Annotated in this window: 100 protein-coding genes and 1 CRISPR repeat array (1 of these 101 cut by a window edge); of the genes, 53 read left to right on the forward strand and 47 right to left on the reverse strand. The window is 70.8% G+C overall.

All coding sequences use genetic code 11. From position 1 onward, the window contains the following. On the forward strand, positions 1-416 hold a 416-nt coding region (locus KBX21_RS12080; RefSeq protein WP_374225718.1), incomplete at its 5' end, for a glycoside hydrolase family 15 protein. A 1,421-nt stretch (positions 417-1,837) separates the two neighbouring features. Here the strand turns inward: KBX21_RS12080 and KBX21_RS12085 are convergent. Then, entirely contained in the window at positions 1,838-3,187 is a 1,350-nt protein-coding gene (locus tag KBX21_RS12085) for a HAMP domain-containing sensor histidine kinase (RefSeq protein WP_210841944.1), read from the reverse strand. Beyond that, positions 3,184-3,879 (reverse strand): response regulator transcription factor, encoded by a 696-nt coding sequence (locus KBX21_RS12090; RefSeq protein WP_049575987.1) that lies wholly within the window; start codon positions 3,877-3,879, stop codon positions 3,184-3,186. Before KBX21_RS12090 ends, KBX21_RS12085 begins: the two co-directional genes overlap by 4 nt. 258 nt (positions 3,880-4,137) lie before the next feature. Between KBX21_RS12090 and KBX21_RS12095 the strand changes: the two genes are divergently transcribed. Genes KBX21_RS12095 through KBX21_RS12110 form a run of 4 tightly spaced genes read left to right on the forward strand, consistent with a single transcriptional unit; the run spans position 4,138 to position 8,990 of the window. Beyond that, positions 4,138-5,334, forward strand: coding sequence for an ABC transporter ATP-binding protein (locus KBX21_RS12095; protein WP_049575983.1), 1,197 nt, complete (start codon positions 4,138-4,140; stop codon positions 5,332-5,334). A 12-nt stretch (positions 5,335-5,346) separates the two neighbouring features. Further along, positions 5,347-6,681 (forward strand): ABC transporter substrate-binding protein, encoded by a 1,335-nt coding sequence (locus tag KBX21_RS12100; RefSeq protein WP_049575979.1) that lies wholly within the window; start codon positions 5,347-5,349, stop codon positions 6,679-6,681. 15 nt (positions 6,682-6,696) lie between these two features. Then, positions 6,697-8,082 carry an ABC transporter permease subunit gene (locus KBX21_RS12105; protein ID WP_049575976.1) on the forward strand — a complete coding sequence of 462 codons (1,386 nt, stop codon included), beginning with the start codon at positions 6,697-6,699 and terminating at the stop codon, positions 8,080-8,082. Beyond that, complete coding sequence (locus KBX21_RS12110; RefSeq protein ID WP_049575973.1) at positions 8,079-8,990, forward strand: carbohydrate ABC transporter permease; 912 nt, start codon at positions 8,079-8,081, stop codon at positions 8,988-8,990. Before KBX21_RS12105 ends, KBX21_RS12110 begins: the two co-directional genes overlap by 4 nt. A 183-nt stretch (positions 8,991-9,173) precedes the next feature. Here KBX21_RS12110 and KBX21_RS12115 read toward each other — a convergent pair whose 3' ends face one another. Then, positions 9,174-9,788 carry a restriction endonuclease gene (locus KBX21_RS12115; RefSeq protein WP_307869204.1) on the reverse strand — a complete coding sequence of 205 codons (615 nt, stop codon included), beginning with the start codon at positions 9,786-9,788 and terminating at the stop codon, positions 9,174-9,176. Positions 9,789-9,992: 204 nt separating this feature from the next. On the opposite strand from KBX21_RS12115, the gene KBX21_RS12120 reads away from it, so the two are divergent. From KBX21_RS12120 to KBX21_RS12145, 6 genes are all read left to right on the forward strand, one after another. Then, positions 9,993-11,564 (forward strand): TIGR02677 family protein, encoded by a 1,572-nt coding sequence (locus KBX21_RS12120; protein WP_210841945.1) that lies wholly within the window; start codon positions 9,993-9,995, stop codon positions 11,562-11,564. Then, positions 11,561-13,012 carry a DUF2398 family protein gene (locus KBX21_RS12125; protein WP_210841946.1) on the forward strand — a complete coding sequence of 484 codons (1,452 nt, stop codon included), beginning with the start codon at positions 11,561-11,563 and terminating at the stop codon, positions 13,010-13,012. Before KBX21_RS12120 ends, KBX21_RS12125 begins: the two co-directional genes overlap by 4 nt. Continuing rightward, positions 13,009-17,193: a TIGR02680 family protein gene (locus KBX21_RS12130; RefSeq protein ID WP_210841947.1), complete on the forward strand. Its 4,185-nt coding sequence runs from the start codon at positions 13,009-13,011 to the stop codon at positions 17,191-17,193. Before KBX21_RS12125 ends, KBX21_RS12130 begins: the two co-directional genes overlap by 4 nt. Further along, entirely contained in the window at positions 17,190-18,449 is a 1,260-nt protein-coding gene (locus KBX21_RS12135; protein ID WP_210841948.1) for a TIGR02679 family protein, read from the forward strand. The genes KBX21_RS12130 and KBX21_RS12135 overlap by 4 nt, the downstream gene beginning before the upstream one ends. Before the next feature lie 86 nt (positions 18,450-18,535). After that, entirely contained in the window at positions 18,536-19,489 is a 954-nt protein-coding gene (locus KBX21_RS12140) for a bile acid:sodium symporter family protein (protein WP_210841949.1), read from the forward strand. Between the two features lie 76 nt (positions 19,490-19,565). Continuing rightward, the gene (locus tag KBX21_RS12145) at positions 19,566-19,730 is read left to right on the forward strand and encodes a hypothetical protein (protein ID WP_199776632.1); all 165 of its coding nucleotides are present in this window, start codon (positions 19,566-19,568) and stop codon (positions 19,728-19,730) included. A gap of 789 nt (positions 19,731-20,519) precedes the next feature. On the opposite strand, the gene KBX21_RS12150 is transcribed toward KBX21_RS12145, so the two are convergent. Genes KBX21_RS12150 through KBX21_RS12160 form a run of 3 tightly spaced genes read right to left on the reverse strand, consistent with a single transcriptional unit; the run spans position 20,520 to position 23,896 of the window. Continuing rightward, entirely contained in the window at positions 20,520-21,182 is a 663-nt protein-coding gene (locus tag KBX21_RS12150) for a hypothetical protein (protein WP_210841950.1), read from the reverse strand. Between the two features lie 48 nt (positions 21,183-21,230). Next, complete coding sequence (locus KBX21_RS12155; RefSeq protein WP_210841951.1) at positions 21,231-22,157, reverse strand: hypothetical protein; 927 nt, start codon at positions 22,155-22,157, stop codon at positions 21,231-21,233. Continuing rightward, positions 22,154-23,896, reverse strand: coding sequence for a hypothetical protein (locus KBX21_RS12160; RefSeq protein WP_210841952.1), 1,743 nt, complete (start codon positions 23,894-23,896; stop codon positions 22,154-22,156). The genes KBX21_RS12155 and KBX21_RS12160 overlap by 4 nt, the downstream gene beginning before the upstream one ends. An 88-nt stretch (positions 23,897-23,984) precedes the next feature. On the opposite strand from KBX21_RS12160, the gene KBX21_RS12165 reads away from it, so the two are divergent. Then, entirely contained in the window at positions 23,985-24,698 is a 714-nt protein-coding gene (locus tag KBX21_RS12165; RefSeq protein ID WP_210841953.1) for an NUDIX domain-containing protein, read from the forward strand. Positions 24,699-24,755: 57 nt separating this feature from the next. Here KBX21_RS12165 and KBX21_RS12170 read toward each other — a convergent pair whose 3' ends face one another. The 4 genes from KBX21_RS12170 to KBX21_RS12185 form a co-directional block, all read right to left on the reverse strand. Beyond that, a complete protein-coding gene (locus tag KBX21_RS12170; protein ID WP_210841954.1) occupies positions 24,756-25,706 on the reverse strand; it encodes a hypothetical protein in 951 nt (316 codons plus the stop codon). A gap of 456 nt (positions 25,707-26,162) precedes the next feature. Next, positions 26,163-27,464: a hypothetical protein gene (locus KBX21_RS12175; RefSeq protein ID WP_210841955.1), complete on the reverse strand. Its 1,302-nt coding sequence runs from the start codon at positions 27,462-27,464 to the stop codon at positions 26,163-26,165. 17 nt (positions 27,465-27,481) lie between these two features. After that, positions 27,482-28,042, reverse strand: coding sequence for a hypothetical protein (locus tag KBX21_RS12180; protein ID WP_307869195.1), 561 nt, complete (start codon positions 28,040-28,042; stop codon positions 27,482-27,484). Between the two features lie 206 nt (positions 28,043-28,248). Next, positions 28,249-29,460: an MFS transporter gene (locus tag KBX21_RS12185; RefSeq protein WP_210841956.1), complete on the reverse strand. Its 1,212-nt coding sequence runs from the start codon at positions 29,458-29,460 to the stop codon at positions 28,249-28,251. A 571-nt stretch (positions 29,461-30,031) separates the two neighbouring features. Between KBX21_RS12185 and KBX21_RS12190 the strand changes: the two genes are divergently transcribed. Next, positions 30,032-30,547, forward strand: coding sequence for a lytic polysaccharide monooxygenase auxiliary activity family 9 protein (locus tag KBX21_RS12190; RefSeq protein ID WP_049575940.1), 516 nt, complete (start codon positions 30,032-30,034; stop codon positions 30,545-30,547). A 127-nt stretch (positions 30,548-30,674) separates the two neighbouring features. Continuing rightward, positions 30,675-31,034 (forward strand): MmcQ/YjbR family DNA-binding protein, encoded by a 360-nt coding sequence (locus tag KBX21_RS12195; RefSeq protein WP_210841957.1) that lies wholly within the window; start codon positions 30,675-30,677, stop codon positions 31,032-31,034. A gap of 86 nt (positions 31,035-31,120) precedes the next feature. On the opposite strand, the gene KBX21_RS12200 is transcribed toward KBX21_RS12195, so the two are convergent. The 3 genes from KBX21_RS12200 to KBX21_RS12210 form a co-directional block, all read right to left on the reverse strand. Beyond that, positions 31,121-31,783, reverse strand: a complete 663-nt coding sequence (locus KBX21_RS12200; protein ID WP_210841958.1) for a response regulator transcription factor — start codon at positions 31,781-31,783, stop codon at positions 31,121-31,123. After that, positions 31,765-33,147 (reverse strand): sensor histidine kinase, encoded by a 1,383-nt coding sequence (locus KBX21_RS12205; protein ID WP_210841959.1) that lies wholly within the window; start codon positions 33,145-33,147, stop codon positions 31,765-31,767. Before KBX21_RS12205 ends, KBX21_RS12200 begins: the two co-directional genes overlap by 19 nt. 196 nt (positions 33,148-33,343) lie before the next feature. Then, positions 33,344-35,122: a PhoX family phosphatase gene (locus tag KBX21_RS12210; protein ID WP_210841960.1), complete on the reverse strand. Its 1,779-nt coding sequence runs from the start codon at positions 35,120-35,122 to the stop codon at positions 33,344-33,346. Between the two features lie 181 nt (positions 35,123-35,303). Between KBX21_RS12210 and rpmG the strand changes: the two genes are divergently transcribed. From rpmG to KBX21_RS12230, 4 genes are all read left to right on the forward strand, one after another. After that, a complete protein-coding gene (gene rpmG, locus KBX21_RS12215; RefSeq protein WP_049575921.1) occupies positions 35,304-35,468 on the forward strand; it encodes a 50S ribosomal protein L33 in 165 nt (54 codons plus the stop codon). 28 nt (positions 35,469-35,496) lie between these two features. After that, positions 35,497-35,742, forward strand: coding sequence for a type B 50S ribosomal protein L31 (locus tag KBX21_RS12220; RefSeq protein ID WP_210841961.1), 246 nt, complete (start codon positions 35,497-35,499; stop codon positions 35,740-35,742). A gap of 88 nt (positions 35,743-35,830) precedes the next feature. Beyond that, positions 35,831-36,001 (forward strand): 50S ribosomal protein L32, encoded by a 171-nt coding sequence (rpmF, locus tag KBX21_RS12225; RefSeq protein WP_049575914.1) that lies wholly within the window; start codon positions 35,831-35,833, stop codon positions 35,999-36,001. 123 nt (positions 36,002-36,124) lie between these two features. Beyond that, positions 36,125-38,530, forward strand: a complete 2,406-nt coding sequence (locus tag KBX21_RS12230) for a lysylphosphatidylglycerol synthase transmembrane domain-containing protein (protein ID WP_210841962.1) — start codon at positions 36,125-36,127, stop codon at positions 38,528-38,530. 121 nt (positions 38,531-38,651) lie between these two features. Further along, positions 38,652-38,925: a CRISPR direct-repeat array (repeat unit 29 nt; unit sequence GTGAGCCCCGCGCACGCGGGGATGGACCG). 143 nt (positions 38,926-39,068) lie between these two features. On the opposite strand, the gene KBX21_RS12235 is transcribed toward KBX21_RS12230, so the two are convergent. After that, the gene (locus KBX21_RS12235) at positions 39,069-39,383 is read right to left on the reverse strand and encodes a hypothetical protein (protein ID WP_210841963.1); all 315 of its coding nucleotides are present in this window, start codon (positions 39,381-39,383) and stop codon (positions 39,069-39,071) included. A gap of 499 nt (positions 39,384-39,882) precedes the next feature. Between KBX21_RS12235 and KBX21_RS12240 the strand changes: the two genes are divergently transcribed. After that, positions 39,883-40,635 carry a MerR family transcriptional regulator gene (locus tag KBX21_RS12240; protein ID WP_210841964.1) on the forward strand — a complete coding sequence of 251 codons (753 nt, stop codon included), beginning with the start codon at positions 39,883-39,885 and terminating at the stop codon, positions 40,633-40,635. 332 nt (positions 40,636-40,967) lie between these two features. Here KBX21_RS12240 and KBX21_RS12245 read toward each other — a convergent pair whose 3' ends face one another. Next, the gene (locus KBX21_RS12245) at positions 40,968-42,752 is read right to left on the reverse strand and encodes an acyl-CoA dehydrogenase (RefSeq protein ID WP_210841965.1); all 1,785 of its coding nucleotides are present in this window, start codon (positions 42,750-42,752) and stop codon (positions 40,968-40,970) included. Positions 42,753-42,870: 118 nt separating this feature from the next. Between KBX21_RS12245 and aroQ the strand changes: the two genes are divergently transcribed. Continuing rightward, the gene (gene aroQ, locus KBX21_RS12250) at positions 42,871-43,338 is read left to right on the forward strand and encodes a type II 3-dehydroquinate dehydratase (RefSeq protein ID WP_210841966.1); all 468 of its coding nucleotides are present in this window, start codon (positions 42,871-42,873) and stop codon (positions 43,336-43,338) included. Positions 43,339-43,351: 13 nt separating this feature from the next. Here aroQ and KBX21_RS27115 read toward each other — a convergent pair whose 3' ends face one another. Further along, positions 43,352-43,840 carry a hypothetical protein gene (locus KBX21_RS27115; protein ID WP_307869196.1) on the reverse strand — a complete coding sequence of 163 codons (489 nt, stop codon included), beginning with the start codon at positions 43,838-43,840 and terminating at the stop codon, positions 43,352-43,354. 233 nt (positions 43,841-44,073) lie between these two features. Beyond that, a complete protein-coding gene (locus tag KBX21_RS12260; RefSeq protein ID WP_210841967.1) occupies positions 44,074-44,694 on the reverse strand; it encodes a histidine phosphatase family protein in 621 nt (206 codons plus the stop codon). Between the two features lie 160 nt (positions 44,695-44,854). Between KBX21_RS12260 and KBX21_RS12265 the strand changes: the two genes are divergently transcribed. Then, positions 44,855-46,063 (forward strand): aromatic acid exporter family protein, encoded by a 1,209-nt coding sequence (locus tag KBX21_RS12265; RefSeq protein ID WP_210841968.1) that lies wholly within the window; start codon positions 44,855-44,857, stop codon positions 46,061-46,063. A 139-nt stretch (positions 46,064-46,202) separates the two neighbouring features. Here the strand turns inward: KBX21_RS12265 and KBX21_RS12270 are convergent, their stop codons facing one another. Next, on the reverse strand, positions 46,203-48,488 hold the full coding sequence (locus KBX21_RS12270) for an FdhF/YdeP family oxidoreductase (RefSeq protein WP_199776684.1): 2,286 nt from the start codon (positions 48,486-48,488) through the stop codon (positions 46,203-46,205). A 151-nt stretch (positions 48,489-48,639) separates the two neighbouring features. On the opposite strand from KBX21_RS12270, the gene KBX21_RS12275 reads away from it, so the two are divergent. From KBX21_RS12275 to KBX21_RS26925, 3 genes are all read left to right on the forward strand, one after another. After that, complete coding sequence (locus KBX21_RS12275; protein WP_049579435.1) at positions 48,640-49,578, forward strand: LysR family transcriptional regulator; 939 nt, start codon at positions 48,640-48,642, stop codon at positions 49,576-49,578. A 177-nt stretch (positions 49,579-49,755) separates the two neighbouring features. After that, on the forward strand, positions 49,756-51,114 hold the full coding sequence (locus KBX21_RS12280; protein WP_049579438.1) for an OFA family MFS transporter: 1,359 nt from the start codon (positions 49,756-49,758) through the stop codon (positions 51,112-51,114). A gap of 74 nt (positions 51,115-51,188) precedes the next feature. Then, complete coding sequence (locus tag KBX21_RS26925) at positions 51,189-51,317, forward strand: hypothetical protein (RefSeq protein WP_255352590.1); 129 nt, start codon at positions 51,189-51,191, stop codon at positions 51,315-51,317. A gap of 18 nt (positions 51,318-51,335) precedes the next feature. Here the strand turns inward: KBX21_RS26925 and KBX21_RS12285 are convergent, their stop codons facing one another. Beyond that, positions 51,336-51,929 carry a hypothetical protein gene (locus KBX21_RS12285; RefSeq protein WP_210841969.1) on the reverse strand — a complete coding sequence of 198 codons (594 nt, stop codon included), beginning with the start codon at positions 51,927-51,929 and terminating at the stop codon, positions 51,336-51,338. 193 nt (positions 51,930-52,122) lie between these two features. Between KBX21_RS12285 and KBX21_RS12290 the strand changes: the two genes are divergently transcribed. Then, the gene (locus KBX21_RS12290) at positions 52,123-52,605 is read left to right on the forward strand and encodes a hypothetical protein (RefSeq protein WP_049579444.1); all 483 of its coding nucleotides are present in this window, start codon (positions 52,123-52,125) and stop codon (positions 52,603-52,605) included. Positions 52,606-52,665: 60 nt separating this feature from the next. Here KBX21_RS12290 and KBX21_RS12295 read toward each other — a convergent pair whose 3' ends face one another. The 6 genes from KBX21_RS12295 to KBX21_RS12320 all read right to left on the reverse strand — a co-directional run bounded on the left by KBX21_RS12295 (position 52,666) and on the right by KBX21_RS12320 (position 58,226). After that, on the reverse strand, positions 52,666-53,148 hold the full coding sequence (locus tag KBX21_RS12295; protein ID WP_049579446.1) for a YbaK/EbsC family protein: 483 nt from the start codon (positions 53,146-53,148) through the stop codon (positions 52,666-52,668). A gap of 154 nt (positions 53,149-53,302) precedes the next feature. Further along, complete coding sequence (locus KBX21_RS12300; RefSeq protein ID WP_374225719.1) at positions 53,303-53,974, reverse strand: YdcF family protein; 672 nt, start codon at positions 53,972-53,974, stop codon at positions 53,303-53,305. A 56-nt stretch (positions 53,975-54,030) separates the two neighbouring features. Next, positions 54,031-55,329: a YeeE/YedE family protein gene (locus KBX21_RS12305; protein ID WP_210841970.1), complete on the reverse strand. Its 1,299-nt coding sequence runs from the start codon at positions 55,327-55,329 to the stop codon at positions 54,031-54,033. 544 nt (positions 55,330-55,873) lie between these two features. Further along, positions 55,874-56,611 carry a DUF4097 family beta strand repeat-containing protein gene (locus KBX21_RS12310; protein ID WP_210841971.1) on the reverse strand — a complete coding sequence of 246 codons (738 nt, stop codon included), beginning with the start codon at positions 56,609-56,611 and terminating at the stop codon, positions 55,874-55,876. Then, positions 56,608-57,228: a TetR/AcrR family transcriptional regulator gene (locus KBX21_RS12315; protein ID WP_210841972.1), complete on the reverse strand. Its 621-nt coding sequence runs from the start codon at positions 57,226-57,228 to the stop codon at positions 56,608-56,610. Before KBX21_RS12315 ends, KBX21_RS12310 begins: the two co-directional genes overlap by 4 nt. A gap of 113 nt (positions 57,229-57,341) precedes the next feature. Continuing rightward, the gene (locus KBX21_RS12320; protein WP_049570036.1) at positions 57,342-58,226 is read right to left on the reverse strand and encodes a family 16 glycosylhydrolase; all 885 of its coding nucleotides are present in this window, start codon (positions 58,224-58,226) and stop codon (positions 57,342-57,344) included. Between the two features lie 457 nt (positions 58,227-58,683). Between KBX21_RS12320 and KBX21_RS12325 the strand changes: the two genes are divergently transcribed. The 14 genes from KBX21_RS12325 (at position 58,684) to KBX21_RS12390 (ending at position 75,724) form a co-directional block, all read left to right on the forward strand. Beyond that, positions 58,684-59,682, forward strand: a complete 999-nt coding sequence (locus KBX21_RS12325; RefSeq protein WP_210841973.1) for a substrate-binding domain-containing protein — start codon at positions 58,684-58,686, stop codon at positions 59,680-59,682. 49 nt (positions 59,683-59,731) lie between these two features. After that, entirely contained in the window at positions 59,732-61,255 is a 1,524-nt protein-coding gene (locus KBX21_RS12330) for a sugar ABC transporter ATP-binding protein (protein WP_049570042.1), read from the forward strand. A gap of 14 nt (positions 61,256-61,269) precedes the next feature. Continuing rightward, positions 61,270-62,280: an ABC transporter permease gene (locus tag KBX21_RS12335; protein ID WP_049570045.1), complete on the forward strand. Its 1,011-nt coding sequence runs from the start codon at positions 61,270-61,272 to the stop codon at positions 62,278-62,280. A gap of 21 nt (positions 62,281-62,301) precedes the next feature. Then, the gene (locus KBX21_RS12340; protein WP_049570049.1) at positions 62,302-63,393 is read left to right on the forward strand and encodes a zinc-binding dehydrogenase; all 1,092 of its coding nucleotides are present in this window, start codon (positions 62,302-62,304) and stop codon (positions 63,391-63,393) included. Then, positions 63,390-64,604: a hypothetical protein gene (locus KBX21_RS12345; protein ID WP_210841974.1), complete on the forward strand. Its 1,215-nt coding sequence runs from the start codon at positions 63,390-63,392 to the stop codon at positions 64,602-64,604. Before KBX21_RS12340 ends, KBX21_RS12345 begins: the two co-directional genes overlap by 4 nt. A 53-nt stretch (positions 64,605-64,657) precedes the next feature. Then, on the forward strand, positions 64,658-65,413 hold the full coding sequence (locus KBX21_RS12350; protein ID WP_049570055.1) for an SDR family NAD(P)-dependent oxidoreductase: 756 nt from the start codon (positions 64,658-64,660) through the stop codon (positions 65,411-65,413). A 25-nt stretch (positions 65,414-65,438) separates the two neighbouring features. Continuing rightward, positions 65,439-66,170 carry a FadR/GntR family transcriptional regulator gene (locus KBX21_RS12355; protein ID WP_049570199.1) on the forward strand — a complete coding sequence of 244 codons (732 nt, stop codon included), beginning with the start codon at positions 65,439-65,441 and terminating at the stop codon, positions 66,168-66,170. Beyond that, positions 66,167-67,312 (forward strand): galactonate dehydratase, encoded by a 1,146-nt coding sequence (gene dgoD / locus KBX21_RS12360; protein WP_049570057.1) that lies wholly within the window; start codon positions 66,167-66,169, stop codon positions 67,310-67,312. Before KBX21_RS12355 ends, dgoD begins: the two co-directional genes overlap by 4 nt. A gap of 11 nt (positions 67,313-67,323) precedes the next feature. Next, complete coding sequence (locus KBX21_RS12365) at positions 67,324-68,193, forward strand: SMP-30/gluconolactonase/LRE family protein (RefSeq protein WP_247665649.1); 870 nt, start codon at positions 67,324-67,326, stop codon at positions 68,191-68,193. Positions 68,194-68,222: 29 nt separating this feature from the next. Next, positions 68,223-69,170 (forward strand): sugar kinase, encoded by a 948-nt coding sequence (locus tag KBX21_RS12370; RefSeq protein ID WP_247665650.1) that lies wholly within the window; start codon positions 68,223-68,225, stop codon positions 69,168-69,170. Beyond that, positions 69,163-69,759, forward strand: a complete 597-nt coding sequence (locus KBX21_RS12375; protein ID WP_210841977.1) for a bifunctional 4-hydroxy-2-oxoglutarate aldolase/2-dehydro-3-deoxy-phosphogluconate aldolase — start codon at positions 69,163-69,165, stop codon at positions 69,757-69,759. The genes KBX21_RS12370 and KBX21_RS12375 overlap by 8 nt, the downstream gene beginning before the upstream one ends. 259 nt (positions 69,760-70,018) lie before the next feature. Further along, positions 70,019-70,717 (forward strand): response regulator transcription factor, encoded by a 699-nt coding sequence (locus KBX21_RS12380; protein ID WP_210841978.1) that lies wholly within the window; start codon positions 70,019-70,021, stop codon positions 70,715-70,717. Then, a complete protein-coding gene (locus tag KBX21_RS12385) occupies positions 70,714-74,727 on the forward strand; it encodes an MMPL family transporter (protein WP_247665628.1) in 4,014 nt (1,337 codons plus the stop codon). Before KBX21_RS12380 ends, KBX21_RS12385 begins: the two co-directional genes overlap by 4 nt. A 148-nt stretch (positions 74,728-74,875) precedes the next feature. Further along, positions 74,876-75,724 carry a transporter substrate-binding domain-containing protein gene (locus tag KBX21_RS12390; RefSeq protein WP_210841979.1) on the forward strand — a complete coding sequence of 283 codons (849 nt, stop codon included), beginning with the start codon at positions 74,876-74,878 and terminating at the stop codon, positions 75,722-75,724. Between the two features lie 48 nt (positions 75,725-75,772). Here the strand turns inward: KBX21_RS12390 and KBX21_RS12395 are convergent, their stop codons facing one another. Then, the gene (locus KBX21_RS12395) at positions 75,773-77,200 is read right to left on the reverse strand and encodes an acyl-CoA synthetase (protein ID WP_210841980.1); all 1,428 of its coding nucleotides are present in this window, start codon (positions 77,198-77,200) and stop codon (positions 75,773-75,775) included. A 145-nt stretch (positions 77,201-77,345) separates the two neighbouring features. On the opposite strand from KBX21_RS12395, the gene KBX21_RS12400 reads away from it, so the two are divergent. Beyond that, positions 77,346-77,753: a hypothetical protein gene (locus KBX21_RS12400; RefSeq protein ID WP_210841981.1), complete on the forward strand. Its 408-nt coding sequence runs from the start codon at positions 77,346-77,348 to the stop codon at positions 77,751-77,753. A 60-nt stretch (positions 77,754-77,813) separates the two neighbouring features. Here KBX21_RS12400 and KBX21_RS12405 read toward each other — a convergent pair whose 3' ends face one another. From KBX21_RS12405 to KBX21_RS12425, 5 genes are all read right to left on the reverse strand, one after another. Next, on the reverse strand, positions 77,814-78,731 hold the full coding sequence (locus KBX21_RS12405) for a shikimate dehydrogenase (protein ID WP_307869197.1): 918 nt from the start codon (positions 78,729-78,731) through the stop codon (positions 77,814-77,816). Further along, on the reverse strand, positions 78,722-80,635 hold the full coding sequence (locus KBX21_RS12410) for a sugar phosphate isomerase/epimerase and 4-hydroxyphenylpyruvate domain-containing protein (RefSeq protein ID WP_210841982.1): 1,914 nt from the start codon (positions 80,633-80,635) through the stop codon (positions 78,722-78,724). The genes KBX21_RS12405 and KBX21_RS12410 overlap by 10 nt, the downstream gene beginning before the upstream one ends. A gap of 120 nt (positions 80,636-80,755) precedes the next feature. After that, the gene (locus KBX21_RS12415) at positions 80,756-81,748 is read right to left on the reverse strand and encodes a DctP family TRAP transporter solute-binding subunit (RefSeq protein WP_210841983.1); all 993 of its coding nucleotides are present in this window, start codon (positions 81,746-81,748) and stop codon (positions 80,756-80,758) included. A 75-nt stretch (positions 81,749-81,823) separates the two neighbouring features. After that, the gene (locus KBX21_RS12420) at positions 81,824-83,098 is read right to left on the reverse strand and encodes a TRAP transporter large permease (RefSeq protein WP_049570085.1); all 1,275 of its coding nucleotides are present in this window, start codon (positions 83,096-83,098) and stop codon (positions 81,824-81,826) included. Beyond that, on the reverse strand, positions 83,095-83,634 hold the full coding sequence (locus tag KBX21_RS12425) for a TRAP transporter small permease (protein WP_199776517.1): 540 nt from the start codon (positions 83,632-83,634) through the stop codon (positions 83,095-83,097). Before KBX21_RS12425 ends, KBX21_RS12420 begins: the two co-directional genes overlap by 4 nt. A 151-nt stretch (positions 83,635-83,785) precedes the next feature. Between KBX21_RS12425 and KBX21_RS12430 the strand changes: the two genes are divergently transcribed. Beyond that, entirely contained in the window at positions 83,786-84,787 is a 1,002-nt protein-coding gene (locus KBX21_RS12430; protein WP_049570088.1) for a LacI family DNA-binding transcriptional regulator, read from the forward strand. A 149-nt stretch (positions 84,788-84,936) separates the two neighbouring features. Here the strand turns inward: KBX21_RS12430 and aztD are convergent, their stop codons facing one another. The 4 genes from aztD to aztB all read right to left on the reverse strand — a co-directional run bounded on the left by aztD (position 84,937) and on the right by aztB (position 89,196). Beyond that, complete coding sequence (gene aztD / locus KBX21_RS12435; protein WP_049570092.1) at positions 84,937-86,124, reverse strand: zinc metallochaperone AztD; 1,188 nt, start codon at positions 86,122-86,124, stop codon at positions 84,937-84,939. 65 nt (positions 86,125-86,189) lie between these two features. Continuing rightward, positions 86,190-87,107: a zinc ABC transporter substrate-binding protein AztC gene (gene aztC, locus KBX21_RS12440; protein WP_210841984.1), complete on the reverse strand. Its 918-nt coding sequence runs from the start codon at positions 87,105-87,107 to the stop codon at positions 86,190-86,192. 5 nt (positions 87,108-87,112) lie between these two features. Beyond that, positions 87,113-88,297 carry an ABC transporter gene (locus tag KBX21_RS12445; protein ID WP_210841985.1) on the reverse strand — a complete coding sequence of 395 codons (1,185 nt, stop codon included), beginning with the start codon at positions 88,295-88,297 and terminating at the stop codon, positions 87,113-87,115. Beyond that, positions 88,294-89,196 (reverse strand): zinc ABC transporter permease AztB, encoded by a 903-nt coding sequence (gene aztB / locus KBX21_RS12450; RefSeq protein WP_049570098.1) that lies wholly within the window; start codon positions 89,194-89,196, stop codon positions 88,294-88,296. Before aztB ends, KBX21_RS12445 begins: the two co-directional genes overlap by 4 nt. Before the next feature lie 91 nt (positions 89,197-89,287). Here aztB and aztA point away from each other — a divergent pair, with 91 nt between their 5' ends. The 7 genes from aztA (at position 89,288) to KBX21_RS12485 (ending at position 95,492) form a co-directional block, all read left to right on the forward strand. Continuing rightward, positions 89,288-89,923, forward strand: coding sequence for a zinc ABC transporter ATP-binding protein AztA (aztA, locus tag KBX21_RS12455; protein WP_049570101.1), 636 nt, complete (start codon positions 89,288-89,290; stop codon positions 89,921-89,923). A gap of 80 nt (positions 89,924-90,003) precedes the next feature. Beyond that, entirely contained in the window at positions 90,004-90,822 is an 819-nt protein-coding gene (locus KBX21_RS12460; protein WP_156208046.1) for an AraC family transcriptional regulator, read from the forward strand. Positions 90,823-90,955: 133 nt separating this feature from the next. Beyond that, entirely contained in the window at positions 90,956-91,981 is a 1,026-nt protein-coding gene (locus KBX21_RS12465; RefSeq protein ID WP_210841986.1) for an iron-siderophore ABC transporter substrate-binding protein, read from the forward strand. Further along, positions 91,978-93,021, forward strand: coding sequence for an iron ABC transporter permease (locus KBX21_RS12470; protein WP_049570108.1), 1,044 nt, complete (start codon positions 91,978-91,980; stop codon positions 93,019-93,021). Before KBX21_RS12465 ends, KBX21_RS12470 begins: the two co-directional genes overlap by 4 nt. Beyond that, positions 93,018-94,052 (forward strand): iron chelate uptake ABC transporter family permease subunit, encoded by a 1,035-nt coding sequence (locus KBX21_RS12475; RefSeq protein WP_210841987.1) that lies wholly within the window; start codon positions 93,018-93,020, stop codon positions 94,050-94,052. The genes KBX21_RS12470 and KBX21_RS12475 overlap by 4 nt, the downstream gene beginning before the upstream one ends. Continuing rightward, the gene (locus tag KBX21_RS12480; protein WP_049570116.1) at positions 94,049-94,861 is read left to right on the forward strand and encodes an ABC transporter ATP-binding protein; all 813 of its coding nucleotides are present in this window, start codon (positions 94,049-94,051) and stop codon (positions 94,859-94,861) included. The genes KBX21_RS12475 and KBX21_RS12480 overlap by 4 nt, the downstream gene beginning before the upstream one ends. 52 nt (positions 94,862-94,913) lie before the next feature. Further along, on the forward strand, positions 94,914-95,492 hold the full coding sequence (locus KBX21_RS12485; protein WP_210841988.1) for a TetR/AcrR family transcriptional regulator: 579 nt from the start codon (positions 94,914-94,916) through the stop codon (positions 95,490-95,492). A gap of 446 nt (positions 95,493-95,938) precedes the next feature. Here KBX21_RS12485 and KBX21_RS12490 read toward each other — a convergent pair whose 3' ends face one another. Genes KBX21_RS12490 through KBX21_RS12500 form a run of 3 tightly spaced genes read right to left on the reverse strand, consistent with a single transcriptional unit; the run spans position 95,939 to position 99,190 of the window. Beyond that, the gene (locus KBX21_RS12490) at positions 95,939-98,329 is read right to left on the reverse strand and encodes an excinuclease ABC subunit UvrA (protein ID WP_210841989.1); all 2,391 of its coding nucleotides are present in this window, start codon (positions 98,327-98,329) and stop codon (positions 95,939-95,941) included. Then, entirely contained in the window at positions 98,326-98,736 is a 411-nt protein-coding gene (locus KBX21_RS12495; protein WP_017547104.1) for a VOC family protein, read from the reverse strand. The genes KBX21_RS12490 and KBX21_RS12495 overlap by 4 nt, the downstream gene beginning before the upstream one ends. A gap of 10 nt (positions 98,737-98,746) precedes the next feature. Further along, positions 98,747-99,190 (reverse strand): helix-turn-helix transcriptional regulator, encoded by a 444-nt coding sequence (locus KBX21_RS12500; protein WP_017547105.1) that lies wholly within the window; start codon positions 99,188-99,190, stop codon positions 98,747-98,749. 174 nt (positions 99,191-99,364) lie between these two features. On the opposite strand from KBX21_RS12500, the gene KBX21_RS12505 reads away from it, so the two are divergent. Then, positions 99,365-100,387, forward strand: coding sequence for an alcohol dehydrogenase catalytic domain-containing protein (locus KBX21_RS12505; RefSeq protein ID WP_199776518.1), 1,023 nt, complete (start codon positions 99,365-99,367; stop codon positions 100,385-100,387). Positions 100,388-100,486: 99 nt separating this feature from the next. On the opposite strand, the gene KBX21_RS12510 is transcribed toward KBX21_RS12505, so the two are convergent. From KBX21_RS12510 to KBX21_RS12530, 5 genes are all read right to left on the reverse strand, one after another. Further along, on the reverse strand, positions 100,487-101,497 hold the full coding sequence (locus tag KBX21_RS12510; RefSeq protein WP_049570128.1) for a 4-hydroxythreonine-4-phosphate dehydrogenase PdxA: 1,011 nt from the start codon (positions 101,495-101,497) through the stop codon (positions 100,487-100,489). Continuing rightward, positions 101,494-103,134, reverse strand: coding sequence for a tripartite tricarboxylate transporter permease (locus KBX21_RS12515; protein WP_234003877.1), 1,641 nt, complete (start codon positions 103,132-103,134; stop codon positions 101,494-101,496). The genes KBX21_RS12510 and KBX21_RS12515 overlap by 4 nt, the downstream gene beginning before the upstream one ends. Continuing rightward, positions 103,131-103,697, reverse strand: a complete 567-nt coding sequence (locus tag KBX21_RS12520; protein ID WP_210841990.1) for a tripartite tricarboxylate transporter TctB family protein — start codon at positions 103,695-103,697, stop codon at positions 103,131-103,133. The genes KBX21_RS12515 and KBX21_RS12520 overlap by 4 nt, the downstream gene beginning before the upstream one ends. After that, the gene (locus KBX21_RS12525) at positions 103,694-104,659 is read right to left on the reverse strand and encodes a tripartite tricarboxylate transporter substrate binding protein (protein ID WP_234003878.1); all 966 of its coding nucleotides are present in this window, start codon (positions 104,657-104,659) and stop codon (positions 103,694-103,696) included. The genes KBX21_RS12520 and KBX21_RS12525 overlap by 4 nt, the downstream gene beginning before the upstream one ends. A 204-nt stretch (positions 104,660-104,863) precedes the next feature. Continuing rightward, on the reverse strand, positions 104,864-105,595 hold the full coding sequence (locus KBX21_RS12530) for a GntR family transcriptional regulator (protein ID WP_049570139.1): 732 nt from the start codon (positions 105,593-105,595) through the stop codon (positions 104,864-104,866). 171 nt (positions 105,596-105,766) lie between these two features. Here KBX21_RS12530 and KBX21_RS12535 point away from each other — a divergent pair, with 171 nt between their 5' ends. Genes KBX21_RS12535 through KBX21_RS12550 form a run of 4 tightly spaced genes read left to right on the forward strand, consistent with a single transcriptional unit; the run spans position 105,767 to position 109,759 of the window. Further along, complete coding sequence (locus KBX21_RS12535; RefSeq protein ID WP_210841991.1) at positions 105,767-106,738, forward strand: sugar phosphate isomerase/epimerase; 972 nt, start codon at positions 105,767-105,769, stop codon at positions 106,736-106,738. Next, complete coding sequence (locus KBX21_RS12540) at positions 106,735-108,501, forward strand: dihydroxyacetone kinase family protein (RefSeq protein WP_210841992.1); 1,767 nt, start codon at positions 106,735-106,737, stop codon at positions 108,499-108,501. The genes KBX21_RS12535 and KBX21_RS12540 overlap by 4 nt, the downstream gene beginning before the upstream one ends. After that, positions 108,501-108,989, forward strand: coding sequence for a ribose-5-phosphate isomerase (locus KBX21_RS12545; RefSeq protein ID WP_049570148.1), 489 nt, complete (start codon positions 108,501-108,503; stop codon positions 108,987-108,989). The genes KBX21_RS12540 and KBX21_RS12545 overlap by 1 nt, the downstream gene beginning before the upstream one ends. After that, positions 108,986-109,759, forward strand: a complete 774-nt coding sequence (locus KBX21_RS12550; RefSeq protein WP_210841993.1) for a triose-phosphate isomerase — start codon at positions 108,986-108,988, stop codon at positions 109,757-109,759. Before KBX21_RS12545 ends, KBX21_RS12550 begins: the two co-directional genes overlap by 4 nt. A gap of 97 nt (positions 109,760-109,856) precedes the next feature. Here KBX21_RS12550 and KBX21_RS12555 read toward each other — a convergent pair whose 3' ends face one another. From KBX21_RS12555 to KBX21_RS12570, 4 genes are all read right to left on the reverse strand, one after another. Then, a complete protein-coding gene (locus tag KBX21_RS12555) occupies positions 109,857-110,507 on the reverse strand; it encodes a class II aldolase/adducin family protein (RefSeq protein WP_210841994.1) in 651 nt (216 codons plus the stop codon). Beyond that, on the reverse strand, positions 110,504-111,754 hold the full coding sequence (otnK, locus tag KBX21_RS12560; RefSeq protein ID WP_049570153.1) for a 3-oxo-tetronate kinase: 1,251 nt from the start codon (positions 111,752-111,754) through the stop codon (positions 110,504-110,506). Before otnK ends, KBX21_RS12555 begins: the two co-directional genes overlap by 4 nt. A gap of 76 nt (positions 111,755-111,830) precedes the next feature. After that, positions 111,831-113,231, reverse strand: a complete 1,401-nt coding sequence (locus tag KBX21_RS12565) for a GntP family permease (RefSeq protein ID WP_049570156.1) — start codon at positions 113,229-113,231, stop codon at positions 111,831-111,833. 1 nt (position 113,232) lies between these two features. Further along, positions 113,233-114,427, reverse strand: partial view of a homoserine dehydrogenase gene (locus KBX21_RS12570; protein WP_210841995.1) — the 3' portion only. Its footprint extends 197 nt past the window's final position; 1,195 of the gene's 1,392 nt are visible here — the last part of the coding sequence; its start codon lies off the right edge, out of view — the gene reads right to left on this strand; it ends in the stop codon at positions 113,233-113,235.

Raw genomic sequence — 114,427 nt, forward strand, 5'->3', positions numbered from 1 at the left:
AGGCCCAGGCCTACACCACCGCCTACGACGGCACCGACCTGGACGCCGCCTCCCTGCACATCGGACTGTCCGGACTCATCGACCCCACCGACGAACGCTTCCAGGCCACCGTCACCGCCGTGGAGGCAGAGCTGCGCTCCGGGCCGACCGTCTACCGCTACCACCGCGACGACGGCCTGCCCGGCGGCGAGGGCGGCTTCCACCTGTGCACGACCTGGCTCATCGAGGCCTACCTGCTCACCGGCCGCCGCGCGGAGGCCGAGGAGCTGTTCAAGCACCTGGTCGACTGTGCCGGACCCACCGGGCTGATCCCCGAGGAGTTCGACCCGGTCACCGAACGCGCGTTGGGCAACCACCCCCAGGCCTACTCCCACCTGGGCCTGATCCGCTGCGCCCAACTCCTCGACCAACACTGAACCGAGAGCAGGGGGTGTTCCCGGGGGAGCGCCCCCTGCTCGCCTATGGCGCGGGACGTGTGGTTGCTGTTCGCTGTGCGCTCTACGGTTGTGGTTGCTGTTCCGCGAGGGTTCTACGGCCAACCCGTTTTTCCCATTAGCTAAAGGCAGTCAGGTGCCACTTACTGCGTACCCCTTGGGGTTACTCGGTCTGGTCAGGGCGGGGTTGGCGCATGGTGCTGTGCCCGCACCGCACTTGGCGGATGAGCAGAACGGTGCACGTCTGGTATTTCAGGGCCAAGTACGGCGACGGGCCACCCCCCAGGACTACTGATGTGTTCCAGAGATGCGTGTCCCCAGCACTGGTAAAAACCCCCGCCGTCTGAGCGCCGTTTGCCGCTCTACGGCCAACCCGCTCCACCCAGCACAGTGTGTACCTGCACCTCTGTACCCCGCTGTGTCTGAGGGGGTTGGCGCCGCGCGGGTTCAACCAGCGGGGGGTAAGGCTTCAATCAGACCCCCCTGGGCTTGAGGGGTCTGCGTATCGTGCACGCTCAACCACCGGTGGCGGAGCTTCAAGCGGGCCCGTGGGGGCGAGGGGTCTGCGCTCCGTGTGGGTTCAAGCATTCGTGGTGTCGGCTTCCTTAGAGGGCGCTGCCATCTGCACCCCTAGGGAGTTGGCAGCCCAGCCGTGCGCTGTAGTAACCCGCACCGCACAAACCCCCTCGGGTACAAGGGGGTGTGGACGTGCACGTGCGCGCCGCCTTGAGTAGCGCGGGGTTTGAAGCTCTGCCGTGCGCTGTAGTAACCCGCACGGCGCCGCCTCCTCAGACACAGCGGGGTACAAACGTGCGCCTGTGTGCTTGGTTCAGTGGTGCGGGTTGGCCGTAGAGCGGTGGTCGGCGCTCAGACGGCGGGGGTTTTCGCCAGAGGTGGGGACACGTTCTTCTCGAACACGTCAGTAGTCCTGGGGGGTGGCCCGTCGCCGTACTTGGCCCTGAACTACCAGACGTGTCACTCAAAAGCACGACCGCCAAGTGCGGTGCGGGCACAGCACCATCCACCCACCCCGCCCTGACCAGACTGAATGACCCCAAGGGGTACGCAGTAAGCGGCACCCGACCGCCTTTAGCTAATGGGAAAAACGGGTTGGCCGTAGAACCCTCCCGGAACAGCAACCACAACCCCAGAACACACAGCGAACAGCAACCCCGGCCCCGTGGGATCTGTTCACCTCGCAGTAGTCCGGCCTGTGGAACCTGTTCACCCTGCAGTAGCTCCGGCCTGTGGAACCTGTTCACCCTGCAGTAACCCCGGCCCGCAGAACCCGCTCACCCCGCAGCAACCACAACCCGCAGAACCCACCCACCGCACAGCAACCCGAGCCCCAGAACCCGCCCACCACAACCCCCGCCCACCCCCACCCCACCACAACCCCCGCCTCAACCTGATCGCCGCAGGCGCCACGCTCGGGGCTGCTCCTCCTCGTGCGGCACGTCCAGTTGCGCGAAGCGCGCACGCACACGGGCCCCGCCCAGCTTGCCGCGCTCCAGGTGGACGGTGCCGCCGGTGGCCTCCACCGCGTGCCGGACGATGTCCAGACCCAGGCCGGTCGACCCGCCGCCGCTCGTGCCGCGCCTCAGCGCCGTGGTGGGATCGGCGAACCCCGGCCCTCCGTCCTCCACGAGCAGCGTCACCCATCCCGCGTGCTCCACCACCGCCACGGCGAACGGCCGGTCCGCGGGGGTGTACCGGAAGACGTTGCCCACCAGCGAGTCCAGGACCGCCGCGCACTCCTCCGAGGAGAGCGCCACCCGGCAGGGGGTGTCCGGCACCTCCAGGGTGACCTCACGGCCCTGGTCGTTGGCGAGCATCGACCAGAACCCCATGCGGTCCACCACGGCCCCGGACAGGTCGCAGGCGCGCTCGACCTCCGGGCCCGTGGCGTGCGGGCGCACGTCGCGGATGATGGCGTCCACGTCCCGTTCCAGTGCGCTGATCGCGCCCCTGATCCGCTCGCCCTCGGGGCCGGGGAGCGGTTCGGCGTCCAACCTCAGCGCCGTCAGCGGGGTGCGCAGCCGGTGCGAGACGTCGGCGGCCATCTCGCGTTCCTTCGTCAACAGCCCCTGGACGCGCTCCCCGATCGCGTTGATGGACTCGCCGAGCACCACCAGGTCTCGGGGGCCGTGTACGCGTATCCGGGCGTTCAGCCGACCCTCACCGATCTCCACGGCCGTGTCCGCCAGGGCGCGCAGCGCACGCCGGGCCGGTCTGCTGAGCAGGTCCGTGATCAGCACCGCGCCCAGCACCACGAGCACCGCGACCACCACGAGGCCGCCCAGGGCCGGTCCCAGGCCGCGAACCGCCTCCCCGCGGGGCTGGTACACCTCCACCACGGTCGGTTCGGCGCCAGAACCCCGGGGGTCGGCCACCGCCAACAGGTACGCGGTGCCCTGCTCGGCCGGGACCTGGCTCCTGGAGCCCGCCCCGGCACGCCGCACCCCGGCCACGTCGGCGTCACCGGCGCGGCTCGCCCCCACGGTTGCACCGTCGGACAGGTGCACCGTGAGGTGCCCCCGGGCCCCGGCCGACGTCGAGGCCACCACACGCCGCAGCAGCGCGGGGTCGGGATCCACCTCCGCCACCGAGGCGACCGCGTCGGCCTGCGACCAGACCTGCTCCTCGGCCCTCTCGTGCGCCTCCCACCAGGCCCACGCTCCCGTCACACCGAGCATCACCACCGCGACCATGACCGTCGCGAGGGTGACGGCGCGGGCCAGGAGCCTCCTCACACCGGTTCCACCAGCTTGAGCCCCACACCCCGCACCGTGTGCAGGTAGCGGGGCTGGCTCGCGGTCTCCCCGAGCTTGCGGCGCAGCCACGACATGTGCACGTCGATGGTCTGGTCGTGGCCCACGAAGGGGTGCTGGTGCCAGACCGCCTCCACGAGCTCACGGCGGCTCACCACCCTGCCCGTGTGCTCGGCCAGGTAGGCCAGAAGGTCGAACTCCCGCCGCGACAGCTCCAAGGGGGTGCCCGCCAGGGACGCCTGACGCCGTGTCAGACTGATCGACAACTCACCCACGGTCAGCTCGCCGGGGTCGGCCGCGCCCGCCGAGGCCCGGCCTGACCTGCGCAGCAGCGCGTTCATCCGCGCGGCCAGCTGGGTGCTGGAGAAGGGTTTGACCACGTAGTCGTCGGCACCGTCGTTGAGCAGGCGCACTATCGACTGTTCGTCTCCGCGCGCCGTCGCCACGATCACTGGGACGTCACTGTGACCGCGTAACATCCGCAGCGCCGCCGCGCCGTCCAGGTCGGGGAGCCCCAGGTCCAGAATGACCAGGTCAGGTTCGTGCCGGGCGGCCTCGCGCAGCGCGTCCAGCGCGGTGCCCACGGGCAGCACCACGTGCCCCAGACCGCTCAGCGCCCGCACCAGGGCGCCCCGCACCATCTGGTCGTCCTCGACCAGCAAGACCGTTGCCATGCGCACACGTTAACCAATGTTGCACCTTCACACGAGTCCGGCTGCGGCCCGTGATCAGGAGGAACACCACTGTGACCGGAAGGCCCGGGGCAGGCGCGGTTTAAGTCGACCGAGACGCTGCGTTAAGGCTTCCTTAGGGAGCCCGACACTACTGTCGTCACACATCGCCGGTGGTGGTGCGCGTCACAGGGGCGCGTGACCCGAACCGCCGGCCCGACGGCTGCCGGGCACCAGCGTGCCCGTCCCACGGAGGATGTCGTGGCGGAAATCGTGATCGACGGCCTGGGCAAGGTCTACGCGGACGGAACCCGCGCGGTCACCGACCTCTCCCTCGACATCCAGGACGGGGAGTTCCTGGTGCTGGTCGGTCCCTCAGGCTGCGGCAAGACCACCGCGCTGCGGATGGTCGCGGGGCTGGAGGCGATCAGCGAGGGCACCGTTCGCATCGGAGACCAGGTCGTCAACGACGTCCCCGCCCGCGACCGGGACGTGGCGATGGTTTTCCAGTCCTACGCGCTCTACCCGCACCTAAACATCTTCGAGAACATCGCGTTCGGGCTGCGCCTGCGCAAGGTGCCCAAGGCGGAGATCGACCGCCGCGTCGGCGAGGTCGCCCGCGTCCTCGAACTGGAGGAACACCTCACCCGCAAGCCGGGCAACCTCTCCGGCGGCCAGCGCCAGCGGGTGGCGATGGGGCGGGCGATCGTCCGCGAACCCCGGGCGTTCCTGATGGACGAACCCCTGTCCAACCTGGACGCCAAGCTCCGCGTGCAGATGCGTGCCCAGATCGCCCGCATCCAGCGCGACCTGGGCGTCACCACGGTCTACGTCACCCACGACCAGACCGAGGCGATGACCCTGGGTGACCGGGTGGCCGTGATGAAGCGTGGCGTCCTCCAGCAGGTCGGCCCGCCACAGGAGCTGTACGACCACCCCCGCAACCTGTTCGTCGCCGGTTTCGTCGGCTCACCCGGCATGAACCTGATCTGCGTCGAACTCCACGAGGACGACGGCCGGTTCCACGTCCGGATCGGTGACCAGCGCCTGGACCTGCCCGACAGCCTCATGCACCGGCGCCCCGCGCTGCGCGGCTACGCCGGAGCCAAGGTCGTCGTCGGCATCCGTCCCGAGGACATGGAGGACGCCGAGATCGTCGGCGGTACCGAGGGGGCCACGCTCACCTCGGTCGCCGACCTGGTCGAGGCCATGGGCTCGGACGTCCTCGTGCACTTCCCGCTCGACGCCGCACCCGTCGTCACCGAGGACACCCGCGAACTCGCCCGCGACGCCGGCGCAGACGAGACCCTTCCCGCGACCGATGAGGGCGTCGTCCTCGTCGGCCGCTTCAGCCCCCGCACCCACGTGTACGAGGGCCAGACCATCACGGTGGCGGTCGACACCGAACGCCTCCAGTTCTTCGACCCCGCCACCGGTACCGCCATCCACGATTCCTGAGGAGCGTCCCCCATGTCAGCGCCCACTTCCCGCCACCGCACCCACCGCACCAGAATCCTCGGCGGAGCCGCCGCCGCGCTCGGCCTCACCCTGGCCGCCACCGCCTGCGGCGGGGGTTCCACCTCGGCCACCGGCGCCGACCTCGACGGCCAGACCCTCGAGGTCGTCGGCCCCTGGGCCGGTGACGAGCAGGTCGCCTTCGAGCAGGTCGTCTCGATCTTCGAGGAGCAGACCGGCGCCACCGTCTCCTACAGCGGCGCCGGTGACGACCTCCAGACCGTCCTCCAGACCCGTATCCAGGGCGGTGACGAACCCGACGTCGCGCTCATCCCGCAGGCCGGACTCATCGAGCACTTCGCCGCCGAGGACGTCCTGTTCCCGCTCACCGACGACGTCGTCCAGACCCTCGACGAGAACATGGCCGGCGCGTGGGCGGACATCGGCTCGGTCGACGACACCCCCTACGGCGTCTACCTCAAGGTCGCCAACAAGTCCCTGGTCTGGTACAACGAGGACCTCTTCGCCGAGACCGGCGCCGCGGCCCCGGAGAACTGGGAGGAGTTCGTCGAGCTCTCCGAGAACCTCTCCGACGTCGGCATCAGCCCGCTGTCCGTCGCCGGGGCGGACGGCTGGGTCCTCACCGACTGGTTCGAGAACGTCTACCTCCAGACGGCGGGCCCGGAGAAGTACGACCAGTTGGCCGCGCACGAGATCCCGTGGACGGATCCGACCGTCGAGGTCGCCCTGGAGACCCTCGCCGAGGTGTGGGGCCAGGAGCAGCTGATGCTGGGCGGTGGCAGCGGCAGCCTCCAGACCGATTTCCCCACCTCCGTCGTGAACGTCTACAGCGACGACCCCGACGCCGCCATGGTGGTGGGCGCCGACTTCATCGGCGGGGTCGTCTCCGCCAGCACCAACTCCGTCGTCGGCGAGACCGCGCAGATCTTCCCCTTCCCCAGCATCGCCGGTGAGGGCGACGCCGTGGTCGTGGCCGGTGACGCGGCCGTCGCCATGAGCGACAGCGAGGCCACCATGGAGCTCCTGCGCTTCCTCGCCTCCGAGGAGGCCGCGGCCGAGTGGGCGTCCATCGGAGGGTTCATCTCGCCGAACATGCACCTGACCGCCGACGACTACGCCGACCCGGTCCTGGGCCAGGTCGCCGAGCAGGTCATCGACGCCGGTGACAGCGTCCGCTTCGACCTCTCCGACCTCCAGCCCGCGGCCTTCGGCGCCACCGTCGGCGACGGCATGTGGCAGACCCTCCAGGACTTCCTGGCCGACCCCTCCGACGTCGAGGGCACCATGGAGCGCCTCGAGGCCGAGGCCGCCCGCGCCTACGGCAACTAGACGGAGCCCGCACACATGACCTCCAACGACACCGGGGCCGCCGACGTCGCGGCCCGCCCGGACGGCACCCCGCCCGGGAAGCCGGGGAAGCGGTCCAGCGGGCCGCCCGACGGCAGCCGCCCGGGATGGCGGCGCCTGTTCGGCCCGGCCACCCTGTTCCTGCTGCCAGCCCTGCTCTTCCTCGGGGTGTTCCTGGCCTACCCGGCCGCGTACTCCGTGGTGCGCAGCTTCTTCGACGCCTCCGGTTCGCAGTTCGTCGGTCTCGACAACTACGGCCGGATGTTCACCGACGACCGCACCCTCACCGCCATCCGCAACACCGGCATCTGGGTCCTGGTCGCTCCCGCCCTGGTCACCGGGCTGGGCCTGGTCTTCGCGGTGCTCACCGAGCGCGTGCGCTGGGCCACGGCCTTCCGGATCCTGCTGTTCATGCCCATGGCGATCTCCCTCTTCGCCTCCGGCATCATCTTCCGGCTGGTCTACGACGAGAACCCCGACCGGGGCGTCGTCAACGCCGCCGTGGTGACCGTGCACGACACGTTCGCCTCGCCCTCGGAGTACCCCGGGGCGCGGCCGCGCGGGGAGGAACTCGACACCGACCCCTCGCTGGGCGGGTTCACCTCCACCCAGGCGTACGCGCCGGGTGACACGGTCGCCCTGCCGCTGGTCGGCATCCGGCCCGGGGAGGTCCCCGAGCAGGCGACCCAGGCCACCGATCCCGAGTCCTCCGGGGACACCATCGAGGGTGTGGTGTGGCTGGACGTGGCCCTCGGCGGCGACGCCGGGACCATCGACGACGGTGAGAACGGCCTGCCCCGCATGATGGTCGACGCCCTCCGGGACGGCCAGGTGGTGGCCAGCACCACCGCCGGCGACGACGGCCGCTTCACCCTGACCGGCCTGGAACCGGGGGAGTACGAGATCCACCTGGCGGCGGACAACTTCACCGAGTCCTTCCGCGGCCTGACCTGGCTCGGCCCCACGCTGATCACCCCCGTGATCATCTCCTCGTGGGTGTGGATCATGACCGGTTTCGCCATCACGTTCATCGCCGCCGGCCTGGCCGCCATCCCCAGGGACGCCCTGGAGGCCGCCCGGGTGGACGGCGCCACCGAGTGGCAGGTGTTCCGCAAGATCACCATCCCGCTTCTGGGACCGCTGCTGCTCGTGGTGTTCGTGACCCTGATGATCAACGTCCTGAAGATCTTCGACCTCGTGTTCGTGATCGCCCCGGGATCGGTCCAGGCCGACGCCAGCGTGGTCGCCCTCCAGATGTGGCAGGTGTCCTTCGGCGCGGGCGGCAACCAGGGACTGGGCAGCGCCCTCGTGGTCCTCCTGCTGGTCCTGGTCCTGCCGATCATGTACTTCAACATCCGCCGTTTCCGACGGGAGCGCTCGTGACCGCCACGCCCCAGAAGTCGCCCTCCGTCGTCGAGGTGTCGGTCTCCGGCGCGCCGCGTCGGGGACTGGCGTCCCGGCTCGTCTCCAAGCTGGGCTCGGGCACCCTCCAGGTGGCGCTGACCCTGGTCGCGCTGTTCTGGATGGTGCCGGTCATCGGCCTGCTGCTGGTGTCGCTGCGTTCGGAGGCCGACAACACCAACAGCGGCTGGTGGACGGCGCTGCTCAAGCCCACCGAGCTCACGCTGGACAACTACCGGTCGTTGGTCGACAACGACGTCCTCGTGCAGTCGTTCCTCAACACCGTCTACATCTCGGTCCCCTCGACCCTGCTGGTCGTGGGCATCGGGGCGCTGGCCGCCTACGCGCTGGTGTGGATGGACTTCCCCGGCCGCGACTGGATCATGGTGGCCGTGGTCGGCCTGCTGGTGCTGCCCATCCAGGCGGCCCTCATCCCCATCTCGCAGCTGTACGGCGCCCTGGGGATCTTCGGTTCCATCTTCGGCGCGATCCTGTTCCACGTGGCCTTCGGGCTGCCGTTCGCGGTGTTCCTGCTGCGCAACTTCTTCGTGAACATCCCGCGTGATCTGCTGGAGGCGGCGCGGATGGACGGCGCCAGCGAGTGGCGTATCTTCCGCAAGGTCGTGCTCCCGGTGGCCCGCCCGGCGCTGGCCTCGCTCGCGGTCTTCCAGTTCCTGTGGGTGTGGAACGACATGCTGGTCGCGCTGGTGTTCACCAACCCGGACTCCGCCCCGCTCACCGTGGCGCTGCGCTCGCAGCTGCGCCAGTTCGGCACCAACATCGACGTGCTGGCCTCGGGTGCCTTCCTGTCCATGCTGGTTCCGCTGCTGGTCTTCTTCGCCTTCCAGCGCCACTTCGTCCAGGGGGTGTTCGCGGGCTCCGGGAAGTAGCCCGCCCCACCCTCACCATTCACCCACGATGGCGCCTCCAGCGGCCCCGCGGACCACTCCCACCGCGGGGCCCTTCGCGTTCCACGGGCGGCAGGAGGGTGACTGGACCTGGTGTCGATCACCGTGCCGAGCTTTCGCCCCCACGGGCGGCCGATCCCGCCGCTGTCCCAAGGAGGGCGGGAGTCAGCGGGGCGGCAGCCCCGGGGCGCGCTCCCCGGCCATCCACAGACCCAGGGCGTGCCGGTCCACCAGGACCATCCCGGCCCCGGCCTCACGCACGGCCTCCCTGGTGAACCCGTTCGAGGCCACGAACATCCCGAGGTAACCCTGGTGGCCACCGGCCAGCGCGCCGAGGAAGGCCCGCACCTCGTTGGGTGGCACGGGCTTGCGCCAGCGCTTGCACTGCACGGCCAGCGGCCTGCCGTCGGGGGACTGCGCCCGCAGGTCCACGCCCCCGTCCGAGGCGCCGCCGACCACCGCCACCCGGGTGTATCCGTTGGTGCGCAGCAGCAGCGCCACGTGGTGTTCGAACTCCGTCCCGGTCATGGTGTCGATCCCCGCGATCCCCGTCCGCGCGACGATCCGTCGTTCCCTGGCCAGGCGTGCCCGGGACCACGCCCACCAGCCCAGCGCGGCCGCCGCGACCACGGCCACCAGGCCGCCGACCACCCACAGACCCGGGCTGTCGGCGTTGTCGAACACCCACCCGAACACCAGGAGGAGGGCGACCGCCGCCAGCGGCAGCGAGCCCCGCAACCTCCGCGCCCATCGCCGCCGTCCGCGCCGACGCTGTCGCACACTCACGCTTCTCCCTGGGGGTGGGGGACATACCGGGGCACATCATTGCACGCGGTGATCGCCCTCCTCCACGCGGTGACCTCACCCGGCCATCCCGGCCCGACGACCGCGGACCGGACCGTCTCCGGTCGCTGCGACAATGTCCCAGTCGCGGTTTCGCACACGGGGGTGCGGGACCGGCCACGAGGACACGGGGGTGCGGCGGTGGCCGAGCGCAGGGCTCTGGATCTGGACGCTCTCGCGGTCAGTGACCGCTTCCGGCTGTTCAACTTCACCCGCCGCGACGACCACGTCACCTACCTGTGGATCCTGCGTTCGGTGGACCGCCTGCGCGAGGTCCACCAGGTCCAGGTCGGGGCGGACGAGGTCGAGGCCACCCTGCGCGAACTCGCCGCGGCCCACACCGAGGCGCCCGAGGTCCCCGCCCAGGGGCTGCGCCACCGGCTCGACGAACTCGCCTCGGACGGCGTGCTGCACCGCTTCGACGACGCCTCCCGCGCGGGCACCCTGGCCAGCTACCGCAACCGGCAGTCCGTCTACCAGTTCAGCGAACTCGGATACCGCGCCTACCACGCGGTCGAGAACCTCCTGGGCGCCCGCGTGGAGGACGTCAACCTCTCGCGCCTGGTCTTCTCCGACGTCCTGGAGGACCTCGGGGCACTGGCCGAGGCCAACCGCACCGGACGGGTCGAGGACGTCTACCGCCGCCTGTCCCGACTGGACACGGTGATGGAGGACATGGGACGGCGCTCCGCCCAGTTCCACGTCACCCTCGGGGAGATCCTGCGCTCCACCGAGGCCTCCTCCGAGGTGTTCCTGCGCCACAAGAACGCCCTCCTCGTCCACATGTCCGACTTCATGGCGGAGCTGGACCGCTACCTCCCCCGCCTGGACAGGGCCGTCCACGAGGTCGAGGCCACCGGCCTGACCACCCTGCTGTCCCGCGCCGCCGAGGCCGACGAACGCCTCTTCTTGGACCGGACCGAACGCCTGGAGGACTGGTCCCGCCGCTGGTGGGCGGTGCGCGCCTGGTTCGCCTCCGAGAGCGGCGCGCCCACCCGCGCCGCCGAACTCGGCCAGGCCACCCGTTCCGCCGTCTCCGGGGTCGTGGCCCTCCTACGGCAGATCACCGAGGCCCAGCGCGGCGGCGTGAACCGCTCCACCCAGCTGCGCCACCTCGCCGCCTGGGTGTTCGACACCCCCGACGACGGGTCCGCCCACGCCCTCATGGGCGCCGCGTTCAACACCCGCTCCGCCCGCCACCTCGGCGTGGCCCACGAGGACGGCGACGAGTTCGCCCCCACCGACTCCTGGCACGACGCCGCCGGAGTGGAGGTGTCGGTGACCCTGTTCCGCAGTGACCGCTCACCCGCCCACGGGGTCCCCAAACCGGTCCGCAGGGACACCGGAGCCCGTTCCGAACTGCGCCGACGCCAGTCCGAGGACCGCGAGGCCGAACGCGCCTCCGCCGCGCGCCTGATCAGTGAGGGCGCCCACCAGCGCGTCCTCGATGAGAGCGACACCAAGGTGCTGCTGCGGCTGGTCACCAAGGCCCTGGAGTCGCGCTCGGTGTCGTACGCGAAACGGGACACGTCACCGGCGGTCGTCGGCCTGCTGAAGTCCGCCACCGCCGACGACGCGGGCACCCTCATCAAGCTGATCCGCGACGAACGGGGCAGCAGCGTGCGCACCTCGCAGGGCCGGATCCACCTCCCCGGTTTCCGGGTGGAACTCGCCCCCCGCGCCGCCCGGGGAACCAGGAAGGGGAACCGATGACCCGGCACACCCGCCCCCGTGTCGAGACCGTCGACCTCGGCTCCTACCAGCAGGCCGTTCGCAAGGTCCTCACCTGCGACGTCATCACCGCGTCGCGGCCGCGCCCCGGCGTGCTCGACCAGGTCCTGTACTGGGCCGACCAGATGACCGAGGACCTGCGCGCCCTGTTCGGGTACACCCTCGTGGCCACCACCGACCACGTCCGCCTGGTTCGCGAACTCGACCTGCTCGACCCCACCCAGCGCCAGGAGTTCGCCCGCAAGGGCAGGCCCTTCGACCGCCGCCGCCTGGCCTACCTCTGCCTGCTCCTGGCCGCGTTCCAGCGCTCACAGGTCGAGATCAGCCTCGGCGACCTCGTCCGGGGGTTCACCCCCTCGGCCAACGAGATCGAGGGCCTGGGCTACGACCCCACCGACTCCACCCACAAGGCCGCGCTGGTCGACGTCGCACACTGGCTCCTGGACCGGGGCGCCCTCCACCTGTCGGACGGCTCCGTCGAGGCGTGGGCCCGCGGCGGTGACCAGGGCGACGCCCTCTTCGACATCGACCACGAGATCTGCGAGGTCCTCTTCCGGCCCACGCGCCCCATCCAGCACCTGAACAGCGCCTCCGGCCTGCTCAGCGACCCGCTCGGACCGGACGCCCCGCGCGAACGCGCCGCCCAGCGCGCCCGCCGCCTACTGCTGGAGTACCCGGTGGTGTACTACGCGGACGTCGAACCCGAGGTGGCCGCCGCCCTGCGCGGGAGGGGACCCGCCGAGGAGGTGGCCCGCCTCACCGGAACCAAGCTGGAACGCCGCGCCGAGGGGGTCCTGCTGGCGGACGCCTCCGGTACCTTCACCGACCGCGCCTTCCCGGGCCGCGGCGGCGCCGTCACCCGTACCGCCGGGCTGCTGCTGGCCCAGATCGCCACCCACTTCGAGGACTCCTGGGCGGCGCTGGGCCACTTGACGGGCCCCGGCCCCCTGCACGAGCACCCCGAACTGGTCGCCCGGATCGACGCCGGGGTTCCCCGGGAGGGCGTCGTCACCGAGCTGGCCTGGGCCGAGACGGACCGGACCACCACCGTGGCCGAGCCCGCATCACTGCCGCTGGTGGAGCGCGAACGCCTGGAGGACATGGTCGCCGACCTCTTCGAGGAGTTCGGCGCCGCCTCCTTCACCGCGACCTGGCAGCAGGACCCGCACGGCCTGCTCGACGCGGCCCTGTCCCTGCTCACCGACCTGGACCTGGTCAGACCGCTTCCTGGCGGGGTCCTGGTCACCCCCGCCGCGCTGCGCTACCGCAACATCCGGGGCGCCCTGCCCGAACGCCCCGACACCGGCCTGCTGCCGTTCGGCCCGATCGAACCGGCCGACGAACCGGCTGAGGAACCACCCCCGACCGGCCCCGCCGAGACGCGGCCCGCCCAACCCGAGACCGAAGGAACCGAGGAAACCGCGCCATGACCCGCAGGAGCGACCGCTTCCGGCCCAGCAGGGCCGGAGTCGTCAACGTCTGGGACTACGTCGACGAGGAGTTCGCCTTCGCGGACGGCCGCCTCGTCCTGCGCGGCCACAACGGTTCGGGCAAAACCAAGGCGCTGGAGGTGCTCTTCCCCTTCGTCCTGGACGGCTACACCGACGCCCGCAGGCTCGACCCCTTCAGCGGCCAGAACCGCACCATGAAGTCCAACCTGCTCTACCGGGGCGACGAGTCCAACCACGGCTACGTGTGGATGGAGTTCGCCCGGGCGGCCGACGGCGACGACACGGGGACCGAGACCGTCACCCTGGTCATCGGCATGCGCGCGCACCGACACCGCGACGGCGTCAACCCCTCCTTCTTCGTCACCGACCAGCGCCTGGGCGTGGACTTCGGGCTCCTCTCCACGGACGGACGCCCGCTCACCGAACGCCAGCTCAAGGCCGCACTCGGCGAGGGCGCCCACCACGCCACCGCCGCCGACTACCGCCGGGCCGTCGACGCGCGCCTGTTCGGATTGGGGGAGCGGTACGTCCAGCTCCTGGATCTCCTGCTGGCTCTACGCCGCCCGCTGCTGGCCAAGGACCTGGACCCGGAGAAGGTCTCGCACACCCTCACCGGTGGGCTCAGCCCCCTGGACGACGCCCTCGTGGACCAGGCCGCCCGGGACTTCGCCAACCTCGCCGCCGTGCAGCGCCGATTCGCCAGCGCCACCGCCGCCCACGAGGCCGCCCGCACCTTCACCGGTGTCTACGCCGACTACCTCACCGCCAACGCCCGCCACCGCCTGTTCAGGGTCGCGGGCGCCACCGAGCAGGCCGACACCCACGCGAGCACGGTCGCCGAGGCGGCCGAAGAGCTCGACCGCGCCACCCTCGCGCGGGACCAGGCCCGTGAGAGCGTCACCGAACTGACCGAGGACTCCGAGCGCCTGGAGGCCCAGTGCGCCGCCCTGCGCCAGCACGAGACCCTGCGCGACCAGCAGGCCCTCCAGGTCAGGAGGGAGGGCAACGACAAGCTCGCCCGTCAGATCGCCACCGGCCAGGCACGCGTCGCGGCCCAGGAGGAGGAGATCTCCCGCCTGAGCGGTGAGGCCGCCCGGGTCGCAGAACGGGTCGGACACGAGCGGGCCCTGGCCGAGAGGCTGCGCACCGAACTCACGGCCGCCGCCGAAGGGTCCGGGATCGTCCACGACGCCGAGGGGGAGGCGGACACCGGCGACGACCTGCCCGAGAGCGCCAGTGCCAGGGCCAGCGCCCGGCTCGACGACGTCCGGGCCGTTCGGGAACGGCTCGCAGCCCAGGACCGCGCCGAGGACGGCCGGACGCGCGCCGAGACCACCGCCGCCCGGGCCGAGGACACCCTCGCAGGGCAGGAGGAGGCCTGCGCCGGTGCCGAGGAGGAGCTCGCCGGGCTCCGCCGATCCACAACCGAGGCCCTGGACGTGTGGTCCGCGCGTTGGGACCTCGCCGGGCCGGACACCCTCGCGGCACTGCGGGAGACCGTGGAGCGCTACGGGGAGGCGGGCACCCCCACCCCCGCCCAGGTGTTCAACGAACACCTCCACGACCAGCAGGTGCGGGCCGCCACCAACGCCAACGCCCTGGAGTCCGAGCAGACCAGCCTGGGTGAGGAGCTGGCCTCCGCTCGTCGCGAACGCGACCACATCGCGGCCGAACGCGACGACGCGCCACCCGCCGACCCCCTGCGACCCGCCTCGCGCGAGGAGCGTTCCGGAGCACCGCTCTGGCAGCTGGTCCGTTTCGCCGACCACCTGTCCGACGACCACGGCGCCGCCGTCGAGGGCGCCCTGCACGCCGCCGGGCTGCTCACCGCCTGGATCCACCCCGACCCCGAGCAGACCCGCCGGGCCCTGGAACTCGGCGAAGCCGACGCCTACCTGCTCCCCGGCTCCCGGGAGACCACCGGAACGACCCTCGCCGACGTCCTCGTCCCCGAGACCCAGGACCACGTCCCCGCGGACACCATCGCCAGCGTCCTGGCCTCGATCCCCTTCGGTGAGGCTGAACCCCTGGACGACCTCGGGGTGGACACCGGCGCGCGTTTCCGGCTGGGCCCGCTCACCGGCGCCCATCCCAAGGCCGCCGCCGAGTTCATCGGCGCCACCAACCGCGCCCAGCGCCGCCGGGAACGCCTGGCCGCCCAGGACGCCCGCATCACCGATCTCTCCTCACGGCACACCGAGCTGGGCGAACGGCTCGCCCGCGCCCACGAACTCCTCAAGGACTTCGACCGCGCCAGGGCGGACCTGCCCGACGCCACCGGGGTGGCCAGGGCACTGCGCGCCCTCGAACGCCACTCCACCCTCCTGGCGTCGGCCCGCTCCGCGCGGGCGGAGGCCCGACGCGACCTCGACGCCGCCGTCGCCCAGGTCGACGCCGAACGCCGCCAGGTCCGCGCCACCGCCGCCGAACGCGCCATGCCCACGCGAAGGGAGGACGTCGACGCCGTCGCCGTCGCGGCGCAGACCTTCCAGGACACCGCCCGGAAACTGCACACCACCCGCGCGGACATCGCCGAGTACCAGAACGACCTCACCGGACGCCAGGACACCGTCACCCGGCTGACCGAGGCACTCGAGGCCGACCGAGCCGAACTCGATCGGAGCCGCGGCGACCACCAGCGCGAGGCCGAGGAACTGGCGACCCTCGAGGCGTCCGTCGACGCCCCGGCCCGTGAACTCCTCGACCAGCTTGAGCGGGCCCAGGGAGAACTCCGCGACGTCCAGGCGCGCCGGAAGAAGGCCGAGCAGGAGGCCGCCCGCGAACACGACCTCGCGGTGCGCTCCGAGACCCTCCGCGACAGCGGTCGGCAGTCCCTCGCCCGGGAGCTGACCACCCTCTTCGAGCACGCCGCCGCCTTCTCCGGACTCACCCAGCCCACCGTGCGCGAGATCGTCGGTGTCCGGGCCACCGGCACCTGGCCGCTGCCCGACCAGTGGCCCGACCCCGAGGAAGCGGCACGGACCCTGCTCACCGGCGAGGCCACCACCGTCCGCGAGGCCTTGCCCGGCGCGGCCGTCACGCTGCTCGACGCGTTCACCGAGGCGGTCGGCGGCAAGGAGGTCGGCGACACCGAACTCCGGACCGCGGGGAACCGCATGTCCCAGGCCCTGCGCACCTTCCAGGAGGCGCTCGGGGGTGACGCCGAGGGTTACCGGGTGGACCACGAGGTGGGCCCCAGCGGTCTGGTCACCGTGCACGTCAACGACGAGAACGGCCGCAACCCCGTCTCCTCCTTCGCCCGATCCGTGGCCGAACGGGTCGAGGAACAGGGCGCGCTCCTGCGCGAGGAGGAACAGGGGGTGCTGGAGGACGAGCTCCTCGGCGGGATCGCCCAGCAGGTTCACGACCGGGTCCGCGCCGCCAAACAGCTGGTCCGCGCCATGGACCGCGACACCCGCGCCCGGCCCATGTCCTCCGGCACCCGGGTGGGCATCCGGTGGTCGCGCTCCGACGGCCTCTCCGAGCCCCAGCGCCTGGCCACCGAACTCGTGCGGCGCGACGGCGCCGGACTCGGCCCCCGAGGGCTGGGGGAGCTCCGGGGCGTGCTTCGGCGCATGATCCGCGACTACCACGCCACCCACCCCCGGGCCAGCCACAAACAGGTCCTGGCCGCGGTTCTGGACTACCGCGACTGGTACCGGTTCGAGCTGCGCCTGGCCGAGCCAGGCAAGGACGAGGTCACCCTCACCAAGAACAAGCACGAGCAGATGTCCGGCGGCGAGAAGTCCGCCGCCATCCACCTGCCCCTGTTCGCGGCGGCCAACGCCCTGTACTCCTCGGCGGCGCCCACCTGTCCCCGCGTCGTGGCCCTGGACGAGGCCTTCGCGGGCATCGACGACCGCTACAAGCCCGAGCTCATGGGCCTGACGGTCACCTTCGACCTGGACATGTTCATGACCGGCCACGACCTGTGGGTGCACTACGACACCGTGCCCATGGCCGCGCACTACGACATGCACCACGACAAGGCCAGCCACACCGTCTCGGCGCTGCTCATGCTCTGGGACGGCGAGCAGACCCTGGACGCGGACGCCGGGTTCGCCGGGAACGAGGAACTCGCCGCCGAACTCCTCGGCATCACCCCCACCCGCTACGTGCCCCAGCCCACGGAGGGAACCCTCCTGGAGGAGACGGCGTGAGCGCGCACGATGACCTGGCGGTCTTCCGAAGCTCCCGGTTCCAAGCCCTGTTGGCCAGGACCCGCGACGTGCTGGAGAAGCGCGACGGCGCGCTCTCCGGGATGTTCACGCTCAAGGACCTGGACGCCGAGGAGGCCCAGCACGTTCGAGGATTCCTCGGCAGGGAACCGGGGAGTCGGCCGGACCAGGTGAAGGTCCACCTGGAGCACCTCGACACTGTCGTCCGCGACGGTTACGGGCTCGGTCTGCTGGAGCTCTTCGACGCGCTCGGGGACCCGGTGCGCTTCCGGAGCCAGGCTCGTCGTGAAGCCGAGGATCTGCGTGAGCGGATCCTCGCTCCCGCCCTCGCCAGCCCCCTCCATGACCAGCCGTGGTTCCGTTCCTGGCTCGAACACCGGGACACCCGGTCCGCGATCACCCAGCGGGTCACCGCCAAGGACACCGAGAGCCTCGCGCACGCCGTGCAGGTCTTGGAGGCCGTGGACGCCCACGGCTCACTGGCCACGGGTTCGGGCACCGCGCCGCTGCTGCTCCAGAACCTGGCGGTGGACGCCACCGGGGACACCAAGGCGCTCAACAACAGGACCGCGCTGTCCAGACTCGTGCTCCCCGCGCTGGCCGCGCGGCGCGGGACCACCCGCCCCGACGACAAGGACGCGGAGGAGAACCGTGCCCTGTGGGAGGAGAACGACGTCGTCCAGGACGACCTCGCCAGCCGCGTCCTGGTCCTCAACCTCCCCGCGGAGGGACCCGTGCTCGGGGCGTGGATGACCGAGGCGGCCGACCACGGGGTCCCGCTCCAGGTGACGCTGCACCAGCTCGTCCGCTTCCCACCGGTGCCCACCGCGCGGGTGATCCACGTGTGCGAGAACCCGGCGGTACTCCGCAAGGCGGCGGAGGAGCTGGGCGCGGCGTCAGCGCCGCTGATCTGCACCGAGGGCTGGCCCTCTGCGGCCTTCCACAGGATCGCCTCCGCCGCGGTCACCGCCGGAGCCCGCCTGCGCTACCACGGGGACTTCGACTGGGCTGGGGTGCACATCGCCGAACGCATCTTGGCGAGGTACGGCGCCGAGCCCTGGCGCATGTCCGCCGCCGACTACCTCGGCCACGTTCCAACCGAGTCGCGCGAGCTCAGAGGGACGGAACGCGCCACTCCCTGGGACCCCGCCCTCCGCGAGGCCATGCGCGAGCGCGGCACGGTGCTCTTCGAGGAGTCGGTGGGCTCAGTCCTGGTGGGGGACCTGGGGGCACGGTGACCCCGGTGGACAAAACGGGCGGCGCGGAGGAGTAGGGTTCCGTCATCGCGCCCGCGACGTGGGCGAACGTGGGGGAGAAGTACACGATGACGGTCGTCAAGCAGGTCGCCGATTTCGTCGGCAGGTGGTTCGCGGTCCTGGTGCTCGCCGGGGCCGTTGTGGGGTTGCTCGTCCCAGAGCAGACCTCCCTCATCACGCCGCACGTGTCCCTGCTGCTTGGGGTCATCATGTTCTGCATGGGCCTGACCATGCGGCCCCAGGACTTCGCGGTCGTCGCCAGGCACCCCAAGGCGGTCCTCCTCGGGGTGGCCGCCCAGTACACGGTCATGCCGCTGCTGGGCTGGGGCATCGCCCACGCGTTCGGGCTACCGCCGCTGCTGGTGGTCGGCATGATCCTGGTCGGCGCCTCCCCGGGCGGCACCGCGTCGAACGTGATCGTCTACCTCGCCCGGGGCGACGTGGCACTGTCCGTCGCGATGACCTCGATCTCCACGATGTTGGCGCCGTTCATCACGCCCCTGCTCGTCCTGGGGCTGGCCGGATCGACCCTGCCGATCTCCGCCGGTGACCTCTTCCTGTCCATCCTCCAGGTCGTGCTGCTCCCGGTCGTCGGTGGTCTGCTGCTGCGCCTGTTCGCCGACCGCTACGTGGTCCCGATCCTGCCCCTGATGCCGTTGGTCTCGGTGACCGGTATCGTCCTGGTGGTCTCGGGTGTGGTCGGCGCCAACTCCGACGCCGTGCTGACCACGGGGCTGCTCCTGGCCCTGGCCGTCATCCTGCACAACACCCTGGGTCTGTTCCTCGGCTACCTCGTCGGGTACTTCGGGCGTCTGCCCGACTCCGCCCGCCGCGCGGTCAGCGTGGAGGTCGGTATGCAGAACTCGGGTCTGGCCGCGAGCCTGGCCACCACCCACTTCGAGCCCATCGCCGCGCTGCCCGGTGCGCTGTTCTCGGTCTGGCACAACCTGTCCGGAGCGGCCGTGGCCACCTTCTGGGCCAGGCGGGCACCCAGCGACACCGAGGAGCGCGAAGCCGTCTGACCGGGCAGGCTTGCTCCGTGCCCGGCCCGCGTGACAGGCTCTGCCTTCGACATCCCCCGGACCGAGGACGGAACACGTGGCCGCCCGAAAGAAGAAGCGCAAGCCCGGACGCGGGAGGAACGACATCCGCCGGGGACCCACGCGCGATCCCGGCCCCACGGGGAACGTGGGCTGCTACTTCATCCTGATCGCGATGGTGGCCATCGGTCTGGTCGTCCTGGTGCTGGAGCTCCTCACTTAGTCGGTGAATCGTCCCGTTAGAGTCCGGATCATTCGCAAAGGGGCGTGTCAGGGCACTGGTGTGTTCCAAGCAACAGCCGATTCCACACCTGCGGCACCTGACCTGAACCGGCCACCACCGGTCACGTGAAGTAGTCACGCGGGCACGCCCCGACTGTGAAGCTGTTCGCATGCGACACTTCGCCCCCTGTTCCGGCCTGCTCGTGCTCGCCCTGCTGTCGACCCCCGACCAGTTCACCGAACGCCTCGTCGCTTCTTCGCCGCCCCCGAACCCGCCGAGTGTCGCGGCACCCCTCCAGTGTTCGGGCCGTCTCCGGGTGCCGCGTCCGCGTAGGCCTCCGTGCTGCGGATACCGGTGAGCGTGTGGGGCCCGAAAAACCGCTGACCCCCGTCGCGGGGCGACGGGGGTGCCAACTCGGGAATCTGCGGGAGAAACTCGGGGCTCAAGGACCGGATGGGTCCCGCCTGGACCGGGACCCCACAGGGCACCCGAGCCACCAGGCGCCCCGCACGTCCCAACCTCCGCGTCGCGAGTAGCGCCTGGGAGGTTGGGACTTCCCCGAGAATCGCAAGGACTCCCGTGGTTGGAGTACCCAAAGGGTTTCGGACCTTGATCCTGGAGAATCCCAGAACCATTTCCGAACCCTGTTGAACCAAGATCACAGAACAACGAACTCGGACGCAATCCATTAAAAAAGGGTCGTTTCCAGGGTTTCACCCCTCTGGAAACGACCCCTGCCCAGGAGATCCACCCATCATGGAAACAGTGGCCATCCACTCAGGATCGTCCTCACGGGCCACCGTCTCCACTCCGGGGGAGCGCGCTGTTGGCCCAGGCGAACTCGAAGAGTCCGAGGGCGGCGTCGTACAGCGCCCCCGAGGCGGCCAGGTGGAGACATGGGGAGTGGCGGCCGTGTCGGTACCTTCCGTAGAAGGTGAGATAGGCCCCGGTGTCCGTGGCGATGATTCGGAATGTGTTGGGCAGATCGAACAGGCGCAGATCCAGGCCCGGCCTCTGGTGTCCGATCCGGTCCAGGTACTCGGCGTTGGCCCTGACCTGCGCACGTAGCAGGTCCGGTCCGAAACCGGGGTCCGTGTGACCCAGGTCGGTTCCCCGGCTGGACAACCAGGTGTCGGGGGCCGAGTCGGGGTCGGGTAACAGCACTTGGACCGGTGCCGGGGACTCCGACCACAACGGTGCGAAGGTGTCCCGAGTGAGTACGTTGCCCCGCCCCACCAGGACCTTCACCCACCGAGCCCGGGCCAGGTCCCGGGCCAGGTCCGCCTCGGAAGCCCCCTGCCGCTGGTAGAGGCGAGTGATGCCGGTTCCCGTGAGTCGGGAGAGCAGGCCCACCAACCACCAGCGGGGGCGGCCCGCGCGGAACCACCCAGCGACGAACACGAGCGCCGTGGCCAGCAGAGAACTGAGCACTCCGAGCAGGAAAGCGGTCATGGGAATCCCTTCGTCGCGGGCTGTACCAGCAGGACCGAACCGCTCAGTTCAGCAAAGATAGGGAAGGAGGTCCTTCACCACGTGGGCCGCGTTGTGTGCGGCCAGGTCATGGCCGTCATCGTTCTTCTCCTGGTCGGCGTTGTCGGAGATACCCCGGACCACCACCCAGTCGGGGTTGGGCTCCTCACCCACGGAGTTCTCCTGCCAGTACTGGCTGAGCCCGCCGGACTCCATGTCCACCGCCAGGACCTTGTCGTTGTAGCCCTCCAGGAAGCGGTGGACGTCGCTGTCACCGTCGGCGATGACCGCCTCACCTGAGCCGATGAGCCCCGGGTGTACCTCGAAGGTCCGTTTGCGGTGACCGTCCGCCTGACCGCGGATCATCGCCGGTTCGCCTCGATCGGTGAAGTAGACGTTCACCGCGTGCACGATCCGGGCGGGGGCCTGGCGTTCCTCGCCCCTCCTCTGGGCGTCGCCCTCGCCCCTGATCTTGCGTGAGTCGTAGTAGACGATCCGGGTGGAGACGATGACGTTGCCGATGCGTGCGTACTCGGGATGCAGCCCACCCCCGATGCCGACGAGGATCCACAGGCGGGGGGAGAAGTGGCGTCGCAGGTGGTCCAGGGCGGACATCACGGATCGCTGACCGGGGCTGTGGGTCATCGTCGCGACCACGGAGACGGTACCGCCGTCGGTGGCGACCTCCCCCGTGGAGAAGAAGAGTCCGTCGATCTTCTTCCTGGTCCTCAGGTTGAGCTGTTCGGTGACCGCCCGCATCTCCGTGGCCAGAAAGGTGACCACCCCGACGTCGCGGCTCCGCTGCTTCTCCTCGACGGACCGGGTGTCCACATCAGAGAGGGGAGACGGTGACACCCCGTGGTTGTTGATCTGTGTTCCGCCACCGAGATTGTTGTTGCTGATGTCGTTGGTGCCGCCGAGATTGACGATGCCGCTGTTGTTCGGGAGGTTGCTCACGCCTGGTCTCCGTTCTGCGAAGTTCCCGGCCCCTGCTGGGGGCCGTGGTTGTTGACCTGGGTTCCGTCACCGAGGTTGTTGTTGCTGATGTCGTTGGTGCCGCCGAGATTGACGATGCCGCTGTTGATGATCTGCATCGCGCGGTCGTCGAACTCGGAGATGTCCACCCCTCGGGAATGGAGGAAGTCGCTGGTGGCCTTGAGCAGTCGCAGCTCGACGTTCTTTATGTGGCTGAGGACCTGGGTCTTGTCCAGCTGGACCTTGCTCCATTCCTGAGCGCGCTCCTGGCGGATGCTGAGACGGCTGCCGATGCAGACGTTGCGGATGGGGGAGAGGGTGAGCTCTCGCCGGTACATGAAGAGGGCCTTGGCCAGGAGGGCGGGGTAGCGCACCACGCGCCAGAGGTTGGTGGTCTCACGCGGGAGCCCGTGCAGGTCCCTGAACGCGGCCCACGCCACGGCCCGCTTGCCGTGCTGGCCGAACTCCTTGGCCTTCCGGAAACTGTCCGGGGTCCGGGTCAGTGCGCAGGCTGCGAAGAAGAGATTGAGGGTGCGCCCCCGCAGGGTGGCATGCAGGAGGACCGTGGCCACCAGCTCGGAACCAGCGTCCGGGACGCTCACTTCGAGGAAGTGTTGGTGGGTGGGGCTCTGCTCGTTGATGAGGCGCCGCATCTTTAGCGGGTCGACCCTGCCGATCAGGGAGCGGTCGGTGGAAACGTCCGTGGACGCGACAAAGACCCGGTCCCGAACGTCCACGGGGAGTCGGACGTCCTCCTCGTCGTCGCGGAGCTGGAGGACTGCCTCGCGCAGGTGATCGATGAGTTCGTCGGTCCGGAAGGGTGGGTAGCGGTGTTCCCGCTCATGGAGGGGCTGGGTGTCCCCTCCCGGGCGCAGGAGCTGGATGCCCATCGGTGGGTTCCATTGGTGGATGAGCTCGCCCGCGCCGACGAAGGGTGACTCGTCACCGAAGAGCGTGAAGAGGGGGCTGTCCTCCTTCTCCTCCTTCCCCTGGTGCGCCGGACGGCGGTAGACGACGCAGGGATGCTTCTGCTGCTCGGCGACGACCGTCTCCCGCTTCGTGAGACGCCTCGGTCGTAGTCCGACTCCGGGCCTGTGGACGCGGTTGACGCGTAGCTGACTGACGACGCCCACGAACACCGCGACACCCAGGACGGCGGCTCCCATGTACCCCGCGATCATGGCCTGCGTGTGGAAGGAGAACACCAGGACGATCATGGTGCCCCCGACGGTCAGGCCCGCGAGCCCGACCCTCTTGAGGGTACGGACCTCGCCCATGATTCGCAGGTCACGCGCGGTGGGGATCCTCAGAGTGGGTTTCCGCTTCCCGTTCCTGCGCCGGGGGGCCAGCGGATCCTCGGCGCGGGCGATCACGGTGGACAGGGCGATCGCGTGGTGCAGGAGCAACAGGAGCGTGAGCCCGCTCGCCGTCAGCACGGCCGCCACTGTGTGGCCCAGGAGGAAGGGGGCGACGACCGATGCCAGCATGGTCAGCCGGAGGAGGGCGTGCAGGTGGGTGGCCCACCAGGCGTGGCGCATGACGGGGACGTGGTCGAAGCCGTAGGAAGGGGCCACACGGCGGAAGGGGGTCGTGCAGATCTCGTTGATGACGAGATCACGGAACTTCTCGTCGACATAGACACCGGTGCACAGGTGACGTGTGGCTCCGGTGGGTTTCTCTGTGGGGACGTCCCTGTCGGGTTCCGTGTGGACGGCGGTCATGCGGATCCCTGCCTCTGGGGGATAATGGTCACAGTGACCTTAATCAGGAAGGCGGGTTGAAGTCAAGATGACCTTTAAGGAGAATGCGGTGGATGACCGGCTGAAGGGGTCCACGGGAGTCGAGTTGTCGCTGGTGACCGTGGATCTGACCATCTTCACCATCAGGGAGGGCAGTCTGATGGTGCTTCTCGTGGAAAGGGGGACCGAGCCCTACCAGGGGCGCGCGGCCCTGCCCGGAGGGCGGGTGCGCGCGGACGAGACCCTGGACGAGGGCGCCCACCGGGAACTCCTGGAGGAGACCGCGATCGACGGCGCCCTGTTGCACCTGGAACAGCTCGGTGCCTACGGGGATCCCGGCAGGGACCCGAGAGGTAGGGTCGTCACGGTCGCCTACCTCGCTCTTGGACCGAACCTGCCCACCCCTGAGGGCGGTACCGACGCCGCTCACGCCTACTGGGCAGCCGTACCCGACATCCTCGACCAAGGCGACGCGCTGGCCTTCGACCACGCCGACATCGTCGCGGACGCGCTGGAGCGTACGAGAAGGACCCTGGAGTACACCACCGTGGCCACGACCTTCTGCCGCGAACCGTTCACGCTGCCCGAACTGCGCAACGTCTACGAGGTCGTGTGGGGTCGCCCCCTGGACCCCAGCAACTTCCGGCGGAGAGCCACAAGAGCCGAGGGGTTTCTGGAAGCCACGGGTGACCAGCGACCCCAGGCCACCGGCCGACCTGCCGCCCTCTACCGCAAGGGGGAGGCGGCCCTGCTCAGTCCGCCGTTCCTTCGGTCCGCCAGCTGAACCGGCGCCGCAACGACGACGTGTCCCCCGGCGACGCCGGAGGACACGTTGGCCCGATCAGAGACCGCCAGCCGGACCGGGACCGGGCCCCTGGCTGCCCGGCCACGGGTGGGGCTGCGGGGGAGTGGGCTGCTGCTTCTGGGGCAGGAGCGTGACGACCGCGGAAGCGACCAGCGCCAGGCCTGCGAGCCCGAGGAAGATCGCCCCCGCACCGACGGAGCCGATGCCCTGGCTGTTGACGGAGGAAGCGGTGCCGAGTCCGTTGATCATGCCGAAGAGCCCGGCGATGATGGCGATGACCGCCGCCGTGATGAGGGCCCACTTCTTGCCCGTCACCAGTGACACGACGCCGAAGACGATGACCACCACGAAGAGGGCGAGCATGACCGCTCCCTCACCGTCGGGGGCCTCCGGGGAGAAGTAGTTGATGCTCTCGGAGTACCCCATGTAGGACACCGACGCGAGCGGCAGGAACAGCGAGATGATGGCGACGAGGGCGAGCGCGGGAATCGCGAACCGGAACCAGATGGACCAGTGCACGGCCCCCGGCGCCTGGCCGGACCGCTGGCTGACCGTCTGGGCCGCACCCACGGCCGCGGGAGCGACGGTGGTGGTGAAGTAGGTCTTGGCCCCCTTGGCCAGTTCCTTGGCTCCCGAGGCGATCTGCTGCGCTCCCTGCGAGGTCTGCCCCGGCTGACCTCCGTGCGGCGGTGGCCCCTGCGGATGTGCGCCGGGCGGCTGGAAACCGTGCGGCTGCTGCTGGGGACCCGTGGGCTGTTGGGGCCCATGCGACTGGGCCCCCGTCTGCGGCTGTGACGGGGGTACGGGCGGGGTGTTCCGCCGAATGTATTCCGCGAGTTCCCTGTCGCAATTCGGGTGGTCGTGGATCAGCCGCCACAGGTCCGGGCGCACGGCGCCGATCTGCCTCAGGGTCATCGAGTCAATGCGGGGGTCGGCCAGTTCCTGAGCGGAATAGCTGGCGGGATCGCGCGGCCCAGGCGGGTTCACTCGTGCTCCTTGGGGGTGTGTCAGGTGATACCCAGTGTATCGATTCGCCAAGGTATCACTGCTGTGTAAGTCGGCTTCGCTAAGAGCCTTAATGACGTGCGACTCACAGCCTTTTGGTGGGGCTCCCACCGCCTGGGAGGTGCGTGTACTCGACGTATCCACGTGTGCGGGAGTCCCGGCCGCGTGGCAGGTCGATCGCTTGCCATTCGGGTGTGGAGGTCATATCTTCGCTGGTCAGCATATGTATTTGAGGAACTGGGTTCCAGGTCTCGACTTCTGTTTGTCAACAGCCGCTTCGACGACCCACACGGGGCGTCCTTCTGTGAGGAGTTCGGTGACCGTGAAGTTATGAAGTCGTTGGCATCGAATGGTCGGGATCGTGCTCGGGCTCACTTGGAGAAGGAGGAACCGAGATCGTGTGCTCCCAGCCATTCGTCCGGTGTTCGCTCATGACGGTCACCCCTCGGCGAACTCCTCAATCACCGCTGGCAGGTTCCACTCGTCGGCATACTCGGTGAACACCCGGAGCAGGACCTCGCGGCGCTCGGGGAGGAACGAACCCGGGTCACACACGATGTCGGGGAACTCCCGAACCATGCGCGCCCAGTCGAACCCGTCGCGGAGAACGTGGCGCAGCCGCGCCACCTGCCACGCCATGAGTCGAGGGTGGTCGTCCTTGCGTTGGGGGCCACCCCTGACCGGAGTGGGGATGTTCCGTTCGGCCGCTGCCAGAGCCTGGCGACGAAGAACACAGGAGCTGCACCTGCCGCAATGAGCCGGGGCGTTGCCGCCCTCGTGGTGGGAGAATCCGGTGTCGCAGGAGACCGAGGCGGCCAGGGCCCCGTCGTAGTACGTGGGAACGCGTCTGACCATCTCGGCCTTGGTCCGTTCGAAGGCTCGGTTCTCGATCCGGAACCCGCTGTCACCGGTGACCGCTCTGGCGAGGTGCTCCATGTATCTCAGGGTCTTCGGGTGGACCGCCTTCGCCGCCTGGGCGCCGACCTGGCCCCGGGACAGCGCCAGGTTGAGCGCCCCCGGGCCGTTCTCATACAGACGGAGCGAGTTCGTTCCGCGCGCGATCGCGGAGAGCACCCCCGCGGTCAGGAAGACGAATCCCCGTGAACGCGCGGTGCTCTCTCGGTTGCCCAAGCGGACCTGAAGCCTGAAGGGGCTCCATGAACGCAGTCGTGTATCCGCGCTCCGAAGGGTGTCGTAGACGCCCTTTTGCTGGTTCTCCATGCGGTTGTTGGTGCTGACGGAAACGGCATGGATCGGATCGCCCGATTCGTTGAGGTCGGCGATGATGCCACACACCGAATCGAGCCCGCCGGAGAAGAGCGCCGTCGCGCCCTCGAGTTGGAGTTCCGCGTTACTGAACAGAGACGGTTGGTTCGGGACCGGCCCGCCCTGTGGGAACTCGATTCGCCAGGTGTCGGCGGTCAGCCAGTTGAGTGGAGCCTCCACGTCAGCCGCGCGTCGGGACCACCAGGCGGGGTTCTGCACGGGAATGGTGGTGCTGATGGTCCGGTGCCACTCCTGGCCCCTGTGCCAGGAGTTCAGCGCCGGGCGTCGGAGGTTGCGGTCGACGGCGAAGGCCGTCGCGGCGATCATCCACAGGTCCGCTGCCAGGTGGTCGTCGTCCAGGTAGTCGATGATCAACTCGGGGACGACCTTGAGGATGTTGGTGTCCTGGTCGAACGCCCTCAGTTCGGGTTCGAGGTCGGAAGAGTAGGTGACCCTGGTCGCTTCGCGTGGCACGGGGGCTCCAAGGGAGGTCAGCGCATGAGGTCACTGACCAGTCCGCGCAGGATCGTCGAGGTGAAGGTGAGGTCGGCCAGTTCGAGGAGATCCAGTGCGTCTTGGGCGTCCGGGCCGTAGTCCCCCGTGAACGGTGAGACACGGTCCAGGGCGTACCGGCGCAGGGCTCCGAGGGCGAACTCCTCGCCGATCCGCAGCGCGAGCTCCTCGTCGGCCTCGATGAGATCCTCCGGGTCGCAGCTGGCGAGCACGGTGCCGATGGCCTGGTCGACGAGGGCTCGCATGCCCGACGTGCGGCGGCCGGCGCACAGGTCGAGATTCTCCGGGCCCTCATCCTTCAGAGTCCTCGCCAGCTTCCGCGTGCGCTGAGCGGCGTGGTCGAGGTCGGGTGTTCCGAGCTTCCTCAGGACCTGGTCCAGGGCCCTCCTCAACGGGGGCCCGACCTCGACCTCGGGGATCGTCAACTGGTCCGGAGGGACTCCGGATTCGCGACGCTTCCGTGCCCGCTCGCGCAGTTCGATGTCGAGGGGGTCCAGGGCACGTACTCGATCCCGTGTGTGTCGGTCGTCGTCCGGCACGCGTTGAGCTCCGATCCGGTTGACTGTTTCGAGAATCACCCGAGTGATCACGGAAGGCAATGCCGGGGGAGACGTTGGCAACTATCGGCCAAGGGGCGAACCGCCCGTTACGCGGCCGGTGCTCATGGGCAGTGCACGGCGCCGCGGAGGGTTCGGTGGCATTCGGCCGAACCGCTGGAACTCTCCTCACGGCCTGTGGGAGCCGGTCACTCGCGGGCGATGGGCCGGTCGACCACTGCGGCGAGGATCGCGGCGACCAGCGCGAGCGTCGCTGGTGCCAGCAGAAGCAGGAGCAGGCCGCTGGTGGAGTCGATGTCGCCGAGGGCCGGGCCAGCCAGAGAGGACGCCAACGCGCCGCCACCGATGGAGATCGCGGCGGTCAGACCCAGTGCCGTACCGGCCAGGTCCTCGTGCTCGGACATCACCGCCGTGTTGACGACGGGGGTGGTCAGCCCGTTGCCCACGCCGACGAACGCGCAGGAGGCGAAGAGGACCAGTGGGTGGACGTCCCAGGTCACAGCGATCACCAGGCCCGCGAGGAGGGCCGAGCAGGTCAGGGTGCGCGCCAGGACCAGCAGGCGGGTGCGCAACATCCGGGTGCCGAGGGTGCCCGCGAGGTAGCTGCCCAGGACGAACCCGCCGGGAACCATGGCCATGTACAGGCCGAGGGCGACCCCCGAACCGTCGAGGTGCCGGTCCATGGCGAGGGGAGCGCCGCCCAGGAAGACGTAGAGGGTTCCCATGGAGCAGGCCATGCAGAGGGAGTAGGTCCAAAAACGGGGCGAGGCCAGAATGCGCCGGAGCGCGGGCAGGAAATCGTGACCGGGACCGTTCGAACGGGTGGAGGACTCCTTCATGTATCGCATTGACACCAGGAGAACCAGACCTCCGATGACTGCGAGAGCGAAGAAGATCGAGCGCCACCCGAACAGATCGTCGAGTGTTCCACCGAGGATGGTTCCGAGCATGGGCGCGAGCGCCCAACCCATTCCGGCGAATCCGATTCTCCGAACGGCGTCACCGCCGTGCGACGTTTCCCTGATGGCGACCATCGCCACGGAAAAGCACGCGGCGATCGCTGCCTGCGACATTCGGAAGGCGAGGAAGATCCCGATGGTGGGCGCCAGCGCGCAGCCGAGGGAGGCGAGCGTGAAGACCGTGACGGAGACCAGCACGACCGGGCGGCGGCCGTAGCGGTCCGACAGGGCTCCGGCGACCGCCTCGGCCGTGACGGTGGCGACGGCGTACCCGGCGATCGAGAGGTTGACCAGCGCGAAGCTGGTCCCGTAGGCGGCGGCGATCTCCGGCAGGGCAGGAAGGTGCACCGTCACCGGGAGAACGGAGATCGCGGCGAGGATAACGAGGACGGAGCGGTGCGGAGGGGGCGTTGACCTGCGCGTGTCAGTGGGGTCGGGCATGAGAAGGTTCCTTCGCCGAAGCGTCGTTGGGGGCGCCTGCCATGTGGGGCGGCCGTCGCACGGGATGTGGGTGCGGCCGTGGGGGAAGCCGGGGGCGTGTCGCTCTCCGGGGCGCCCGGTGCCGGTGGTGTCGAGGTGGGACGCTTCCGGCGAAGGGAAGGGAATCTGTCTTCGAGGACAGTTCTCACTGTTGTCGAAGGCGTTCCCGGAAGAGAATACCGCAAGGATTTCAGTAGACCAGTCACGGATCTGATAAGGGTCTTTCCAGTTTGGGGGTTCGTCCCGGGGGGTCCCTGGCAGTACCAGTGGAGAGTTCACATTTTGGTACCCGGTTCCAAGGCGAGAAGAGGTCTTGACGAGGGAATTACGCGCTGCTTACTCTGCTCGGCAACAGGTTGAGGAATGATCGAGAATTCCGAATTCCTGTAGGCGCCGACCCTCGCGAACACAGGGAATTGTTCGACCCCCATGGACGCGAACCGAGCCGTCCTGGGCCCGACAACGGCCCGGGTCCCCCGCGACGACCCCGGCGTGCTCCGGGTGTTCGTGATCCCCAGAAGGGCGAGACCTCATGAAGTTCCCCAAGCTCCGTTCCACCGCCGCCGTGGCCGCCGCCACCGCCCTCCTCTTCACCCTGATGCCCGCCGGGACGGCGAGCGCCCACGGCTACATCTCCAACCCCCAGAGCCGTCAGGCCCAGTGCGCCGCCGGTGTGGTCGAGTGTGGCCAGATCCGCTGGGAGCCGCAGAGCGTCGAGGGCCCCAAGGGCCTGATGAGCTGCTCCGGTGGTAACTCGCGTTTCTCCGAGCTGGACAACAACAACTACGGCTGGCGCGTCTCCGACGTCAGCACCAACGCCACCTTCAACTGGACGATCACCGCCGCACACTCCACCTCCACGTGGGAGTACTTCATCAACGGCAACCGGATCGCCAGCTTCAACGACAACGGCGCCCGGCCGCCGGCGAATTTCAGCCACAACGTCAACCTCTCGGGCTACAGCGGACGCCAGACCGTCCTGGCCCGCTGGAACGTGGCTGACACGGGCAACGCCTTCTACGCCTGCGTCGACGTCAACATCCGTTGATGAGAGCGCGCTGAGTCACGACGCGCCCCGGCCCGTGCCAGCCCACGGGCCGGGGCGCCTTTCTGTCGCGGGTACGGGCGGATAGGGTGGCCGCGCCGATGTCGGTGGCGTGTGGTTGTCTCATCTCATGGGTGTTGAGATCGAGCGGTTCCTGCGGCTGGTGCACGCGCTTCCCGAGTGTGAGGGCCAGGACTCGGAGCGGTACACGACGTTCCGTGTCAGAGGGCGGCCCTTCGGCTACCTGTGGCCGCGGACCGCCACGGTGGGGTTGAAGCAGTCGCTGATCGAGCAGGCGGCGCTGGTCGCCGAGCGGCCCGAGGTGTTCGAGAAGCAGTTCACGGCGGGCGGGTTCGGCTGGGTGGTGGTGCACCTGGACGGCATCGACCTGGAGGAACTCAGCGAACTCACCCTGGAGGCCTGGTACCTGACCGCCCCCGAGGACCTGCTCGTCGCATCGCCCACCCCGGAGGCCCTGGTTCACGCCTGACGCCGACGGCGAGCCCGTCTACCGCCGCCTCGGATTTCGTTCCTGCGGCCGGGTCACCGAACACGCCCTCGCCCCTGAACGCCGCGTCAGTCGGGGCGTTCCCGCAGGTAGGTGAGGACGGCCATGACACGGCGGTCGACGTCCGTGCCCTCCGGCGGCAGGTCCAGTTTGGTGAGGATGTTGCCGATGTGCTTGCCCACGGTGGGTTCGGAGATCACCAGGTCCTGTGCGATCCGGTTGTTGGATCGGCCCTCCGCGAGCAGCGCCAAGACTTCGCGTTCGCGCCCGGAGAGGCGTTCCAGGGGTGCGCTGTGGCGCCGGACCAGCTGGCGCACGACGGCGGGGTCGATCACCGTTCCGCCTCCGTGGACGCTGCGCAGGGTGTCTGCGAAGTCGGCCACGTCCACCACCCGTTCCTTGAGGACGTAGCCGATACCCCGGCCGTCGTGGGAGTCGAGCAGCTCGGCCGCGTAGCTGGACTCCACGTACTGGCTGAGCGCCACGACCGGCAACCGGGGGCGGTCGCGGCGCAGCCGGACGGCGGCACGCAGGCCCTCGTCGCCGAAGCCCGGAGGCATGCGTATGTCGGTGACCACGAGGTCCGGATCGTGCGCGTCGACCGCCTCCACCAGAGCCTCGGCGTCACCGACCGCCGCGGCCACCTCGAATCCGAACCTGCGCAGGAGTCCCGCCAGTCCCTCACGCAGCAAGGCGCCGTCCTCGGCCAGCACTACCCGGATGGGTGACAAGGGATCTCCGTTCTCAGTCGGGTGGGTCCACCGACGGGGCTCGACAACAGGACACGGCCGCCCACGACCGCGACCCGGTCGGCGAGCCCGGTCAACCCGGTGCCGCGCTCGGGGTCGGCACCGCCCCCGCCGTCGTCGACGGTCTCCAGGACCAAGGTGTCACCGTCCAGCGCCGCGTTCAACCGAACCGAGGTGGCCCCGGCGTGCTTGGCGACGTTGCCCAGCGACTCGGCGGCCACGTAGTAGGCGGTGCTCTCCACATGCGCGGGCAGTCGACGGGGCAGGTCCACGCGGACGCGCACCGGGACGGATGAGCGGTCGGCCAGTTCCGGGAGCGCGGCGGACAACCCGAGGTCGCTCAGGACCTTGGGGTGGATACCGTGGACGATTTCGCGCAGGGACCCGATGATCTCTTTGGCCTGCACGTGCACGGAGGTGAGGGTGCGTTCCATGTCGCTGCCCGGCGGGGCGTCCATGCGGGCCAGACCGATCTGCATGGCCAGGGAGATGAGTTGTTGCTGGGCACCGTCGTGCAGGTCGCGTTCGATGCGCCGGCGCTCGGTCTCGAAGGCGTCCACAAGGCGGGCGCGGGACCGTGTGACCTCGACCAGTTCCGAACGCAGCTCCTCGGTACCCCGGTCCGCCAGCAACAGCCGTGCCAAGGCGGCGTGCGCGTGGGCGGTGAGGGCCGCGGCGTAGGGCGTGGCCAACAGGAGGACGGCACCGGCCGCGACCAGCGGGAGGGTGGCCAGAGGGTCATCGAACTCCCAGACATGGAGGATGACGGTCTGGCCCAGGCCAGCGATCACCGGAGTGGAGAGCAGGTGGGCACCGATGATGGGGAACAGGTACAGGACGCTCCAGGTGACGGCGTCCACCACGGTGACCAGCAGGAGCAGGTACGCGAACGCCCGCCAGGTGGCGGCCTCGGTGTAGCGCGTGCGGATCCAGGCCAGGACTCCCGGTTCGACGGGTCGGCGCCCCCCGCTGACCGGCGGGTGGATCAGACGCAGCCGCCACCGCTCCAGTCGCGCGACGGGCACCGCGATCAGGGGGCCGAACGTGAGCAGGAGCGTGAGACCGGTGACCAGCAGAGTGATGAGGAACCAGGTCGGGTGGTCCCGGCCCACGGCCATCTCCTCCACGGCCGTGCCCAGGGTGAGGAGGGGGAAGGTGATCGGGATGATCAGTGTGGTGAGCACCGTTCCGACCAGCACGGTCGAGGCCAGGTACCCCAGGCTCCGCCAAGGCCAGGACGACAGCGGAAAGCGTCGCCCGCGCAGGGCCTCCAGTGGAGTACTCGGTGGGCCCTCCCGGGACGGGGCCGGGGCGCCGGGCCTCGGGACGTTGGTCTGCTCGCTCACCGGCCCAACCTACGCCGACCACTCGGGGGTCGACAGCGGGGACGCCCCACCCTTCCGCTACGGGCCTGCCCCACCCGGGCGCCGTCGGTGGCTCCAGGGTCGGGCGATGATTCAGCTGCCCGGACAGGTGCGGCGCCCCTCCCCGGTGGGGGTGCCCCGCCTACGGCTCCCCGGGTGACCTGCGGAGCTGGCCGGATCAGGTCCCGATGATCCCGCCGTCGTCCTTGCGCACCACCACGACCCCGCACCGGGGTCGGCCGACGGGATCGAACCCGGGCCAGTTGCTCACCGCGCGCGGATCCTCCACCGTGGGCGCGAGCCGGTCCACGGCAGAACCGGGCCCCTGCACGGTCACGAACAGGGTCCGCTGGTCGGGGCTGGCCGCCGTCCCCGCGATCCCGCAGCCACGCGGACCGGTCAGGAACCTCCGAACCTCCCCGCTCTCGGGGTCCGCGCACAACAGCGCGCTGTTGCCCACCTGCTCGCGCGCGCCCTCGGAGGTGTCGCCGAGCCGGACCACGTCGGTCCTGATCCACAGGCGGCCGTCCTCGCCGCAGTGGACCCCGCCCGGGGCGGCGAACACCGCCGCCTCCCGTCCCTGCCCGGAGGGTGTCCCGGCCCGTGCGAACTCCTGCCAGGAGAAGAGGGTGGCGCCGTGGTCACTGGCGCCCTCGGTCCACGACAGCACACGACCGCCCTCCTCCCCGGAGGCCTCGGTGCAGTAGACCGTCCCGGTCTCGGGGTGCACCGCCGGTGTCCCCGGTCCCCGCAGTTCGGTCGCTCCCACGGAGTCGGCGGCCTCGCGTGCCCTCAGCAGCACGTCCGCCTGGTCGGTGAATCCGTCACCCGGGGTCAGCCCGGTGCGACCATGGACCAGCGGGAGCCAGGTGCCCAGCCCGTCGGAGCCCAGGCGGGCGACGTGCAGGACGCCCCCGTCCAAAGGACCCGGGCCCCGGCTGTTTCGTGACTCGCGCCAGGGACGCTCGGCCACGAACTTGTAGAGGTGAGTCGGGTCGCTCATGTACACGACCGCCCGGCCCCGCGACTCGGAGACGGCGGCGCCCCCGTGTGCGAGTCGGCCCATGGCGGTGTGCTTGACCGGGGCCGCTGACGGGTCCAGCGGGTCGATCTCCACGGTCCAGCCGAACCGGTGCGCCTCGTTGGGCTCCGCTGCCAGGTCGAAACGGTCCTCGTGGGCGTGCCAGCCGTAGGAGTCCTCGCCCGCGCCGAGCCCGTAACGGCGCTGGGACTCGGTGGCGGTCCAGCCCTCGGTCTGGGTGCCGAAAACGTTGGCGAGGGCGTCCTCACCGGTCAGGCAGGTTCCCCAGGGAGTGGTGGCGTGCGCGGTGCCGCCGATGACTCCGGTCGGGTCGGTGCCGGTCTCCAGGTTCCGGTGCCCGGCGAGGGGACCGGACAGCGTGGTGGGGGAGGCGGCAGTGAGCCGCCGGTTGAGTTCGTCGTCGATTACCCTCCAGCGGCCGTCCGTGAGCTCGACCCGCGCCACGGTCACCCCGAGGGAGGCCATCTCCTTGGCCGTGCGGGCCGCCGTCGCCGAGCGCCCTCCGTCCGCGTGCAGCAGCACCGGGTCCAACCAGGAGTGGCTGAGCACGAGTAGTCCGCGTCGCCCGCCGTCGCGGCCGGGGTGCAGGGGGACGTAGCGCAGTCCGCTGTGGCCGGTGCCCACCTGACGGGCGGCCTCGGTCGCCGTGTCGGAGGCGTCGGGTCGCCACGCGGAGACGCCTCGGTGCAGCGGTGCGCCCCAGGGGAGAAGCACCCGGGCCGTGTACCCGGGAGGGACGGTGACTCCGTCGGCGTGGGCGACCGGTACCCCTGTGAAGGTGGGGGCCGAACCGGTGTCGGGGGCGGCCAGGGCGGGGCGGAGGGCGTCACCGAACAGGGCGGCCGTGGTCAGGACCCCGAGCCCCGCTCCGCCACGCAGGACCTGACGACGGTTGGGTCCGTGCTCTGGCGCCATGGTTCTCCTCCGGCCGGGTGCATGCAAACGCTCTTTGTCATGAGGTAATCACAATAAGTAGTTTTTCCTGCACATTCGGGTGTGTGCCGCTCCGTGGTGGCGTCATTCGGGGGCGTGGTTCGAGTGGGAATGAAAACCGTTATCGTGTGGTTGAAAGGCCTGACACCCCGAGGAGGCGCCCATGGCACGCAACGACGTTCGGCCCGTCATCAAACTCCGGTCGACGGAGGGCACCGGGACCACCTACGTGACCCGGAAGAACCGCCGCAACACCCCCGACCGCCTGGTCCTGAGCAAGTACGACCCCAAGCTCCGCCGCCACGTCGAGTTCCGTGAGGAACGCTGACCCAGGCCCGTACCCTACGGAGAACCGCATGCAGAAGAACCTTCACCCCACGTACCAGCACGTCGTCTTCCGCGACAAGGCGGCCGACTACGCCTTCCTCACCCGGTCCACCCGCGGCAGCGAGAAGACCGTCGAGTGGGAGGACGGCCACACCTACCCGGTGATCGACGTCGACATCTCCAGCGCCAGCCACCCCTTCTACACCGGCAACGCCCGTGTGGTGGACACCGCTGGCCGGGTGGAGCGCTTCCAGCGCCGCTACCAGCGCAAGTAACCGCGACCCGATCAGGGCGACGGGCACCGAGCCCGTCGCCCTGACGCACTGCCCACCCGGGCTTCCCACACAGAGAGGAACCGCTCGCATGGCCGTACCCAAACGCAGGATGTCGCGGTCCAACACCCGCACGCGCCGCTCCCAGTGGAAGGCCAAGGCCCCCGACCTGGTCACCGTCCACATCAGCGGCCGTGAGTACCGCGTCCCCCGCAACCTCGTTCGTGCCTACCAGCGCGGACTCGTCCCCCTCCCGGACTAGTACGACCTAACCCCCCATGGCGCCGCTGGGAGACTCCCGGCGGCGCCGTTGTGCGGAACGGGCGGGACGAAACACCCCCGGCCCTGACGACCGAATCCTCATGAGTCGGGCAGGCTTGTTTTCGTGACAACAACCCCGACCGACACACCGGCCCCCACCCCCGGCCGTGCCGCCGCGAGGGCACCACGCAGCCCCGTCGACCTCCTCATCGGGATCGCCGGGCTGTTCCTGGTCTTCGTGGTCCTGCTCCTGGTGAGCGACGCCATCGCCGACGGCGCCCCCACCGACGACGCCAGCCAACTCCGCGCGGTGATCCCTTCGTGGCTGCTGTTCGCCGTCGCGCTCGGCGCCAACCTGCTGCTCATCGTCCTGTTCGTCTACGTCGTCCTGCGCTCGCTGTTCGTCGCCGAGCTACGGGAGCTGACACGCGCGATCGTCGCCGCAGTGGCGGCCTACGCGATGACGTCCTATGTGAACTCCGTTCTGGAGAACGCCACCTACAGCGCCGCCCCGCTGCCCGGTCTGCCCGACGACGTCCTCACCGCCGCCACCCTCGGCTACGTCGCGGCGGGGATCGCGTTCGCCCGCACCATGCCCACGGGGCAGCCCCGGGTGCGCTCCCTGCTGTGGGGCACCAACGCCGCCATCGCCGTCACCTCGGTCATGGCCGGGGTCACCAGCATCCTCGCGGTCCTGTTCACGATCCTCGTCGGCCTCACCTGCGCCGCGCTGAGCCGCTACGCCGTCGGTACCAGCGTGCCGCCCCCCGCGACCGGCCGCATCCACGCCGAACTCCACCGCTTCGACCTGACCGCGGACCGGATCACCCCCGCCGGAACCGACCGCGGAGGTGACGCCCTCTACCTGGCCGACCTCGCAGACGGGCGCCAGATCGAGCTCTGCGTCCTCAACTCCGAGAACACCAGCGGGTTCTGGCTGCGCCTGCGCGACCTCCTCCTTCTGCGCGGCCCCGTCGCCCCCCGGATGCTCTACGGTGCGCGCAGACGTGCCGAACACGCCGCGCTCATGAGCGCCGCAGCCCGTGAGGCCGGGGTGGACGCCCCTCGCGTTCTGGCCCTGGGCGAACTCACCCCCGGCAGGATCCTCCTGGCCCGAGAACGCTCCCGAGTCCGGGGCCTTGACACCCTGGAGCCGGAGCGGATCAGCGACTCCCTGCTCGACGACCTCTGGCGCCAGCTCGGCCTGCTGCACCAGCGCCGGGTGGCCCACGGCGACCTGAACGGCACCACCGTCGGGGTACTCGACCAGAACACCGAGGCCAGGCCCCCCGTCACCGCCGCGCTCACCGGGGTCGACCGGGGCGCGGTGGCCGCGCCCCAGATCCGTACCGCCCTGGACACCGCCGCGATGGTCACCCTGCTGGCACTGCACGTGGGCGCCGACCGCGCGGTGTCCTCGGCCGTGCGGGCCCTGGGCGTGTCCGCCACCGCCGCCATCCTCCCGATGCTGCAACCCGCGGGCCTGCCCCACGCGCTCCGCGCCGCGCTGCGCCGAGCCGACCGCTCGCTTATGGGGGACCTGCGGCGCCACATTGCGGCGGTCTCCCCCGAGGCACCCACCGAACCCGCCCGCCTGGAACGGATGCGTCCGCGCACCATCGTCAGCTTCGTGGTGGTCACCCTGGTCGGGCTGGTGCTGGTCTACCAGCTCTCCGGGGTTGAACTCGGAACCATCCGCTACGCCGACCCGGGCTGGACCCTCGCGGCCCTGGTCATGGCCACCACCTGCATGGTCGCCGCCGCCATGGTGCTGATCGGCTTCGTCCCTGCGCCCCTGCCCTGGTGGCGCACCGTCCTGGTGCAGTACGCGGCGTCCTTCGTGCGCATCGCCGCCCCGGCTGGGCTCGGCTCGATCGCGATCAACAGCCGGTATGTCATCAAGGCCGGGGTGCCGACCTCGCTGTCCCTGTCCGCCGTGGGCCTCACACAGCTCGTGGGCTTCCTGGTTCACGTGCCGCTGCTCCTGGTGTGCGCGTACCTGACCGGGACCTCGTACTGGACGGGCTTCAGCCCCTCGCCGACCGTCACCGTCATCGCCATCGTGGCGACCGTCAGCGTCGGCACCGTGCTGCTGCATCCCCGGCTGCGCCGAGCTGTGGGATCGCGCCTGCGCCCCTACCTCACCGGGACCCTGCCGCAACTTCTGGACCTGTTCCAGCGTCCGGCCAGTCTCGTCCTCGGAGTGGGCGGAACCCTGCTGCTGACCGTGGCCTTCGTGCTGTGCCTGCACTTCTCGGTCCTGGCCTTCGCCGGGCCCGGACTGGAGGTGAGTCTGGTCGCGGTGGCCGTGGTCTTCCTCGCTGGAAACGCCATCGGTTCGGCCGCCCCCACTCCGGGCGGCCTCGGCGCGGTCGAGGCCGCGCTGATCGGCGGGCTCACCACGCTCACCGCGATGCCCGCCGACGTGGCCCTGCCCGCCGTCCTGCTGTTCCGGGTGCTCACCTTCTGGTTCCCGGTCCTCCCCGGCTGGGCGGCCTTCAGCTACCTCCAACGACGCGAAGCCATCTGAGCCTCCAAGGACCGGTGGAACGGGTTGGGTCGCCTCGATGTCTGCCAGGATGTGTGCCAGAGGACGCCGGTGCAATGATCAAGCGGAGATAACGGCCCCGCGTTCTTGCAGGTCGTTAAGTGTGAGCCCCGCGCACGCGGGGATGGACCGTGACTGGTTTACATCAACGTCCAAAAGAGACGGTGAGCCCCGCGCACGCGGGGATGGACCGCTGACCCGCATCGAAAACAACGAGTGGCTCCGGTGAGCCCCGCGCACGCGGGGATGGACCGCTCGCCGAACGTACGCACCCGGCGTCGACTGGCGTGAGCCCCGCGCACGCGGGGATGGACCGATGTCCGGGGTCGCAGCCCACACCATGCTCACGTCAGCCCCGCGCACGCGGGGATGGACCGCGGCCTTCGGGAGGGCAGCGGGAAAGGCCTGGAGCGTATCCAGCAGCACCTGAGGTGAAGAAAACTGCCCCGTGTCAACTCAGCACGGGGCCACACAAAATCCCTCTGGGCACAGAGAAATCCACAACGTGAAGTCTGCGCATTCAGCGCTGGTTGTCGCGCCACCCCCTGCACGGCCTGCCATCGTGGACATGCTTCGCCGGGCGAAACGTGGAGGTCTGGGGAACCCACTTATCGCAGGCCAGGCAGCGCATTTTTCCTCCTCGCCGTTTCTTGGACTCGCTGATGGTCCGGTAGTTCGGCACCGCTCCTTGGTCGGAGGATCCTCGGCATTCCAACAGTGCGTAGGAGAGCAGTGCCCAGGCGCTCGTCTCGTTGATGTAGTGCTTCTTGCGGCGGCCGTCGGCCCGCGTGCCTATCCGGCGCTCGCAGTACGGACACACTCCGGGGGTGGTCATCCATGCCTCCCTGTCAGCGGTTGAGAGCGGCTGCCAGGATCACCAGGCAAATGATGATGGCGGCGGTCCACGGCCAGTCTGAGTATTGGCCCTTGAAGTTGCGTGCGGCCACGGGAGCCTCCGAATGCTGGGGGAAGGAAAGAACTGTACCTAGGTACCATCCGGCGACGACGCTCTGTGGGGATTGGCCACAAGAGGTCATTGAATTGCTGGTGGCTAGGCGATTGGGCGACCATTTTTGTGGAGCAGTAGGGTGAAAGCGTCGCAGAATGGCATATTTCTACGAACTACTCCCAGATTCCGGCACCGGAGATGAGTTCGGGCGGAGGTCGGGTCCAGTTGGGTTGGGGACGCAGCCGGGGCGAGGGCGTTCGATGAATCGGATCCAGAATGACGCGAGTGATCTTGACGAGGATGGCGGCAGGTTGCGGTTGACGTGGCGTCAACGCCTAGCGTCGTTTCTGGGGCCGGAAGGTCCGGTCTGACGAGGGGAGACGGGATGTCGTGGTCCATGGGCGAGGTCTGCGGGATGAGCGGCGTGACCTCCCGGACGCTGCGCCACTACCACCACGTGGGCCTGCTGCTCCCGGAGAGCACCGGGGCGGGCGGGCTGCGCAGGTACGGCGAACGTGAGCTACGCAGGCTGCAACGCATCCTGGTCATGCGCGAGCTCGGGCTGGGGCTGGCGGACATCCGCCGTGTCCTGGAATCCGAGCAGGACGAGGCGGCGGCGCTGCGGCAGCACCTGCATGACCTCGAAGCCGAACGGGACCGTCTCAGTGTCCTCGTCGACACCGTGCGCCGCACGGTCGACACACTGGAGGGAAACGACGTGACCAGCAGACCGGAGGAGCTCTTCGAGGGCTTCGACACCGCCCACTACTCCGAGCGGGCACGTGAGGAGTGGCCGGAGCAGTGGCAACGGGCTCGGGAGGCGGGGGATGCCATCACTCCCGCCGAGGCCGAGCGGATGCGCGCGGAGGCGGCCGAGGGCATGGGCCGGATGGCCGCGTTCCTCAGAGCGGGCACCCCGGTGGGGGCCGCGCCGGTGCAGGCCGAGGTCGAGTGGCATTACCGGCAGATCTGCCTGATGTGGACCCCGGACGCGGGGGCCTTCGCCCACCTGGGGCGGGTCTACGCGGAGGACGGCCCCTGGCGTGAGGTGTACGAGCGCGTCGCCCCAGGGCTGGCCGACTACCAGCGCGAGGCCATGGAGGTCTTCGCCGAGCACCGTCTGGGGGAGAGCTCGTGATCCCCGCGCACTGGACGGCTCATCGAAGGGAGGACGGGGAGGTGCTCGGGTATCTGAGACCGGAGGGTGAGGGGTTCGTGCCGGTGAATCCGTTCGGCCGCCCTGTCGGGGGCCCGGTTCCGGAGCCCGAGGCCCGTGCTGTCCTGGATGCCCTGGGGCTGGCATATCTGTCTGATCCCTGGCTCCTGACCCTGCCGGGACGCGCGGAACCGGTGACGGTTCGGATCGTGGAGGTGACCCCGGAACGCATGCGGGTGGCCAATGCCGACTACGGATATGAGGAAGCCGACATCGGCCACATCTTCGTTCTGGAGGTCCCGGAGACCGGACGCCTACAGAACGTCCGGGGAAGTGTCCAGTACGGTGCGGTCACGGGAGGCGACCAGGGCGAACCAGGCCTCGGTGCGGGGTAGTTCGTGGCGGAAGAAGTACGCGGCGGCGGCCCGCTTGCCCTCGTAGAAGGTGCCCTCCTTGCCGTGGGCCGCGATGAGCTGCTCCAGCCACATCCACGCCACCACCACGTGGCCGACCGCTTCCAGGTAGGGGGTGGCGTTGGCCAGGGCCGCCGCCGGGTCCCCGTCGGACCAGGCGGCGGCGGTGGCCTCGGCGGTGCGCTTCAGGGCCGCTGACAGGAGTTCCGCGTACTCGGTCGGGGAACCGCCCAGGGTGCGGGCGCGATCCACGGTGGCTCGGGCGGATTCCAACAGGAGTGACAACCGGGCCCCGTTGTCCAGGACGGCCTTGCGGCCCAGCAGGTCGAGCGCCTGGACGCCGTGCGTGCCCTCGTGGATGGCGTTGAGCCGGTTGTCCCGGTAGTGCTGCTCCACGTCGTACTCGCGGGTGTACCCGTAACCGCCGTGCACCTGGATGGCGAGGCTGTTGGCCTCCAGGCACCACTGCGAGGGCCAGCTCTTCACGATGGGGGTCAGCACGTCCAGGAGCAGGTGCGCCCGCTCGGCGGACTCCGGATCCGCGCTAGCCTCGTCGTCAACGAGCCGGGCGCAGTACAGGACCAGGGCCAGAGCCCCCTCCACGTAGCTCTTCTGCGCCAGGAGCATGCGGCGGACGTCGGTGTGCTCGATGATCGGCACCTGGGGTTGTCCGGGGTCCTTCGCGCCAAGGGGGCGGCCCTGGAGCCGTTCGCGGGCGTAGGCGAGTGACTTCAGGTAGCCGGTGTACCCGGCCGCCATGGCTCCGGCCCCCACCCCGATCCGGGCGCTGTTCATCATGTGGAACATCTGCCGCAGCCCCTGGTGTGGCTCGCCCACGAGGTAGCCGACCGCGCCGGGCGCACTGCCCGGGGTGTGCCTGCCCTCGCCGAAGTTGAGGAGCGCGTTGACGGTGCCCCGGTAACCCATCTTGTGGTTGAGGCCCGCGGTGACGACGTCGTTGCGTTCGCCCTGTCCGTCGACGAGGTACTTGGGCACCACGAACAGCGAGATGCCCCTGACACCGGGCGGTCCGCCCGGGATCTTGGCGAGGACCAGGTGGACGATGTTCTCGGTCAGTTCGTGGTCGCCCGCGGAGATCCACATCTTGTTGCCGAAGATCCGGTACGTCTCGTTCCCGGAGGGCTCCGCCCGGGTGGTGATGTCGGCCAGGGAGCTTCCCGCCTGCGGTTCGGAGAGGCACATCGTGCCCGTGAAGCGCCCCTCCACCATGGGCCGCACGAACGTGTCGATCTGCTCGGGGGAACCGTGCGCCATCAGGAGTGAGGCGTTGCCAGAAGTGAGGAAGGGGTAGGCGGCCGTGCCCGGGTTGGCGGCCTGGAAGTAGGCGTCGCAGGCGCTGGAGACCACCCGGGGAATCTGGCCGCCGCCCACGGAGGCGTCCATCGCGAGGGAGGACAGGCCGGTCTCGGCGTGGACCCTCAGGGCCCGGCCGACCTCGGGGATGACGTGCACGCGTTCGCCGTCGAAGCTGGGTTCGTGGGCGTCGTTGGTCCTGTTGTGCGGGGCGAAGTGGTCGGTGGCCACACGTTCGGCCAGGTCGAGGGCGCCGTCGAGGGTCTCCCGCGAGTGGTCGGCATAGCGGGCGCGCCGGGTGAGCGCCTCGGCGTCGAGCCATTCGTAGAGCAGGAACTGCAGGTCGCGCCTGGACAGCAGGGTGGACGCCACGGGGTTGCCTCCCAGAGTGATTAACCGACTGGTCGGTATGGTAGCCGCCCTTGGTGACCGGGACCACCGTGGGTCTACTCTGGTCCCACCATCCAGAGACGAAGCCAGGAATCCGAGCATGCCCGAGAACACGCCCACCGTGCTGTTGCTGAACGGCCCCAACCTCAACCTGCTGGGCACCCGCGACCCCGAGCAGTACGGAACCATCACGCTCGCCGAGATCGAAGGGCGGGTGACCGCCCTCGGGAAGGAACTGGGTGTGGAGGTCGTCTGCGCGCAGACCAACAGCGAGGGCGGCATGGTCGACCACGTCCACGCGGCGCGGCACTACGTCGGCGTGGTGATGAACCCCGGCGCCTACGCCCACTACAGCATCGCCCTGCGCGACGCCGTGGACGCCGTCGAGGCGCCCGTGGTCGAGGTGCACATCTCCAACGTCTACGCCCGCGAGGAGTTCCGCCACACCTCCGTCACCGCACCGGTCTCCGCCGGATACGTGGCGGGGTGCGGGGTCCTCGGCTACGAACTCGGCCTGCGCGCGGTCCTGTCCCGCGCGGCCGAACGGGCGGCCCGGCCGGGGGTCTGAGGCCCCGACCGGTTCAGCCCCACAGCAGTTCCTGACCGGGAACCTGCTCACCGCCGGAGCCGGACCGTCTCGACCTGCACCGCAGACAGTTCACCGGGTGGGTGGACGGGCGCAGCCGCATGGGGTCGTCGGCGGCCGCGCACGCCACCGCCGGGATCTCCACTCCCACCCAGACCCGGGTGGTCAGTTCGTGGACGATGCTGCCGTCGCCGATCCGGGCCGCCTTGGCGTCGGCCAGTTCGGACCGGCGCCGACGCAGTGCGGCGGCCAGGTGCTCGACCTCGGGGGAGGGGCCGGTCTCCGGTACCGGTCCGGTCTCCTGAGCCGGTCCGGTGTCCGTGGAGGGTCGGACCTCGGGCGCGGGGCCCAACCCAGGAAGCGGGACGGTACCCGGGGCGGGTTCGGCCTCCGGGGCGGGCTCGACCCGTGGGACGGGGCCGAAGCCGGGGAGGGGTACGGAGCCCGGAATGGGGGCGGAGTCGGAGGCGGGGTGTTCGGTCATGCCCTCCAGAATGCCCTGCTCGACCCGGCCTCGCACACGGGCGCGCGGTCTGCCTCGGGCTGCCCGCGCGGCTGCATGGCCAAGTCCGCTCCTGCCGCATCACGCACGCGTGGCCGGGCACGTCGGCGTCACCCGGGTGAGTAGGCCAGCTGTGCTGGAGCGGCCGGTTACGGCTGCCTGAGCGGAGCGCGGAACCGACTGGTCGGTATGGATCGGGTCCCGGAATGCGCCGCTCAGCGGAAGGTCATCAGCTCCGGGCCGCGGTGTTCCAGGTGGGCGTGGTCGTTGAAGGAGAGCAGCCGCGTCCCGCCTCGCCCGTGCACCAGCTTGGTGACCGATCCGTTGACCACCACCCGGTTCATCGCCACGAACACCGGATCCGGGGCGTTCAACAGGGACGCACAGGCCGCGGCGACCACCCCCGCCGAGGTGAACACCAGGGCCGTCCGTCCCCGCTCCAGGGAGGCCGCGAGCTCGTCCAGCGCCGCTCGCACGCCGTCGCGGAACGCGGTCCACGAACCCTCTCCCGTCGCACCCGACGACGTCCACGCGTGCAGGGAGGCGTCCAACCGCTCCTGGAGAGTACCCGCTCCGGTCGGGTGGAGGGCCAGCAGCCGCAGGTGGTCGTACTCGTTCCACCGCGGGTCCGTCACGGGCTCGACGTCGAGGGCGGTGACGGCGGTCCCGCGCTGGCGGTGCAGGGTTCCGCTCACCACGGGGCCGAGGTCCAGGTCGCGCCGGGCCAGCTCGGCCCCCACCAGGCGGGCCTGTTCGTGTCCGATGGGGCTCAGTTCGTCGTAGTCCGCCGCCTCGGGGGAGGCCTTACCGTGGCGGATCAGGTAGATCGTCGGCATGGCGACACAGTACGGGCGCCTCTGACGGGCGGGGCGGGCCGGGTCCACCTCGGCGCGAAACACCGGGCACGGTAACCACACTTCTCCCCTTCCTGCCGGTATCAATGGAACCGGCGGCCCCCCACCCCCGAAGGCGTGTCCCTTCGTCGGTGAGGAGAACATGGGAGAGCAGCCCCCTGAGGGCCACACCCCGCGGAGCCGGATCCGGGCCGTGACGGCGGAGGTCCGCGCACGCCTGTCCGCCAACTCCGCCCTGATCGTGCTTGCGGTCATCGCCGCCACCCTGGCCTGGACCATCGCGGGTGGCCTCGTCCAGGACCACCGGCCCTTCTTCGCGCCCATCGCCGCGGTGATCGCGCTGAACGCGGCCGGGGGAGAACGCGGGGCCCAGGCCCTGCGCCTGCTCATGGGCGTGTTCATCGGCATCCTCGCGGGCGAGCTCAGCCTGCTGATCACCGACCTCAACGAGGTGGCCATGGTGCTGGCCACCGCGTGCGCCATGACGGTCGCGGCCGCGATCAACGCCGAACGGATCATCATCGGACAGGCCGCCGCCAGCGCCATCCTCACCACGATCTTCGTCGGCGGCGCCAGCCCCGGTATCGACCGGCTCGTGGACGCCCTGATCGGCGCGGGTGTGGCGCTCGCCTTCAGCCAGCTGTTCTTCCCGGCCCGGCTCGTGGCCATGCTCCGCCGGATCGAGGAGGACGCGCTCAACGAGATGGCCAGCATGCTCGCCCTGGTCGGCCGCTCCCTTGAGCACGGTGAGACCTCCAGCGAGCAGGTGGTCAACCGGCTCGGGGACCTGAGCCGACCCATGGCCGAACTCAGCCGCGCACGCGAGAGCAGCAGGTCCACGATCCGGCTCTCCACCATCCGCTGGGGCGACCCGAAACCCGTGCTTGAGGAGGACGAGGTCATCGAGCGGCTGATCCTGCTCGGCGAGAGCTGCCTGTTCCTGTCCCGGACCACCACCGCCATGGGAGTGGAGGAACAGCGGGAGCTGGCGCCGATCGTGACTGACATGGCCCAGGTGCTCACCATCCTGGCCGACGACCTCAGCAGCCGCGAGGCCAGGGAACAGGCGGTGGAGCAGGCCCTGACGGCCGCACGCGCCTACGGAGCCGGTTTGCCCGAGGACGACCCGGTCACCCACGCCACCCACCTCGCCGTGGAGATGGTCGCCACCGACATCATGGTGTTCGCCGGGATCAGGTTCGAGGAGGTCGAGGACGTCCTCCTGGGGGAACTGGAGGATCCCACCGTCCCGCACCCGCCAGGCGAACCGTGGCTGCCGTGGCTGCGCTGGCGACCCCGTTGGCGGCCCGTGACCGGGCGCCTTCCCTGGCGCCGCCCCGGGGATCGGTGATCTGACGCCCGAACAGCGGGGAGACGGCGCACGGCTCCCCGGCGCCGGGGAGCCACCGGGGCCCGGAACCGGCGCGGAGGGCCCCCGGGTACGGATACCCAGGGACCCTCCGACAACCGGGGCGGGACGGTCGCCCGGCTCAGCTGGCCCGCGATGACGGCTCGAAGCGCACCACCACCGACTTCGACGTGGGCGTGTTGCTCACGTCCGCGGTGGAGTCCAGCGGCACCAGCACGTTGGTCTCCGGGTAGTACGCGGCCGCGCTGCCCCGAGCTGTCGGGTAGTGCACCACCCGGAAGTGCGGGGCCCGGCGCTCACGGCCGTCCGACCACTCACCGACCAGGTCCGTGTACGCCCCGTCCGCCAGCCCCAGCTCGGCGGCGTCCTCGGCGTTGACCAGCACGACCCTTCGGCCGTCCTTGATGCCGCGGTAGCGGTCGTCCAGGCCGTAGATCGTGGTGTTGTACTGGTCGTGCGAGCGCAGCGTCTGCAACAGCAGCCGCCCCTCGGGGACCTCGGGCGCGTAGGTGCCGTTGGCCGTGAAGTTGGCCAGACCCGTCGCGGTCGGGAACTTCCGGTCGTCACGGGGAGCGTGCGGCAGGGCGAACCCGTCGCGCCGCCGCGCCTTGGCGTTGAAGTCCTCGAACCCCGGAACGACCCGGGCCACGTGGTCACGCACCCGGTCGTAGTCGGTCATCGCCTCCCAGTCCACCGGAGCGTTCCCGAACATCCTCCGGCCCAGTTCGAGGACGATGTCCACCTCCGAGCGCATCCCCTCCGACAGCGGCGCGAGCACCCCGTGGGAGGCGTGCACCAGGCCCATCGAGTCCTCCACCGTCACCCACCGCTGCTCGCCGTCGCGCTGGTCGCGGTCGCTGCGGGCCAGGGCGGGCAGGATGAGGGCGCGGGTGCCGGTCACCACGTGCGAACGGTTCAACTTGGTGGACACGTGGACCGTCAGCCCCACCTGGCGCATGGCGTCCTCGGTCACCTCGGTGTCCGGGGAGGCGGCCACGAAGTTGCCGCCCATGGCGAAGAACAGGCCCACCTCACCGCGCGCCATCGCCCGGATGGCGTTCACCGTGTCGTGCCCGTGCTCGCGCGGCGGTTCGATCCCGAACTCCGCGCCCAGCGCGTCCAGGAAGGAGTCCGCGGGCCGCTCGAAGATGCCCATCGTGCGGTCGCCCTGCACGTTGGAGTGGCCGCGCACCGGGCACACGCCCGCGCCCGGACGCCCCACGTTGCCGCGCAGCAGCAGGAAGTTGACCACCTCGCGGATGGTCGGCACGGAGTGCTTGTGCTGGGTCAGACCCATCGCCCAGCACACCACGATCCGCTCCGAGGCGACCACCATCGCGGTGAGCTCCTCGACCAGCGAGCGGGACAGCCCGGTGTCGCGTTCGGTCCGGGCCCAGAACTCGTCCTCCGGCTCGGCCAGCAGCGCCTCGGCGAACTCCTCGAACCCGTGCGTGAACGAGTTCACGAACCCGTGGTCCAGGACCTTCTCCCCGCGCTGGTCGGCCTCCAGCAGCAGCCGGTTCACCGCAGAGAACAGCGCGAGGTCTCCGCCCACCCTGATCTGTGCGAACAGGTCGGTCAGCTCGGTCCCGCGCCCCACCAGGCCCCGGGCGTACTGCGGGTTGCGGAACGCCTTCATACCCGCCTCGGGCAGCGGGTTCACCGTGACGATCCGCGTGCCGCGCCGCTTGGCCTTCTCCAGCGCGGACAGCATCCGGGGGTGGTTGGTGCCCGGGTTCTGACCGGCCACGATGATGAGGTCGGCCTCGTACATGTCCTCCAGGGACACGCTGCCCTTGCCCACTCCCAGCGTTTCGGTGAGCGCGGAGCCGGACGACTCGTGGCACATGTTCGAGCAGTCGGGCATGTTGTTGGTGCCGAGCTGGCGCGCGAACAGCTGGTACGCGAAGGCCGCCTCGTTGCTGGTGCGGCCCGAGGTGTAGAACACCGCGCCGTCGGGCGTGTCCAGCCCGCGCAGCTCATCGGCGATCATGTCCAGGGCGCGGTCCCAGGAGACGGGTTCGTAGTGGGTGGCGCCCTCGGCCAGGTACATCGGCTCCGTCAGACGGCCCTGCTGTCCCAGCCAGTACCCGGAGCGCTCGAACAGGTCCGTGACCGGGTGCCGGGCGAAGAAGTCCGGGCCCACGGTACGGCGGGTGGCCTCCTCGGCGACCGCCTTCGCTCCGTTCTCGCAGAACTCCGCGCGGTGCCGCTTGCCCGGCTCCGGCCAGGCACAGCCGGGGCAGTCGAAGCCCTTCTTCTGGTTGACGGCGAGCATCGCGGGCAGCCCGCGCAGCACGCCCGCCTGGTCGTTCACATGGCGCACGCTGTTGAGTACCGCCGGGATGCCCGCCGCGCTCTCCTTGGGAGGCCCGACCTCCGGCGCGTCCTGGGCGGGGTCGGGCATGTCCGAGTCGTGGTGTGTCACAGTTCGAATTCTCTCACCGAGTCGCCCTCTGTCCAGAGGTCCCGAATAGTTATGGCCCTGAATGGGCCGAACGATATCAAGGACTTGGGTGTTGTTGTTCCCGGGGGTCTGGCGCATGTATTCTTGCGCGATGTTGCTGAGCCAGCTGAAGTACCTGACAGCGCTGGCCAAGGAACGGCATTTCGCCCGTGCGGCCCAGGCGTGCCACGTGTCCCAGCCCGCGCTGTCCGCAGCCATCCGCAAGCTCGAGGCCGAGTTCCGCGTCCCCATCGTCAGGCGGAGCAACCGGTTCATCGGGTTCACCCACGAGGGGGAGCGGATCGTCGCCTGGGCGCAGCGTGTCCTGGCCGAACACGACATCCTGGTGGAGAACGTCAGGAGCCTGAGGGAGGGACTGAGCGGTCGTCTGCGGATCGGGGCCATACCCACCACCCTGAGCTCCATCTCCCTCATCACCAGCGCCTTCTGTGAGCTCCACCCGCTGGTGACGCTGTCGGTGGTCTCCATGACCTCCAAGGAGATCGAGCGGGGCCTGGCCGACTACCAGATCGACGTCGGGCTGACCTACATCGACAACGAGCCCCTGGAGAACGTGCGCCAGCAGCCCGTCTACCGGGAGCGTTACGCCCTGCTCACCGACGAGCAGGGCCTGCTGAACGGCCGCGAGACCATCACCTGGGCCGAGGCCGCCGAGGTGCCGCTGTGCCTGTTGTCCCCGGACATGCAGAACCGTCGCATCATCGACCAGGCGTTCCGTCGGGCGGGCGTCGAGGCGGTGCCCAGGGTCGAGACCAACTCGGTGAGCGCGCTGTGTTCGTACGTCAACGAGACCCGCTGGTCAGCGGTCATGCCGCACGCCTGGCTGTCCCTCCACGCGGTTCCGGAGGGCATGCGCGCCATCCCCCTCGTGGAACCCGAGGTCAGCAAGCAGATCGGCCTGGTCGTCGCCGACCGGGACCCCGAACCCGTGCTGGCCCGCGCCCTCCTGGACACCGTCGCCGTCGCCGACCTCCAGACGCGGCTGGACCACCACCACCCGGCCGGGCTTGCTCCCGGAGTCACACTCTGAGCCCCGCCAGGGCCCGCTTCCGGGCCCTCGATAACCAGAACCTATCGTTCGACAATGAACGTGTATTTGATTCTCGTCACACAAGGTGTGACGATGGCGCATGCTTGTGCCGCTTCCCCGGAATACTCGGGAAAGCGGAAGCGCATTCCGGTCGGAAATCAATCATGAGGATGAGTAGTGCTGTCGTTTCTCGATCGTGACAAGAGTGTCGCGCCGCCCGGATACAGCCGCTGGTTCATCCCACCCGCCGCGCTCGCCGTACACCTGTCCATCGGCCAGGTGTACGCCTTCAGCGTGTTCAAGACCCCGTTGGTCGAACGCTTCGACACCACGCTGACAGCGATCGGCGTGGTCTTCAGCATCTCCATCGTGATGCTGGGCCTCTCGGCGGCCTTCGGCGGCAAGTGGGTGGAGCGCAACGGTCCACGCAAGGCGATGTTCGTCTCCGGACTGTGCTGGGGCACCGGCTTCCTGATCGGCGCCCTGGGAGTGGCCACCGGCCAGTTGTGGCTGCTCTACCTCGGTTACGGCGTGGTGGGCGGGATCGGCCTCGGTATCGGGTACATCTCCCCGGTGTCCACCCTGATCAAGTGGTTCCCGGACCGGCCGGGCATGGCCACCGGCCTGGCCATCATGGGCTTCGGCGGCGGCGCGCTGATCGCCTCGCCGCTGTCCGCCGCGCTCCTGGACCGCTTCGGCGACACCCCCGCAGACGCCATCGTCCCCGCGTTCCTCATCCTCGGCGCCGTCTACTTCATCGCCATGATGCTCGGCGCGATGACGGTCAAGGTCCCGGCGCCCGGGTGGCGTCCGGACGGATGGCAGCCGCCCACGGAGTCCCCTGGCACACCCGCCGTGGACCCCGCCACCGAGGGCGTCAGCGTCGAACGGGCCTTCCGCACCCGCCAGTTCTGGCTGCTGTGGATCGTGCTGTTCTGCAACGTCACCGCGGGGATCGGCATCCTCGAACAGGCCGCGCCGATGGTCCAGGACTTCTTCACCGGAGTCGGACCCGCCGAGGCCGCCGGCTACGTCGGCTTCCTGTCCCTGTGCAACATGCTCGGGCGCTTCGTGTGGTCGTCCACGTCGGACCTGCTCGGCCGCAAGCGCACCTACATCGGCTACCTCGGACTCGGCAGCCTGCTCTACGTGCTGATCGCCATGGCGGGGACCAGTTCGGTGGTGCTCTTCGTGGCGGTCACCGGAGTCATCCTGTCCTTCTACGGCGGCGGTTTCGCGACCATCCCCGCCTACCTCAAGGACCTGTTCGGTTCCTTCAACGTCGGCGCCATCCACGGCCGCCTGCTCACGGCCTGGTCGTGCGCGGGGATCGCCGGACCGCTGATCGTCAACGTGATCGCCGACCAGCAGCTGGCGGCGGGCCGCTCCGGTGCCGAGCTCTACACCTTCTCGCTGTACCTGATGGTGGGCGTGATGGTGGTCGGGTTCGTGGCCAACGCGCTGGTGCGCCCCCTGCCCAAGGCCGCTCCCGAGGCGACGCAGCAGGACACCGACCCCTCCCGGGAGCGCGTGTGAGCGCCGACGGCCACGGAGCCGTGGACCACAGTGCAGACCCAGGGGCCCCGTCGGGGTCGGTGAAGGAGGATCCGATGGAACAGAGCACACGTGACCGGGCGTCGAAGGCCGCCGCGCTCTTCCTGTGGGCGGTCGTGATCATCGCGCTGGGTTACGGCGTGGTGAGAACCGCGATCCAGGCGGCGGCCCTGTTCACCGGGTAGTGAGGCGACCCGCCGGTCTCAGTCGACGGTTCCCGCGAACGTGACCGGCGGGTACAGGGGGACGAAGTCCTGGTCGTGGAACTCGACCGTGTACTGGACCTGGTGGTCGTCCTCGTCGGCCCAGCAGTCCTCGTCCCAGGCGCCGGACTGGCCCGGGGCCAGACTCTCCGGCGGGTTCACGCTGTCGCCCAGCACCGGGGAACCGGACTCGCGGAGCGGGTCGCCAACCGAGCACGACCTGGTCACCAGCCCGGACAAAACGGTCTGGGACCCCTCGTTGGCGACCTCCACCGTCCACGACAGGTAGGGCAGGTCGCCCTCCTCGCCGGTGGCCGGATCGACCCCGCCCTCCTCGACTCCGCGCTCGAACCCGCTCAACCCGACGGAGAACCCGTCACCGAAGTCGTGGATCTGGTCCAAGTCGACGACGACCGCCTCGAACTCGTCCTCGGGCCGGTCCTCAACGTCGTCGGGGTGGGTGCTCCGTGCGGAGGGCGGGGTCGGGTCCGGTTCCGCCGACGACGACCCCTGGACCCACCACCCGGCGCCGAATCCGACGATCAGGGCGACCACGGTACTGATCGCGGTCACGATCCAGCCGGTTCTGGTCATGCGGGGGTGTCCTTCCCAGGGCGGGCCCGAGGGCCCGGGGCTCAGGGCGACCGTACCGTACACGGACGCGCGAGGGAGGTCCTGTGGTGAGGGTGCGCGAGGCAGGAGCGGGGGGAGAGGTGACGCTCCCTGACGTAGGGGCTCGATACCTGGGGCGGACGCGTGCGCGGTCCCGCGTACCCAGCATGGGGGCATGAACCCAACAGACAGCCCCACACCGTCCCGCCGAAAGCGTCCGGGGCTCCCGTTCCTCACCCTCGTCCTCCTGGCCCTGCTCGCCGCGCCCCGGGTGGTGCTGCACGACCTCGGGATCATCCAGGAGGGCACCCTCGTCAACGCGGTGTTCGTGTTCGTCCCGCCGCTCGTGTGGATCGCCGTGGTGCTGTGGCGCCGGGTCCCGAACCCGTTCCTGACACTCCTGGTGGTGGGAGTCCTGTACGGGCTGTTCCTGATGGTCGGCCACCAGATCCTGTGGACCACGGCCTGGGACGGCGATCCGCCGACCCTCGGCGGCAACCTCAGCGAGCTCCCGCCCGCCGCCCACGCGATGGTCACTCGCGGTTTCGCGGCGCTGAGCAGCGTGGTCACGGGGACCCTGGTGGGTGCGGTGTGCGGTCTCCTCGCCTGGGGCGCCAGCAGGGTGATCCATCGGCGGCGACGCGCGCCCTCCGCCTGACGCGCGGCGCTCCGACCTGAGGCCGGACCGGCCCCGCGGCCCGGCCCACGGAACGGTGTGTCAGTTGACCTCGACGGAGGTGCCGCCGGTGATGCGGAGCAGCTCGGCGTGGTCGGTGGGGAAGATGGTGTTGGGGGTGCCGCCCGCCGCCCACAACCGGGGGTAGTCCGCCAGGGCGGGGTCCACCACGGTCTCCACGGGGGAGGGGTGGCCGATCGGCGCCACCCCACCGATGGCCTGGCCGGTGGCCTCCCGGACCTGCTCCGGGGTGGCACGTTTGATCTTCGCCCGGCCCAGGCGTTCGGCCAGCAGGGCGACGTCCACCTTGTGCCGACCGCTGGTCATCACCAGGAGGGGCGCGCCGTCGGCCATGAACACCAGGCTGTTGGCGATCGCACCGACCTCGCACCCCAGGGCCTCGGCCGCCTCGGCGGCGGTCCGGGTGGAGGCGGGCAGCGCGCGCACCCGGCCGCTCGCTCCCAGCGCGTCGAGCGCCCGCGTCACCTCGCGGCTGCGTTCGGGTAGGTCCTGGACCTGGTCCATGTCGATCCCTTCGTCGATTCCGGCCGCAGGCTATCGGAGAGGGTACGGACCGCGCTCGCGTACCGCCGTCCTCGCCCCGGGCGCGCGCGGTGTACGTCGAGAACGCAGAAAGGTCATTCCCACCCCTGCCCTCGGCCCGTGCGCCGCGCCCCGTTCAGGGCGTGATCAGGTGGCCGTCGAACCCGGCCGCGACCAGGTACGCGTACGCCTCACGCACCCGGTCGGGGACCTCCTGCGGGACGCAGAACCCCCGGGCGGGGTACTCCATCACCCGTTGCAGGTCGCCCACCATCGTGTCCATCACGAGCCGGTCGTCCCCCACGGTGCCCAGGTAGTCGTCGAACCCGCTCCGGGCCGAGGCGCACACTGTGTCCACCTCGGGCCAGAGCACGCGCGCGGTGGCGTGCGCGCGCCGCTCCATGTAGGGCTTGCACACGAGCATGACCGAGCCGACGTTGATCCCCGCCTCCGCGAGCAGCGCCCGTGAGTACCGGAGGTTCTCCCCGGTGTTGGTGGCCCCGTCCTCCAAAAGGACCGACGAGTCCGGAACGCCCAACTCCAGGACGTGCTCGCGGTAGTGCACCGCCTCGCCCCTGGGGAACCGCGCGAGGGTGGAGGGGCTGTTCGCGCCGGTGATCACCATGCGGGGGAAGAACCCCCGCCGGTACAGGTCGGCGGCGCACGTGGCCACGCCGAGGTCGTGGCTGCCCAGGACCACCGCCACGTCGCACCCGCGCGGCTCCTGGCCCATGTGCTGGTAGTCCCAGACGATCCGGGCCCGCTGACGGACCTCCTCCGTCAGCTCCACTCGCGCGTTCGCTTCCACACCGATCCCTCCGCCGCCGTTCCGTGTCCCAGCACCCTAGAACGGCGGCGGGGAGGTCAGCAGACGCTGTCGCCGGGCTTGGGCACACCCAGGCCGAAGAGAGTGCGGGCGCGCAGACCGGCCCAGGTCCCGGCCAGGGCGAAGGCCGCCCACAGCCAGCCGTGCAGGCTGCCCGAACCGATCCCGGCCAGGTAGGCGCCGATGTTGCACCCGCCCGCGAGCCGGGCGCCGACGCCCATCAGGATGCCGCCGACCAGGCCCGCGGCCACCAGGTTCCAGCTCAGACCGGTGTGCCACTTCCAGGTGCCCGCCGCTCCCGCCGCCACGGCCGCGCCCAGGATGATGCCGATGTTGGTCAGGCTGTTCTTGTCCTGGAGGATCGGTCCCGCCAGCTGCTCGGCCTGGCCGGGCTGTGACCAGAACGCCCAGGTCTCGGGCTGGAGCCCGACCAGCTGGAGGGCCTTGGCACCCCACAGGTTGAAGGCCGAGGTGATCCCCCACGCGCCACCGGAGACGACCAGCACGGCGGCGCCCAGGGCGGCCAGCACCAGGGCACCGGCCACCAGCGGCCAGCTGCCGCGCACGATCCGCGCCACGCCCTCAGCGGAGGGCGGGGCGCCCACGGGCGGCGGGACGCGCCGGTTCTGCACGAAGCGCGTGACGACCACCATGGCGACCAGGGCGGCGATGGTGATGAGCCAGGAGCCGCCCCAGCCGACGTGGTCGGAGAGCAGCACCGGTGGGATCGCGGGCAGGTCGGACACCAACGGCCACGCGAGGCTGTAGATCTGCGATCCGACGATGAAGCCGAAGAGCGTGATCAGGATCGCGGACTGGCCGGAGCCGACCGCGAAGAGCGTGCCCGAGGCGCAGGCGCCGCCGAGCTGCATACCGATTCCGAACAGGAACGCCCCCGCGAACAGGGCGATACCGATCGGTCCGGCCGAGGGAGAGGGGTCGTTGCCGAACAGGCCGGTCCCGGTACCGATCACCAGTGCGAACAGGGTGGCGGTGGTGCCGAGCAGGACCGCGTGGGCGCGCAGGCCGGTGCCGTTGCCCACCGCGAGGAACTGGCGCCAGGCGGAGGTGAAGCCGAACCGGGAGTGGAACAGCGTGAAGCCGAGGCCGGTGCCCAGGAGTAGCAGCACGGCGGGCAGGGCGCCGTGCTCCGACCACACGAAGGCGGCCAGGCCCAGGGCGCCGATCAGGGCGACCCCCAGCGGCCACCAGCGGACGGGTTCGGCCAAGGGGGCCCGCGGTGGCGGCACCGAGAGGGTGGGGTTCCACTTCAGGGCCAGGGCGGGAGAGACGTCCGAACCGGAGTTCCCGGTCGGTTTGGTGGGTGTTGCGGTCACAGGGATGTGTCCAAACGTGACGGGGTGGGGCGACACGGGGTCGCGGGAACGCCAGGGGCACACCGGTGCCGCGTCGGAGCGCGGGAGACGGGTCGGGTCAGCGCACGCGGAGACGGCACCGGCGGCGACAGAGGCCGTCATCGGTGCTCGTGAGCGACATGGAGATCAGAGCCATGCGCAGGAAACGGGTGGGACCGGACATGGGGGAGATTCTAGGGCATGTATCGGACCGGCCCTGGTGGCGGGGCCCGGCGAGCATGGGCCCCGGGGTGCGCGGGAGCCCGGACCCGGGTGACATCCCATCCTTGGACTCCGGTCCCGGTCGCTTCCGGCGCGACTGCGGGGGACGCAGCGGGAGCGCTTCGCGGACCGCTGTCTCGGGGGAGGGGCAGGAACCACGCGATCACCTTGACCGGGGCGGTGGAGGGGCGGACGGGGCCTCGCCCGTGGAACCGGGCGGACGCTTGCCTTGGCGGGGGAGGGAGACCGCCGCCGGGGTCAGGGGCGGTCAGGAGACGGGGACTGTGCGGCGCGGACCAGGCCCTCAGCCGATCGCGTCCAGGGTGATCGTGCCGTTGTCGGTCCGCGCCGTGACCGTGCTCGTGCTGGAGTCGTCGGTGGGCAGACCGTTGACGACCTCGCCGTTGTCCGAGGTCTCGAACACCGCGTAGGGCCCGCCGGGCATCGCGACCGTCGCGGTCCCGTTGTTGGTGCTCACCTCCACCTCCGTGGGCGCCTCGCTGAAGACGGCGTCGATGCTGCCGTTGTCGGTGGCGGCGCTGACGGAGTCCGAGCCGATCTCGCTGAGGTTCATGTCGCCGTTGTCGGAGGTCAGAGTGAGCGGACCGGTGACGTTCGCGACGTCGACCGTCCCGTTGGCCGAGGTGACCTCGAGGGGGGCGGTGAAACCGGACACGGACACGGTGCCGTTGTCGGTGTCCACGGCCAGCGCGGTGTCGGCCGGGACGAACACCTGGTACCTGACCCGGCAGTTGGAGACGGTGCCGCACGTCATCTCCAGGGAGAGGGTGTCCCCGGTCAGCTCCCAGTCCCCGCCGGCGTCGCCCGTGTCCTGGCGGACCACCCTGACCTGGTCGGTGTCGTGGGGGACGACCTCCAGGGAGGCGTTGTCGACCTCGACGATGAGGAGTTCGGGAACGTCGTCGTAGCTCTTCTCCTCAGCGTCGCCGAGCTCGGCGGCCTGACCGCACGCCGTGAGCAGTCCCAGGGCGAGGAGGGCCCCGCCTGTGGCGAGCGCGACGCGGGCGATGGGCGGGTTCATGGGGTCTCCTCGTGTTCGGCGCGGGCCGCGAACCCGGCCAGGGTGGTGATCAGGGTGTCCTCGACGGCCCGCGCGTCCACGGTCTCGGGGTCGGCCAGATGTTCCATGGACAGTCCGATGGTGAGGCAGTGCAGGGCCAGGGCGACGGTCTCGGCAGGGGCTGTGAGCCGGACCCCGTGCCGCTCGGTGAGTTCGGTGACCAGCTCGGTCAGCGTCTCGCGCTGGGAGCGGCGCATCCGGGTCACGGCGACCGCGGTGGGGCCGTGGCGGGTGGCGTGCGCGGCGAACTCCAGCCCGAGGCGGCCTCGCTGGGTGTCCTCGGTGACGCGCCGGGCGATCCCGACCAACGCTTCCTCGGCTGCTGCGGACCGTTCCAGGGCGGCAGCGGTGGTGAACTCGTGCTCGGAGCGATCGCTGAGCACGGCGGCGAAGAGGTCCTGCTTGCCGCCGAAGTTGGAGTAGACGGCCCCCTTGGTGAACCCGGCCGCGCGTGCCACGTCCTCCAGGCGGCTCTCGGCGTACCCGTGCTCGGCGAACACGCGCGCGGCGGCGGCGAGCAGTCGGCTGCGCACCTGCGCGCGGGGCACACGGGGGATGGGTTCCGGTGGGCCGTCCATGGGGGCGAACCTAACATACCCGCCGGTACCGGAAACCCGCTGGTATCGGGGTGTCCGGACACCAGGGGACGGGGCCCGTGGTCGACGGGCCCCGTCCGTTCACTCTGCGGGATCTACTCCGTGTCGTAGACGCGGACGTAGTCCACGACCATCTCCTGCGGGAGCTGGGTGGAGTCGTCCGGGTAGCCGGGCCACTCGCCACCCACGGCGACGTTGAGGATCATGAAGAACTCCTGGTCGAACACCCAGTCACCGCTCACGTCGGCGGGGGTGACGGTGTTGAAGGGGACGTCGTCGACCGACCAGGTGATGGACTCGGGGGTCCAGTCCACCGCGTACACGTGGAAGTCGTCGGGGAACGCCCCGCCGTCCGGGTGGTCGTAGGAGGCGCCCACGCCCCCGCCGCCGGAGTAACCGGGACCGTGCACGGTGCCGTGGACGGTGCCGGGCTCGCTGCCGATGTGCTCCATGATGTCGATCTCGCCCGAGTCCGGCCACGGGGTGTCCGGGAAGTCGGAGCCCAGCATCCAGAAGGCGGGCCAGACGCCCTGGCTGGTCGGCACCTTGATCCTGGCCTCGATGCGGCCGTAGGCGTGCTCGACGTTGTTCTGGGTGGTCATCCGCGCGGAGGTGTAGCCGCCGTCGGCTTCCTGGCGCGCGGTGATGACGAGGTTGCCCTCGCCGTCCAGGGCGGAGTTGTCCCGGCTGGTGGTGTAGTTCTGGAGCTCCTGGTTGCCCCACCCGTGGTCGCCGGTCTCGTGGTTCCAGTTCGCGGGGTCGGGGGCGTCGCCCGCCGCGCCGTCGAACTCGTCGGACCAGACCAGCGCGGCCTGTGAGGTGTCGGTGGAGGTCAGTTCGCTGTTGTCGGTCACGTCGCTTCCGGTCCAGGTCAGGGCGGTGACGGTGAGAGCGAAGGCGGCTCCCAGTCCCACCGTGGTGGTGATGGTGCGGCGCGCGGTGCCGCGGCTTCGGGGGCTCGTGGCCGGTCGGTGGCCCATGGTGGTTCTCCAGGGGGTCGGGGGCGGTGCCGGACCCCGGGCACGCGCGGGCTAGCGGGTCTCGCGCGGGTTCGAGGGGCTCGGCGCACTCTGCTGAATGAGTGTTAAGCGACTCTACGGTCGCGCTCCGTGTTGTTACAAGGGGGTGTCCGAAAGAATTCGGGAACGCTCCCAAGGGAGGCTCGGGCGCTGACCGCAGGGGGCCGCGTCCCGAGGGTCCGGCGGGGCGTCTGGGAGTGCGGGTGGATTCGGGGTTGCCCCGCCGTCTCGCGCACCGCCCGGCCAGCAGGCCCGTTCGGGGCCGGTTTCGGGCTCCGTCGTACCCTCAGGCCCCCCAAAAATAATTAATTAGTATTTATTGTTGACGTTACCTGGATCACTCTGACATTCTCGACTCCAGTCGAAGTGGCTGTTCACGCAGGTCAAACGCGTGTGCCCAACGCCAAGGAGTAGGCCCATGGTCAGGCGACCACCACCCCCGACGAGCCGAGCGCTCGTGTCCCTCGCCGCCGCCCTGTGTGTGCTGGTTCTCGCCGGATGCGGCGCGCGACTGGGAGAGGACGGCCGTATCGGCGTCGTCTACATGGACGCCCAGGGCTTCTACGCGGGAGTCCGGCAGGGGATGCAGAACCACGCAGAGAACTCCGGACGCGAACTCCAGCTGCTGGAGCTCAACGCCCGCGGAGACGCCTCCGAGGAGAGCACCTTCGTCGACGTCGCCTCCTCCGCCGACGTCGACGTCCTGGTCCTGTCCCCGGTCTCGGCCACCGCCTCCATCCCGGCCCTGCGCCTGGCACACGAGAGCGGCATACCCGTCGTCTGCTACAACACCTGCATCGAGGACGAGGCCGCCCGGGAGTACGTGACCTCCTACATCCTGGGGGACCCCCACGAGTTCGGCCGTCGGCTCGGCGACGCGGCGGCGGAGCACTTCGAGGGCGAGGGCGTGCACGACCCGCAGATCGCCGTCCTGAACTGCGAGTTCGTCGAGGTCTGCGTCCAGCGCCGCGAGGGGTTCGAGGAAGCACTCTTCGCCCGCCTGCCCGACGCCCGGATCGTGGCCAACCAGGAGGGCGCCACCATTGACGAGGCCGTCGACGTGGGCGAACGGCTCCTGACCGCCCACCCCGACCTGGACGCCTTCTACGGCGAGGCGGGCGGCGCGACGATGGGCGCGGTCCGAGCCGTCAGCAACCGGGGCCGCGTCGGGGACGTCGTGGTCTTCGGCAGCGACATGTCCACGGACGCGGCCCGGGCCCTGGCCGACCACCGCGTCCTCAAGGCCAACGTCGACATCTCCGGCACCGCCGTCGGACTCCTCGCGGGAGAGACCGTCGAGCGCATCATCGCGGGGGAGGAACTTGAGGAGTTCGTGACCCCGGCCCCCGTCGACCTCTACACCACGCCCGAGCACGGCGAGGAGTGGCTGGAGGAACACCCGGACGGCATCCCGTGACCGGCCTCCGAATCCCGCGAACGCCCGCCGTCCCACCTGTGGAGCACCCATGAGTGACATCTGCGCCGACACCGCGGCTCCCGACACCGAAGTCGTGGCCCGCGTCCGCGGCGCCACTAAGAGCTACCCCGGAGTCACCGCGCTCGACCACGCCGACTTCGAGATCCGCGCCGGAGAGGTCCGGGCGCTCCTCGGGCGCAACGGCGCGGGCAAGTCCACCCTGATCCGTCTGCTGGCCGGCGTCGAGACGCCCGACGAGGGCCGGATCGAACTCGGCGGCGTCCCGTTCGACGGCGGGGGTGTCCGGCGTGCCACCGAACTCGGAGTCGGAACCGTCTACCAGGAGCTCAGCCTGGTGCCGGAACTCTCGGCCGCCGAGAACCTCTACCTCGGCTCCTGGCCGACGGGCGGTGGCCGCGTCGACTACGCCGCGATGCGCGCCGGCGCGAAGGAGATCTTCGGCGAACTCGGCGTCGACATCGCCTCCGACACCCGGGTCGGGGAACTGCCCCTGGCCCAGCAACAGCTCGTCGAGATCGCGCGGGCCTTCCTGGCGCGGCCCCGCCTGCTGATCCTGGACGAACCGACCAGCGCGCTGGCGGCGGCCGAGGCCGAGGCCGTCCTGGACGCCGTCACACGCGTGGCCTCACACGGGGTCGGCGTCATCTACGTCAGCCACCGGTTGGAGGAGATCCGCCGCGTCGCCGACTCCGTCACCGTCATGCGTGACGGCGCGGTCGTGGAGACGGTGCCCGTCCGGGGCGCCACCACCGGCCGCATCGTCTCCCTGATGCTCGGCGACGGGGGCGAGCGGGCACAGTCCCCCGCGGTGCGGACCACCGCGGCCAAGGGACCCCCGCTGCTGTCGGTTCGCGACCTGTCGGTTCCACCCAAGATCGAGAAGGTCTCCTTCGACCTCCACCAAGGGGAGGTCCTCGGGCTCGGCGGGCTGATGGGGTCGGGCCGCACCGAACTCCTTCGGGCGCTGGCCGGTTTCACCCCGGCCCAGGGCGTCGTCGAGGTCGACGGCACCGCGGTGACCCGACCGACCCCGCACGAGATGCGTCGCCTGGGCGTGGGCATCACACCCGAGGACCGCAAGGGAGAGGGCGTGGTCCCTCTCCTGGGTGTCTCGGAGAACATGGTCATGAGCTGGTTCGGAGGGGCGTCCAGGGCGGGAACGGTACTCCCCTCACGTGTGTCCTCCCTCGGGCGCGCGCTCATCGAGCGGTTGTCCATCAAGGCGGCCGCGCCCGACACTCCGATCGTCAACCTGAGCGGCGGCAACCAGCAGAAGGCCGTCATCGGCCGCTGGTTGCACGCGGGGAGCCGCATCCTGCTCCTCGACGAGCCCACCCGCGGTGTGGACGTGGAGGCCAAGGCCCAGATCTACGGCATCGTGCGCGAACTCGCCCAACAGGGCGCGGCGGTCCTGTTCGTCTCCAGTGAGCTGGAGGAACTGCCGCTCGTGTGCGACCGCGTTCTGGCCCTGCGCGGAGGACGCCTCGAGGGCGAGTTCTCCGGCGACGACATCACCCTGGACAACATCATGGCCGCCGCGATGGCGGCGTGAACGGCGAGGTAGGAATGACCACCACCACCAAGGTCACCGGCGAGGCGGTCTCCGCCCGCGGCGACTTCATCGGCCGCTACGGCCACCGTCTCAACGAGATCGGCCTCCTGGCCGCCATCCTCATCCTCTACGTCGGTCTCGGCCTGTCGGCCTCCGGCTTCCTGAGCCTGGACAACCAGCTCGGCCTCCTGCGCAACGCGGCGACGATCGGCATCGCCGCGTGGGGCGTCACCCTGGTGATCATCGCCGGTGAGATCGACATCAGCATCGGCCCGGCCGTGGCCTTCGCCTCGGTCATCGTCGCCACGGGTGCCACGGAGTGGAACCTCGGCGTGATCGGCGCCATCCTGCTCACCCTGGCCATGGGTGTGCTCTGGGGTGGCCTCGCCGGGTGGCTCAGAGCCCGGTTCAACGTGCCCTCCTTCATCACCACGCTGGGCCTGTGGAGCGTGCTCGGCGGTTTGGCGCTCTACATGACCGACGCGCTGCCCGTGCCCCTCCCCGAGAGCGCGCTGCTCGACGTGCTCGGCGGCTCCGTCATGGGCGTGCCCACCGCCGCGATCGTCATGCTCGTCCTCTTCGCGGTCTTCGCCTACGTCGCCAAGTACACCGCCTACGGGCGCTCCGTCTACGCCACCGGTGGCAACGCCGCCGCCGCGCAGCTCGCGGGCATCAACGTGGCTCGGGTACGCGTCCTGCTGTTCGCCACCACCGGCCTGCTGTCCGCCATCACCGGTGTGCTGCTCGCGGCCCGTCTCGGCTCGGGGAACGGCGGCGCCGCCTCGGGACTGGAATTCGACGTCATCGCCGCCGTGGTGATCGGAGGGACGGCGCTCGCGGGTGGGCGCGGATCGCTGGTCGGCACCCTCCTCGGAGTCGTCTTCATCACCGTGATCGCCAACGGGCTGGTGCTGCTCGGCGTCAACTCCTTCTTCCAGGACGTGGTCCGCGGCCTCATCATCGTGGGGGCCGTCCTCATCAACGTCATCATCAGCAGGCGCAGCGCGGCCAACCGGCTCGCCTAGACCGAACAGGGGGACACCACCATGAACGCAACCGCCTTCGGCACTGCGCCGCCCGCCACCATGCGCGGGGTGAGGCTTCCCGGCGACTCCACCGCGGTCGTCGACACACTCCCCGTGCCGGAACCGGGGCCGGGCCAGGTTCTCCTGAGAGTGGGCGCCTCCGGGATCTGCGGCAGCGACATCGGGTTCATCTACCACGAGCACAGGACGCACCGGGGGATCGACGGCCCCGCCTACCGCGGGGTCGTCGCCGGACACGAGCCCTCGGGAACGGTCGTGCAGGCGGGTCCCGGGTGTCGCAGGTTCGGTCCCGGCGACCGGGTCATCGTCTACCACATCGCGGGATGCGGGCTGTGTGACAACTGCCGCCGCGGCTACATGATCAGCTGCACGGACCCCGGCCGGGCCTCCTACGGCTGGCAGCGCGACGGAGGCCACGCCGAGTACCTGCTGGCGGAGGAGTCCACCTGTGTCCCCCTGCCGGACGAGCTCTCCTTCGTGGACGGCGCGCTCATCGCCTGTGGGTTCGGCACGGCGTACGAGGGGCTGCGGCGCATCGGAGTCAACGGTGACGGCGACCTGCTGGTCGTGGGTCTGGGCCCGGTCGGGCTCGCGGCGGGCATGATCGGCCGCGGCATGGGCGCGGCCCGCGTCATCGGGGTCGAACCCAACGGCAGGCGCCGGGACTGGGCCGCCACTCTGGACGTGTTCGACGCCCTGGCCTCCCCGGAGGAGGCGGCCGAGGAGATCGGCCGGGTCACCTCCGGCCGGGGCGCCGCGACGGTCATCGACTGCTCGGGATCGCGCGCGGGCCGCTCGCTGGCGCTGGAACACGCGGCGGAGTGGGGGAGGGTCTCGCTGGTCGGCGAGGGAGGCACCCTGGAGACCGAGGTGTCCGACACCCTCCTGCACAAGCAGCTCACGCTGTACGCCTCCTGGGTCACGTCGCTGCCCGCCATGGCCGAACTGTCGGTGAACCTGGTCCGGTGGGGGGTCTCGCCCGAGCGCGTGGTCTCCGACCGCTTCGACCTCGCCGACGCCGACACCGCGTACCGGCTGGCCGCGGGAGAGAGCCGGGGCAAGGTGTGCCTGGTGAACCGGGAGGAGGGGTGAGCGCCCGCGTCCGCGTCCGGCGCGAGGGCTCGGAGGCACACGAGCTGATCGTCCTCGACAACGGGGTGGTGCGAGTCGTCGCGGCGCCCGGTCTGGGCGGCCGGGTGCTGTCCGTGCGCCACCGTGACCGGGAGCACCTGTACCGAAACGGCAGTCTGCTGGGCGAGGACCTTCGCCCGGTGGAGGGGGTGTCGCTCGGACCGGTCGACGGACCGATGAGCGCCTGGAACAACGTCGGCGGAGACAAGACCTGGCCCGCGCCGCAGGGGTGGGAAGGGCCCGGACAGTGGGCCGGTCCGCCCGATCCCGTCCTGGACTCGGGCGCCTACGGGGTCCGGCTCGAGGACGGCCCGGCAGGCTCCGTCGTGCTCACCCTCACCAGCGGGGACGATCCGAGGTCCGGTCTGCGCCTGTCCCGTCGGCTCACCATGGAACCCGGGGCCGCCGGGTACCGGTTGGACCTTGAGGCGTTCAACGCCTCCACGACGGACCGCCGGTGGGCGCTGTGGAACGTGACCCAGATCGACGGGGCCGGATCCACGGGCGAGGCCACCGACGGTGTCTTCGTGGGAGTCGGGGGCGAGGGCCCGCACACGGTGCCGATCGTCTCGGGCAACGGCTACCCGAGGGTCGTGGAGCACACGTGCGCCGCTCTGCGGGTGCCGCCACAGGAAGTGGTCGGCAAGGTCGGCTTCCCCACCGCCTCCGGCTGGTTGGCCAACGTGGGGGCCGCGGGCACCCTCACCCAGCGCTTCGACGTGACCGAGGGGGCCGACTACCCGGACGCGGGGTCCCCGGCCGAGGTCTGGCTCGAGGCCCCGGTGAGCCGACCACTGGAGCACCTGGGCGGTCTGTGCCCGGTGGACCGCGTGATCGAGGTCGAGGCACTGGGACCCCTCACCGACCTGGCCCCCGGGGAACGGGTGAGCCTGGGGATCGACTTCGGCTTCGGTGTGGGCCGGGAGCCCGTATCCGAGGTCACGGCCGACGGCTTCTGGAGCGAGCGACCCCACTGGGACGGTCGCGGGCCGGAGGGTGCGCGGCTGGTCGGCTCGTTCACCTCCACACGGCACGGCGCACTGGTCCACCGCCGTTCCGGGCGCACCGTCGCACGGGCCGCACCGGGTGAACCGACCAGGTTCGCCGTTCCGGTTCCGGAGGCCGACCCACGTACCGACCCCGACGTCGTGTTCACGGCGGCGCGACCGTGACCGAACCGCGGACCGACTCCTCCGTGACGCCCCTACCAACTGATGGAAGAGACATGACGAACACCAGGCACGAGGGAACCACGGCCGTGGTCACCGGAGCGGCCCAGGGAATCGGTGAGGCCACCGCCCGACGCCTGGCGGCGCAGGGCGCCTCGGTGGTGCTCACCGACCTGTCGCCCCGTGTGGAGGAGGCCGCCGAACGCATCCGCGCTGAGGGCGGACGCGCCCTGGCGATCGTGGCGGACGTGAGCGACGAGGGCTCGTGGGAGCGTGTGGTGGAGCGGACCCGCGCCACCTTCGGTCCCGTGGGGATCCTTGTCTCCAACGCCTACACCTTCGAACAGGCGCCCGCCCACGAGACCTCGCTCGCCTCCTGGGAGCGCCAGATCGGCGTCAACCTCACCGGCGCGTTCCTGGGCGTGCGCGCCTGCCTGGACGACCTGACCGCCTGTGGTGGCAGCGTCGTCATCGCGTCCTCGGTCCATGCCTGGTTCGGGCTGCCCGGCCGCCCGGCCTACGCCACCAGCAAGGGCGGACTGACCGCCCTGACCCGCCAGCTCGCAGTCGAGTACGGTCCGCGCGTGCGGGTCAACTGCGTGCTGCCCGGCCCGGTCCTCACCGCTGCCTGGGAGGGCGTGGGCGAGGAGGACCGCCGCGCCAGTGTCGCCCAGACCGCCGCCGGTCGTTTCGGCGATCCCGACGAGGTCGCGTCCGTCATCTCCTTCCTCGCATCCTCCGAGGCCTCCTACGTCACGGGGGCGAGCCTTCCGGTCGACGGAGGGTGGAGTATCTACAAGGCGTCGTCGTGACCGGGCGCCTGGAACGGAGGACATGATGTCGGCCTATTCGGGGCGCGGTGTGCACGGCCAGACGGTGCGATTGCTCGGTGAACGGGTCCTCGCCGGGGAGTTCGCGGAGGGACGGACCATCGACCTGGCCGAGCTCAGCGAGGAACTCGACCTGAGTCTGACGGCCCTGCGCGAGGCGATCAAGGTGCTCGCGGCGAAGGGGCTGGTGGGCTCACGCCAGAAGAAGGGCACCTTCGTGCGCCCTCGCGGCGACTGGAACCTGCTCGACCCTGACGTGGTCCGTTGGCAGGTGGCGGCGGGCGCCGGTGACGTCTTCTTCCGGGATCTGGCCGAGCTGCGCGACGCCCTCGAACCCGCCGCCGCCCTGCTCGCGGCGCGGCGGCGTGAGGACGACGACGTCGCCGAACTGCGGGCCGCGCTCGGCGAGATCGCCGACACCGTGGACGGCCAGGCCGAGGACGCCATCCGGGCCGACCTGCGCTGGCACCGCGCGTTGTTGGCGGCCACACACAACGAGCTGTTCACCCGCACCGACGTCTTCTTCTCCGCGGGGCTCTCCGAACGCGACCGCCTGGTCCACGAAGGCGACCACGACGACCCGGTGCCCAGCCACCAGGCGGTCACCGAGGCCATCGCGGCCGGAGACCCCCTCGCCGCCGAGACCGCCATGCGCTCCCTGCTGACACAGGCCAGGCAGGACCTGCTCCGCGTCACCGAAAACGACGTGCCCGAAGACAGTTTGGAGAGACCCGAGTGAAAATCACCCGTATTGAGACCTTCCTGGTCCCGCCCCGGTGGCTGATGTGCCGGGTGGAGACCGACGAGGGGATCGTCGGCTGGGGCGAGCCGGTGGTCGAGGGGCGGGCGGAGACCGTGCGGGCGGCGGTGGAGGAGCTGTCCGAACTCCTCCTGGGCCAGGACCCCGCCCCCATCGAGCACCATTGGCAGCGTCTGACCAAGGGCGGTTTCTACCGGGGCGGTCCCGTGCTGTCCAGCGCGGTCGCCGGGCTCGACCAGGCCCTGTGGGACATCGCGGGCAAGAGCCTGGGCGTGCCCGTGCACCGCCTCCTCGGCGGCCCCGTCCGCGACAAGGTCAGGGTCTACGGTTGGGTCGGCGGCGACGACCCGGCCGAACTGGTCGACAGGGTCAGCGCGCGGGTGGAGACCGGTCTGACAGCGGTGAAGATGAACGGCTCCGGGGTGATGGGGCGCTCGGCGACCGTGCGCGAGATCGACGGGATCGTGGACCGGCTGGCGAGCGTGCGCGAGGTGCTCGGCCCGGACCGGGACGTGGCGGTGGACTTCCACGGCCGCTTCAACGCGGCCACGGCCCGTCGGGTCCTGCCCCTGCTGGAGCCGCTGCGCCCCATGTTCGTGGAGGAGCCCGTGCTCCCCGAGTACGGTCACCTGCTCGGCGACGTCGTGCGGAGCAGCCCCGTGCCCATCGCCACCGGCGAGCGCCTGTTCAGCCGGACCGACTTCCTGCCCGCCCTCCAGGCGGGCATCTCGGTGGCCCAGCCGGACCTCTCGCACGCGGGAGGGATCTCGGAGGTCCGCAGGATCGCCTCCCTGGCCGAAACCTACGACGTCCTTCTCGCCCCGCACTGCCCGCTCGGTCCGCTGGCCCTGGCGGCCAGCCTTCAGGTCGCCTTCGCCACCCCCAACTTCCTCATCCAGGAACAGAGCATCGGCATCCACTACAACCAGGACGCCGAACTGCTGGACTACGTCCTGGACGCCGAGGTCTTCGCCTTCCCCGACGGGCACATCCATCGGACCGACGCCCCGGGGCTGGGCGTGGAGGTCGACGAGGACGCCGTGCGCCGCGCGGACCGCAGGGGCCACCGCTGGCGGTCGCCCGTGTGGAGCCACGAGGACGGATCGTTCGCGGAGTGGTGATGAGGAAGGAGATGACACGCGTGTCGAGAGAACCGTGGAGCACGGACCGCTTCGAACTGGGGGAGGGGCTCCGTCGGCACGGTCGGCACCTGCTCATGGTGGACATCCTCACCGGGAGGCTCCTGCGCCTGGACCCGGGCTCGCCCGGTCCGGCCCAGGTCGTACTGTCCCTGGACGCGCCGCTGGGGGCGGTCGCCCCCGTGCTGGACCGTCCTGGGGCCTACGTCGCGGCGGTCGGAACCGGGGTCGCCGTGGTCTCCGCGAACGGCGGTGTGGAGTGGCTGGCCAGGCCGGAGGACGGCGCGGCCGGACCGATGCGGATGAACGACGGCTGCTGCGACCCGTCGGGCAGGTTCTGGGCCGGGTCGATGGCCTACGACGGCACCCGGGGCGCCGGTTCCGTCTACCGCGCCGACCCCGATGGCGGCTTCACCCGTGTCCTGGAGGGCTACACCGTTCCCAACGGCCCGGCCTTCAGCGCCGACGGTTCCCGCATGTACCTGGCGGACAGCGCCGACGGGCGTATCGACGTCCACGACGTGTCCCCTGGCGGAGAACCCGGGGCTCGCGCTGTCTTCGCCCGTGTCTCGCAGGGCAGTCCCGACGGCATGCAGGTCGACGACGAAGGGCACCTGTGGGTCGCGGTCTGGGGCGCCGGTGAGGTGCACCGCTACGACCCCGACGGAACCCTGGAGAGCGTGGTCGCGGTTCCCGCCGCCCAGCCCACGAGCGTGTGCGTCACCCAAGGTCCGCAGCCGCGGCTGTTCGTCACCACCGCGAGGGTCGGCCTCGACCGCCCCGGTCCCGCCGACGGCGCCGTGTTCTCGGTCCCGGTGGGGGTCGGCGGACCCCGGGCCCACCAGTTCGGGGGTGCGGCGTGAGCGCTCAGATCGTCTGTGTCGGCGAGACCATGCTGCTCCTCACCGCCGCCGACCCGACCCCGCTGGACCGGGCGCCGCTCCTGACGATGGGGGTCGCGGGAGCCGAGTCCAACGTCGCCTCCGGTCTCGCCGCCCTCGGGCACCGGGCCGCCTGGATCAGCGCCGTGGGGGACGACCCCTTCGGCCGCCTGATCACGCGCACCCTCCGTGAGGGCGGCGTGGACGTGACGGGGGTCCGGGTCGACCAGGACCGTCCCACGGGCGTGTTCGCCAAGGACCCCTCGCCGGAGGGGAGCACCGTGCACTACTACCGGACCGGGTCCGCGGCCTCCGCGCTCGGCCCCGAACTGGTCGGGGATCCCAGAGTGCGGGCCGCGGGCAGGGTCCACCTGTCCGGGGTCACCCCCGCGCTGTCACCGGCGTGCGACGCCCTGGCCCAGGGGCTGTTGGAGGCACCAGGCCTGACGGTGAGCTTCGACGTCAACCACCGGCCCCGACTGTGGGGGCGGGACGAGGCGGCCCCGCGTCTGCTCGCGCTGGCCCGGCTCGCCGACACCGTCTTCGTCGGCAGGGACGAGGCCGAGGAGCTGTGGGGTACCTCCACCGACCACGACGTGCGGGCGCTCCTGCCCGACGTCGAACGCCTCGTGGTCAAGGACGCCGAGAACGGCGCCAGCGAGTTCCACGGCGACACGCGGGTGTACGTGCCCGCGCCCACCGTGGAGGTCGTCGAGCCGGTCGGGGCGGGGGACGCCTTCGCCGCGGGATACCTGGCGGGGGACCTGCGCGGCCTGGACGGTCGAGGACGCCTGCGCCTGGGGCACCTGTGCGCCGGACGCGTCCTTCGGGTGACGGGGGACCTGGCCGACCCGCCCCAGCCGCACCTGGTGGACGCGCTGGTGGCGGTGGCCGACGAGCACTGGCCCGTACAAGCCTCCGCGGCCGTGGCCGCGGTGAGAGGAGACAACAGTGAGTGACAAGGGTCTGGACGGCCTGTTCGCCGAGCACCGCGTGCTGGCGATCCTGAGGGGCATGCCGGTGCGCACCACGGTCGAACTGGCCGAGCGCGCCTGGGACCTGGGTGTGACCGCCATCGAGGTGCCCGCCCGCGACGCCCGGGGTCTGGAGGCACTGCACGCCACGGTCAGAGCCGGAGCGGAGCGCGGACACCCGGTCGGCGCGGGCACGGTGATCACCCCGGACCAGGTCCGTGCCGTGTCCGAGGCGGGAGCCGCGTTCACCGTCGCGCCGGGGTTCGACGCCGAGGTCATGGCACTCTCGGAGGCCGCGGGCATGCCCCACCTGCCCGGTGTGGCCACACCCACTGACATCCAGAAGGTGCTCAGAGCGGGCGGTCACTGGGTGAAGGCCTTCCCCGCCACGTCGCTCGGCACCGACTGGTTCCGGGCCATGTCCGGGCCCTTCCCCGACGTGCGGATCGTGGCGACCGGCGGCATGGACGCCCGCAACGCCCGGCAGTACCTCGACGCGGGGGCGCGGATGGTGGCGGTCGGCTCCGCGCTGACCGATCCCGAGCAGATCCCTCTCCTGGCCGAACTCGTCTGAGCCCTCGCGGGCACGGTCCTGGAGCGTGCGACCCCCGGTAGCGGTGTACGCACCGGTACGGGGGGCTCGCGCCGCTCGGTGGGCCCCGGGAACGTCCGGAACGCCGGAGAGGACGGCCCGGACCGGGAGCCGGGGCGGGGCACGCGGCCGTCCGGGTGGAGCGGCGGGGTTACCATCGGGCCGGGGTCCGACGTCACCACAACCCTGTGACCTGGTCTCTCATCGCTCTCTCATCCCTTTCGGCTGTGATGGACGGACCATGCAAGCCAAGATCCTCGTCGTCGACGACGAACCCAACATCCTCGACATGGTCGCGACCGTCCTGGAGTTCCACGGATTCGAGGTGCGGACCGCCGCCACCGCCGCCGAGGCCCACACCGCCGCGCACGTGTTCGGACCCGACCTGGTCGTGCTGGACGTCATGCTGCCGGACGGGGACGGGTTCGACGTGTGCCGGGCACTGCGGCGGTCACGGCCCGACCTCGGCATCGTCTTCCTCACCGCCAAGGACGCCCACAGCGAGCGGATCGCGGGGCTCACCTACGGTGGCGACGACTACGTCACCAAGCCGTTCAACACCGACGAACTCGTGGCCCGGGTACGGGCGGTCCTGCGCAGGACACGACCCGGGAACGGGCCCGAGCCGGGCGGGGGCGTCCTGTGCTTCGCCGACGTCGAACTGGACGAGCGCGCCTGCGTGGTGCGCCGGGCAGGGCACCCTGTGCCGTTGTCACGCACCGAGTTCGACCTGCTCCGCTACCTGATGCTCAACAGCGGGCGCGTGCTCTCACGCCCGCAGATCATCGACGAGGTGTGGAGCGACGGCTACTCCGGTGGCTCCAACATCGTCGACACCTACGTCGGCTACCTGCGCCGCAAACTCGGCGCCCACGGTCCCAACCTCATCCGGACGCAGCGGGGGTTCGGCTACGCGCTGCGTGAGGGTGACCCCGAATGAGGGCACCGTGGCGCACCCTGCGCGGCCGCATGGTGGTGGTCAACGCCGTCCTGATGTTCCTGGCCCTGAGTGTCGTCGCCGTGGCCAGCTCCATGTTCCTCGCGTCCTACCTGGTCGACCGGCTGGACGAGCGCATCGAGACCAGCGCGTCGTTCGTGCGCGCCAACCAGGACGAGATCTTCGCCAAGAGCCCCGACCAGCTCGTGGAGCAGATCCGCGCCCCCAGCGACTTCGTCGCCGAGTTCGTCACCCGCGTCCCGGGCGACAGCCACCCCAAGGTGCACCGACTCCAGGGATCGGGCCCCACCCTGGTCCGCGACATCGACACCGACAGCGCGCCCGAGGGCGTGTTCACGGTCGAACACGACGGCGCGGAGTACCGGGTCAAGGTGCTGCACCTGCCTGAGCAGGACACCGTCGTCCTGATGGGCGAACCCCTGCGACCGGTCACCGCCACCGTCCAGCGGTTGGTGGCCATCCAGGTCTCCGTCGGCCTGGCCATGCTCGGGATCGCGCTGGTCGCCGGAACCGCGGTCATCCGCCGGGGTCTGCGCCCCCTGGACGACGTCGTGGAGACGGCGGAGGCCATCGCCCTGGGCGACCTGGAACGCCGCGTCCCCGAACCCGCTCCGGGCGCGGCCGACGAGGTCAGCCGCCTCACCCTGTCCATCAACCGCATGCTCGCCCGCCTGCGCGGAGCCCTGTACGCGCACGAGCACTCCGAGGAGCGTCTGCGCCGGTTCGTCTCGGACGCCTCCCACGAACTGCGCACCCCGCTCACCTCGATCCGGGGCTACCTGCAACTCGTGGCCCAGGGGGTGGTCGACGTCGCCCGGAGACCGGACGTCATCACCCGCTCCCAGCAGGAGTCCGAGCGCATGGCCGCCATCGTGGACAACCTCCTCTACCTGGCCCGCCTCGACGAGGGGCCAGCGCCCCGGCACGAGGTCGTCGCCCTCGGCCCGATCGTGTCCGACAGCGTCTCCGACGCCCGCGCCGCCCAGCCCGAGAGGGAGTGGCGTACCGAGGTCAGCGCCGACGGCCTGGTGGTCGGGGACGAACAGGAGCTGCGCCAGGCCGTCTCCAACCTGCTGGCCAACGTGCGTGTGCACACTCCGGCCACCAGCCCGGCCACCGTCCGGCTGCACCGTCGCGAGGGCCGTGTGGTCCTGGAGGTGGCAGACGAGGGCCCCGGCGTGGCCGAGGAGAACGCGGCCTTCGTGTTCGAGCGCTTCTACCGGGCCTCCGCCGCCACGGGCCGCCCCGGCAGCGGGCTCGGGCTGCCCATCGTCCGCGCCGTCATGCGGGCCCACGGGGGAGAGGCGGAGTTCGCCTCCACCGCCGCCGAGGGCACCACGGTCACCCTTCGCTTCCCGTCCCCGCCCGACCCGGACACGGGCTCCCGAGCCGGACAACGTGACGACGATCTCACCGGTGGCGCGGCGTTCTCATCGAACTCTCATGATCCTCGGCATTTCGCCTCATCGGCGTCGTATGAGCTGGAAGGCAAGCGTAAATCGGGGTTGAGAGGAATGAGTATGGCTGGGCTGCTCTATCGTCTGGGTGGGTTCGCCTACCGACGACGATGGCTGGTCGTGTTCTCGTGGCTGTTGGTCCTGGTGCTCGCGGGCGGTGCGGCGCTGATGTTCCGCGCCCCGCTCAACGACGCCCTCAGTATCCCCGGCACCGAGTCGGAACAGGCCACCGACCTCATGGAGGCGCGGTTCTCCACCACCGGTGAGTCCGTCACCGCCGTGCTGCGCGCCCCCGACGGCTCCGACGCCATCGAGGACGAACAGTACGCCGACGCCGTGCGCGCCACCGCCGACGAACTGGCGGAGATCGACGGTGTCGACGAGGTCTTCAGCCCGCACGGCATCCTCGAGGACGCCCGTCAGCAGTACGACGACGGGATCGCCGAGGGTGAGGAACAGGCCCTGGAGGCCGCTCGCGAACAGGTCGAGGGACTGGTGCCGCCGGAGACACCCGGTCGCGACCAGGCCATCGAGGAACTGATGGTCGAGGCCGAGGAACAGGCGCTCGCCGCGGTTGCCGAGCAGGCCCCGGACTTCGACGAGGAGGAGGTCCTCGAGCAGGTTCCGCAGCTCTCGGACGACCGCGACAGCGTGATGATCCAGGTACAGCTGGAGTTCCGCAACGGCGAGGTACCGTCCGAGACCGTCGAGGCCATCCTCGACACCGGTGACGAGGCCCGCGCGGCGGGCATGGACGTGGAGTTCAGCGGCCCCTCCATCACCCAGCAGGTGCCCGCCATCATGGGCCCGAGCGAGGTCGTCGGCCTGGTCGCCGCCCTCGTGGTGCTCATCATCAACTTCGGCGCCCTGGTCACCGCCGGCCTGCCGATCCTGCTCGCGCTGATCGGTGTGGGCGTGGGCATGCTCCTGCTCTACGCCTCGTCCAGCCTGATCGAGCTCACCAGCACGGCCCCGATCCTCGCGCTCATGCTCGGGATCGCCGTGGGCATCGACTACTCGCTGTTCGTGCTCTCCCGTCACCGCAAGCAGGTGGCGCAGGGCTGGGACCCCGCGGAGTCGGCCGCCCGAGCCATCGGCACCGCTGGCAGCGCCGTGGTCTTCGCCGGGATCACGGTCATCATCGCCCTGCTCGGTCTGGCGGTGGTCCAGATCCCGTTCCTGACCCTCATGGGCGTGGCCGCCATGGTCACGGTGGCAGTGGCGGTGCTCGTGGCGATCACGTTGCTCCCCGCCCTGCTCGGGTTCGTGGGCCACCGCGTCACGGCCGGGCGCCTGCCGGTGCTGGGCCGCCGCGCGGAGAGGGCGATGGTCTCCGAGCGCACCATGAGCGCACGGTGGATCGGCATGGTCATCAAGCGTCCGGTCGTCGCGATCGTCGGCGTGACCGCCGTCCTGGGGACGCTCCTGCTCCCCCTTGGCAGCATGCACCTGGGCCTGCCCAGCGACGAGACCAGCTCGACGGACACCACCCAGCGCCAGGCCTTCGAGATCATCAGCGACGAGTTCGGGCCCGGGCACACCGCGCAGCTCGCCGTGGTGGCCGACCTGACCGGTCTGCCGGACATGCCCGCGGCCGCGGACGAGGTCGCCGAGCGCATGGAGGGGGTCGACGGGGTCGCGGAGGTGTTCCCGCCCCAGCTCAGCGAAGTGCGGGACACGGCGATCATCGTGGTCATCCCGGAGACCGGCCCCTCGGACACCGCCACCGAGGACCTGCTGCACGACGTGCGCGGTCTCCAGGGCGAGATCGAGGACGAGATCGGCGCGAAGATCGTGGTGGCCGGTGCGGCCGCCATGGCGATCGACGTCTCCGAACGCCTCGCCGACGCCCTGCCGGTGTTCGCCGCCGTGGTCATCGGCCTGGCGCTGGTGCTGATGACCGTCGTGTTCCGCTCGATCCTGGTGCCGGTGAAGGCCGCGCTGGGGTTCGTGCTCAGCGCGGGCGCCTCCCTGGGACTGACCGTGGTGGTCTTCCAATGGGGCTACGGCGCCGGGCTGTTCGGAGTGGAACCCGGTCCGCTCCTGGCGTTCATGCCGACCCTCATGATCGGCATCCTCTTCGGTCTGGCCATGGACTACGAGGTCTTCCTGGTCTCCCGCATGCGGGAGGACCACGTCCACGGCGCCGAGCCGATGGCCGCGATCTCCACCGGCTTCACCCAGGGGGCGCGCGTGGTCACGGCGGCCGCGGCGATCATGATCAGCGTCTTCGCCTCGTTCGTCTTCGGCCACGTGGAGATGCTGAAGCCGATCGCGTTCGTCCTGGCCGTGGGCATCCTCATCGACGCCTTCCTGGTCCGGATGACGCTCGGCCCGGCGGTCATGGCGCTGTTCGGCCGGGCCACCTGGTGGCTGCCGACGTGGCTGGACCGCCTGCTCCCCAACGTGGACATCGAGGGCGACCGGCTCGCCCCGGTCACCCCCGTCCCCGGTGAGGGCACGCGTGAGGGTGAGGGCTCCGCGGACGACGGTGACCCCCGGGAGGCCGACGCCGCCGCCGGAACCTCCCGGTAGGCGGACGCGACCGGTCCGGACGGTACCCCGGAGAACGGCCCCGCCACGCCAGGCGGGGCCGTTCCCGTACCCGGACCCGGCGCCGCCGCCTGCCGAGGGCCGTGGCTAGTATGACCCGGATCACTCACCAGACGCCGGGAGACCGCACGTGCCAGTAGCGCCAGCCAAGCCGCGCACCGTCCTCGCCACCACCGCCGCCTCGCTGACCGTGCTCCTCGCCGCCGGTTGCTCGGGGGCGGACTCGGACGGGTCGGCCCACCCCGAGACCACCGCTCTGGAGGGGAGCAGGCTGGACGATGTCCTCGAACGCGGATCGCTCAACGTCTGCACGACCGGCGACTACCGGCCCTTCACCTTCCTCGACGCCGACCCGGACGAGTTCACCGGCATCGACGTCGACATGGCGCGCGACCTCGCCGACGACCTCGGCGTGGAGATCGAGTGGACCCGGACCACCTGGGACGACCTGATGGACGACTTCCTCGCCGGTTGCGACGTCGCGGTCGGCGGCATCTCGATCAGCACCGAGCGCGCCCAGCGGGTGTACTTCTCCGCGCCGCTCATGGAGGACGGCAAGACGCCCATCACCCTGTGCGAGAACGTCGACGACTACCGCACCATCGAGCAGATCAACCAGCCCGGGGTGCGTTCGATCATGCCCAGCGGCGGCACCAACCAGGTGTTCGCCCAGGAGCACTACCCGGACGGCGAGCTCGTCACGCACGACAACAACACGATCTTCGACGAGATCGTCGCGGGCAGGGCCGACGTGATGACCACCGACGCCTCCGAGGTGCGGTGGGTGGCCAACGAGTACGAGGAGCTGTGCGCCGTCAACCCCGAGGAGCCCTTCGACTTCTTCGAGAAGGCGTTCATGCTGCCCAGGGGCGACGAGGTGTTCAAGCACTACGTGGACCAGTGGCTGAACATGGCCCTGAACGACGGCACCTACGACCGCATCGTCGAGCCCTGGTTCGGGGAGGACGTGCGGCTCTGACCGGGACCGGGTGACGGGGTCCGGGCGCGCGGTGCCCGGACCCCGTCGTCACACCCCCAGCTCCCGCTTGAGGACCTTGCCCATGTCGTTGCGCGGCAGCGCGTCCACCACGCGCAGGCGGCGGGGACGCTTGTGCGGGGCCAGCCTCGAGGACACGAGCTCCGCCAGCTCCTCCAGGGTCGGCGGCACCGGGCCGGTCGCGACGATCCAGGCGACCACCCGTTCGCCCAGGTCCGGGTCGGGCTCCCCGGTGACGGCCGCCTCCGCCACCCCCGGGTGGGCCAGCAGCGTGTTCTCGATCTCCCCGGCGCCGATCTTGTACCCGCCGCTCTTGACGAGGTCGGTGCTCCTGCGGCCCACCAGCCGCACCCGGCCCCCGGCGTCGCGCACGGCCATGTCGCCGGTCCGGAACCAGGTGCCGTCCATCGCCTCGGCGGTGGCCTCGGGCCGGTTGAGGTAGCCGCTGAACAGGTTCGGGCCGCGCACCTGGACCTCACCGATCTCCTCCGCGCCGAGCTCCAGCTCCGCGCCGTCGTCGTCGACCAGCCGCAGCTCCACCCCGTCCAGCGCGACGCCCACGGTGCCGTGCCCGGCCAGGTCTCCCGGACGCACGCTGGTGTTCATGAGGGTCTCGGTCATCCCGTACCGCTCCACCACCCGCTGCCCGGTGGCCGCGGTCAGTCTCTCGTGGTCGGGCAGGGGCAGCGCGGCCGAGCCGGAGACGAGCAGCCGCGCCCGGGACAGCCCCTCGACCAGGGCGTGGTCGTCCTCCACGGCCAACGCGAGCCGGTGGTACATGGTCGGGACACCGAACACCATGGTCGCCCGCGCCGTGAGCGCCCGGGTGAGTTCCTTGGTGTCGAACCGGCCCAGGTGGATCAGGTCGGCGCCCAGGCGCAGCGGCCCGAGCACGCCCAGGACCAGGCCGTGTACGTGGAACAGGGGCAGGGCGTGCACCAGGACGTCCTCGCTGGTCCAGGCCCAGGTCCGGGCGAGGGAGTCCAGGGTCGCCGCCACCGCGCGCCGGGAGAGCAGTACTCCCTTGGGCGGTCCGGTGGTCCCGGACGTGTAGACGACGAGGGCGGTGGCCTCGTCGTCCACCTCTCGGGCGAACGGGGATGTGCCGGGGCCGGGGGCGGCGTCCACCTCCATCCGGGGCAGCGCTCCCAGGATCTCCGGGGTCCTCTCGCCGGGGGCGTGGAGCAGGAGTTCGGGAGCGCTGTCGTCGATCACGTGCCGCAGCTCCTGGTCGCCGGAGCGCGGGTTCAGCGGGACCACCGGCACCCCGGCCAGGAGCGCGGCGGTCACCGCGACGCAGGTCTCGAGGGTGGGGGTCGCCCACACCGCCACCCGGCCGTCCCGGGGGAGCCGGGCGGCGAGCCGTGACGCCGCGCCGGAGAGCTCCTCGTAGGAGAGTGCGCGTTCGCCGAAGGTCAGGGCGGGGCGGCCGTCTGGCTCGGAGACGTAGGGGAGCACGGGGGCGCCTTTCCGTGAGAAGGGGCTGGCCGGGGGTGCCGGGAGGTGGTCAGCACGAGCGTACGCCGCCTTCCCGCCGGGCCCACTGCTTCCGGGCAACAGAAGCCTGCCGCAAACGGACAACACGCTGCTGTGAACCGCCAAAGTGGATGGGGGTTCCCAGAGGAAGGGGAGCAGGAACGGCGAGCTCCCACACTCCTGGGAACTGGACGTCCACCCCCTCTACCGGGACGGCGCGTTCGTCGTCGCCCGGTTCGAGGCCACCAACGAGGGAGACACCGTCCCCTCCACGACCAACCCCTTCGGTATCGGGTCGTGCTTCGAGTTCAGCGCCTTCGACCCCGCCACCGGGACCGTCCACACCCAGGCCTTCGACGGCGAGGCTCCGTCCTTCATCGAGCGGGTGGGATCCCCCCTGTGGCCCGCCGCCACCGCCCCCGGGTCCACCCAGTACGGCTACCTCCACCTGGCCGCGCGCCCGGCGGAGACCACCGGGCTCACCTTCGACGCGGGGCCGTTCGGGATGCTGGAGGGGATCCCGATCGAGCGGTGACGGCGGGCCCGGCCCGGGGGGACCGGTGCCCGCCCGGGACCGACCGGGCACCGTCCCGGGTCAGCCCCGCGCCACCGCGGCGAAGTGCGCCATCATCCGGTCGTGGTCGGGCACCAGCCCCGTGATCAGCTCCAACGCCTGGGCGGCCTGGAACACCGCCATGCCGCCGCCGTCCAGAGTGGCGCACCCGATCCCCTCGGCCTCGGCGAGCAGTGCGGTGCGCAACGGCCGGTAGACCACGTCGGCCACCCACAGGTGCGGGCGCAGGAGCTCCGGGGCCACCGGAGTGCCCGGGTGCTGGGCCATCCCGGCCGGGGTCGCGTTCACCAGCCCGTCCGCCCGGGTGAGCAGGCCGCCGACTTCAGAGGGAGGGGCCGCCTCGCAACGACGCCCCGGAAAGCGTTCCACCAGGTCGCGGACGAGTCCGCTGGCCCGGTCCTGGTCGGTGTCCACCACCGACAGGTCCCGAACACCGGCGGTCATGAGGGCGTGGGCCACCGCCGCACCGGCCCCGCCCGCGCCCAGGAGGACCACCCTCTCCCTCGGCACGGTGGGCAGCCCCAGTTCCAGGGAGCGGGCGAAGGCCGACCAGTCCGTGTTGTGCCCGACCGCGCGTTCACCGTCGAACACCACGGTGTTCACGGCTCCCAGCGCGGCGGCGTCGGGGGTGAGTTCGTCCAGGTGGGGCAGGACCAGCTGCTTACAGGGATGGGTGATGTTCAGCCCGTCGAACCCGTAACGCGGGGCCGAGCGCACGAGTTCGCCGACCGACGACGCCGGCAGGTCCCAGGCGTCGAGGTCGATCCTGCGGTAGACCAGGCGGCGCCCGAGCTCGGCGGCCTCCGTCTCGTGCATGGCCGGGGTCAGGGAGGGGCCGATCCCCGAACCGATCAGCCCCACCAGGAAGGAGGGGACGTCATGGGTGGAAGCCAGCGCTCGGACGCTTCCGCCGTCGCTCGTCCGCCCCGTCACGTCCACTGCTCCGAACGGTGCGCCGCCCGGTGCGCCGCCATCCGCACCGGGGTGTTGGCCGCCCCGTACCCCTCGTACCCGTTCACGCGCTGCACGACCTCGAAGAACAACCGGCCGCCCAGCAGGGGCGTGTAGAGGTGCCAGAACTCGCCCGCTCCGTCGGTGTCGTGCAGGATGCCCAGGCCGCGCATGAGCGCGAGCCGTGCCGGTGACAGGTCCGTCCTGGCGGCGAGGTCGTCGTAGTGGTTGTCGGGGACCCGGATCGGGGGCTCCCCGGCGGCGACCATCGCACGGGCGACCGCGACGATGTCGTCGCAGGCCAGGGCGATGTGCTGGGATCCGCCGGTGGCGTCGGCCTGCGGTCCGCGCCCCAGCACGGACACGTTCAGCGCGATGCGCGGTCCCGACCCCGGGTCCGGTCTGGTCAGGACGCGGCTGCGGACCAGCCCGTCGGGAGAGGACAGGTCGGTGCTCTCCGACGGTGAGAGTCCGAACAGGGTCCGGTAGAACAGCGAGGCCTCGTCGAAGTGGTCGAACGGCTGGTACAGGCCGATGTGGTCGATGCCGGTGACCGGGGTCGGCGCCCCCTCCTTCCGGTCGCCGACCGCGGGCGCGGAGAAGTCCTCGGTCCAGTCCGCCCCGCCGGACGCCTCGGGCGGGCACAGGAAGACGGCCGTCCCGTCGGGCGCGGCGACGGCGGGTATCCGCGCCTCCGAGGGGTCACGGCGGCGGGACAGCGCGGGAGCCGAGAGGGCCTCGGCCCTTTCCGCGGCCCGGGCCGGATCGGTGACCTCGACGCCGAGCGCCGTCACGGCGGCGTCGCCGGTCCAGGTGTGTCCGAGCCGGGGGTCGGCGGAGTTCAGCAGGATCCGCGTGTGCCCGTGCTCCCACAGCTCGACGGGTTTGGACCGGTGGTCGCGGGTGTGCGCGAACCCCAGCGCCGACAGCACCGAGCGGGTGCGCCCGGCGGCGGGATCGGCTGCCGCGACCTCGACGAACGCCAGGTCCTCCGGAGGCACGAGGTCCGGGAGCCGGGCCAGGTGGACGGCGCCGTCGCGGTGCCGGTCCGTGATCTGCCCGGAGTCGACGGCTTCCCGAGCCCGTGCCACGGCGTCCTCCAGGGCGGACAGCGAGCGAAGGGCGTCGGCCGCCGTCCGGTCCGGGTCGGAGGCGCGGAAGACGTCGTTGAACACCTCCAGGGACAGCGGTCCCCGGTAACCCGCAGCGATCACGTGGCCGGTGAACGCCGCCAGGTCGAAGCCGCCCTGCCCGGGGAAACAGCGGTGGTGGCGGCTCCACTGGAGCACGTCCATGTCCATGCGCGGAGCGTCGGCCAGCTGGAGGAAGAGGATTTTCTCCGAGGGGATGTCCCGGATGCCCGAAGGGTCGTCACCCCTGGAAAGGATGTGGAAGCTGTCCAGGCACAGGCCGAGTGAGGGGTGGTCGGCCGCCTCGACGATCCGCCACGAGTGCTCGTAGGTCGAGACGCGTCGCCCCCAGGCGAGCGCCTCGTAGGCGACGCGCACCCCGTAGGGCTCGGCGGTCTCAGCCAGGGAACGCAGTTGGGCGGCGGCCAGGGCGTCGTCGTCGATCGCCGAGGCGGTCGCGTTGGAGCAGACCAGGAGGGTGTCCACCCCGAGTTCGACCATGAGCGCGAACTTGGCCTCGGCCCGCCTCAGATTGGCGGCCAGCTGGGTGTCGTCCACGCCCTCGAAGTCGCGGAAGGGCTGGTAGAGATCGATGGTCAGGCCGAGTTCCCCGGCAAGGGCGCGGATCTCGCGGGGGGCCAGGGGGGAGGCGAGGAGGTCGTTCTCGAAGATCTCCACGCCGTTGAAGCCGACCTTGGCGGCCGCGCTCAGTTTCTCTTCCAGGGTTCCGCTGAGGGAGACCGTGGCGATGGATCGCCGCATGTTCTTCAGGCTCCGTTTCCGTTCGCGGGGCGGGGTGTGCTCACGCCGCACCGGTGTCGGGCCGGTGCGGAGGTGGAGTGGGACGGGCCGGTGGCGTTGCGCGGCCACCGGCCCGTGCGGTCAGGCGGACTCGCGGAAGGCCTCGTAGAGCTCCAGCTCCTCGCCCTCGAGCGTGGACAGGAAGTGCTCGTGGACCTGGGAGCGGAAGGTCTCCACGTCCACGTCGTCGACGACCTCCATGGCGCCGCTGGCCTCCCACTCGGCGATGACCTCGGCCTCCGCCTCCTCGATGCAGGCGCGGTTCTCCTCCCGGACCTGGCTGACCGCCTCCTGGAGCACCTCCTGCTGCCCTTCGGAGAGCCGCTCCCAGGTCTGACCGGAGACCACGATCATCTGGGAGCCGATCTGGTGCCCGGTGAGGCTGACATGGGACTGCACCTCGGAGTAGTTGTCGGCGGCGACGGTCGCGATCGGGTTCTCCTGGCCGTCGACGGTTCCCTGCTGGAGGGCCATGTAGACCTCCTCGAAGGCGACCGTGGTGGGGCTGGCGCCCATCGCCGCGGCGTTGGCGAGGTAGATGGGGGAGTCGGGGAACCTCATCCGCAGCCCGGAGAGGTCGGCGGGGGTGCGGATCGGCTGGTTGGCGGTGAAGTGCCGGTCCCCGAAGTACCAGACGTCGAGGATCTTCGCCCCGGTGGCCTCCTCGAACCCCTCCTTCGTGGCCTCGGCGGCCTCCGAGTCGAAGAAGGAGAACATGTGGTCGGCGTCGTCGAAGGCGTACGCGGCGTCGAAGACCCCGATCGGCTGGTGGGCGGAACCCAGCGCCGCCGAGCCCTGGACGTCCATGTCGATGTCGCCGGACATCACCGACGCGAAGGTCTCGGTGTTGTCGCCGAGTTGGCTCCCGGGGAAGGTGTCCACGCGAAAGCCCGCGTCGGCGTCGGCCACGTGCTCGGCCACCAGGTCGATGCCGCAGCGGGTGTGCGGGTGGTCCTCCGTGTAGCTGTTGGAGAAGGTCAGGACGGGGCCGTCGGTGTCGTCGCCCGCACCGCAGGCGGTGAGGACGAGGGCGGCCGCTGGCAGGAGCGCGGCGACGCGGAGACCGGTGTTCATGGTGGGGCCTTTCGGTGGGGCGCGGGGAGTGGGTGGGGTCGGGGAGTCGCGGGCGGCGGTCCCGGTGGACGGTCGCTACAGGCCGAGCTGGCCAGGCAGGAAGAGGACGAGTTCGGGGGCCACGGTGAGCAGCCCCAGCACCGCCAGGAGGGGGATCAGGAACGGCGCCGTGCCTCGGAACACCTCGTGCATGGGGGTGCGAGTGGCCGAACCCAGGACGAAGAGGACACCGCCGATGGGTGGCGTGAGCAGCCCGATCATCAGGTTCACGATGGCGATCACCCCGAAGTGGACCGGGTCGACGCCGAACTGCACGGCGATCGGCAGGAGGACCGGCACCGTGATGACCAGGGCCGCGATGGGCTCCAGGATGGTACCGATCAGGATGAGCGCCACGTTCACCAGCAGCAGGAACACGACGGGGCTGTCGGTGAAGCCGAGCAGGAACGAGGCGATGTCCTGCGGCACCCGCTCGCGGGCCAGCACCCAGCCCAGAAGCCCCGACGCGGCGAGGATCAGGGTGATCGACGCCGCCGTGGTGGCGGTCTCGACGGCGATGCTCCACAGGGAGCGCAGGGTCAGGCGCCGGTAGCAGAATCCGAGCACGAGGACGTAGGCGACGCCGACGGCGGCCGCCTCAGTCGGTGTGAACAGACCGCTGAGGATGCCTCCGAGCAGCAGCACCGGTGCCCCCAGGGGGCCGACGACGCGCAGGGCGGCGGACCGGAACTCGCCGGGTGCCGAGCGCCGTCCGGCGAGCTGGGGCTGCTTGCGGCTCCACACGAAGACGTACAGTGCGAGGCCGCCCGCGATCAGCAGGGCCGGGATCACGGCGGCGGCGAACAGCGCGGCCGTGGAGACCGCCGCCACCGAGGCGTAGACGATCGCGGGGATGCTCGGCGGCATCACCGGGCTGATCAGGCTGGAGGAGGCGGTCAGTCCCAGGGCGAAACGCCGGGGGTACCCCCGGCTGGTCATGGCCGGGACGAGCATCTTGCCCATACCCGCGACGTCGGCCAGGGCGGTGCCGCTGATCCACGAGAAACCGACGCTGACGCCGATGTTCACGTAGCCCAGACTGGCGCGCACCCGGCCGAACAGCACCTGGGCGAAGGCGAAGATGCGGTCCGCGATCCCCGTGTGGTTGGCGACCACACCCAGCAGGATGAACAACGGGACCGCGAGCAGGGGGAAGCTGTTGACCTCCTGGGCGGCGGTGCGCAGGCTCAGACCCGTCGACTGGTCCGTGACGACCATGTAGAGCAGGGTCGGGCCGAGGATCGCGAAGGCCACGGGGACCCGCAGCAACAGGAGTACGAGAATGCCGGTGACGACCAGCGCGGCGCTCATTCGGCACGCTCCTCGGGGGCGGTCTCCAGGGTCGGGGGTGCGGGAAGCAGGGTGTTGGCCAGGGCGCGCAGCGCGGCCAGGGACAGCCCGACCATGGGGATGACGTAGGTCCAGGACAGGGGGACGTTGAGGGCGGGTGTGGTCTGCGGGGAACCGCCGAAGACGAGTTCGGCGGCCTCGAACACGAACCCGACGGCGACCGCCGCGACGACGAGGTTGGCCAGGACCCACACCCCGCGCAGGACCCGGCCGCGGGCCACGTGGTCGACGAGCTTCAGGGTGATGTGCTCGTCCCGGCCCACCAGGTATCCGACCAGGGAGAAGGTCAGCCACACGAGACCGAACCGGGCCAGTTCGCCGGTCCAGACCCAGCCGGAGACCGGCAGGTGGCGCTGGGTCGCCTGGACGAGCATCAGCGTGAAGATCAGGGTGAGCAGGAGGGCGCCGACGACGAGTTCGGCCCTCTCCAGACAGCGGACCACCGTCCGCGCGGGACTCGGTGGCCCGGTGTCGTTCGGTTCGGGGGGTTGGGTCATCCCAGTCGGCTCCAGTCGGGCGGACACGGCTTTGCGCTGATCAGCGGCCGTGGACGTGGTGGGTGTCACACTTTTGTGAACTCTAGGTTTCCGTTCACATCAGTGGCAAGCGATTGCCAAAAGTTGTCACAAACCGGTAGGAAGGGGCGAGATGAACACTCCCAGGCGCACGACCATCTACGACGTCGCGGCTGAGGCGGGTGTGGCCGCCTCCACGGTCTCCCGGACCTTCGGCAACCCCCGCCGGGTGAACGCGACCACGCGCGACCACGTACTGCGGGTCGCCGAACGGCTCGGGTACCGGCCCAACCCCCTGGCCACGGCCCTGCAGTCCGGGCACAAGGCGACCATCGCGATGTTGGTCCCCGACATCACCAACCCGCACTTCTTCGGCACGATCCGGGGCGCGGAACGGCGTGCCAGCGAGGCGGGCGTCACCTTCATCCTTGGCAACACCGAGGAGTCGGCGGCCCACGAACGCAATCAGATCGAACGGCTGGACCACTCGGTGGACGGTTTCGTGCTGGCGGCCAGCCGTATGAGCGACGAGACCACCGTGGGGATCTCCCAGAGCCACAACCTGGCACTGGTCAACCGCGAGGTCGACGGCCTTCCCGGCGTGGTGGTCGACAGCGGCCCGGGGAGCTGGCAGATCGTCGAGCACCTGGCCTCGCTGGGGCACCGGTCGATCGTCTATCTCTCCGGCCCGCACCAGTCCTGGCTCGCCAACCAACGATGGAAGGCACTGAGGGCGGCAGCGGAACGGCGCGGGCTCTCCGTCGCCCGGCTGGGCCCCTTCCCGCCCAGGGTCAGCGGGGGTGGAGCCGCCGCCGACGCCGCCCTGGTGTCCGGGGCGACCGCGCTGGTGGCCCACAACGACCTGCTCGCCATCGGGGTCCTGCGGCGCCTCTCCGAACGCGGGGTCGCGGTTCCCGGCGAGGTCAGCGTGGTCGGATACGACGACATCTTCGGCGCGGACCTGTGCGTTCCCGCCCTGACCACCCTCGCCGGTCCCGAGGACGAGGCGGGCCGGGTGGCGGTGGAGCTCCTGCTGAGGAAGGGGTCGCTCTCCACCGCGCATCCAGCGCCGCAGCGGGTGGTCCTGCCCACCCACCTGGTGATCCGCGACTCCACCGGCCCCGCCGCCCGCTGACGCCCCGACGGGACGCGCTCGCCCGGACCCACCGACCCCGATCCGAACGTGGAGCCCGGAAAACGGGTCGGCCCGGGGCCCGCGCCGTCACGCGCGGGCCCCCGGGCCGCGGGGAGCCGCCCCGCCGTGCGGCGGGGCCGAGCAACGCCCTAGTGGGCGACGCCGCTCAGTTCGTTGGGGGCCTCGTCCAGGGTCACCGAGCCGGTGACCTCACCGGAGGCCAGGTCCACCGCGTGCACCTGGTTGGTGGACGGGTCGCTCACGTAGGCGGTGCCACCGCGCACGAACAGCGCGGGCCGGGGGTCCTGCCACTCCAGCGGCTCCTCCCAGGAGTCCATCAGCTCGATGCTCCGGGTGAGCTCGCCCGAGTCGGGGTCGATGTCGTGCAGGGAGCCGTCGGTTCCCAGCACCAGGGCCTCACCGGCCGGGCCCCGGCCCAGGGACCGGAAGGTGTAGCTGGAGGGCAGGTCGACCAGCTCCAGGTCGCCCTCGGCGGTGTCGACCAGGGCGATCGACTCGGGGCGCTCCAGTTCGGCGTCCGGGTCGGTCTTGTAGTCGCCCAGGATGACGGGCGACTCCTCGGAACCGGCCTGGTTGCCGATCCGTCCGTAGTCGTCGGGGCTCTCGACCTTGGTGAACGCGCCGTCCTGGTAGATCAGCACGCCGTCCTGGCATCCGATGGCCACGGCCCCGCCCTGGGCCGCGCTCTCCCCGTGCACGCCCGGGCACTCCTCGCTACGGGCGATCTCCTCGTCGTCGGCGTCCAGGACCAGGGCGCCGACGCGCTCCTCCTCGTTGCCGAGGGTGAGCAGGAGTTCACCCTCGTCCAGCTCGACCGCCACGCCGTGGTGGGCCTCCTCGGCGGTGTGGACGTCGGTCTCCTCCGGCAGGCCCGAGCCCAGCGCGTCGGTGTCGAAGGCCGTGACCTCGCCGGTGCCGTCGGCGAACAGGACGGTCCGGCCGCCGTGGCGCACCACGTGACCAGGGGTGTCGGCCGGGAAGAGGGTGTCGGTGAGCTCCGCTCCGGCCGCGTCCAGGACCTGGAAGCCCTCGGAGGTGGAGACGAACACGTGGCGGTCGTCCCCCGCGGGGTTGACCCGGTTGAAGCCCTCCATCTCGATGTCGGCGACCACTTCGAGGGACTCGCCGTCCAGGACGTACAGTCCGCCGTCGTAGGTGGTGACGAGGGGTTCGGTCGCCACGGCCTCGGCCGGGGTCGCCTCCTCGTCGGTGCTCGCGGCCCCGTCGTCGGAGCCGGTTCCGCAGGCGGTCAGGAGGAGACCGGCGGACAGCAGTGCGGGCAGGGCCGCCGCTCGGGTGGTTCGGTTGGGGCGCATGCTTCTTCTCTCTCAGGGATGGGTGTCGGTACGGGGGGTGACTGGGGGGTGGTCGGAAGGCGGGCTCAGTCGTCGCGGAGCCCGGCGGTGATGGCCTCGGTGTTGGCGCGCATCATCTCCAGGTAGGTCTCGGCGCCCCCGCCCTCCCGGCTCAGGGACTCGGAGTGGAGCGGGATCACCTCGATCTCCACTCCGGCCTCCTCGGCCATGACGGTGGCCAGCCGGTCGGGCTGGGAGGAGTCGGCGAAGACGGCGGAGACACCGGCCTCGGCCACGGCGTCGGAGAGGTCCTTGAGGTCGGAGGTGCTGGGCGAGGCCAGTGTGGTCCCGCTGGGGATCACCGCTCCGATGACCTCGAAGCCGTAGCGGTCGGCGAGGTAGCCGAAGACGTGGTGGTTGGTCACGAGTCTGCGGCTCTCGGCGGGCAGGGCGGCGAACTCCTCGCCCATCCACGCGTCGAGCTCGTCCACCTCGGCCGCGTAGGCCTCGGCGTTGGCGCGCACGGTGTCGGCGTCGACCCCGTCGACCTCCTCGATCACGCGTTCCGCGATGAGGTCCACGGCCAGGCCGACCCGTGCCGGGTCGGTCCAGAAGTGCGGGTCGGGCTCGCCCTCGCTCTCGTCCGAGGTGTAGGGCAGCGGATCGACACCCGCGCCCACCTCCAGGGCGGGCACCCCGGCCTCCTCGGCGGCGGCCACGTTGCGGGCGACCCCCTCCTCCAGTCCGAGGCCGTTGTGGACGACGAGGTCGGCGTTCTCCAGGGTCGCGGCCTCGCGTGCGGAGATCGCGAAGGAGTGCGGGTCGGTGTCGGGCGGCATCAGCACGGTGACCGGTGCCTCGTCGCCGACGATCCGTGCCGTGACGTCGCCGAGGATGTTGGTGGTCACCACGATCCCCGTGCCCTCCTCCTCCGAGGAACAGGAGGCCAGGGTCAGGGCGAGCGTGGTGGCCGCGAGGGCGGCGATGGGGCGTCGGGGGAGCATGGCGTTCACCGTCCGGTCTGGATCATCAGGTGCGGCGCGATCCCCGGTTCGAGGGTGCGGGCCACACGCAGGTCGTCGGCGTAGTCGATCTCGTGCACGACCCCGGCGGTGGGGTCGCTGACGTAGGCGCGGGAGGTGTCCGCCAGGAGGGTGGGCGGCAGTTCGGGATCCACGGTGTCCAGCAGGGCGGTGGCCGCCTCCTCCTCCCCGGTACCGGGGTCGAGGGAGTGCAGGGTCCCGTCATCGGTCAGGACCAGGAGCGGTCCCTCCTCGCCGACCGCCGTCGCCGCCACGGCCCCGGGCTGGTCGTGCGAGTGCCACTCGCCGTCGGCCAGGTCCAGGACCCACACGGTGTCGTCGGCGGGAAGCGCGGCGAGGACGGCGGAGCCGGAACGGTGCAGGAAGGGGCCGCTTCGTACCTCGCCCGGGTGGGGGAGGGTCGCGGCTGTCAGCTCGCCGTCCTCTTCGGTGACGTGGAGAGTGCCCTCGGCACAGCCGACCACCAGACCTCGGCGGGTGACGGCCGCACCGCCCGGTTCGGCGCAGGTCGCCTCCGGGGTCGCCTGCGGGGCTCCTTCGCGGTCGAGTACGCGGACCGTCCCGTCGTCGTCCACGGTGACCAGCGCCCCCTGGTAGGGGAGGACGGTGGACCTCTCGTCGAGCGACACGTCGGCGGTGGCGACCGTCCCGTCCTCCAGTTCCGACCGGTCCAGCAGCAGCGACGCCCCGGGGCCATTGGTGACCGAGGTCAGTGCGGTGTCGGTGACGACGTGCGCGGTGCCGGGGAGCTCCAGGGAACCGACGTGTCCGGAGCCGGTCCGGTAGTAGTGGTTGTGGTCGCCGTGGTCCACGGTCCACACCCCGCTGTCGAAGACCTCGGTGGTCCCGTCATCGGATGAACTCAGGTAGGCGAAGCGCCCGTCTCCCATGACGCCGTCCACCTCGGGGACCTCGCCCAACTCCGTGACCTCCTCGGTGAGCAGGTCCAGGAGCCGCACCTGGCCGGTGTCGGTGTCGGCGACGACCAACCGGAGCTGTGGCTCGGCGGTCTCCTCGGCCCCCTCGACGTACCCGTGGGGTGTCTCCTCCTCGGAGGGCTCGGGTTCGGCGGCGCCGCCGGAGCAGCCACCGGCGAGCAGGGTGACCAGGGCCGCCGCTCCCAGGGCGGCGGTGCGGTGTCGACGGTTCACGGTGTCACCGTTCCTTCCAGGGTGGTGGGCAGGGGCGCGGGGTCGGCGGAGCGCTCCTCGGTCGGGGGGCGTCGCCTGGCGAAGCCGCGTGATCGCACGGCGGAGGCCAGGGCCGAGACGAAGAAGAAGGCGACCGCCGTGGCCGCGATGCTCGCCCCGGCCGCCGTCTCCCAGTGCCAGGAGACGAGCAGTCCGACGTAGGTGGCGACACCGCCCAGCAGCGCGGCGGTGATCATGATCCCCGGGATGCTCCTGGCCCAGAGCAGCGCCGTGGCGGGCGGGGCGATGAGCAGACCGAACACCAGCAGAGTGCCGACCACGTGGAACGAGGCGACCACGGCGAGGGTGACCAGGCCCAACAGGGCGGCGTGCGCGACGCGCGGCGCCAGACCCAGGGTGTGCGCCTTGCGGTGGTCGAAGGCCAGCGCGACGAACGCCCGGTGGCCGACGACCGCGACCACCAGTGCGGCGGCGAGGGAGAGCCCCAGGTGGAGCAGGTCCCGTTCACGCACGCCCAGGACGTCGCCGAAGAGGAACGCGGTGAGGTCGACGGCGAACGACGCCGAGTGCGAGACCAGGATCACGCCCACCGAGAGCATCCCCACGAACAACAGGCCGATGCTCGTGTCCTGCGACAACCGGCGGGAGCGGCTCAGCGCGGTGACCCCGGCGGCCATGGCCCCCGCCGCCAGCGCGGCGCCCACGAACAGGCTCTGCCCGAACAGGGCTGCCAGGGCGACCCCGGGCAGCATGCCGTGCGACATCGCGTCCCCGAGGAAGGCCATGCCCCGCAGGACCACCCAGGTGCCGGCGATCGCGCAGACGGCCGAGACCAGGAGGCCCGCCCAGAGCGCACGCTGGACGAAGGTGACCCCGAAGGGTTCGATCAGTGCTTCCATGATGGGACACTCTACAGCGATAACCATTATCGTTTTCACATCGGGTCGGGTCGGGCTAACCCGGACACACGAGAAGCGGGGGTCACCAGCGATGAGGATCGACAACCTGTACGCGGGCTACGGGGGAACGGACGTCCTCCGGGGGGTCAGCGCCGAGATCCCCGAGGGGGCGGTCACCGCCCTGGTGGGGGCCAACGGTGCGGGCAAGTCCACCCTGCTCGGGGTGCTGGCGGGCACGGTCGCGCCCCGGAGCGGAACGGTGGTCCCGGCGGACGCCCGCCGCCCCGCCTTCGTCGTCCAGCGCAGCGCGGTACCGGACGCCCTGCCTCTCACCGTGCGCGCCACGGTGGCCATGGGGCGCTGGGCGCACCGGGGCTGGTGGCGTCCGCTCACCCGCCACGACCGGGCGGTGGTCGACCGCTGCCTGGAGCGCACCGGGGTCGCGGACCTGGCCCACCGGAGGCTGGGAGAGCTCTCCGGAGGCCAACGCCAACGCGCCCTGATCGCCCAGGGGCTGGCGCAGGAGGCCGGGCTGTTGCTGCTGGACGAACCCTCGGCCGGGCTGGACCACCGATCCATGGCCCGGGTTCGTGAACTGGTCTCGGAGGTCGCCTCCGAGGGTGTGACAGTGGTGCACGCCACCCACTTCGCGGAGGAGGCGCGGGACGCCGACCACGTCCTCACCCTCGAAGCGGGCCGCGTGGCCCCGACCGGTACCGCGGTGTGACGTCCGACAGGGGGCTGAGGCCGGGCGGCCCCTGGTTTGGTCCTCGCGGGGTGGCCCCGCATAACCTGTGTGACGTGGTCATACAAGACAGGGCGTCGCGCCGTGGGGCGGTGCGCGAGCGTGCGGGCGCGGTGGAGAACCGCAGCCTTCCCTCCTACGGCGCGGGGGAGATCGACGTCCCCTACGTGGTCCATGGCACCGACGAGGTGATCGCGCGCGACACGTACTGGGAGGAGCACTCGCACCCCACGCACGAGCTGCTCTGGAACCTGCGCGGCGCCTCGACGGCAACGACCGGGGCGCGTGTGTGGACCATCACACCGTCGGTCGGCCTGTGGATCCCGGCCGGAACCCCCCACTCCGGGTGGACCCCGGCGGGGACCTGGCACCACGCGGCCCAGTTCAGCGTCCACGCGGTCCCGGCCATCGCGGACACCACCGTCGCGGTGGAGGTCACCCCGCTCCTGCGGCTCCTGCTCGAGCGGCTCAACACCGAGGGGCTGGGTCCTGGGTCACGGGCCAGGACCGAGGCCGTGGTGCTCGACCTGCTGGCCCCGGCCCCGGTCGAGCTGTTGCTGAAGATCCCCGAGTCCCCGCTGCTGGAGCCCATCGTCGCGGCCGTACGCGACGACCCCGCCGACGACACGACCCTGGCTTCCTGGGCCGCGCGGCTCGGCGTGAGCACCCGAACCATCACGCGGGCGTTTCGCGCCCAGACCGGCCTCGGATTCAGCCAGTGGTCGGCCGCCGCGCGCGTGCAGCACGCGATCACCCTGCTCTCCCTGGGTGAGGAGATCGAGGAGGTGGCCGAGAGGGTCGGCTACCACTCGGCGAGCGCGTTCGGCACGGTCTTTCGGAGGGTGACGGGCATGAGTCCCGGGCGGTTCCGCGTCCAGTGACAGCGACGTCGTGTCCGTTTCGCGAGGTTCCTTGTCCCTTTCGAGCGATTGCGAACCAACTGAGTGCACCCTAAATTCGGTTAGGCAAACCTAACTCCCGGTTTCCGGGGTTGGTCACCACCGGAAGGACACCATGACCCGCGCCCCACGGCTGGCCGCGATCGCCACCGCCGCACTCATCCCCCTCACCCTCGCCGCCTGCTCCTCCTCGCCCTCCGGAGAGAGCGACGCCGCCTCCGGTGACTGGACCCCCGTCACCGTCGAGCACGCCCTCGGAACGACCACCATCGACTCCGAGCCGGAACGGGTCGCCACGGTCAACTGGGCCAACCACGAGGTGCCGCTCGCCCTGGGCGTTGTCCCGGTCGGCATGGCCGCCGCCACCTTCGGTGACGACGACGACAACGGCGTGCTCCCGTGGGTCGAGGAGAAGCTCGAGGAACTGGACGCCGAGACCCCCGTCCTCTTCGACGAGACCGACGGCATCGACTTCGAGGCCGTCGCCGACACCCAGCCCGACGTCATCCTCGCCGCGTACTCCGGGCTGACCCAGGAGGACTACGACACCCTCAGCGAGATCGCCCCCGTCGTCGCCTACCCGGAGACCGCCTGGGGCACCTCCTGGCGCGACACCATCGAGCTCAACAGCGCCGCCATCGGCAAGGCCGACGAGGGCACCGAGCTCATCGCGGACCTCGAGGCCGAGATCGACGCCGCGGTCGCCGAGTACCCGCAGATCGAGGGCGCGGCGGCGATGTTCATGACGCACGTCGACACCACCGACCTCAGCGAGGTCAGCTTCTACACCACCCACGACACCCGTGCGCTGTTCTTCGAGGACATCGGGATGGTCACCCCCGAGAGCGTCGCCACCGCCTCCGCCGAGACCGACCAGTTCTCCCTCACCCACAGCGCCGAGCAGGCCGACGCCTTCGACGACGTCGAGGTCATCGTCACCTACGGCGGCGAGGAGCTGGTCGAGGCCCTGGAGGGCGACCCGCTGCTGTCGCAGATGCCCGCCGTCGAGAACTCCGCCGTGGTGAACCTGCCCGGCGACAGCCCGCTCGGCACCGCCGCGAACCCGACCCCGCTGTCGATCTCGTGGATCCTCGACGACTACCTGTCGCTCCTGGCCGAGGCCGCTGACGGGGCGCAGTGATCACCCAACAGTCACCCACCGACGTGGGGACCGCGGTCACGCGGTCCCCACGTCGGGGCCGGCCCCTCTGGCTCCTCGTGGTCCTCGCCGTCCTTCTGGGCCTGATGTTCCTCTCGGTCTCGGTCGGATCCCGCGACGTCCAGTGGGCCGACATCGTGGCGGCCTTCGGCGGATCAGCCGAGGGCTTCAACGAGGCCGCGGTGGCCAAGCGCATCCCCCGGACCCTGCTCGCCGTGCTCGTGGGCGCGGCTCTCGGGGTCTCCGGCGCGGTCATGCAGGGCGTGACCCGCAACCCGCTGGCCGACCCCGGCATCCTGGGCGTGAACATGGGCGCCTCGCTGGCCGTCGTCATCGGCATGGCCTACTTCGGCCTGGCCACGGCCACCGGTTTCATCTGGGCCGGCATCGTCGGTGCGGCCGTCACGGCCCTGTTCGTGCACGTCATCGGCTCCTTGGGTCGGGGAGGCGCGAGCCCGCTGAAGCTGGCGCTGGCCGGTGCGGCCACCTCCGCCGCGCTGTCCTCGTTCATCAGCGCCGTCGTGCTGCCCCGCAACGACATCGCCGACGGGGTCCGTTCCTGGCAGATCGGCGGCGTGGGCGGCGGCACGTTCGCGGCCATCTCCCACGTGCTCCCCTTCCTGGTAGTCGGGTTCGTCGTCTGCCTGCTCTCCGCTCGGGGCCTCAACCTCCTGGCACTGGGTGACGACCTCGCCGCGGGCCTGGGCGAACGTGTCGCGATCTCTCGGGTCACCGCCTCGGTCGGCTCCGTCGTGCTGTGCGGCGCCAGCACCGCCGTCACCGGTCCGATCGGGTTCGTCGGCCTGGTGATCCCACACGTGTGCCGCCTGCTCGTGGGGGTCGACCACCGCTGGCTGCTGCCGTTCTCGGCCCTGACCGGCGCCGCCCTGCTGACCGCCGCCGATGTGGTCGGGCGCGTCGTGGCCCGCCCGGGACAGATCGATGTGGGGATCGTGACCGCGCTGGTCGGCGCACCCTTCTTCATCTACATCGTCCGACGTCAGAAGGTTCGTTCCCTGTGACCACCTCCACCGTCGAGACCGTCACGCGCGGTCGCGCGCGCCGGGCGCGCCGACGGCACACCGTGATCGTCATCCTCGCCGCCCTGCTCGTGGTCGGCTTCGCCGTCACCCTCATGGTGGGACAGACCTTCTACCCGCCCGGCGACGTCGCCCGAGTGGTCCTCGGACAGGACGTCCCCGGCGCCTCGTTCACGGTCGGTCGGCTTCGCCTACCGCGAGCCGTGCTCGCGATCACCGCCGGGGCGTGCTTCGGGCTCGCCGGAGTCACCTTCCAGACCATGCTGCGCAACCCCCTGGCCAGCCCGGACATCATCGGCATCAGCGCCGGGGCGAGCGCGGCGGCGACCTTCGCGATCGTGGTGCTCTCCCTGGACGGGGCCGGGGTGTCGGTCTTCGCGATCGTCGCCGGACTCGGGGTGGCCATGGTCATCTACCTGCTGTCGTACAAGGACGGGGTCTCGGGCACCCGGCTCATCCTTATCGGCATCGGGGTCGCGGCCATGCTCCACAGCATCACCTCCTACATCCTGGACCGCGCGGCCACCTGGGACCACCAGGAGGCGATGCGCTGGCTCACCGGCAGCCTCAACGGCGCCGGATGGGGAGCGACCGTGCCGGTCGTCCTCGCGCTGGTGCTCATCGCGCCGGTGCTCCTGGGGCAGGCCGGGAACCTGTCCGCGCTCCAGCTGGGCGACGACACCGCCTCGGCCCTGGGCGTGCGGGTGGACCGGACCCGCCTCCTGGCGGTGGTCGGTGCGGTCGGGCTTATCGCCTTCGCCACCGCGGCGGCCGGACCGATCGCTTTCGTGGCCTTCCTGTCCGGGCCGATCGCCGCCCGACTGGTGGGCTCGGACGGTTCACTGCTCGTGCCCTCCGCGCTGGTCGGCGCGCTCCTGGTCCTGGTCGCCGACTTCTGCGGCCAGTTCGCCTTCGGGACCCGGTTCCCGGTCGGGGTCGTCACCGGCGTGCTCGGTGCCCCCTACCTCGTCTACCTCATCATTCGCAGCAACCGCGTGGGAGGCTCCCTGTGACCACGGACCACTCGCTCCTCGTCGAGGAACTGACGCTCGGGTACAAGGACCGCGACGTCATCGACTCCCTGGACCTGGCCGTGCCGCCCGGCCGGATCACCGCCATCGTCGGCGCCAACGCCTGCGGCAAGTCCACCCTGCTGCGTTCCATGTCGCGTTTGCTGGCTCCGCGTTCGGGCCGGGTCCTGCTCGACGGCCGGGAGGTCCACCGCACGCCGCCCAAGGAGGTGGCGCGGACCCTGGGCCTGCTCCCGCAGTCGCCGGTCGCCCCGGAGGGCATCACCGTGAGCGACCTGGTGGGCCGGGGCCGCCACCCCCACCAGCGGATGTTCACGCGCTGGAGCGGGAAGGACGACGAGGCGGTGGCGGAGGCGCTGGAGGCCACGGGGACGGTGGAGCTCGCCGACCGGCCCGTGGACGAACTCTCCGGGGGGCAGCGTCAGCGGGTGTGGATCGCCATGGCGCTGGCCCAGCGCACGGACCTGCTCCTGTTGGACGAGCCGACCACGTTCCTGGACGTCAGCCACCAGGTGGAGGTCCTGGACCTGCTCACCGACCTCAACGCCACGCGCGGGACGACGATCGTGCTGGTCCTGCACGACCTCAACCTGGCGGCGCGCTACGCCGACCACCTCATCGCGCTCGCCGGGGGCGGACTCCACGCGGCGGGTCAGCCGGAGCGGGTGCTCACCCCGGAGACGGTGCGGGCGGTGTTCGGGATGGAGAGCCAGATCATCACCGACCCCACCTCGGGGAAACCGCTGATGCTCCCCATCGGCAGGCACCACCGGGCGGTGTCTGTGGAGTGACGGGGCGCTGGACAGGTTGACAGAACCTCGATGTGAGTGTGTACTCACACCCATGAGTCCGAAAGACGGCGGCGGCCGTTCCACGGCGCGGGCGCGCCGGTCCCTGATCCTGGGGCACGCGGTGCCCGCCTTCGCTCGGGGCGGCTACCGCGCGACGCCGGTGACCGACATCGCCGACGCCGCCGGGATCTCGCAGGCCTACGTCTTTCGCCTGTTCGGCAGCAAACTGGGGCTGTTCACGGCGACGCTGGAGCTGTGCTTCGAGCGCGTCGAGCAGGCCCTGCGCGAGGGGGCGGAGGGTTCCCTCGGGGGTTCGGCCGCCCAGGTCCTGGAGGGGATGGGCGACGCGTACGCGGCGCTGATCGCCGACCGCGATCTGATCATGCTCCAGGTGCACGCCCAGAGCGCCACCGACGTCCCCGAGATCCGCGAGGCCGTCAGGAAGGGGTACGCCTCGGCGGTGACCCTGGCGCACTCGCTCTCCGGGGGGACCCGGGACCAGGTCCAGCACTTCTTCGCCATGGGGCTGATGTGCCACCTGATCACTGCCCTCGACCTGGACGAGGTGGACGCCCCGTGGGCGCGCACCCTGGCCAACGGCATGACCCATCCCCTCCGTCCCGCGGGGTGACGTGGGCCAGAACGGCCCGTCCCCCGGCGCCCTCCTGAGCCGTCCCCGCCTCGCTCGTGTCCGCTGTGGGAGCGGGCACTCTTGCGATCCGGGCTTGTGAGTGAGTGCTCACAAGGCATCTCCGAGAACGGTCGCCCCGATCCGCAGCGGTCCGCACCCCCCGCGAACGCCACCCCAGGGCAGAGGGCAACTCCATGACTGCGACCCCCGAGACCCCACCGGCGCACCCGGCGGAAGCTGCCCCGTCACACCCACGGCCATCGGCCCCCCTGGTACTGACCGGCACGGTCCTCGTCTCCGGTACTGGAACGTGAAGGGGACCCCTGACCCTTGCGGGCCTGGCGGGACACCGTGAGCGTCCACGAGGACCCGGGCATGGCGAGCGTCCTCGAGCTCTCCGAGTGAGGCCGTCCCGATACGGTGCCGGGACGGCCCCGGGCCCGTTGTCAGCCTCCGACGAAGTCCGCCAGGTGCTGGCCGGTGAGGGTGGAGCGGTCGGCGACGATCTCCGCCGGGGTGCCCTCGAAGACCACCCGCCCACCGTCCTGTCCCGCACCCGGGCCGAGGTCGATGATCCAGTCGGCGTGCGCCATCACCGACTGGTGGTGCTCGATCACGATCACGGACTTCCCGGACTCCACCAACCGGTCCAGCAGGCCCAGCAGGTGCTCGACGTCGGCCAGGTGCAGGCCGGTGGTGGGCTCGTCCAAGACGTACACGCCGCCCTCCTGCGCCATGTGGACGGCGAGCTTGAGCCGTTGGCGCTCACCGCCGGACAGCGTGGTGAGCGGCTGGCCCAGACCCAGGTAGCCCAGCCCCACGTCCGTCAGCCGTTCCAGGATTCGGTGCGCCGCCGGGGTCCGCGCCTCGCCCTCGGCGAAGAACGCGGTCGCCTCCGACACCGACATCGATAGCACCTCGCTGATGTCGCGCCCGCCCAGGCGGTACTCCAGCACGGAGGTGTCGAACCGCCTGCCGTCGCACTCCTCACAGGTGGAGGCGATGCTGGCCATGAACCCGAGGTCGGTGTAGACCACCCCGATGCCCTTGCAGACCGGGCAGGCGCCCTCGGAGTTGGCGCTGAACAGCGCGGGCTTGACCCCGTTGGCCTTGGCGAACGCCTTGCGGACCGGTTCGAGCAGCCCCGTGTAGGTCGCCGGGTTGCTGCGCCGCGAACCACGGATGGGGCTCTGGTCGACGGCCACCACTCCCGCCTCCACGGCGGAGGCCCCCTCGACCAGGGACCCCTGGACGAGTGAGCTCTTGCCCGAACCGGCCACCCCGGTGACGACGGCGAGCACCCCCAGGGGGACGTCCACGTCCACGTCGCGCAGGTTGTGCGTGTGGGCGCCCCTGATCTCGAATCGGCCGGTGGGGACGCGCACCCCCTCCTTGAGGGCCGTCCGGTCGTCCAGGTGGCGGCCGGTCGTGGTGCCGCTGGACCGCAGCCCACCGACGGTCCCCTCGAAACACACGGTGCCGCCCGCCGCACCGGCGCCCGGTCCGAGGTCCACGACGTGGTCGGCGATCGCGATGGTGTCCGGTTCGTGCTCCACGACCAGCACCGTGTTGCCCTTGTCGCGCAGCCGCAGCAGCAGCCGGTTCATCCGCTCGACGTCGTGCGGGTGCAGACCGGCGGTGGGTTCGTCGAAGACGTACGTGGTGTCGGTGAGCGAGGACCCCAGGTGGCGGATCATCTTGGTGCGCTGGGCCTCGCCGCCCGAGAGCGTCCCGGCCGCACGGTCCAGCGAGAGGTAGCCCAGCCCGATCTCCACGAACGAGTCCAGCGTCCGTCGCAGGGCCGAGAGCAGGGGAGCGGCGGACGGCTCGTCCAGCTCCCGCACCCACGCGGCGAGGTCGCTGATCTGCATCGCGCACACCTCGGCGATGTTCACGCCCCTGATCCTCGACGACAGGGCCGCCTCGCTGAGCCGGGTCCCGCCGCACACGGGGCAGTCGGTGAAGGTCACCGCGCGCTCCACGAAGGCCCGGATGTGCGGCTGCATCGCCTCCTTGTCCTTGGACAGGAACGACTTGCGGAGCTTGGGGATCAGACCCTCGAAGGTCAGGTTCGACTTCTCGACCTTCACCTTGACCGGCTCGTGGTACAGGAAGTCCCGCATCTCCTGCTCGGTGTAGTCGCGGATCGGCTTGTCCGGGTCGAAGAACCCCGACGCCTTGTAGGTCCGCACCGTCCACCAGTCGTCCGACTTCCAGCCGGGGATGGTGAACGCCCCCTCCGACAGCGACCTGGAGTCGTCGAAGAGCTCGCGCAGGTCGAAGTCGGTGACCTTGCCCCGGCCCTCGCAGTTGACGCACATGCCGCCGGTACGGGTGAAGGTCTGCTTCACCGTCTTTTGGTCGCCGCGCTCCACCGTGATGGCGCCGCTGGCCCTGACCGAGGCGACGTTGAAGGAGAACGCGTGCGGGGATCCGATGTGCGGCCGCCCCAGGCGGCTGAACAGGATGCGCAGCATCGCGTTGGCGTCGGTCGCCGTGCCCACGGTGGAGCGCGGGTCGGCGCCCAGGCGCTCCTGGTCCACGATGATGGCGGTGGTCAACCCGTCGAGGACGTCCACGTCCGGCCGGGGCATCGACGGCATGAAGCCCTGCGCGAAGCTGCTGTAGGTCTCGTTGATCATCCGCTGCGACTCGGCGGCGATCGTGCTGAAGACCAGCGAGCTCTTGCCCGAACCGGAGACTCCGGTGAACACCGTCAGGCGGCGTTTGGGGATCTCGACGCTGATGTCGCGGAGGTTGTTCTCCCGGGCGCCGTGCACCCGGATCAGCTCGTGGCCGTCCGCGGGATGCGGCGCGTCGGGGCGCTCCGCGGTCAACGGTCCTCCTTGATCCGGACCAGGTTCCCGGCCGGGTCGCGGAAGGCGCAGTCGCGGACGCCGTACGGCTGGTCGGTGGGCTCCTGGACGACCTCGGCGCCCCGGGCCACCATCTGTTCGAAGGCGGAGTCCAGGTCCGGGGTGGCCAGGTTCAGGAAGGCGTAGGTCCCCTTGGCCATCATCTCGGTGATGACCCGGCGCTCCTCGTCGGTGACGCCGGGGTCGGACACCGGCGGCTCCAGGACCACCGAGGTGTCGGGCTGCCCCGCCGGTCCCACGGTGATCCAGCGCATCCCCTCGTATCCGACGTCGAGGCGGACCTCGAAACCGAGGACGTCCCGGTAGAAGGCCAGGGAGGCCTCCGGGTCGGTGTGCGGCAGGAAACTGGCGTTGATCTTGATGTCCATGCTGGTCAGACTACGTCTGGCCGGGGCGCCGCGCTTCTTGATTCCTGATCGGTCTGGTGACCTGCCGGACGACGCACGAGGGCATGCCCTCCGCCTCGCCCACGGCCTGCTTCCGGTAGGCGCTGGGCGGCATCCCGACCAGTTCGGTGAAGCGGGTGCTGAAGGTGCCCAGGGACGAACAGCCGACCTCGAAGCACACGTCGGTGACGCTGAGGTCGCCGCGTCGCAGCAGCGCCATGGCGCGCTCGATGCGCCGGGTCATGAGGTACGAGTACGGCGAGTCGCCGTAGGCGCGCCTGAACTCGCGGCTCAGGTGCCCCGCCGACATGTGTGCGTCCCTGGCCAGCTGCTCGACGTTCAGCGGGCGCGCGTACTCCCGGTCGATCCGGTCCCGGACGCGCCGCAGGCGCGCGAGGTCGCTCAGGTGCTGCTCGGAGGTGGATCTACTGGTCACCGACTCATCGTGCCACGACGGACCGACGGACTCCAGCGACCCGACGCAGCAGGGCCTTCGGAGCCGCCGAACCCGCCCCGGGGGACCGCCGGACGCGCTATCTTGCGAGAAGTAGTCAAAACATCACTCAAAGTCACAGTGGTCGGTTGCACCCGACCCCGAAGGAGGAAACCGATGCGAGCGGCCCTGATGTACGGCGCCGGTGACGTACGGGTGGAGGACGTGCCCGACCCGGAGCTCGTCGATCCCGCCGACGCCCTCGTGCGCGTGGTGCGCACGTGCGTGTGCGGCAGCGACCTGCACGCCTACCGGGGTATGCCCGCCTCCCAGGAGGGCGTCCGGGCCGGGCACGAGTTCGTCGGTGTGGTGGAGGAGACCGGACCCGAGGTGACCTGGGTCAGCCCCGGAGACCTCGTGGTGTCGCCGTTCTCCTACGCGGACCACACGTGCGGGCTGTGCAGGGAGGGCCTGCACACCTCCTGCGCGAACGGGGGGCTGCTCAGCGGGGCGCAGGCGGAGGTGGTCCGCGTGCCCCAGGCCCAGGGCACGCTGGTCCGGCTGCCGGTGCGGGAGGAGTCCGCCCTGCTGCCCTCGCTGCTGACCCTGGCCGACGTCTACCCCACCGGCCACCACGCCGCGCTGACCGCCGGGGTCGGCCCCGGTACCTCGGTCACGGTCATCGGCGACGGCGCGGTGGGTCTGCTGTCAGTGCTGGCCGCGCGGAGAAGGGGCGCCGAGGAGATCATCCTCATGGGTCGGCACAAGGACCGCACCGACCTCGGCCGGGAGTTCGGCGCCGTCGAGGTGGTCGCCGAGCGCGGCGCCGAGGGGGTCGAACTGGTCCGGGACCTGACCGGGGGCCAGGGCACCCACGTGGTGATCGAGGCCGTCGGCCACCTGGACGCCTACGAGACGGCGCTGGGCGTGGCCCGCCCCGGAGGAACCGTCAGCCGTGTGGGCCTGCCCCAGTACGAGCAGGGGCCGATCGGGATCTCGGCGATGTTCGCCGCCAACGTCACCCTCACCGGAGGACCCGCACCCGTGCGCTCCTACATCGAGGAACTGCTCCCCGACATCCTGGAGGGCAACGTCCACCCGGGCCTGGTCTTCGACCACCCCACCGATCTCGACGGCGTCCCCGAGGGCTACCGGCTGATGGACCAGCGCGAGGTCCTCAAGGTGCTGGTCCAGCCCTGACGGCGCCACGGCCCCCGGGGAGCGAGTCGAGTCCCCGCAGGCCGTGGAGGGGTGTCCGCCCCGGTGGTACGCCTCCGGGGCGGACACCCGAACCCGGGGTCAGGCGTCGACGGAGCGCCGACCGCCGATCCGCACCGCCAGGTCGAACGCGTTCTGCATGGACCCGGTGTTGGCCACGCCCTGCCCGACCACGTCGAAGGCGGTGCCGTGGGCGGGCGTGCAGATCGGGACCGGGAGTCCGCCCGCGATGGTGACCCCTCCGTCGAACCCCATCAGCTTCATGGCGATCTGGCCCTGGTCGTGGTACATGGTCAGGATGCCGTCGAACTCGCCGTTCCTGGCGCGCAGGAAGATGGTGTCCGAGGGGAACGGGCCCTTGACGTCCAGACCCTGACCCGCGAGATCGCCGACGGCCGGGCTGATGACGTCGATCTCGTGACGGCCGAACCTGCCGCTCTCCCCGGCGTGCGGGTTGAGCGCGCACACGCCGATCCTGGGGGAGGCCAGACCGGAGCCGCGCAGGACCTGGTCGAGGAGGAGACCGGCCTTCACCACGTTGTCGCGTGTGATGCCCGAGTGCACGTCCGCGATGGACACGTGCGAGGTCACGCGCGCGGTCCACAGGCCCGGGAGCACGTTCAGCTCGGAGGTGAAGGAGTCGACCCCCAGCACCTCCTCGAACCAGCGCAGCTCGTCGTTCTCCGCCATCCCGGCCAGGTGCAGGGACGACTTGTTGAGCGGAGCGAACAGGATGGCGTCCACCCGTCCGTCCTTGACCATGTCGAGGGCGACGGCGAGGTTGGCCAGCGCCCATCTGCCACCCGCCTCGGTCGCCTTGCGGCGCTCGAAGCCGGCCTCGCACCCGACGGGGCGGGCCGCGCTGTTGTCGTGCAGGACCGGGAGCCCGCTTCCGGCGTCGCCGTACTCGATGGGGACCCCGGCGTCCTCGCCCGCGGAGCGCAGCTCGTCCGGGTCGGAGATGAGAACGATGTCGGCGGCCTCGGTGTTCTCGGGGCGGGACAGCAGCTTCGCGATCAGTTCGGGTCCGACCCCTGCCGGGTCTCCCAGGGTGATCGCGACGCGGGGGCGGGGCTGGGAAGAGGTGGTCATGACTGCCTTTCTGGCGGTTGGGGTTGGTGACCGGTGTCGGTGCCGTCGTTCGCGGTGTGGCCTTCGGTGGAGCTGGCGGCCTTCGGCTCGGTGGTCCCGGTGTGGTCGGTGGTTCCGGCGGGGTTGGTGTCCTGCTGGCCGTCGGCGTCGCCGTTCCCCCGGATCCTGGACCGGAGTGCCTTCACACCGGCGGGGCCGATGATCAACAGCAGGGCCACCCCGAGGATGGTGAGCGCTGTGCCGCTGGAGGCGAGCAGAGGCAGGACCGAGCCCTCACCCAGTGCCGAGGTCTGCACCAGCGCGGTCTCGAAGAGCGGGCCGATGACCAGGCCGAGCACGAGCGGTGCAACGGGGAGGTTGAGCCGCTTCATGGCGTAGCCCACGAAACCGAACACGATGACGATCCACACGCTGAGCATGCTGTTCTTGATCGAGTAGGCGCCGACCAGGCTCGTGACGATGATCAGCGGGTAGAGGATCGAGTACCTGATCCGCAGGAGCTGGGCGAAGACCGGCGCCAGCGGCAGGTTCAGCAGGAGCAGGATGGCGTTGCCGATGAAGAACGAGGCCAGGAGCCCCCAGACCAGGGTGGGCTGGTTCTCGAAGAGCAGTGGCCCCGGCTGGATGCCGTACACCAGGAAGGCGCCAAGGAGGACGGCGGTGGTGGCGCCGCCGGGGACCCCCAGGACCAGCGTCGGGATGAAGTTGGCGTTGGACCCCGAGCTGGTGGCGGCGTCGGGTGCGACGACGCCCTCGATCGCGCCCGTGCCGAGCTGGGCGCGGTTCCGGGAGAACCGCTTCTCGACCCCGTAGGCCATGAAGGAGGCGAGCGTGGTCCCCGCCCCGGGCAGACAGCCGAGGACGAAGCCGACCAGAGTGCCGCGCGCGGTGGCCGGGGCCGAGCGGCGAAGGTCCTCGCGCGTGAGGAGGAGGTCGCGGAAACGCGCACGGATGGGGGTGGCCATCCCGCGGTGGAGCTGGTTGAGGAGCTCCCCGATGGCGAAGAGCCCGATCATCACCTCGACGTAGGGCAGGCCGCCGAACAGGCCCACCTGGTCGAAGGTGTACCGGGGTGTCCCCGAGCCGACGTCCACCCCCACGCTGGAGATCAGGACACCGACCAGGCCGAGGGCGGCGCCCATCAGCAGGTTGCCTCCGGAGAACACCACGATCGTGCACAGACCGAGGGCCATCACGGCGAGGATCTCGGGCGGGCCGAAGCCGAGGGCGATGTTGGCGAAGATCGGTGCCAGCGTGGTCAGGGCGATCAGCGCGACGAAGGCCGCCGTGAACGAACCGATCGCGGAGATGGCCAGGGCGGGTCCCGCCCGTCCGGCGCGCGCCATGCGGTAGCCGTCGAAGGTCGAGACCACGGAGGAGGCCTCACCGGGTGTGGCCACCAGGATGGCGGTGGTCGTGGCTCCGAACTGTGAGCCGTGGTAGATGCCCGCGAGCATGATGAGCGCGGTGAGCGGGTCGAAGGTGAGTGTGACCGGGATCAGGATGGCCACGCCCGTGGCCGACCCGAGGCCGGGCAGGATGCCGATGACGGTGCCGAGCAGGACGCCCACGAAGCACCAGAACAGGTTCTCCGGAGTGAGCGCGGCGCTGAAGCCCACGACGAGGTTGTCGATCACGGGGCGCTCCACAGGGTCGGATCGAACACGCCGAGGGGAAGCGGAACCCTCAGGAGTACGACGAAGAGCAGATAGCACACGACCAGGACGCCGACGGAGGCGGTGAGCGCGACAGGCCAGCGCAGGCGTTCGACGCCGATGGTCAGGAAGAGGGTCAGGACGGCCAGCGCGGGCAGCATGCCGAGGAAGGGAATGAGCGTGCCGGTGCAGACCAGGGCCGCCGAGACGACGACCAGCTTGCGGCGGATCGCCCGGTGCTCCTCGGCGGAGCGCTCGGTGTCGTCCTCCACGTGGCCGTCGCCCTGGAGGACCGTCCCGGTGCGCCTCTCCCGGTACAGGAGCACCGCGCCGATGACGGCCAGGGCCAGTCCGGCCACGCGGGGCAGTGCCCCGGGTCCGACGGTCCCGTCCTCGGCCGTGGTCCAGGGGTAGGCGAACGAGCCCAGGAAGAAGAGCGCGCCGAGGGCGGACAACGCGGCGTGCGCGGCGAGGACCGAGGGCCGGGCCCTGGGCGCGCCGCCGGTGTTCGCGCCGGTGGGGTGGGAAGTGGTGTCGCCGCTCACCGGAACGCCTCCGACATCTCCTCGTCGTGTTCCGCCAGGTACTCCTCGAACTCCTCGCCCGAGAGGACCGCCGGGATGAGGAGGTCGTCCTTGATGTAGTCGTGGTAGGTGTCGGAGTCCATGGCCTCCAGGATCGAGTCGATCCAGTAGTCCCGCTGTACCGGGGCGATCCCGTCGGGGGCCAGGACACCGCGCCAGATGGTGACCTCGGCGTCCAGACCCTGTTCGACGGCGGTGGGCACGTCGCCCAGCACCGGGTCGTCGTACCGCTCCTCGCTGAGCGTGCACAGGGCCTTGAAGTCGCCGCTCTCCACATAGGGCTTGGCGGAGGCGGCACTGGCCGGAGCGACCTCGATCTGGCCGCCGAGCAGTCCGGTGAGGACTTCGCCGGTGGAGCCGTAGGGCACGACGGAGAACTGCCCGCCGTTCCTCTCGAACTCCGCCGTGACCAGGGAGTCGGCGCCGGTCCGGCCGCTTGATCCGGTCTTGACCGTCTGGTCCTGGCTGGCCTCGATCAGTTCGGCGCAGGTCTCGTAGGGGGCGTCGTGGGAGGCGACGACCATCCGCGAGTCCTGGGCGAACATGACCAGGGGGGTGAAGTCGCGATAGGTGAAGGGCACGTCGTAGACGAGGGGCAGGGTGTTGAGGGCGCTCTCGGCCACGAGCAGGGCGTTGCCGTTACCCTGCTCGGACATGAAGGTGGCCCAGCCGACCGCGCCGGAGCCCCCCTCCCTGTTCTCCACGTTGACGTTGAACCCGGCGTCGAGGTCGTTGAGCGCCTCGGCCATGACACGGGCGGAGCGGTCGCTGCCGCCGCCGGGAGCGAAGGCGACGAGTGCGGAGACCGAACCGCGGGGGGTCCAGTCGTCCGGGGGAGCGGGGCTGGCGTTCAACGCCGTGCATCCCGCGAGCAGGATGCAGGCGCTTGGCGCTGCCAGTGCCATGCGCGGTGATGGCTTCATGTCAGGCCCTCTTGCGTCCAGGGGGTGGAGGAGTTCTCTGACGCGCAACCTGAGCGACATCAAAGATCCTATTGGATATCGGACCAAGCTAGGTGTCTGACACAGGATTGACAAGAGGGCGAAACAAAATCGGACGAACAAGAGACGGCGGTGGGCCCTCTCCCATGCCGGAGAGGGCCCACCGCCGCGCTGAGCTGTGAGGGGTCAGCCCTCCACCGAGGCCCGGCGCGCCACCGCCTCCAGATGGGAGCGCATGGTGGCGCGGAGGGCCTCGGGGTCGCCGGACTCGAAGGCGGCGAGGATCGCGGTGTGCTCCGCGATCGCCTGGTCCATGTCCATCGTCCCGTGCTGGACGGTCTGTCGGAGTCGGTGGACGTGCGCGCTCAGGGACTCGGCCGACTGAGTCAGGAAACGGTTCCCCGCCGCCCTGATGATCGTCAGGTGGAACTCCCAGTCGGCGGCGAAGTACTCGCGCAGGTCGGCGAAGTCGGGAGGTGTCTCGCCGGCTCCGCGAACCTCACGCACCTTGTGAGCGGCGAGGACGTGCTGGGCGTGGGCCACGCGCAGCTCCGGCAGCAGGTCGTCGGAGCGCCCGGCCGCGCGCTCGACCGCGGCGACCTCGAGGATCGTGCGCATGTCGAAGAGCTCCTCCAGCTGTTCGGGCGTCATGGGCGGAGCGACCCGGTAGCCCTTGAGCGCTACACGCGACACCAGGCCGGTGTGCTCCAGCTGGACCAGGGCCTCGCGTACCGGCGTGGGGGAGACGGCCAGTTCGCGGGCGAGCGAGTCGATGCCCAGGGAGCTCCCCGGGGGTGCGGAGCCGTTGAGCAGCTTCTCCAGGATCGCGTCGTACACGCCGTCCCGAAGGGCTCGGCGGGCGACCACGGTGCCCTTCGTGGTTGAACCCCCGGTGGAGGTGGTCTCTCTTTTGTTCATCTCCACCCGATCCTAGCCCGACGGTGGTGTGACTCGTCGGTCAACTCTGTTCGACATCGGAAAGATCCTATAGGGTCTATGATTTCAAGCCCGCTGGGGCTCCGTCCGTGCTCGGACCGGTGTCCCACGTCGGCTCGCGCAGCCCCTCAGGACCGACCCCCGGAGACGACGATGCCCCATACCGCGCAGGACTGGCCGATCGGTGCCGCGCTCCTCCAGTTCCCCGACACCGCACCTGACGGCACGCCGGTTCAGGACGCACCGGCCGCGGCGTGGTCCGCGGTACTGAACGAGGTGGCCGCCGAGGGGTTCGCCCACGTGGACCTCACCGACTCCTGGCTGCGGCCGGGGGACCTCTCCCGTCAGCGCCTGAGCGAACTGGCCCGAGTCCTCGGGGCCCACCGCCTCGGCGTCTCCGCGGTCTCCGTGACCCGCCGCAGCGTGATCGACCCCGACCCGGCCGTCGCCGAGGACAACTTCGACTACCTGCTGCGGACCGTCGACGCCGCCGCCGAGCTGGGCACCACCGTCGTCTGCGCCGGACTGCACCGGCCCCTGACCGAGGCACAGCGGCGGGCCCTCTGGTTCTGGCACGAACCCGGCGGCTCGGACCCGGTGGACGACGAGCGCTCCTGGTCGCTGGCGGTCGAACGCCTGCGCGCCGCAGGTGAACGCGCGGCGCGGCACGGGCTGCGCCTGTCCTTGGAGATGTACGAGGACACCTACCTCGGCATCCCGGAGAGCGCGGTCCGGATGGTCCGCGACATCGGGCTCCCCAACGTGGGGATCAACCCCGACATCGGCAACCTGGTCCGTCTGCACCGCCCGGTGCCGCACTGGGAGGAACTGCTGGTCCCGGTCCTGCCCTACGTCAACTACTGGCACGTGAAGAACTACCATCGCGACTTCGACCCCGCGACCGGCGCCTACTTCACCGTGCCCGCCCCTCTGGAGGGCGGCGTCATCGACTACCGGAGGGCGTTCGAGCTCGCGTTGGGAGCCGGGTTCGACGGCCCGGTCTGCACCGAGCACTACGGGGGCGACGGGCTGGGGGTGTCGGCGCGCAACCGCGACTACGTGCGCCGCGTCCTCGCCGTCAAACTCCCCACGGCAGCCCCGGCCAGAGAGGGGAAGCAGTCATGACACTCCTGGTCAACGATCCAGCCGACTTCGCCGCCGAGGCGCTCGCCGGATTCGGCGCGGCGCACCCGGACGCGATCCGTGTCGTCCACGGGGGAGCGGTGCGTGCCTCCGCCACCCCGCAGGGGCAGGTCGCCACGGTCCTCGGGGGAGGCACCGGCCATTATCCGGCGTTCGCGGGCTGGGTCGGCCCCGGGTTCGCGCACGGGGCCGCCTGCGGCAACATCTTCTCCTCACCCTCCGCCTCCCAGATCTGTTCCGTGGCGCGCGCGGCCGAGAACGGGGGCGGTGTCGTCCTCGGTTTCGGGAACTACGCGGGTGACGTGCTCCACTTCGGGCAGGCGGCCGAACAGCTGAGGGCCGAGGGGCTGGACGTGCGCGTCCTCGCGGTCACCGACGACGTCGCCTCCGGGCCCGCGGACGAGACCGCCCTGCGCAGGGGCATCGCGGGTGACCTGACGGTCCTGAAGATCCTGGGCGCGGCAGCGGAGGCGGGGCTCGGTATCGCGGAGGTCCACCGTGCCGGGACCAGAGCCAACGCCGCCACCCGGTCCCTGGGGCTGGCCTTCGACGGCTGCACGCTCCCGGGCGCGGACCGGCCCCTGTTCACGGTCGGCGCCGGCCGGATGGGCGTGGGGCTGGGGATCCACGGTGAGCCCGGTATCGAGCAGCGCCCCCTGCCGACCGCGGACGAGGTGGCCGACCTGCTGGTGGACGGTGTGCTCGCGGAACGCGACGCGGCAGCCGGGGCCGTCGGTGGTTCCGAGCGCGTGGCGCTGGTCCTCAACGGCCTCGGCGCCACCAAGTACGAGGAGCTGTACGTCGTCCACCGCCGGGTGAGTGAGCGGCTCGCCGCCGAGGGCCTCACCGTCGTGGCCCCGGTCGTGGACGAACAGATCACCAGTCTGGGCATGGCGGGGCTCTCCCTGACCCTCACTTTCCTCGACTCCGAACTGGAGCGGTTCTGGGCGGCCCCCGCCGTGACACCCGCCTTCCGGCGCGGTCACCTCCCGCCCCGCCCCCCACGCACCGACGACCTCGCGGCGGCCCGGCGGACGCCGCCGGTCACCCCCGGAGACGAACCCTCAAGGGCTCTGGGAGCACTGATCGCCGAGGCGTTGGGAACCGTGCGCGACACCGTCGCGACCCACGAGCGCAGACTCGGCGAGATCGACGCCGTCGCCGGGGACGGGGACCACGGCATCGGCATGAGGCGCGGGGCCGAGGCCGCGGCCGAGGCGGCGGATCGGGCCGTCGTGCTCGGTGCCGGAGCACGCGCCGTCCTGACGCGGGCCGGGGCCGCGTGGTCGGAGAGCGCGGGCGGCACGTCCGGCGCTCTCTGGGGAGCGGCGCTGACCGCGTTGGGCTCCGTGCTCGGAGACGGCGGGAGGGTGGGACCCGAACGCGCCGTGACGGGTGCCCGAGCCGCGGTCGACGCCGTGGTGCGCCTCGGCGGGGCCAGACCCGGCGACAAGACACTGGTGGACGCGGCCGTGCCCTTCGTGGACCGGCTGGAGTCGGCCCTCGGTGAGCTGGGCCCCAACGCGGCCTGGGCGGAGGGCGCCGCGGCCGCGCGCCGCGCGGCCGACGCCACCGCCTCGATCCCGGCCCGACTGGGACGGGCCCGGGCACACGGCGACAACAGCCTCGGCACCCCCGACGCGGGAGCGGTCTCCTTCTCCCTGATCGTCACCGCGCTGACCCCCCGATTCCAGCAGGAAACACACTCCCGACAAGCACCCGACCTCCAAGAGGAGAACCACTGATGCTGATGCGCGTCGCAGTCGGCTCCGACATCGCGGGCTTCGACTACAAGGAGGTCTTCAAGGAGGACCTCGCCGCCCACACCGGCGTGGCGGAGGTGATCGACGTCGGGGTCGCCTCCGACCAGGACACCGACTACCCGCACGTGGCGGTCGAGGCGGCACGCCTGGTCGCCGAGGGACGGGTCGACCGGGCTGTGCTCGTGTGCGGTACCGGCCTCGGTGTGGCGATCGCCGCCAACAAGGTGCCGGGCGTGCGCGCCGTCACCGCCCACGACTCGTTCTCGGTCGAACGGTCGGTCCTGTCCAACGACGCCCAGGTGCTCTGCCTCGGACAGCGGGTCGTCGGGATCGAACTGGGCCGCAGGCTCGTCCGCGAGTGGCTGACCTACAGCTTCGACACCTCCTCGCCCTCCGCCGAGAAGGTCGCGGCTCTGTGTGCCTACGAACCGGGCACCGGCTCCCAAGGGACCGGGACACCGGGCCGGTGAGGCGGCCGGAGCTCTGGATCGGCACCAGTTTCAAGATGACGAAGACCCGGGCTCTGGCGGTCGCCTACGCGCGACGCCTGCGCGCGGAGGTCGGCGCGGGCGTGCCGGGGGTCACCGCCTTCGTCATCCCCCCGGCGACCGCCCTGGCGGAGGTGTCGGACGTCCTCGGGGGCGGGCCCGTCCTGACCGGTGTGCAGAACGCCCACTGGGAGGACGGGGGCGCCTGGACCGGAGAGCTGTCGGTACCGCAGGCGGCTGACGCGGGGGCCCGGATCGTCGAGATCGGCCACTCCGAGCGGCGTACGCACTTCGGCGAGACCGACGAGACCGTGCGCCTCAAGGTCCGCGCCGCCCTACGTCACGGGCTGACCCCGTTGGTGTGCTGTGGCGAGAGCGCGGAGGTCCTCGCCCGGGGAGGCTCCGTCGATCACGTGCTCGGGCAGGTGGAGGCCGCTCTCGGCGGCCTCCCCGCCGGGCCCGAAGGCCTCGGCCGCGTCCTGGTCGCCTACGAGCCGATCTGGGCCATCGGGGAGCACGGCCGGGCACCGCGTCCGGAGGAGGTCGCCGCCGTGCACGGGGCCCTCTCCGCGGAGTGGGGCGACCGTGTCGGGGCCTTCCTGTACGGCGGGTCGGTCACCACTGACAACGCGGCCGACCTGCTTCGCGTCCCCGGCGTGGGCGGCCTCTTCGTCGGCCGCTCGGCCTGGGAGGTCGAGGGCTACCTCGAACTCCTGAGGACCGGGCGACGCCACGTCGGCGCGATGAGCTGAGCCGCACGGCAGGCACCGTCGGCGGGGCCGGGGTCACCCCGCTCCCCGCCGACGGCTGTCCGCCCTCCTCCCGAGGGGCGCCGACGGGGAGCGGAGGTCACATGTCCCAGGTGGTCCCGTAACGGTCGGTCAGCTCACGTACCTCCTCGGGGGAGAGCACCGAGAACGTGCTCCCCCTCAGGGCGACGACGACGCGCGAGGCCTCCTCCAGCTCGACCGCCCCCTCCAGGGCCGCCCCCGGGGACGAGGCCGCAACCAGGGAGCCGTGGTTGGCGAGCAGCGCCGCGTCGAAGCGCCCCGGAAGCTTCGCGAGGTTCTCGGCCAGCTGGTGGCTCCCGGGCGCCGCGTAGGGAACCAGGGGAGCCTGGCCCACACGCATGACCAGGTACGGCGTGACGGGTGGCAGCGCCGACGTGGTCGACCACGCGGGCAGGCAGGAGGCCGCCGTGGAGTGTGGCGAGTGCAGGTGGACGACGGCGTGCGCCCCACCGGACCTGCGGTACATCTCCAGGTGGAGCGGGAACTCCTTCGACGGGGCGGGACCGGAGAGGTGCGTCCCCTCGTCGTCCAGTACCGCCAGCCCCTCGGGATCCAGGTCCCCCAGGGAGACCCCGGTGGGGCTCATCAGGACGGTGCCGCCGACGCGCACCGAGACGTTGCCCGAGGACCCCGGGCTCAGCCCCAGGTCGACGGCGCGCCGTCCCGCCGCGCACAACTCCTCCGCGGCGCGGAGCGTCTGCTCGTTCACGCGCCCTCCTCCCACGCCCGCACGAACAGGTCCTCGGCGCCGAAGTTCCCGGACTTCAGCATGAGGTGGATGTCCTCGCCGTCGCGGAGACCGCGCATCCACGCCACCCCAGGGTCGACCTCGGGTCCCAGGGCGAGGGAGCCGACACCGAGCCGACGCACCACCGCTCCGCTGGTCTCACCACCCGCCACCAGGAGCGCACGGGTCCCGGCGGCCACGAGGCGTTCCGCGATCTCGGCCAGGGCCTGCTCGATGACCGGCGCGTCCGCCGTGTCAACGACGTCCTCCGGCGAGGCGGTCGCGTACACGACGAACGGGACGTCCGCGCTGTCCAGCGCCGCGGTGACGGCGGCGGACACCACGGAGTCGAAGTCCGACCGCAGCTCGGCGGCGCGGATCTGGCGCCCGGCGCCCAGGGAGAGGGCGTGCCGCACCTGCCCCTGGGTGGCCCGGGAGGCGCTGCCGGACAGCACCACGCGCGGACCGCCCGGCAGCGCGAACTCCGCGAGGTCGTCGGTCCGGGGGCCGGTGAGGCCCTGGGCGAGGGCGCTGCCGCCGGTGAGCAGACGAAGGTCGTCCGTCGCGGCGGCGAGTGTCCTGAGGTCGGCGTCGCGCAGGGCGTCGACGACCACGAACCGGGCACCGGCCTCACGGGCCGCGCCGATGGCGGCGCGCACCGCGTCGGCGCCTTCGGCCACCACCGGCCACGGCACCAGGGCCACGTCGTCCGCGCCTCGGCTGACCTGGGGTTCGAGTAGGCGGAGCAGGTTCGAGTCGGTCATGGGAGTCAGCGGGTGGTGCCGCATCGGTGACTCGTCCAGCGGCTGGTCGCCGACGAACAGGTGGCCCCGGTAGACGGTGCGCCGGTTCGCGGGGAAGGCCGGTGCGATGACCGTGACCTCCTCGCCCAGGGCCTCCAGGACCGCCTCGGAGACGGGACCGATGTTGCCATCCGAGGTGGAGTCGAAGGTGGAGCAGTACTTGACGTAGAACCGTTCGCACCCGGCGCCGCGCAGCCAGGCCAGCGCGTCCAACGACACCTTGACGGCCTCGTCGACGGGCATCGTGCGCGACTTCAGGGCCACGACCACGGCGTCGGCCCCGTCGGTGACGGCGTCGAGCGTGCGCCGCTCGCCGTCCGCGTCCGCTCCCAGGACGACGGTGGTGCGAAAGCCCGCGGACGTGAGTGTGATGGCGAGGTCCGTGGCTCCGGTGAGATCGTCGGCGATCGCGCCGAGAGTCGCCATGGGTTCTCCTGTGGATCGGTGGTGGACGGAACGGGTGAGGCGTTCCGTGGAGGAGACCCCCACGGAACGCCTTCGGCTAGACGAGACCGGTCGCGATCATGATGTTCAGGACGGCGAACCCGGTGACACCGGAGATGACCGATGCCACGCCGATGGAGCGGATGCCCTGCCCCACGGTCATGTTCGACAGTGTCGTTGTGACCCAGAAGCCGGAGGAGTTCGCGTGCTTCATGATCTGCGCGCCGGTCGCGCAGGCCAGGTACACCACCAGCGGTGAGAGGTCGAGAGCGGGCAGGAGCGGCTGCATGATCGCGGCCGAGGTCATGACGCCCAGGATGTTGGAGCCGGTGATGGTGCACACGGCGGCGGCGATGAGGAACGGGATGATGACCGGGGACAACCCGGTGCTCTCGATGGTTCCCGCGACGTTCTCAGCCACCCCGGTCTCCCGGATGATGGTGGCCAGCGCGCCGCCGACACCGGTCAGCGCGAGGGGCATGGCCGCGATGCGCAGACCGGACTCGAACAGGTCGTTGAGGGTGGCCTTGTCCCGCCAGCGCCCCCGGAAGAGGGGCAGGGCGAGCAGGCACGCGAGGAAGAGCGCCATCGTCGGCTCACCGACGAACAGCACGGTCGCGGTGAACCACGAACCCTCCGGCAGGACCGGGGCGGTCAGGGAGGCGAACACGATGAAGACGATGGGCGCCAGGATCGGCAGCAGGGAGCCGAAGAGACCGACACGGGGCGCTTCGTCGCCGCCGGTGACGGAGTCGGAGGAGGCGTCGGCGGACCCGGTCGACCCGGAGGCCCCCGAGGAACCGCTGCCGGCGTTGGCCAGGTGCTCGACGAACTCGGGCTTGGGCGGCACGTGCGTCTTGGTCCGCGACAGGTAGATCGTGGCGGCCAGGATGCCGGGGACACCCACGGCCAGGCCGTAGATGATGGCCTCACCCATGCTGACGTCCAGGAGCGAGGCGGACGCGAGCGGGCCGGGGCCGGGCGGGATGACCGAGGTCATGACGTAGGCGCCGATGTAGAGGATCGGGCCGAGCTTCATCATCGAGATGCCCGTGCGGTAGGCCAGGGCGGACACGATGGGGATGAGCATGACCACGGCGGTGTCCGCGATGAGCGGGATACCGAGGACGGTGGAGGCCAGGGCGATCGCCCAGGGGACCTTGTTCTCCGAGAACAGGCGCAGCGCCGTCTCGGTGATCTTCATGGCCGCGCCGCTCAGTTCGAGCATCTTGCCCAGGACGCAGCCGAAGATGATCAGGAGGCCGACGTTGGCCAGCGTGCTCCCGAAGCCGTCCTTGACCAGTTCGATGGTCCCGGTGCCGCCCATACCCAGGACGAGTCCCAGCGCCACGACGACGATGAACAGCGTGGCCACGGGGTGGACCTTGAAGCGTGCGATGAACAGCACGAGCACGGCGATGGCGCCCAGGAACGCCAGCAGTGTGAGGACGTCCGACATGTCACTGCTCTCCGGTGTTCAGGGGCGAGCGCGAGCGCGCCAGGTTCCAGGTGTCGAGGAGCGTGTCCTCGGGGTCGGCGAGGTCGCCGAGGCGCGGCAGCTCTCCGGCCGCCACGTCGCGCTTCAGGGTGGTGTGCGCCGCAAGGTAGAGCGGAGCGACGTCGGAGGGGGCGTCGGCGGAGTCCAGCAGGACGGGAGCCACACCGGTCACGTCGTGGTGGTGTCCGCCCATGTCGAGCCGTGTTCCGGCGGCGAGCGCGGTACGGGCCCGTCCGGCCAGCACCGCGTGCGGGGCCGGGGGACGCGAGCCCGCGGCCCGGTGCTGGTCGGCGGCGGCCAGGATGCTCAGCGGGGTCTCGACGCCCATGAGGTGGTACGGCAGGTAGAGGCAGGCGTAGCGTCCCGAACGCGAGACGACGTGGCCCTTCTGCGCCAGGAGTGACCAGGAGACGTCGTCCCCGGTACGCACCACGGCGAAGACGCCGCCCGCGAAGGAGGCCTCCTCCGGCAGGCGCAGGACGCTGAAGACGTCCACGACGCCGGACCGGGTGAGGACTCCGCCGTCCTCGGCGAGCGAGTAGACGTCGGCGAGCTCGGCCGTGCGGGCGACGGGGTAGTGCAGGGTCTCCACGTCGGGCACCAGGCCCGTGAAGTTGGCGACCACGCCCATCTCGCAGTAGTCGGCGGCGGCCGACCGCTTGATGTCGGACACGGCGCGGGCCCGGGCGGCGAGGGTGGCGGGCACGTTCTCGCCGAGGGTGAGCAGGGAGGCCAGCTCGGGTGCGTCGATCTCCTGGTCGAGCTGGCGTACGCGCCCGGTGGCGGGGTCGAAGACGAGGTCGTACTCGCCGGACTTGCCGATGGCGACGACGTCGAGCCCGAGCAGTCGGGTGCGCTCGTACCACTCGATGAGGTTGGCGGGCTGGTCGCCGATGCCGGGCGTGTAGACGACGCCGTGCTCCTCGGCCAGTTCGGCCAGGGCGACGCCGGAGACGGAGTCGACCTCCTTGGAGACCATCACCACGTGGCGTCCGGTCCCGATGGCCAGTCGTGCGGCGTCGGTACCCGCCGCGGGGCTGCCGGTGGCCTCGACGAGGACGTCGTAGGCGGCGTGTTCGAGCAGGGCGGCGTCGTCGATCACGGCGATCTCGTCACCGGTGAGCGCGGCCAGCTCGCCCGGGGTGGAACACGCCCTC

The sequence above is a fragment of the Nocardiopsis sp. B62 genome (assembly GCF_018070675.1).
Lineage (GTDB): Bacteria > Actinomycetota > Actinomycetes > Streptosporangiales > Streptosporangiaceae > Nocardiopsis > Nocardiopsis prasina.

What these genes read in the sequence shown, in the direction of transcription:
- KBX21_RS12090 (WP_049575987.1), bottom strand. Translation starts at nt 3,879, where the DNA reads ATGGCAACGGTCTTGCTGGTCGAGGACGACCAGATGGTGCGGGGCGCC.
- KBX21_RS12100 (WP_049575979.1), top strand. Translation starts at nt 5,347, where the DNA reads ATGTCAGCGCCCACTTCCCGCCACCGCACCCACCGCACCAGAATCCTC.
- KBX21_RS12105 (WP_049575976.1), top strand. Translation starts at nt 6,697, where the DNA reads ATGACCTCCAACGACACCGGGGCCGCCGACGTCGCGGCCCGCCCGGAC.
- KBX21_RS12125 (WP_210841946.1), top strand. Translation starts at nt 11,561, where the DNA reads ATGACCCGGCACACCCGCCCCCGTGTCGAGACCGTCGACCTCGGCTCC.
- KBX21_RS12130 (WP_210841947.1), top strand. Translation starts at nt 13,009, where the DNA reads ATGACCCGCAGGAGCGACCGCTTCCGGCCCAGCAGGGCCGGAGTCGTC.
- KBX21_RS12140 (WP_210841949.1), top strand. Translation starts at nt 18,536, where the DNA reads ATGACGGTCGTCAAGCAGGTCGCCGATTTCGTCGGCAGGTGGTTCGCG.
- KBX21_RS12150 (WP_210841950.1), bottom strand. Translation starts at nt 21,182, where the DNA reads ATGACCGCTTTCCTGCTCGGAGTGCTCAGTTCTCTGCTGGCCACGGCG.
- KBX21_RS12160 (WP_210841952.1), bottom strand. Translation starts at nt 23,896, where the DNA reads ATGACCGCCGTCCACACGGAACCCGACAGGGACGTCCCCACAGAGAAA.
- KBX21_RS12185 (WP_210841956.1), bottom strand. Translation starts at nt 29,460, where the DNA reads ATGCCCGACCCCACTGACACGCGCAGGTCAACGCCCCCTCCGCACCGC.
- KBX21_RS12190 (WP_049575940.1), top strand. Translation starts at nt 30,032, where the DNA reads ATGAAGTTCCCCAAGCTCCGTTCCACCGCCGCCGTGGCCGCCGCCACC.
- KBX21_RS12195 (WP_210841957.1), top strand. Translation starts at nt 30,675, where the DNA reads ATGGGTGTTGAGATCGAGCGGTTCCTGCGGCTGGTGCACGCGCTTCCC.
- KBX21_RS12210 (WP_210841960.1), bottom strand. Translation starts at nt 35,122, where the DNA reads ATGGCGCCAGAGCACGGACCCAACCGTCGTCAGGTCCTGCGTGGCGGA.
- rpmG (WP_049575921.1), top strand. Translation starts at nt 35,304, where the DNA reads ATGGCACGCAACGACGTTCGGCCCGTCATCAAACTCCGGTCGACGGAG.
- KBX21_RS12220 (WP_210841961.1), top strand. Translation starts at nt 35,497, where the DNA reads ATGCAGAAGAACCTTCACCCCACGTACCAGCACGTCGTCTTCCGCGAC.
- rpmF (WP_049575914.1), top strand. Translation starts at nt 35,831, where the DNA reads ATGGCCGTACCCAAACGCAGGATGTCGCGGTCCAACACCCGCACGCGC.
- KBX21_RS12235 (WP_210841963.1), bottom strand. Translation starts at nt 39,383, where the DNA reads ATGACCACCCCCGGAGTGTGTCCGTACTGCGAGCGCCGGATAGGCACG.
- KBX21_RS12240 (WP_210841964.1), top strand. Translation starts at nt 39,883, where the DNA reads ATGTCGTGGTCCATGGGCGAGGTCTGCGGGATGAGCGGCGTGACCTCC.
- aroQ (WP_210841966.1), top strand. Translation starts at nt 42,871, where the DNA reads ATGCCCGAGAACACGCCCACCGTGCTGTTGCTGAACGGCCCCAACCTC.
- KBX21_RS27115 (WP_307869196.1), bottom strand. Translation starts at nt 43,840, where the DNA reads ATGACCGAACACCCCGCCTCCGACTCCGCCCCCATTCCGGGCTCCGTA.
- KBX21_RS12260 (WP_210841967.1), bottom strand. Translation starts at nt 44,694, where the DNA reads ATGCCGACGATCTACCTGATCCGCCACGGTAAGGCCTCCCCCGAGGCG.
- KBX21_RS12265 (WP_210841968.1), top strand. Translation starts at nt 44,855, where the DNA reads ATGGGAGAGCAGCCCCCTGAGGGCCACACCCCGCGGAGCCGGATCCGG.
- KBX21_RS12270 (WP_199776684.1), bottom strand. Translation starts at nt 48,488, where the DNA reads ATGCCCGACCCCGCCCAGGACGCGCCGGAGGTCGGGCCTCCCAAGGAG.
- KBX21_RS12275 (WP_049579435.1), top strand. Translation starts at nt 48,640, where the DNA reads ATGTTGCTGAGCCAGCTGAAGTACCTGACAGCGCTGGCCAAGGAACGG.
- KBX21_RS26925 (WP_255352590.1), top strand. Translation starts at nt 51,189, where the DNA reads ATGGAACAGAGCACACGTGACCGGGCGTCGAAGGCCGCCGCGCTCTTC.
- KBX21_RS12285 (WP_210841969.1), bottom strand. Translation starts at nt 51,929, where the DNA reads ATGACCAGAACCGGCTGGATCGTGACCGCGATCAGTACCGTGGTCGCC.
- KBX21_RS12290 (WP_049579444.1), top strand. Translation starts at nt 52,123, where the DNA reads ATGAACCCAACAGACAGCCCCACACCGTCCCGCCGAAAGCGTCCGGGG.
- KBX21_RS12295 (WP_049579446.1), bottom strand. Translation starts at nt 53,148, where the DNA reads ATGGACCAGGTCCAGGACCTACCCGAACGCAGCCGCGAGGTGACGCGG.
- KBX21_RS12310 (WP_210841971.1), bottom strand. Translation starts at nt 56,611, where the DNA reads ATGAACCCGCCCATCGCCCGCGTCGCGCTCGCCACAGGCGGGGCCCTC.
- KBX21_RS12315 (WP_210841972.1), bottom strand. Translation starts at nt 57,228, where the DNA reads ATGGACGGCCCACCGGAACCCATCCCCCGTGTGCCCCGCGCGCAGGTG.
- KBX21_RS12320 (WP_049570036.1), bottom strand. Translation starts at nt 58,226, where the DNA reads ATGGGCCACCGACCGGCCACGAGCCCCCGAAGCCGCGGCACCGCGCGC.
- KBX21_RS12325 (WP_210841973.1), top strand. Translation starts at nt 58,684, where the DNA reads ATGGTCAGGCGACCACCACCCCCGACGAGCCGAGCGCTCGTGTCCCTC.
- KBX21_RS12330 (WP_049570042.1), top strand. Translation starts at nt 59,732, where the DNA reads ATGAGTGACATCTGCGCCGACACCGCGGCTCCCGACACCGAAGTCGTG.
- KBX21_RS12335 (WP_049570045.1), top strand. Translation starts at nt 61,270, where the DNA reads ATGACCACCACCACCAAGGTCACCGGCGAGGCGGTCTCCGCCCGCGGC.
- KBX21_RS12340 (WP_049570049.1), top strand. Translation starts at nt 62,302, where the DNA reads ATGAACGCAACCGCCTTCGGCACTGCGCCGCCCGCCACCATGCGCGGG.
- KBX21_RS12350 (WP_049570055.1), top strand. Translation starts at nt 64,658, where the DNA reads ATGACGAACACCAGGCACGAGGGAACCACGGCCGTGGTCACCGGAGCG.
- KBX21_RS12355 (WP_049570199.1), top strand. Translation starts at nt 65,439, where the DNA reads ATGTCGGCCTATTCGGGGCGCGGTGTGCACGGCCAGACGGTGCGATTG.
- KBX21_RS12365 (WP_247665649.1), top strand. Translation starts at nt 67,324, where the DNA reads ATGACACGCGTGTCGAGAGAACCGTGGAGCACGGACCGCTTCGAACTG.
- KBX21_RS12370 (WP_247665650.1), top strand. Translation starts at nt 68,223, where the DNA reads ATGCTGCTCCTCACCGCCGCCGACCCGACCCCGCTGGACCGGGCGCCG.
- KBX21_RS12380 (WP_210841978.1), top strand. Translation starts at nt 70,019, where the DNA reads ATGCAAGCCAAGATCCTCGTCGTCGACGACGAACCCAACATCCTCGAC.
- KBX21_RS12385 (WP_247665628.1), top strand. Translation starts at nt 70,714, where the DNA reads ATGAGGGCACCGTGGCGCACCCTGCGCGGCCGCATGGTGGTGGTCAAC.
- KBX21_RS12410 (WP_210841982.1), bottom strand. Translation starts at nt 80,635, where the DNA reads ATGCGGCGATCCATCGCCACGGTCTCCCTCAGCGGAACCCTGGAAGAG.
- KBX21_RS12415 (WP_210841983.1), bottom strand. Translation starts at nt 81,748, where the DNA reads ATGAACACCGGTCTCCGCGTCGCCGCGCTCCTGCCAGCGGCCGCCCTC.
- KBX21_RS12420 (WP_049570085.1), bottom strand. Translation starts at nt 83,098, where the DNA reads ATGAGCGCCGCGCTGGTCGTCACCGGCATTCTCGTACTCCTGTTGCTG.
- KBX21_RS12425 (WP_199776517.1), bottom strand. Translation starts at nt 83,634, where the DNA reads ATGACCCAACCCCCCGAACCGAACGACACCGGGCCACCGAGTCCCGCG.
- KBX21_RS12430 (WP_049570088.1), top strand. Translation starts at nt 83,786, where the DNA reads ATGAACACTCCCAGGCGCACGACCATCTACGACGTCGCGGCTGAGGCG.
- aztD (WP_049570092.1), bottom strand. Translation starts at nt 86,124, where the DNA reads ATGCGCCCCAACCGAACCACCCGAGCGGCGGCCCTGCCCGCACTGCTG.
- aztC (WP_210841984.1), bottom strand. Translation starts at nt 87,107, where the DNA reads ATGCTCCCCCGACGCCCCATCGCCGCCCTCGCGGCCACCACGCTCGCC.
- aztB (WP_049570098.1), bottom strand. Translation starts at nt 89,196, where the DNA reads ATGGAAGCACTGATCGAACCCTTCGGGGTCACCTTCGTCCAGCGTGCG.
- aztA (WP_049570101.1), top strand. Translation starts at nt 89,288, where the DNA reads ATGAGGATCGACAACCTGTACGCGGGCTACGGGGGAACGGACGTCCTC.
- KBX21_RS12465 (WP_210841986.1), top strand. Translation starts at nt 90,956, where the DNA reads ATGACCCGCGCCCCACGGCTGGCCGCGATCGCCACCGCCGCACTCATC.
- KBX21_RS12485 (WP_210841988.1), top strand. Translation starts at nt 94,914, where the DNA reads ATGAGTCCGAAAGACGGCGGCGGCCGTTCCACGGCGCGGGCGCGCCGG.
- KBX21_RS12495 (WP_017547104.1), bottom strand. Translation starts at nt 98,736, where the DNA reads ATGGACATCAAGATCAACGCCAGTTTCCTGCCGCACACCGACCCGGAG.
- KBX21_RS12505 (WP_199776518.1), top strand. Translation starts at nt 99,365, where the DNA reads ATGCGAGCGGCCCTGATGTACGGCGCCGGTGACGTACGGGTGGAGGAC.
- KBX21_RS12510 (WP_049570128.1), bottom strand. Translation starts at nt 101,497, where the DNA reads ATGACCACCTCTTCCCAGCCCCGCCCCCGCGTCGCGATCACCCTGGGA.
- KBX21_RS12525 (WP_234003878.1), bottom strand. Translation starts at nt 104,659, where the DNA reads ATGAAGCCATCACCGCGCATGGCACTGGCAGCGCCAAGCGCCTGCATC.
- KBX21_RS12530 (WP_049570139.1), bottom strand. Translation starts at nt 105,595, where the DNA reads ATGAACAAAAGAGAGACCACCTCCACCGGGGGTTCAACCACGAAGGGC.
- KBX21_RS12535 (WP_210841991.1), top strand. Translation starts at nt 105,767, where the DNA reads ATGCCCCATACCGCGCAGGACTGGCCGATCGGTGCCGCGCTCCTCCAG.
- KBX21_RS12540 (WP_210841992.1), top strand. Translation starts at nt 106,735, where the DNA reads ATGACACTCCTGGTCAACGATCCAGCCGACTTCGCCGCCGAGGCGCTC.
- KBX21_RS12545 (WP_049570148.1), top strand. Translation starts at nt 108,501, where the DNA reads ATGCTGATGCGCGTCGCAGTCGGCTCCGACATCGCGGGCTTCGACTAC.
- otnK (WP_049570153.1), bottom strand. Translation starts at nt 111,754, where the DNA reads ATGGCGACTCTCGGCGCGATCGCCGACGATCTCACCGGAGCCACGGAC.
- KBX21_RS12565 (WP_049570156.1), bottom strand. Translation starts at nt 113,231, where the DNA reads ATGTCGGACGTCCTCACACTGCTGGCGTTCCTGGGCGCCATCGCCGTG.